We start from the raw sequence: 115,343 nt of genomic DNA, 5'->3' as shown, positions 1-115,343 counted from the left end.
GCCACGGCAAATTGCGAGATACAGGTATGGCATTCTTAACGGGTATGATGTCGTTGATGGATGCTATCTTAGATGAAGACATGCCAAGCGTAATGAATAAGCTACCGCTAACCGTCGAAATAAAAGATGCGCTGCTTAAAGGTGAAGGCTTACTCGCTACCTATCTAAACCTTGTAAAATTTTATGAGCAAGCAGATTGGGAAAAAGCGAAAGAAATCCAACAGCAGTTGGGTCTTAAGCCTGAAGAAGTACCAGACGCTTACCACGATGCATTAAGTTGGTCTAATGACCAAATGAGTGTGTTTGGGGATTAATACCAATTCGCTTAAAGATATAAAAAATGCCAGCAATTGCTGGCATTTTTTTGAGTTGAATAATCTTAAAGATTCTCTAAAAAGTCTTCATCAAAATCATCAGGCTCTTTTTCTACTGGCGGATTGCCGTCATATAGCTCATACAATTGACGCTGGAAGTAGATATCCTTCATAAAGATATATGGGTCAAGCGACTCATTTAATAAGCTCTCTTGCGGCATTAATGAAGCACGTGCCTCAACTGCTTTCAGTGCAAACACCAATATAGTCTGTGGCGTCGTTAAGGTGATTTCAGGTAACACAAAGTTATCGACCACATCACCGGTTAAGTTTCGTGCAGTACTTGGCCCCATACCTGGGATCATTAAGTAAGCACCATCACCCACTCCCCATACGCCGAGGGTTTGACCAAAGTCCTCATCAACGATTTCTAAACCCAATGATGAAGCAACATCAAAAAAGCCGAGTAAGCCCACCGTAGAGTTCACTAAAAAACGCGCAAAGCTAATGCCCATATTACCCGGTTTACCCTGTAAACCAGCATTAACCATGTCAGTCGGTGCAGTGATGTTATCGGTAAAATTAACAATACTGCGTCTAACCGGTGCGGGGGTTACTGTGATGTAACCAACGGCTGCTGGGCGAAGAATATACGCATCAAGTACGTCCATATTAAAATCATACATAGGACGGTTAAATGATTGCAGAGGATCTCGTTCATCCACTTTTTCTTCTGGTATCTGTGCGCATCCTGCAAGCACTACAAAAAAGATAAAAAATATACTGTGCCTAAACATCGGCTATCCTTACGGTATTAACTCATTAATTAGCAGCGAATATTCTTTAACGTTTGCACGCTCTAAGACATCCGACTTGCCTTCCAACTCGCCGCTAGAAGTTACCACAGTTGCATCTTTTGATAAACGCGCAGTTAAAATAATTTTATCTACACTCGATAGATTCAAGCCATCAACCATGGCATTCGTATCACTTAACGTCACGGTTAGCGGAAAACTGTATTCGGTCATTTTAACCACAGCCAATGGCATTTGTGGGCCACTGGCTGCTTTAGCAAAAACAAATAACGTACCGTTTTGTGGCTGTGAATCAACCAGTGCCGGGTCTAAATCAACTGTGATGCTAATTTCACTGTTTGACGCTTTTGCTAACTCTGTATTCGTTGTTTGCTGCTCATTATTTAAGTGGGCATCAATTTCAGCAATACGCTCTGCAATCATGCTATAACGCGGATCGTTTTGCTGCATACTTGCAAGCAATACTTCAAATGCAGTTTTAGCTTGTAGCCAATCTTTACGTTCATACGCAATCAAGGCTAATAATGAGATTGCATCAATATTAGTTGGCTCGGCTTTTAACACTCTTGATAACATCGTCGCAGCACGAGACATATTCGCATCACTGCCTTCCATTAACAGTACTTGCGAGTAGCTGATCAGCACTTGCTTGTTATCTGGGTTCATTTTAAGAACCTTATCAAATGACTGCATTGCCATATCAAATTCATTTAATGACATTGCAACTCGACCAAGTAGCATCCACGCCACTTCGTCATCACCACTTTGATCAAGCTTAGTACGCAGTGCTAACGCAAACGCTTGTAGCTCATTTGGTGTTAACGGCTCACCTTCTTGCATCACGGCACGCTCGCCATATGACTTAAGATTTGCCATCGCGTCATGCCAGCCTTTAATTTGCTGCTGGCTACCCGTATAACCATAAAAGATGGCTGTTAAAACAATTAAAAAGCCTGCGCCAGTAAGTGCAAAAATACGGTTATTACCTTTACTGTTTAACGCTTTTTCTGGAGACAACTCATTGAGCAAACGACGCTTTTGTTCGATAACTGACTCATCGTACATTTGTGCATCAATACGTTGGTTATCTAGTTCAGTTTTAAGCTCATCTAAACGTTGATGATAAATTCGGATTAATTCCGAGTTTGCATTGTGATCAAGGCGTTGAATACGTTCGCGTTTAAAAAACGGTACGACAACAAATAGCAATGCAATCAGTGTGAGTAAAACAAAAGATGCCCACATTAATGCCATCTAGCTTTGCTCCTGACGTTGATTTTGTTCAATTAACTTTGCAAGTAACGCTTCGTCTTGCTCTGTCCATGTTTGTTTTACTGATGCCTTACGTTGGCGTAAAACGATAAAGCCAAAGCCAAGTACCACAATCAATACTGGCAATACCCATAACACTAACGTTGCTGGCGTTACAGGTGGGTCGTAATGTACAAAGTAGCCATAACGGTCAATCATATAATCAATGACTTCATCTTTGCTTTTACCATCTTTCACCAGTGCCAACACTTTATCGCGTAAATCTTTGGCTACAACCGCGTCTGAGTCGGCAATGTTTTGGTTTTGACATTTAGGACAACGCAGCTCCTTGGTAAGCTCACTGAAGCGTACGGCCTGCTCTTTATCATCAAATTGGTATTTGTCTTGCTCTGCAAATGCGCTAAACGTGATAAGCAAACTTGCTAAAAAAATCACGAGTCTCATTACTGTGCTCCTGCATTAACGGTGCGAATTTAGCTCGCCATACACGTGGGTTAATATCACCGGTATGGTGCAGCAAAATGGTGCCTTGCTTATCAACTAAGAAGGTTTCTGGCGCGCCAGACACCCCTAAATCAAGGGCTAATGTGCGTTTTAAATCTAAGATATTGAATTGATACGGGTCGCCAGCACGATTAAGCATACTGGTGACATCTTCGCGTAGTGCGTTAATATCAAACTGGCCATCAAAGTCTGGGTCGTAGCCTTGCTCGTAGTATAAGCCAACAATCTTAACACCCTGCTCTCTTAGCTCAGTCAAGTAACCTAACTCAGCTAAACAGGTCGGGCACCATGTGCCCCACACATTAAGTAGGTACACTTCACCCTTTAAGTCGGCATCTGTCCAACGTTTTGACTCATCCATCAAATCGGGCAAATTGAATGCAGGCATCGCGTGTCCAATACGCCCTGTTTGTAGCTCACGCGGATTAGCAAACAAACCTTGGTATAAAAACACACACAGTAAAACAAAAACCAGTAACGGTGCTAGCGCGAGTAGTTTACGGTTCATGCTGATGCCTCCTGCTTAGTCGATTTCTGGCGATAACGTTTATCACCAAGCACTAAAAAGCCAGCCAATGAAATTAAAATACCACCGAGCCACATCCAACGAACATACGGTTTATGGTAAATACGTAACGACCACGCACCTTGGCTTAATTGCTCGCCTAGTGCTAAATACAAGTCGCGTGTAAAACCAGCATCCACAGCGGCTTCTGTCATAAATTGCATACCGATGTCATAACGACGTTTCTCAGCGTGTAACACGGTTACTTGTTTATCGTTTTTCAGTACGGTGACAACACCAGCATGGCCGCTATAGTTAGCGCCACGAATTGTTTTAACACCATCAAAGCGGTACTGATATTCATTTAATGCCACGGTTTCGCCTGGCTTCATTGATACATCACGCTCAACTGAGTAAGCAGAGGTTAGCGTTACACCTGCAATCACAAATGCTAAACCAATGTGACCTAAAACCATCGCCCAATAACTTAACCCTAATCGTTTAAAGCCTTCACCTAAGGTTTTATGAATAGTTACTTTTGCCGCTAAATCAACCAGAGTAGTAACAAAAATCCATACCGCTAATGTTGTTGCAATAAAGGTAATAGGTGCAATCACATCGTAGCTTGAATATAACCATGCTGCTGTTGCTACTAGGCTTACGACGGCCGAGAGTGCAAATTTATTTTGCAGCATCGACCATTTGTTTTGTTTCCAGCGTAATAGCGGGCCCATGCCCATTAATATGGCAAACGGTACCAGTAGAATTGCAAACATCTTGTTGAAGAATGGTTCACCAATCGAGATACTGCCTAAGCCAAGTTCTTTGTGGATCATTGGCAATAATGTACCCAACAATACAATCAGCGTTGCCACAACTAAGAAAATATTATTTAGCCAAAGCGCAACTTCACGCGAAGCAAACTTATAACGGCCTTCACTTTTCACCTGTGATACACGCAGTGCATAAAGCGATAAACCACCACCCACAACAATGGCTAAGAAAGCTAAAATAAACATTCCGCGATTAGGATCTGAGGCAAATGCATGCACAGATACAATGATACCCGAGCGCACAATAAAGGTACCCAGTAAGCTCAAAGAGAATGCTGCAATAGCGAGTAATACCGTCCAAGACTTAAAGACACCACGCTTTTCGGTGGTTGATAATGAGTGCAACAATGCGGTTGCCACAAGCCATGGCATTAATGATGCGTTTTCAACTGGATCCCAGAACCACCAGCCACCCCAGCCAAGTTCTGAGTATGCCCACCAACTACCGATGGTAATACCGAGTGTTAAAAAGCCCCATGCAGTCATTGTCCAAGGACGAGACCACTTAGCCCAGGTATTATCAAGCTTTCCGGTAAGTAGTGCCGCAATAGCAAATGAGAACGACACAGATAAACCCACATAGCCCATATAAAGCAATGGCGGGTGAATAATCATGCCAGGGTCTTGCAATAACGGATTTAAATCGCGACCTTCAACTGGGAAATACGGTAATAGGCGCTCAAATGGGCTCGACATTAATAAGGTGTAAAGCATAAAGCCAACGCCTAAAAAGCCTAGTACACCGAGTACTCGGGCACGTAAAACCCAAGGTAATGATTGCGAGCGCATTGCAACAACCGCTGTCCAACCCGCTTGCATCACTAACCAAAGTAAAATTGCTCCCTCATGGCCACCCCATGTCGAGGTAATTTTGTAGTACCAAGGTAAGGTGCTACTTGAGTGATAAGCAACATACGAAACGGTAAAGTCATCGGCTAAACTGGCATAAATAAGTGCTGCAAATGATAAAAGCACAAAGACGAACTGACCAATTGCCAGTGATGGGGCTGCGCGCATTAAACGTAAATTGCCGGTATGCGCCCCCCACAAAGGAAAAATACACAGTAAAACACTGAGCACCATGGCCAGTGTTAAAGAAAAATAACCGAGTTCTGGGATCATATTAATTGCCGCTATCTAAGTTATACGTCGGTTTCTCGTGTTTGATACCCTTCACAGCTTCAGCAACCTCTGCTGGCATGTATTCTTCATCATGCTTTGCAAGCACTTCAAAGGCATCAATTTCATTGGCTTTTACTAACACGCCCTGTGCCACAATCCCTTGGCCTTCACGGAATAAGTCCGGCAATATCCCTTGATAATTAATTGTCACCATAGGGCCTTTATCGATCAATTTGAAGCTCACTTTCAAGCTTGCTTCGTCACGTACAACTGAGCCAGGTACAACCATACCACCAATGCGGAGCTTTTGACCGACATGCGGTTTTTCTTTGTTCGGGCCTTTACCCTCAACAAGTTCGCTTGGGGTATAGAACAAATTAATGTTTTCTTGCAGTGCGTACAGCACTAAACCAATGGTTGCACCCACACCAAAAATAATGGCTACAACAGCTAATAAACGTTTTTTACGTCTTGGATTCATTGCCCTGCCTCTTGCTTCGCTTTCTTAATGCGCTCTTCACGTAGTGCTTGCTGCTTTACTGAAGAGAAAATACGTTTTGTATCGTTTAACGAACTAAATAAAATACCGAGTAAAATCAATGCACAGCTGCCAAAAGACAACCAAACATAAAAGCCATAGCCACCCATGGCAATAAAATCTGCAAAAGAATCAAAATGCATGATTAACCTCGCTCAAGCATATCACGCACCCACGGGCGGTGCTTTTCACGTTGTAAAATTTCGTTTTTAAGGCGAATTAAGGTCACCACACCAACAAAACCTGCAAACGCAACAATGTTCACCATTAATGGCCAAAACATACTTGGATCAATGGCTTTAGTATCAAATTTTGTAATAGTTGCACCTTGGTGCAAGGTATTCCACCACTCTACCGAGAAGTGAATAATCGGTAAGTTGATAACCCCAACAATGGCTAAAATACACGCTGCGCGACCCGCTGCTTTTTTATCTTCAAAAGCATGGTAAAGCGATAACACGCCTAAATACAAAAATAACAGAATAAGCTCAGACGTAAGGCGTGCATCCCATACCCACCATGCGCCCCACATAGGTTTACCCCATGCTGCACCGGTGATTAATGCTATCGCTGTCACACATGCCCCAACGGGTGCAATTGCAATCACAGCAAGTTCTGCATTACGTAATTGCCATACTAGTGCGATCACTGCTGCAATCGCCATAGAAGAGTAAGCGCCCATAGATAAAATAGCTGAAGGCACATGGATAAAAATAATTCGGTAGCTGTCTTTTTGTTGGTAATCGGCTGGAGCATAAGCAAGCCCCCAGACCCATCCAACAATCATACAAACCACCGTAACGACGGCGAAATAAGGCAGTAAGGTGTTACACAATTGGTAAGCACGATCTGCTTTTGCGTAGGGATGTAACCACTTCCACATATTAACTTACACTCACTTTCAATGCTGACGATATGGCAATTGGCGCCGCTATAATCGCTACGATTAGCATGGCACCAAGGATTGCAAGCTGTCCGCTATAGGCAAGCTCCATAGAGCTGGTATCAATAGCCGAGGTTGCAAAAATTAGTACAGGGATATACAAAGGCAAAACAAGCAAACTCATCAAAATACCGCCTTTTTGCAGTCCCACAGTAAGTCCAGCGCCAATTGCGCCAATAAAGCTAAGCAATGGCGTACCCAACAATAATGTTAGAACGGTTGCTAACAGCGCTGAACTTTCTAAATTCAATAACAAAGCAAATACCGGCGTCATCAGTACTAATGGCAGCCCCGTGATCACCCAATGAGCAGCCACTTTTGCAAGCACTGTTAACGGTAATGGATATGACGACGCGATTAATTGCTCTAATGTTCCGTCGTGATAGTCATCGCGAAATAGCTTATCAAGGCCTAACATGGTTGACAGTAACGCAGCGACCCAAATAATGCCTGGCGCCATACGAGCAAGTAGACCGGGCTCAGGGCCAATTGCTAACGGAAAAAGTGTAATAACAATCAGAAAAAACAAGATAGGGTTAACGATTTCAGCACGCTGACGAAACGCTAATTTAAGATCTTTAGAAAAAACCGCAGAGAATAATTGCCAATACGAATGCTGTTTTACCATCAGTGGCGATACTCCAAAGTCACTGTTTTTAGATCACTAAATTGTGTTGTTAAATCTTGGTGAGTGGTTAAAAGAATCGCCCCACCTGCATTTAAGTGCTCGACAAAACGTTCTTGCAAAAATGCAACACCGCTTTTATCAAGTGCAGTAAATGGCTCATCAAGGATCCATAGTTTGGCGCTATTTAACCACAGTCTTACTAAAGCGACACGGCGCTGTTGCCCCGCAGACAGCATACGAACAGGCACATCTTCAAGGCCCACCAAGCCTATTTTTGCTAAGATTGGATACAAGTCTTGCTTGCTGTCGTAGCCATTAATTTTCAGCCAAAATGCGACATTTTCTAGGGCGGTAAGCTGTGTATTTACACCCGTTTTATGGCCAATGAACAGCAGCTCTTGTGCATATTCATCATAGTATTTTGAAATAGAACGCTCTTGGAAAAATACATCGCCTTCATCCGCCATAGCGAAACCCGCGATAATACGCAATAATGATGTTTTACCAGCCCCATTCGGACCAGCTAATTGCATAATTTGTCCCGATTTCAAGCTGAAATTAAGATCCGCAAACAAACAACGATCTTGCTTGATGCAGGTGACGGCCTTAATGTGTAACAAGATGACGATTCTCTATACCCAAAATTAGGCGTTAGTCTACCATAATGATAGGGTAATACGAATATTGCTTTAAAACGATTAACTTATATTTGATCTAAAATAATGAATAAACAAAGCCAGTTGACTCTCAGCACTCAGCTTAACCTTGATCCAAAAGCGATAAGCAGCGCATCACAGCATTCATCCAATGATGCCTTAAAAATGCTGGCTGAGCAGAACGTGACTGCCCGTAATATTGTGATTGGTAAGCAAAGCGTGCAAATGGACGTGCTAATCAATAACTCATGGCAAACACTGCGCTTATCAACAGAGCAAGAAAACCTCAAAACTGAGCGCTTTCTAGCGGCCAATATTCAATTAAGTAGTGATGGTAAACAGCTGAGTATTACACCAGCACCGCTGACGATTACACTAGGTAAAAGCCAGCAACTACACGCGCTTCTTAACTTACTAACCCAAGGAGATGCACATACTACCGCGCCCTATCCTGCTCAAATTGCAGATAGCAAGGCCTTGTTACAACTACCCGCATTAAAGGCTGAGTTTGCCCTTAACAATAGCCTGGTTGCTCTTTTAAAAGCTGAAGCACCACTTAAAGCCATTTTGCTCCCAGCGACCAACCAACAAAATAGCTTTAATTTAAACATTATTAATCGCTTTGGGGACTCTCTCCATCAGCAAAGTGTTAGCCAACAAAAAGTGGCTGAGTTGGTGGCAAAGCTAACCCCCGAAATGAACTTAAAATTAGCTGGGCAACAAGTGCAGCTGAGCGTTGCCAGCAAGCAAAGCAACGAATTAACATTGCCGCTATCAACTATTTCACCAAAGCAAGCTAAGCAAATTCAAGCGCAGTGGCAATTTCATCCGCACGCACTAAAAGTAACCCCTCACTCAGTTAAAGAAACATTAGAACTAGTAAATAAAATGCCAGTTCAGCAAGTGTTGTTGAAGAACTCGCTGTCAGAGACATTCATTCAAGCGTTAAAAAGCCAAGCAGTTGAACCTAAGAGTGCGTTGCTTGCGCCATCGAGTAGCTCACACTCTCCAATCAGCTCCTGGCTAAAAGACAGTTTTGCTGATTTAAAAACGCGTATTAGTGATGCTGTACGCTATTTTGAAAAGCTCCCTGCCACCACAAAAGCAGCAGTTAACCAGCCAACAAACCAGCTGATTGAGAGCAAAAATACGATTAGCCAACTTGGCTTTAATGCTAATAAGATCAATATAATAAAGTTTGCCGCTGTTCAGCAAAGCGCACTCCAACAAGCAGCGCCTCACATATCCCCAAGAGCCAGTGATTCAATTGCAACGAATGGACCATTACCTGCAACTAAACAAGCAGACTCACCATTAACAACCACTCAGTCGGCAAAGCAAGTGAGTTTACCCGTGAGCTATAATAATGCGCCGCCTTTAATACAATTATTGCAACGTATAAAAGTCAGTTTAGAGCCGCTTGTTAGTGCGCAAACTCAGGCCAGTCAACCAGCAATAAACAGTAGCAAAACACAACCACCATTGCTGAGCACAGATAACAATTTGCAAAAAGCGCCTGTAGACAACAAAGCGGTTAACAGCGCGGTTACTGCCATAAAACCTGACAAACCAGCCTCAGAGCAACTCGCTCAAGTTAAAAGTAACTTTGCTAATTCAGTACTCAACAATGCCAGTGAGCCGGCCTCTCAAACTAAACAGACGCCATTAAGCACAGCACCCAATTCGCTGACGCAAAATGTAAAGCCAGAGATAAAAGGGTCATCATCACCTTTGCAGCAACACGCTGAGCAAGTTATAAAAACTGTGGCTAAAAACCTTGTAGCAGGACCTAATGAGCCAATAAAACAAACCGCATTAGCGACTCAAGCAATTAATGAACAAGCTCAAGGGTTACAAAAAGTTGCTCAGCAGCAAACTCAATTGCATGCCCCCTTTTTAGCAGCGAAAGAGCCAAACTTAGCTCAACCCTTATTGCCGATAAGGCCCATTGAAGCCGCGTTGATTGCTAAGTTATTACCACTTCCGGAAAGTAAGCCGTTAGTAAGTACGCCACTGCCAGTGCAATTAACAGAAAAACTTGTAGCCCTGAGCGAGCAAAACTCGTCGTCTTCGGTAGATTTAAATCGACTCGTGAATCAAGCATTTAATCGCATGATCTCTAGTCAAAACATGCACCCGACAACAATTGAGCGAGAACTTTTAAGTATTCTCAGACCAGCCGCATTACCCAGCCAGACTCAGCAAGCGAGCTTTAGTCAGGGTTTAGAGCAATTAGCGGTGGCTTCACTGGCGGCACCCATTATCAATCAAGCGCCAACGAGTATTAGCTTCAATAATCAAACAGGTCTTGATGCATTACTGCAAGTGTTAGTGCCCAATTTTAAAGCCGTTAACGGCAGCAAGTTACTCGAGCAATTGCAACAGCCAACGATGCAAGCAATGGCCGCTGAAGTATCTCAACTCAAACAGACTCTGACCCAAGTGCAGACAACGCCCATCAATCAGCAACAAGATAACAGTGCTTTGGCGCAGTTTTTCTTGCCGATGAAGCTACCTCCTGAAACAGGGCAAACAGAAATCAGCTTAGGACAGTATAAAAAGCCGAGTAAAAATAAACTCGAAGCAAAAAATGTTTGGTTTGTGCGGTTAAACTTTGACTATGCACAGCTTGGCAAGTTACAAATTACCGCAGAGGTGATGGATAAAGCAGTTGATTGTCAGTTACTTGCTTCTTCACAAGAAGTAACCGCACTTGCTCATCCGCACTTAGAAACGTTACGTCATAAGCTTGCAAGCCATGGCTTAAATGTGGGAGAACTAAACCTGCAGCAAGGTGTGTCAAACCATCAGGCTTTTTATAAATCGCATGCGATTATCAACATTAAGGTGTAATTTTTATGAGTGAACACGCGATGCATAAATCTGCGATAGGCCTACTCTACGAAGCTGGCAGCTCGCCAAAAGTGACCAGTAAAGGCTTTGGTGAATTGGCGGAAGAAATTATCAAGCTCGCCGAGCAAAAAGGTATTCTGATACACCAAGATGCTGATTTAGCCCAAACTCTGTCTCATCTTGAGTTAGGTGAAGAAATACCGAAAGAGCTTTACTATGTCATTGCCGAGTTAATTGCTTTTTCGTACGTATTGCGTGGTAAATTTCCACCGGGTTGGCACGATTTTCAGGGTAAGCTCAACATTCAAGCCTAGTGCTCAGAAGCGCTCAAATAAAAAAGCGCCTTATTGGGCGCCTTTTTGTTTATGAAGTGACATGAGTAGCTCAGCTTCGGCTCTGGGTAATTCGCATTCACGAATTATTTCTTCTAAATCAGCACCTAGCTCAACCATTTTAACCGCTCGCGAATAAATTTTCGCGTTCGGATCATCATATTTCTGTGCATCTTGTAGCTGTTCAAGCTCTTTACTTTTTTCTTCAACAGCGACAACACGTTTGCCAATACTTAGCATGCCGGCACGCATTTCAGCCACTTCGCTACGAAGAATACTCAATTGCTGTTGAGCTTCTTGCAGCTGTTTTTGCTTGGCCTGAATTGCCGCCGCTTGTTTATTGTTATTGACAAAAATAAGCCCCAAACACACTAATACAAGTAAGATTGAGGCACCAAACAAAGAGTATAACAGCATATAATTTCCAAACGCTTATAGTGCGCTTAGCTCGTCCCACTCATCGTCATTTAGTAATTTATTAAGATCAACCAAGATCAATAGCTCACCATCACGGTTAGATACGCCTTGGATAAACTTAGCACTTTCTTCTGTGCCGATATTTGGCGCACTATCAATTTCAGAGCTACGTAGGTAAACCACTTCAGCCACACTGTCGACCAAAATACCGATCACTTGTTTTTCAGCTTCAATGATCACGATACGTGAGTTATCAGTGACTTCTGCACCCATTAAACCAAAACGTGCACGCGTGTCGATCACTGTCACAACGTTACCACGTAAGTTAATGATACCTAACACATAAGACGGTGCACCTGGTACAGGAGCAATTTCAGTATAGCGAAGTACTTCTTGTACTTGCATTACATTAATGCCGTACGTTTCTTCTTCAAGTTTAAAGGTTACCCACTGTAACACTTCATCGTTGCTATCAGCATTTTTATTAGCTGACAGTAGTCTTTCTCCACTCATGCTATTACTCCGTAAAAATAGTTACTGCTCACGGCTGTCTAAGCCCTGCTCTAGCAATTGATATAAATTTTCAACGTCAATCAAGGCGCACATTTTCTCTTTGATGACACCTGCAAGCCAAGGCCGCTTACCTGATTTAGTTCGCCATTTTACATCTTCTTTTCGAAGCGTAATATTATTGACGAGCTTTTCAGCCAACAATCCCCATTGACTGTCACCTAAGGTGATTAAATACTGATAATTTAATGATTGTTCTAATTTTTCATCATATTTTTCTGGCATAACCCAACGTGCAGTATCAACAACATTCAGTTTTTCTTCACGGTTCAGCATCACGCCTTTAAACCATTTAGGCTTACCAAATAATTGGTTAACCTCTGCCAGCTGATGAATTCCCCCTAATGCTTTTAACGGCACGGCGAGCGTTAACCCCGCCACTTCGAAGAACAATGCCTGAAATTCACCATCAAAATAGTCTTCTTGGCGATCAGACGATGTTTTTGCAACCAGTTCTGCTTTAGGTTCTTCAACTATATCTTTGATATTAGCTTGGTTCTCGGTTTTCTCAAGCTCTTTAGTCGGTTCAGGGGTTGGTAAAACAGGTTCTGGGGTAGGCAGAATTTCCGTCAGCTTTTCTTCTGTCTTTGTTTCTGGCTCTTTAACCTGCTCTAACAGCTTTGCGACAGGCTCAAGGTTTTGGTCTGTAGGCTCATCTTCACACAACAAAGCGCCCAAATATTGGGTCATCACTTTTTCATTGGCAAATAAATGCTTACTCATCTCTAACCTTGTGCAACTAAGTAATCAAGCAGTGCGCGATAGGCAAATACCCCACGTGAACGCGGGCAAAATTGAATCGGCACTTGTTGTGCTAAACTAGCATCTCTAAATTTTGTATCGACAGGCACGACACCTGACCATACTTTGTCTTTGTAATTATCCTGCAGAGTCTTATAAGCTTCAAGTGATGCTTTAGTGCGTTTGTCGTACATTGTTGGAATAATCGTATATTGATACTGTTTGGCTTGTGATGTTTGCATCAGCTCCATGGTGCGCATCATACGATCAAGCCCTTTTAAAGCCAAAAATTCAGTTTGTACTGGCACTAAAATTCGTTCGCTTGCTGCAAGAGCATTGACCATCAAAACGCCTAAAACAGGCGGGCAATCAATAATCGCGTAATCATAATGGTCGCTAATTTTGGCAAGTGCTTTTTTCAGTATTAAGCCCATGCCATTTTTATTACCCATGCTTCTATCAAGCGTCGCAATTGCCATAGTCGCAGGTAAAATATCAAGATTTTCAAGTGTTGATGGGCATAAAGCCTGTAAAATTTCTTCACTTGCCATACTGTTACCGCGTGCAAATATATCGTACACACTGACTTCAAGATCTTCAGAATCAATACCAAAGTAATAAGTGAGTGATGCATGCGGGTCGGTGTCAATAAGTAACACGCGCTTCCCTTGTAAAGCGAGAATGCCAGCAAGGCTAACGGCTGTGGTGGTTTTCCCTACCCCACCTTTTTGATTCGCTACGGTCCAAACTTTCACATCACACCTTATTATTGTTCATTGCGCGTGGTAATCCTAATACCACCATGTGGTAATTGAATCACTTTAATGGTGTTATCATTGCTTGGCAACTCAATTTCAGTTGTATCTTGTGCTTGATTTTGTGGCTCTTGCTCTGAGCTTTCTGGTGCTTTAGGTGGTAGACCATACTTTGACAAGGCGACCACCACTTTACGGTTTTCAGCACGTCCTTGCTCGGTATCATTACTCACAAATGGTGAGTATTGTCCGTAACCTTCAATGGCCATACGCGCTGGATTGATACCCAAACTTTCAAGTTCGACGAGTACCGATGTAGCCCGCGCTACCGATAACTCCCAGTTAGAACGAAACATCTCATTGCGAATACCTTCATTATCGGTATAACCACGCACGCGAATGTAATTATCAACAGGGGCAATAATATCTTTTACTAAGCCAACGACTTGCTTGGCTCGTTGCTGCGCAACGGCACTGCCCGATGAAAACAGCATCCCAGAGCTTAGTTCAATGATAAGCCAGTCTTGATGTAACTCTAAACTCGCTTCACCATCACGAATTTCATCAATCAGTGCAGACTGCAATTTCGTGAGTAAGCTGTCGAGGGGCTTGCCAAGATGCTTTTTCTCAATATTACTGGTTTCGCTTTGCCCATCGAGTAGCTCAGGTCCTTGCTCTTCTTTACGAATGCTCTCACCGTACAAAATATCGTTCTCGGTGCTGACTCTGTCAGTTAATATGCCCGTGCCGTTAACGCCTGTGCCCACCTGCTGTTGCTGACGAGCAGACTTTTCAAACACCTGTTCAAGAGAGTCTGAGAGAATTTGAAAGTCTTCATTCTTACTAATTGCGATTGCATACATGACCACAAAAAAAGCAAACATGATGGTCATGTAATCGGCATAAGAAACTAGCCAGCGTTCGGTGTGTTGGTTTTTTGACGTGTTATGACGCAAGCGACGGCGCATCATGTTAAATTACTCGTCAACTAAGCTTGGACGCTCTACACGATACGCCTCAAGTTTTAGTTCGATATTTAGTGGGCTCTCACCTTGCGAGATAGCAATAATGCCTTCAGCAAGTAATTCATGATACAGCATTTTTTGTTCAATTTGCTGCTTAAGCTTATTCGCCATTGGCAAAAAGAGTAAGTTAGCTAAACCAACACCATAAATGGTAGCGATAAAAGCAGTTGCTACACCCGCACCCAGTTTTTCAGGATCCGTTATAAACTGCATGGCCTGAATCAAACCTAACACGGCCCCTAAAATACCAATTGTTGGACTATAGCCGCCCATTGCTTCATAAACACGACTTACCTCGAGTAAGCGTTCGCGTTCTAGCATTAAATCAATCTCAAGGGTATCTCTGAGTTTTTGTTCATCAATCCCATCAACTAGTAGACTCAAGCCTTTTGCCGCATACGGGTCTGAATGAGATAATGCTTCAGATTCTAGTGCTAAGTAACCTTCTTGACGTGCCTTGTGTGACCAACGCTTCACTTGCTCTATAGCAGCTTCAATATCATGATACGGAGGAAAGAACACCCAATGACTGATCTTAAGCGTTTTGGTAAAGACACTACCAGGGGTCTGTAGCATCACAGCCCCGAGTGTCCCACCTAAAACAATGATCAGCGCCGGACCATTGAATAATGCACTGACAACACCGCCTTCAAGCGCATAACCAAAAGCAATGGCGCCTAATGCAACGATTAAGCCAAGAAACGAAAGCTTATCCACAGCCAGTCTCACGAGTTAAACGCGCTGCAACATCATTGAGTGCGAGGCTTTCGCTCGCTAATCCTGCGTTTGCAACAGCTTGCGGCATACCGTACACCACACTGGTTTTTTCATCTTGCGCCCAAATGGTTGCCCCCACTTGCTTGAGCATGCGTGCACCATCACGGCCATCTGCGCCCATACCAGTTAAGACTACCGCCAGCACATCACCGGCAAAGGTTTTTGCGGCACTCGCAAAGGTGACATCGACGCTAGGTTTGTAGGTAATACGCGGGCTGTCATCTTCAAACACACGTAATGTGCGAGAGCCGCCGCGCCCTTCAATCAGCATTTGTTGACCACCAGGTGCTAAATAAGCTGTCCCTGGCACTAAACGGTCACCATTTTGCGCTTCTTTCACATTGATTTTGCATAAGCCATTAAGCCTTGCAGCAAAGGCTGGCGTAAACGCCGCTGGCATATGCTGAATCAGCAAAATAGGGTGTGGGAAGTTAGCTGGCAACTGAGTCAAAATTGTTTGCAGTGCCACAGGCCCACCGGTTGAAGTACCAATCGCAACCAACTGATATTTTTTACCGGAGGCACGCATACTACTCACTGATGAAGACGATCCAGCAGATGAACTAGCAGGCGCTGTCGCAGTACGACTAAAGCTACGATCAGGCTGAACAATACCGCTGCTGGTCGTTGTGCTACGAGTTGGCGCAGATGTCGGTGTTGTTCTGGTCACTGGCGCTGGACGCGTAAAGCGAGAAAGTCGACGACGACCAATTTCTTTTACTTTATTTTGTAAAAGCGCAATTGCATCTTCATTATTGCGGGCAATATCTTCGAATTTTTTCGGTAAAAAATCTAACGCCCCAGCATCCAGTGCATCTAGGGTTGCTGTTGCGCCATCACGGGTGAGTGATGAAAACATTAAGATAGGAGTCGGTGTTGCTGCCATTATTTCTTTCACGGCACTAATGCCATCAAGAACAGGCATTTCAACATCCATAGTAATTACATCAGGTCTTAATTCACGGGCTTTATCTACCGCTTCACGACCATTTACGGCAAAACCAATTACCTGAATATTGCTGTCTTGCTCTAAAATTTCGCTCACTCTACGGCGAAAAAAGCTTGAATCATCAACAACTAATACTTTGACTGCCATTGGCACTCTCTTGTTTTATTTCATTGAAAGTGCAGCTTGAGCGCTGCACTTTACTATTTATTATTAGCCAACGTAGTGCTTCAGCATGCTAGGTACGTCTAAAATAAGTGCGATACCCCCATCAGACGTGATGGTTGCACCAGCCATACCCGGAGTGCCTTGCAATAATGCATCAAGAGGTTTAATCACCACCTCTTCTTGACCAATTAACGAGTCAACCACAAAGCCCACTTGTTTAGTGCCTATTTGAACAATAACCACGTGACCTTCTGCTTTGCGCTCTTGGCGGTTGGCTCCTTTTACTAACCAATGTTGTAAGTAGAAAAGCGGTATCGCTTTTTCACGTACAATAATTGTCAGCTGACCATCCACTACGTTTGTTTTCGTTAAATCAAGATGGAATATTTCGCTTACACCAGCAAGTGGTAAAGCAAATGTTTGCTCACCAACAATAACCATTAAGGTTGGTAGAATCGCAAGCGTCAACGGCACCTTGATTTCAAGTGCAGTCCCTACACCTAATTCAGACTGAATATTAACTGAGCCGTTTAATTGGGTGATTTTAGTTTTCACTACATCCATACCCACGCCACGGCCTGAAATATCAGAGATTTCTTCTTTCGTTGAGAAACCTGGCGCAAAAATTAGATTATATGCTTCTGTATCTGATAAACGGCTTGCTTGGTCATGGTCGATAACACCTTTGGTGATCGCAATTTTCTTCAGTTTCTCTGCATCCATACCCGCACCATCATCGCGGATAGTAAGTAGGATGTGATCACCTTCTTGCGAAGCCGACAGCGTTACAGTACCTGTACGCGGCTTGCCTGCAGCTTCACGCACATCAGGCATTTCAATACCATGGTCAACCGAGTTACGCACTAAGTGCACTAAAGGATCGGCCAGAGCTTCTACTAAGTTTTTATCTAAATCGGTTTCTTCACCAACTAATTGTAAGTTGATGTCTTTTCTTAAGCTACGCGCTAAGTCACGAACAACGCGTGGAAAACGACCAAAGACTTTCTTGATTGGCTGCATGCGGGTTTTCATAACCGCACCTTGCAAGTCAGCTGTCACCACATCTAGATTAGAAATAGCTTTACCCATTGACTCGCTGTTGCTGTTATTAGCAAGGCTTACCAAACGGTTACGAACCAATACTAACTCACCCACCATATTCATGATTTCATCAAGGCGTTTTGTATCAACACGTACGGTTGTTTCAGCCTGTGGTGGTGGCGCTTTCTTTGGCGCTGCTGCAGCGACGGGAGCTTTTTCCGGTGCTTTTGCTGGAGCTGGCGCTGGTTTACTTGCTGCTGGTGCAGGTTGAGCCGCAGGTTTTGAAGCTGCTGGTTGAGCAGGTTTTGCAGGCTCCGCTTTAGGCGTTTCTGGGGCTTTTTCTGGCGCTGCCGTTTCTAAAGACTGTGGCGCACTGCCTTTCCCATGTAATTCGTCAAGTAAGGCTTCAAACTCGTCATCGCTAATTTCATCGTCTGAACCACTACTTGTTGCTTCTGCAGCAGGTGTTGGTGCAACAGGTTCAGCAGCTTTAACAGGTTCTGGCTGAGCAACTTTATCTTGTTTTACTTCACCGAAATTGCCAACGCCGTGTAACTCATCTAATAAGCTGTCAAATTCGTCATCAGTGATGTCGTCACTGTCGCTACTAATTACATCTGGCGTGGTTGAAGCAGGACCTTGCCCCTTGCCATGAAGCTCATCAAGTAGGCTTTCAAATTCATCTTCGGTGATTTCGTCAATGTTCTGTGATTCAGGCTTGCTATCTGCAAGACCACCGCCATCAAACAACATGTCGAAAGCAAATGGGTCATCTTCATCAATATTATCTGTCGCGATATCAGCTGTAACGTCAGGCGTATCGACAACTGGCTCTTCAATAACAGGCTCTTCAGGTGCAACTGCAACATCGCCTGCTACAGAAATATCTTCACCAGCGAGCTCTTCTGCTGTAGGTGGCTGGCTTAATTTATGAAGAACATCTAATAGGGCTTGATCTGCGGGCTCTGGTTGTTCGCGATTTTGAATCGTAGCGAACATTTCATTGATAGTGTCGAGGGCCTGTAGGATTACATCCATCAGCTCAGGTGTAACTGTACGCACACCTTGACGTAATAAATCGAAAACATTCTCTGCACCATGACACGCATCAACAAGCTCTGTCATGCTCAAGAAACCTGCACCACCTTTTACAGTGTGAAAGCCTCTAAAAATGGCGTTTAAAAGATCTTTGTCTTCTGGGTTATTTTCAAGCTCGACTAATTGCTCTGACAAAAGCTCTAAGATTTCCCCTGCTTCAACAAGGAAATCCTGTAATATATCTTCATCGACTTCAAAGCTCATGCAGCTACTCTCCTCTTAGAAGCCCAGACTTGATAATAGGTCATCGACTTCATCTTGTCCTGAGACAACATCATCGCGAGACTCACTATCAATAATCGGCCCTTCAGGACCTGCTAGTGTATCACTGGTCGCAGGTGCTTTTTCTATGGCCTGTTTTTCTTGTTGTTGATGACCATCTTCTTGACTGCCAAACACAGTTAAGAGATTAATTAAACTGTCTTCTACTTCTCGCACTAATTCGATGACTCGGCGGATAACCTGCCCCGTTAAGTCTTGATAGTCCTGCGCCATCAACACATTAGTCATCAAACCTTGTAGTTCGTCGGTTTTGGTGTGCGAGTTATTCATGAACTTATCTAAGCTATGACATAACGATTTAAATTCACCGAGTTCAATTTCTCGGCTCATTAAACGATCCCAAGTGGGTTTTATTGTTGCGATTTCATCAGCAAGTTGTTGTGCAATCGGTAAACTTGCTTCAACCGCATCCATGGTTTTATTTGCGGCGCTTTCTGTCATTTCCATAACATAATTTAAACGCTGCTTAGCGTCTGGGATCGCTTCGGTAGTTAAATCGGCGAGACGAGTATCTAAGTCAAAGTTTTTTAACGCTTCATGAAGCTGACGCGTCAATTTACCGACTTCAGCAAACAACTCTGATTGTTCTTTCGATGCAGCTTCAAGAATCAGCTTATCGGCTTTTTCTTGTTCACCATTTTCAAGATACTCAACAAGTTGACGAGCTTGCTCTAAACTTATTTGAGGCGCAGCAAGTGCTGACATAAGCCTCTCCCCTTAGATTAACCTAAACGTTCGAACACTTTTTCCAATTTGGTTTTAAGTGTCGCAGCAGTGAATGGTTTAACGATATAGCCATTAACACCTGCTTGAGCAGCAGCAACAATTTGTTCTTTTTTCGCTTCAGCTGTCACCATTAATACAGGAATATGCTTAAGGCTATCATCAGCACGAATTGCGCGTAACAAATCAATACCTTGCATACCAGGCATGTTCCAATCTGTTACAACAAAATCAAATTCTTGATTTTGTAGCATTGGTAATGCTGTTGAACCGTCGTCAGCTTCCTGCACATTGGTAAAACCTAAATCCCTTAATAGATTTTTAATGATACGTCTCATTGTAGAAAAATCATCAACAACAAGAATTTTCATGTTTTTATCCAAAACATCCTCCGGTGAGGTTTGAACCTTTATTTACTTACTACTAATTAATCCAGTCATTGATTTTTGCTTTGAGCTTAATCATCGCCTGACCATGTATTTGACTCACACGCGACTCGCTAACATCGAGTATGTGTCCTATTTCTTTTAAGTTCATTTCGTCGTTGTAGTACAAAGACAAAACAAGAGCATCTCTTTCTGGTAACGATTGGATTGCCGTTAATAGAGACTGGTTAAACCGCTCATTTTTAACGTTATTAAACGGTTTGTCTAGTCCTAAATCCTGACCTACTGGTGTGATGACGTCTTCATCTACGCCTAAGTCTTCTATACCTAATACTTTACTCGAATTTACATCATGTAGAATATGATGGTACTCATCCAGTGTAATATCAAGTTTTTCAGCTACTTCAGTGTCTTTTGGTTCACGATTTAGCGTACTTTCTAATTCAGATATGGTTTCAGCCACAAGGCGGGCATTGCGGTGAACTGAGCGAGGAGCCCAATCACCTCTACGAATTTCGTCTAACATCGCACCACGAATACGAATACCTGCGAAAGTTTCGAAGCTTGCACCTTTGCTTGCATCAAAGTTTTTTGACGCTTCAATCAGGCCAATCATACCTGATTGAATTAAATCATCGAGTTGTACACTGGCAGGTAAACGAGCAATTAGATGGCACGCCACTTTTTTAACTAAAGAGGCATGTTTTTCAACAATCGCATTCAGATTCTGTGCTGATTGATATCCCATCGCTTTATTCACCGATGTTGTCATAGTTAGCCGTTTACTAGTTTTTCAATAAAAAATTCTAAATGGCCAGACGGTTGATTAGGGATCGGCCACTTAACTGCTTTTGTTGCTAATGTTTTAAACGCCACCGCTGCCGGTGAGTTCGGGAATAATTCAACAATCACTTTTTGACGACGCGTTGATTTACGCATGTTCTCGTCATAAGGAATGGTTGCAACTAACTCCATTGAAACATCTAAAAAACGATCCGTTACTTTTGAAAGTTTAGCAAATAATTCTTGCCCTTCACGCATACTGCGCACCATATTGGCAACAATTTTAAATTTGTATACGCCATGCTCGCGGCTCAGGACTTTAATAAGTGCGTAAGCATCGGTAATTGAGGTAGGTTCATCACATACAACCACAACAACATCTTGGGCTGCACGAGAAAAGCTTAATACCATGTCAGAAATACCCGCGGCGGTATCGACAATTAAAATATCAAACTCAGTGTTTAACTCGCTAAAAGCGCGAATAAGGCCAGCATGCTCTGAAGGTGTTAATTCCACCATGCTTTGTGAGCCAGACGTTGCTGGTACAATTTTGATGCCTGCAGGGCCTTCAACAAGAATTTCATCAAGCTCACACTCGCCTGATAAAACATGAGATAAGTTACGTTCAACACGAAGGCCAAGCATTACGTCACAGTTTGCCAGACCTAAATCGGCATCTAGTACTAATACACGATTACCTAGCTGACCTAATGCAATTGCGGTATTGAGTGAAACGTTGGTTTTACCCACACCACCTTTACCGCCAGTAACAGCGATAACTTTAACGCCACTATTATTATTTTGATTCATTTTGCGCAGGCCGCTTGCTTGATCTAATACTGTGTTAATCATACATCCCTACTGTGTTCGACGCTACTGCTTGACGTCTTGAATGTTGTGCTTTTGCTCGTTTTAAATACAATTGTTCAGCTTTTTTCACTAGTTTTTCAGCATTCGCTACGCGAATATCCTCAGGAACGCGCTGACCGTTAGTAAGATACCCTATTGGCAGACGATTTTGAATCGCTATGCTAATAATCTCACCTAAACTTAAAGATTCATCCAATTTAGTGAAGATACAGCCACTTAGGTGAACCTTTTTAAAGTGTCTTACGGTTTCTTGCAAGACATTAATCTGTGCTGTTGCACTTAATACTAAATAACTACGAATATCAACACGCTGATTACGCATTAGGGTGTTTAATTGCTCAGTTAAACGTAAGTCGCGTTGGCTCATACCCGCTGTGTCTATTAATACTAGACGCTTATTACGTAAATGGTATAACACTTCTGCTAATTCATTCGCATCTTTTACTTGCTTTACGCCACAACCAATAATACGACCATAAGTCGCCAATTGTTCGTAGGCACCAATTCTGTAAGTATCAGTAGTGATCAACGCCACTTTATCGGCGCCATATTTTTGCGCACCTAATGCAGCTAGTTTTGCAACTGTAGTAGTTTTACCAACGCCTGTTGGTCCCACTAACGCAAATACACCGCCTTGACGCAATATTTCGTTATTCGTTGTATGCATTTGGTTTTCAACCATTTGCAGTAATGCTTGCCATGCTTGTTGGCGAGATACATCGTCAGGAATGAAACACGCCATTTGCTCTGCTACATCACGCTCAATGCCCATACCAGCTAAGCGGTCAATCATACACGCACGAGTCGGATCGCGACGGGCCATGTCTTGTTGCATTAAGCCAGAAACTTGGTGTTCAAGTAATTGACGGATCGCGTTCATTTCTTCGCGCATGGTCGTCATTTCTGACTGATTAGCTGGCGCAGCGCTTTTGTGCTCTGCTGGTGAATCTAAATCATCAAAACCAGAATCTAAGTCGTCATCAAAACCTAAGCTATGCGCTTGAGTTTGCACACGAGGCGCTGCTTGTTGTTGAAAACGAGGAGCGTGTGCATACTCAGGTTGTTGTTGCTGATAGCTAGGTGCTTTAGGCTGATAGTGTTCACTGGTATCGATACCAGATTGGCTAAACATTGATGCAAGCTCTGGCGAACGAGGGCGTGGGGCTTGACGCTCAAGTAACGCTTGTAGGCTATCCGCAACTTTAGCTTGCGGCTCAGGCTTGGCACGCATTGGCTCTGGCTTAACAAAGTTATGCTGTGGTGCAGGTTTTGCTTGCACCACAGGTGCTGCTTCGGCTTTCGGGGCTGCTTTGTCATAGTCAACTGCTGCAACGATTTCAACACCGTTAGCAAGCTTTTTGTTCGACATAATAACCGCATCAACACCTAGTTCATCTTTCACTTCTTTCAGTGCTGTGCGCATATCTTTAGCAAAAAAACGTTTAATTTTCATGGTTCAACCCCTTTACTATCCTATTGTTGGCCTACTGAGCTGACAATCTTAATCTGTCTTTCGTCTGGTACCTCTTGGTAAGACATCACCCTTAAACCTGGGATGGTGTACTTAACGAATCGAGATAACACAGTACGTAACATTCCTGACGTTAACAGTATCGAAGGTTCACCGGCCATTTCTTGGTTTTGATGCGCTTCATTCAATGATTGTTGAAGTCGCTCTGCAAGGCCTGGCTCTATTCCGGCACCTTCGTCACCTGCATTCTGAAGTGACTGATGCAACATCTGTTCCAACTCAGGCGCCAAGGTTATGACAGGGATCTCAGAAGACATACCAACAGCGTCTTGAACGATAAGTCTGCGCAGTGAAATTCGCACTGCAGCCGTTAGTACATCAGGGTCTTGGCTACGCGGGCCATACTCAACAAGGGTTTGAACAATTGAACGCATATCGCGAATTGCTACCCCTTCATTGAGTAAGTTTTGTAGCACTTTAACAACAGTAGTAAGTGGTAATACGTCAGGAACCAGACCTTCAACAAGTCGAGGATGGCTCTTCGCTAACATATCTAATAAGTTTTGAACTTCTTCATGACCCAGTAGTAAAGCTGCGCTATTAGTGAGTAACTGACTAATATGAGTTGCAACCACAGTCGCTGAATCAACCACAGTATAGCCAAGTGACTGTGCTTCATCTTTTTGATCTGGTTTGATCCAAACCGCATCTAGACCAAATGCAGGATCTTTTGTTGCAACCCCTTTGATTGGACCAAATACTTGGCCTGGGTTGATTGCTAACTCATCACCATGTTTCAACTCACCCTCACCGCTTGAAACACCCATCATAGTGATTCTGTAAGCATTCGGATCAAGTTCTAAGTTATCGCGAATGTGCACAGGAGGTACCAAGAAGCCAAGCTCCTGAGACAGTTTCTTACGCACACCTTTGATACGATTTAACAGTTCCCCACCTTGAGATTGGTCAACAAGTGGAATTAAGCGATAACCTACTTCTAAACCAATAACATCAACTTGCTGTACGTCATCCCAGCCAAGCTCTTTTTGCTCTTGTTTATTAGCAACACCTGTACCTGGCGCACCACCATTTGCTTCTTGCTCTGCTTTTTCTGCTTCAGCTTTGGCTTTTTGTTGTTGGGTGAAATAAGCAAGGTAACCCAGTAATGCACCTAAACTTAAAAATGCGATATGCGGCATACCTGGTACTAGACCCATGATGATCAAAATACCTGATGCGATATAAAGAGACTTTTCGTTACCTAACTGGTTCTTAACTTGATCGCCCATATTGTGCGATTCATTTTGACGAGTAACGACGATTGCAGTACCGATTGACAGTAACAGTGAAGGTAGCTGTGCAACAAGACCATCACCAATGGTTAGTAAAGTATACACTTCCATCGCACGGCTGAACGATAAATCATGTTGGATCATACCAACAAATAAACCACCAACGATGTTAATCACTAGAATAACGATACCCGCTATTGCATCGCCTTTTACGAACTTACTCGCACCATCCATTGAACCATAGAAATCGGCTTCGCGGGTCACTTCTTCACGGCGTTCACGGGCTTGCTCTGCACTGATAAAACCAGCGTTTAAGTCAGCGTCAATCGCCATTTGTTTACCTGGCATTGCATCAAGAGTAAAGCGAGCTGATACTTCTGAAATACGGCCAGCACCTTTGGTGATAACCACAAAGTTAATAATGATTAAAATCAGGAAGACCACTAAACCAACAGCATAGTTACCGCCGATAACAACCGAGCCAAAGGCCTCGATAACTTTACCGGCTGCATCTCCACCATTATGACCTTCGAGTAATACTACACGGGTACTCGCGACATTCAGCGCTAAGCGCATGATAGTTGCAATCAGTAGTACCGCGGGGAACATACCAAATTCAAGGGGTTTCATGGTGTAAACCGTGACCAGCAACACCACCAGTGCTAACGCGATATTAAACGAAAAAAGAATATCTAAAAGAAATGGTGGCAGGGGTAAAATCACCATGCCCAGCGCTGCAAGTACCATTAATGGCGTGCCGATACCCTTCGCATATTCTTTTTTATCTCTGTTAAGTTGTTGTAATACCGCTTTAAATTCCATAATTCAACAATTTCAAAAAATTGACACTACACGGAATTTGCAATAACTATTCCAAGTTACATTGCTACTTATTAATATTTATAAGCATCGGGTATTGGGAGCTTTTTATTGAGGGGTACAGGGCGTTTTCCACGTCCTTTTTGGAAGCGTTTTAATTGGAAGACATAAGCCAGAACTTGCGCAACAGCAGTGAATAGCTGATCGGGTATTTGATGGCCGACATCGGTGGTGTGATACAGGGCACGTGTAAGCATTGGCGATTCAACAATGGGGACATCATTCCCCTTACCTACTTTACGAATTTGCATGGCAAGCTCATCGACCCCTTTGGCAATCACAATTGGTGCGCCAGCCTTGGCTGTGTCGTACTTAAGCGCGACTGAGTAGTGCGTCGGGTTGGTTACGATAACATCGGCATCGGGTACATCTTGCATCATCCGTCTTTGCGACATTTCACGCTGTGTACGACGGATACGGGCTTTTATTTGCGGATCACCCTCAGAGTTTTTATATTCGTCTTTCACCTCTTGTAGGGTCATTTTTAGCTGTTTGTGGTGCTTATGGCTTTGATAAGGGGCATCAATCGCAGCAATGAGTATCAAAGTACAAGTCAAACCTAAGAACATCCAAGATAAGATTTCGAGAGCATGAATAAAATTACCCGGCGCGCTTTCAATACTTAAATGCAGAATTTCATCGAAGAAGGTATTAATTAAGAACACCGCAAAACCGGCAACCACAACAAATTTTAAAATTGACTTAACCAGCTCTACCCCTGCTTGCGGGCCGAGCATACGTTTAATGCCTTTTGCTGGCGACATTTTACTTGCTTTTGGTGCTGCCGCTTGCCAGCTGAAGTTATAGCCACCTAAGAGCGTATTACCAATAAAAGCGGCTATCACGATGATCAATACAAACATAGCCATGGGGAATAATAACGCATCTGCGACTATGCCCCACACTGAAAACATCTTAGTGGTATCGTAGGTTTCATTGCGATTAAGGCTTAATAAACGCCCCATCACATTATACAGACCTTTGCCAATTTCAGGGCCATACAGCAATAGCGAGACTGCCGAGAAGATAAGTACGAACATGGTGCCTAGCTCTTTCGAGCGAGCAACCTGACCCTTTTTCTTGGCGTCGTCTATTTTTTTCCCGGTGGGTTCTTCGGTTTTTTCTTGACCTGAATCATCAGCCATGGCGTGCTCCTAAGGTGTACAACCAACAAGGCTGCACATTAACTCAACCATTTTTAACCACTGAAACTCAAATTGAGTCATGAAGTTACCTAGCGTTGCCCAAATAATCACGAGCCCTGCCACTAAGGTAAACGGAAAACCAATCGAAAAAATATTTAACTGCGGTGCTGCACGGGTCATTACACCAAACGACATGTTAATCACCAGCATGGCTGTCAGTGGTGCTAAAGCAAGTACCAAAGCGGTAGTGAACATCCAGCCACCCCACGTAACGATATCCCAGTAGTGATCAACTGACCACCAATTACCATCGATTGGTAACACTTCAAAACTATGAATGACCATTTGGATCATCATTAAATGACCATTAAAAACAAAAAACAGTAAGGTCGCCAGAATCAAATAAAACTGACCAACTGCTGGCACGTTTAAGCCATTTGATGGGTCAACAACAGACGCAAAACCAAGACCGGTTTGCATCGCAAGTATTTGTCCAGCAAGAACAAAGGTATTAAGGAGTAAGGTTGATGCGAACCCGATTGCCACACCGATCAGCATTTGCTGAATTACCACAAGAACCATTTCAAACGAGAACAGATTATTAAAAGTTGCTTGCGGCAGCATAGGCACAGCGACAAAGGTGACCACCACAGCTAAACCTAGCTTAATACGGGTTGGTACATTCCTGGCGCCAAGCCCTGCCATGATCATAATCATGGAACTAATACGCACCAAAGGCAGCAAAAAGTCGCTGAGCCATTGAATGATGACAGCAAACGGAAATTCCATTTAGCCTGCAATCTCCGGTATCGACATCACTAATCGAATAAAATAATCCATGAGTTCTTGGGTAAACCAGTGACCGCCAACAATAAGCGCACTGATAGTGATTAGTAAGCGTGGTAAAAAGCTTAATGTTTGCTCATTGATTGAGGTTGCCGCTTGGAAAACAGCAACAACAAGACCAACTAACAAGCCTGGCACCACAATAGCCGATACTAATTTAATGACTAAAAACAAAGCATCACTGAGTATATCGACAAAAATTTCTGGTTCCATTTTGTGCCTCCGACCTAATTAAGTGCCTTGAATTGCATCGCTATACCCCAAGCCCAAAACTCTTCGCAAGCGTGCCCATTACTAGGCTCCAACCATCCACTAACACAAATAGCATGATCTTAAAGGGTAACGACACAATCATTGGTGAAAGCATCATCATACCCATTGCCATTAATACCGAAGCGACGACTAAATCCACAATCAAAAATGGGATAAAAAACATAAAGCCAATGATAAAGGCTGTTTGCAGTTCGCTGGTAACAAACGCAGGGATCAACACAATAAGCGGCGTGTCTTCTGGCGAATCGAGTTTGTCGTAACCGGCTATTTTCGCGAAGGTTTCTAAATCTTTAACCCTAACTTGCGAAAGCATAAACGCCTTCATTGGCTCTTTGGCAAGCTCTAACGCTTGCACGGAGGTAACCTGTTCATTTAAGTAAGGCTCTATAGCACGCTCATTCACCTGTTGATAAATTGGCGCCATAATAAAGATACTTAAAAACAGTGACATACCTAACAATATTTGATTCGATGGAGTTTGTTGCAGACCGATTGCCTGACGCAAAATAGCCAATACCACAATGATCCGAGTGAATGATGTCATCATAATGACCGCAGCTGGGATAAAACTCAGCGCTGTCATTATCGCTAACACTTGTAGCGTCACAGAGTAATCTTGAGAACCATCAGGGTTGGTGGTAATGGTCAGTGCTTCTATACCCTCAGCATTAACTGATGGCAGAAATAACACACTTGCTAAAATAAGTATCCACTTGATCATAGCGTTAATTCTTTTTATTTGAAGGTGATTGTGGGTTCAGTAACTTACCAAATTTTTTAGCAAGCTCTGGCAATTCTTTTTCTTGTAATGGTGTTTCTAGCTTGTGCAGGTAATTAATACTGTGCGGGGTCACACCAATTAAGTGCTGAGCGTTATCAATTTCAATGACCATTAAGCGTTCACGAGAGCCCAAAGGCAAACTACGCACAACTTTAAACTCATCACTATTGGCAAGATTTGGGTTTAATTTTTTTACCAAAAAAGCCAATGCAATAATAACGACCAACACTAAAAGCAAAGACATCACCATAGACAGTAAATCTGCCGTAGGTGATGCCGTTGGAAATGCAGTGCTCGACGCACTCGCTAAAGCGATTAACACATTCATCGTAACTTTTTAATACGTTCAACTTGGCTAATAACGTCAGTTAAACGAATACCAAACTTATCGTTTACCACAACGACTTCACCGTGAGCGATAAGCGTCCCATTAACCAACACATCAAGAGGCTCACCAGCAACACGGTCTAGTTCAACCACTGAACCTTGGTTTAGCTGTAGTAAGTTACGAATATTGATTTTTGAACGACCCACTTCCATCGAAATAGTGACGGGAATGTCTAAGATGGTATCGAGTTTGCGTTTTTCATCGCCAGAGAGCTCATGTCTCTCATCTTTTAATTCATCAAGCTCTGCCACAGCAGCATCGCTTGAGGCATTTTCGGCTTCCTCAGCTTCGGCTAAGGCCGCTGCCCATTCGTCCATTGTATCTTGATCATCACTCATTATGTTTAACCTTATAAATCGACTACCAGTCTAAATCTACACCTTCAGATAAATGTAGATCTTCTTCTAGTTCTGCTAATTCTGCATCTGAATCCAGTTTTTTGCCACCTTTTGTGAACACATGTAGTTCTGACTTAACTGATTCAGGGCGTTTAATTTTTTCGCTAATTTGGAGTGCCACATTGTCACGAGAACGACCCATTTTCGCTCTAAAGGTCGGCAGCTCTTCAATAAATACGGTGATATGTTCTGGCATTTCAACAGGGATAATATCGCCAGCTTTAAGCTCCATGATTTGTTGCAGCGTTAAATCAACTTCAAGTAATTGCGTTGATAAATCCACTTCAACATCCATGATTTCATCACGCAGTGCCTTACTCCAACGCAAGTCGGTATCTTCAGTGTCTGATTGCACACCAGCATCAAGTAATTCACGGATTGGCTCAAGCATTGAGTAAGGTAATGCGATATGGAAATCACCACCCCCACCGTCAAGCTCAATGTGGAAAGAGCTAATAACAACGACTTCGGTCGGACTTACGATGTTAGCCATTGCAGGGTTTACTTCTGAGTCAAGGTACTCAAAAGACACGTCCATAACTGGTGCCCATGCTTCTTTATAATCTTCAAAGATGATTTTAAGCAGCATTTGTACGATACGGCGCTCTGTTGGGGTAAATTCACGGCCTTCAATTTTTGCATGATAACGGCCATCACCACCAAAGAAGTTATCCACCAAAATGAATACTAAACGCGCTTCCATGGTAATTAAGCCAGTCCCTTTTAACGGACGAAAACGGACCATGTTTAAGCTGGTTGGCACGAATAAGGTATGGATGTATTCGCCAAACTTAATCATCTGCACGCCGTTAATTGACACCTCAGCGGTGCGGCGCATCATATTAAATAGGCTAATTCGCATATGACGGGCAAAACGTTCATTCACGATTTCCAAGGTCGGCATACGACCACGGACAATACGATCTTGTGATGAGAAGTCATACTGTAGAGTATTACTGTCTAAATCATCACCGTCGTGAATATCTTCCTCTTCGACTTCATCAACGCCGTGTAAGAGCGCATCAATTTCGTCTTGAGATAATAAATCGCTCACGCTGACCCCTTATTGCATCACAAAGCCGGTAAATAATACCCGCTCAATCACTTTGCTGCCTTCAACATCATTTAATGCTGATTGCACTTTTTCAAGTGCAGCTACACGCACTGATTCTTTACCTTCGCTGGTACCTAATTCATCAGCTGTTGTGGTAGAAAGTACGCTTAACAATGTACTTTCGATAAGTGGAATATGCTTTTTCGCAGTTTCTTCATTTACTTCACCACGCACTAGCAACTGTACTTTTATCTGCACGATTCGGTCGCGGCTAGCGCCTGGCACGTTAAAAACAAATGGACGAGGCATGGCTACATAAAGGGCTGAGCCAACTTGTGCCGAACTTGATGGTGCAGCAACCTCAGCAGCGGTTGTTTCATCTGCCAAACTCTCTTCCGGAGCATCACCACCCATAAACAAAAAGTAACCTGCTGCTGCACCAACAATCAACACTACAGCAGCAATGATGATAATCAGCTTCTTTTTGCCTTTACCTGTATCTTCTATTTCTAAATTTGCTTCTTCGGCCATTGTTAATTCCTTCAGCGTTACAGCTATTAGCCCATCATGCTGTAACTATTTTATTTCTTATAATAGCAGGACTTATGCATAGTAATCTATTGATGATGAAGATTGTTGTCGAGAAGTTTCTGAGCTTTGCGCTGATACTTCTGGTTGTTGCTCATCTGTTTGTTGATTTCCAGCGAACTGCCCCTGCCCTGACTGCCCATCTTGTTGCTCAGGGCTACCTTGCTGAATACTGCTCTCACCCAGCTCAATCCCTTGTTGTGCTAACATTTCTCTTAAACGTGGCATTGACTGCTCTAATGCCTCTTTAGCCTGCTGATTTTGCACTACAAAATTAATTTGAGCTTGCTCAGCATCACTACGTATACGAATTTGCATACTGCCCATTTCTGGCGGGTCTAAGCGAATTTCAGCTTCTTTATTATTAATATTTAATAATGCACTCACGCGCTCTTGAAGCATCTTCGCTGCATCACTTTTTATGATGTTTATCGCTTGCATTACACCAGGGTCAACGCTCACTGATTTGGATTGAGCCTGCGTTTGTGCTGTGGTTTGCGTATGCATTGTTTGTACATCAAGCGCTTGCTCATATTGCTGATGCGCCACTTCATAAGCACCAGTTTGAGTCGCCGTATTCAAAGGCGCCGTTAATTGATTAAATAATTGCGCCACACGGGGCGTCACAGCTTCTTGGGTGCGTTCGCTATTGAGCTTAACCTCTTGCTCTGCAATGACGTCTTCACCAGCAATCGCTTCACTCACCTGCGCTGCAACTTGCGCTGTGTTATTTTGTTTCGCTTTATTATTTTCAGCATTGACCGTTACTGCACTTACTGGCATCGCTGCACTGGCTGTTGCAGGGGTATTAATTGCCTCAGTAAGCACCGTTTGTGCCGCAGATAATTTTTCGTACTGAGCTGTGCCCGGCGTTAGCGTTTGTAACTGAGTATTCACTTTGTTTAACAGTGCTTGCTGTTCATCTTTACTAAGAGCAGTAAGCTGCTTTTCTACGCTTGCAGGCAGTTTGCTATCAAGGGCTTTATTATCTGCGAGTTTAACGTCTTGCTGCGTCTGACTGTCATCAGCAATTTCTGGCTCTACAGCTTGTTGTGATACAACACTCTGTGTAGTTTGTGTTGTAGGCTTACTACTCATCACATCAGTCAATAGCGACTTGATTGTTGCCACCTCATCAGCACCAAGCTTGTTATCAGCTTTTAGTTGATTTATTTGTTGCTCAAGTTGCTTTTGTTGTTCAGACGTTAAAGATAACCCCTTAGCGAACTCACTTACCGCTTGTCCATCACCACTTTGCACTTTTGCAAATAGGCTAACGATTGACTTATCTGTTACTGGTTTTTCTGTAAATGCTAGTTCTAACTTGATTGCTGCGTCAGTTGGTTTGTCTGATGTTCTCGCTGCGCTTGCTGCATCGCTTTTTTGAACTACCAACTCATCAGTAGCTAGATTTACCGCTGACTTATCACCGTTGTTTTGTGCTTGCTTTGCCGTCACATCAGCCGTTTTCACATCACTTTGAGTGCCATTATCTGTATCGCTAAGTAGTTTGTTTAAAGCAACTTTGCTTGTCTCATTTGCATCAGGCACTTTTTCTTCAGATGATTTTAATGTGTCTACATTCGCTGATTGTTTTTGGGCGTTATTTAACAGAGCGTCTATATCAACTGGTGTTTCTTTGTTGTCAGTTACTTGTGCTGCACTGGCAATGTTAGCCACCTGAGGTTTTGTATCAGGCGTATTAACAGCAGACACACCCTGCTTTTCTTTATCTGTTAATGGGCTATCAACAATAGGGGTCACGCTATCTTTTGGCGGTAAATCACCCATCGCTTTTAATTGGCTATCAACCGCTGTCGCAACTTTTGACTTGTGTAATAAGCTTGATACAGAATTGTCATCTTGTGCTACGATTTTTGACTCATCGGTCTTTGCAACCTCTGTCATCGGTGACGGTATAACCGGTGTAATAGTATCGATTGGCATTGGCTTTTTATCAACAACCACCGGACTAAACTCATTATTTTCAATCAGTTTATTAACTTTCGTACTCATTGCTTGAGCTGCATTTATTTGTGAAAGTAATGAATTTTCTTCGTCTTCGACAAGCGCGAGTTCATCGCCTTGCTCTTTAATTACAGCTTCATTATGAATATCTGGACTTGTTTTAGATTGCTGCTCTGTAGACGTGGTAGCAGTTGCAACTTTAGCATCACTAGTTGTGTTCTCATCACCTAATTTGGCATCTGATTTAGGCTCTTCAGAAAGACTAATAGCTTTAGTTTCATCAACAGAGTCAGTGTCGGTATCACTTTTTGGTTGAGATTTGGTACTTGCATGCGCGTTTGCCGCTTCACTTGCTTCTGTGAGTGAAGTTAAAAAGCTTAATCCAGATGCTTTATCGTTAGACTCTATGTCTTTGCCTGAAAAACCAGTACCTTGCTCAGTTTTAACCTGCAAATTGATATCACTGATCGCCATAATTCACCTAACCTAGTAACCTAAAGAAATGAGGCAATTTGCCGCCGCAAGTGCCAAAATTAATGCTTCTGATTAAACAAATGCAATTAACATGCCTAAAAAGGTTAGAATTTTAGAGAAGTGCGTTTTTAAGCTGACGCTGATAAAACTGATTTGAAGCGAATTCGTCTAACATTTTTTGCTCTGCTTTCGCCACCAGCATCGCTTGCTTTTCAGCTTGCTTTTCAATCAACTTTGCCACTGCTTTTGCTTTAACTTGCTGTTTTAACCACAAGGCTTTTCGCTGCGTAACCACCTGTTTTGCGGTATTCACAGTACTTGCTTGCTGGCGTATTGCTTCTTCAATTTTCGCGATAAACGCATGATATTGACTAAACCCGGCACTAGACAAACCTGAGCGCCCTTTCAAATGTAACTGCTGAGAATACTCCATGCGAAAGTTATTCAACCCTTGTAGTTTTTGTTGATTACTTTGTAAGTGCTGCTGCGCTTTTAAGTAATCCATACGTAACGATTCTTCTTTATCGCTCTCAAGTTTTAACAATAAATCAAGTTTACTTTTAGCCATTAGCCTTGTCCTAATAACTGCGCAAGACCTTGCAGACCATCATCATAACTAATAACGTCTTTCATGCCTTGCTGAAGGAATTGATTGACTCGCGGCATCATATTGATTGCTTGGTCGAGCATAGGGTCGGTGCCTTTTTGATAGGCCCCTAACGTGATCATGTCTTTGTTCTGTTGATACATTGAATACACTTGCTTAAGCACTCGGGCTTGTTGCATATGCGCTTCTGAAACAACCTGTGGCATAACACGAGAAATCGATTTTTCGATATCAATGGCTGGATAATGACCACTGTCGGCTAAATCTCGAGATAAAACAATGTGACCATCTAAAATAGCGCGGGCCGAGTCAGCGATTGGGTCTTGCATATCATCGCCCTCACTAAGTACAGTGAAGAACGCTGTAATGGCACCTTGCCCTTCACCACCATTACCAGCACGCTCCACCAGCGCAGGCAATTTAGCAAACACTGAAGGCGGGTAACCTTTGGTTGCCGGAGGCTCGCCAACCGCTAAGGCGATTTCACGTTGCGCCATGGCATAACGGGTAACAGAGTCAAGTAATAACAATACGTTAAGGCCTTGATCGCGAAAGTATTCTGCAATGGTCACCGCACTTTCACAGCCTTTTAAACGCATTAATGGCGAAGCATCGGCAGGAGCTGCAACCACCACTGAGCGCTTACGACCTTCAACGCCAAGGATTTCTTCAATGAATTCTTTTACCTCACGGCCACGCTCACCCACAAGCCCTACCACGATCACATCCGCTTCAGATCCGCGGGTCATCATCCCCAGTAACACTGACTTACCGACACCAGAGCCTGCAAACAGACCCATCCGCTGGCCTTGACCTACTGTAATAACAGAATTGATGGCTCGTACACCCACGTCCATAGGCTGACTAATTGGACGTCTTGCCAGTGGGTTAATTGGGTTTTGCGCAAACTTTAGGTGATGCTCAGCATTAATGGCACCTAAGCCATCAAGTGGGCGACCAAGACCATCCACCACTCGGCCAAGTAAGCTCATGCCAACCGGCAACCCGGTTTCGTTTACTTTTGGGATAACTCGCGCACCAGGCAGTACGCCAGAGATGTGATCATTTGGCATTAAATAAAGTGTTTGGTCGTTAAACCCCACAACTTCAGCATCAACAAAGCCGTTTATCGTCTCAATTTTACATTGACTGCCAACAGGCGCTCTAAGACCTTTTGCTTCCAGTGTTAAACCGACAACACGCGTCAGAATACCGGCAACAGCCGGTTTAGGAGTCTTGATATGTTTTTCATAGCGCTGTAAGCGTTCGCTAAGAGTCATTGATTGAGCACTCATGATGAGCCTAAAAAGTGTTAGATACCACTACTATGCAAAAAGTTTTCCAACGTTTCTTTGACGCGGGTTTTTATTGTCATATCGAGCGATGATTGCGGGGTTTTAATTTCACAACCACCGCGCTCTAAGGTTGGCTCAGCCACTAACTGCCAATGGTTATCTGCAATGGTTTGTTCGCCATAACTTTCGGTAATTAAAGCGATGTCATCAGGATGTAAGTGAATACGTACTTTCGCTTGCTCTTCACCTAATGCTCAATGGCTTGCTTTAATGCATGCAAAATAATCTCTGGGGAGGTTTTAATTTCTTGGTAAACTAAGACCTCTGTCAGCATCACTGCTAACTGCACTAACTGCTTCTCTGCACTTTCATCAACTTTTGATAATGGCTGAGATAAGCTATCAAGTAAGCTTCTTAACGTGGTTAGTTGCTCTTCTAAAATTGGCTTGATTTCTTCTTGGCCTTGTTCTTTACCAAGTTCAACGCCTTCTTTAAAGCCCGCTTCTTTACCTTCATGTGCGCCCTTTTCAAAGCCATCAATGTAGCCTTGTTCATGGCCTTGCTTTAACCCTTCTTCAAAGGCATCTTGACGAATTCGCTCAAGCTCTGCCATGGTTAATGCTGGGATCTCAGGCTCTTCAGGTTGTTCTTCAACCTGCTGTTTTTGCTGCTCTTTGCGGTATAGGTCAGCTAATGGCGTGCCATACGCTGTAGAGCGCCCTGCCAGTTTTCGGGTATCTTGTGCAACATCAGGAATCGGCCAGTTTTCCAGTAATTCATCGACTGCTTCACTGGCATGTACAGGACGTCCGGTATGAAACGAAGGCTTAGTCATGGTTTACAGGAACTCCTCACCACCACCGCCACCAAGCATAATTTCGCCTGAGTCAGCTAAACGACGTGCCGTTGAAAGAATCTCTTTTTGTGCTGCTTCTACTTCACTAATACGAACAGGGCCCATCGCCTCTAAATCATCAGCAAGTAGCTCTGCGGCACGTTTCGACATATTACCCAAGATTTTCTCTTTCAGGGCTTCATCTGTACCTTTGATTGCTTTCATCAGTACATCTTGCTGTACTTCGCGCAGGATCGCTTGGATACCACGGTCTTCAACGTCCATTAAGTTCTCAAATACAAACATAAGGTCTTGGATTTGCTGCGACATTTCTTCATCGTGTTCACGGATTGAATCCATTAACTGACCTTCGATATTGGTATCTAGGTAGTTCATGATATCAGCAGCCGCTTTTAAGCCGCCCATTTTCGCAGCTTGCGCACCTGCTTGGCCTGCGAACTGTTTCTCCATGATTTCGTTCAGCTCTTGCAATGCTGCAGGTTGAACTTCTTCAAGGTTAGCAATACGCATGGTTAAATCTAAGCGCACTTTTTCTGGGAATTGCGACAAGATTTCAGCTGATTGCTCAGGTTCTAAATAGGATAAAACAATGGTTTGAATCTGCGGGTGCTCATTACGAATAATATTCGCTACTTGTTTTGAGTCCATCCACTTCAATGAATCAAGACCTTTCGCTCCTGAACCCATAACAATTTGGTCGATAAGGCTGGCAGCCTTATCTTCACCAAGAGCTGCAGTAAGCGCTTTTTTGATAAAGTCTTCAGATTGGAAACCAATGGTACTGAAGCTTTGAATTTGCTCAATAAACAAATTATGTACTGCGCTAATTTTCGCTTGCGATAAATCATCTAGCGCAGCCATTGCCATACCCACTTTTTGCACTTGCTTTGGCTCTAAGTGTTTAAGGATTTGCGCAGCATCTTCTTCTGATAAGCTCAGCAATAAGATTGCCGCCTTATCAACACCGTCTAATTTATCAACATCAAACGCCGGTGGTAGTTGTTTTTGTTCTTGATCAGTCATCTTCTGTTAACCACGCTTTCACTACTTGAGAAGACAGTTCTGGTTCATTTGCAACCAATGCTCGAACTGCTTTGAGTAAATCTTCATCGCCATGTAAGTCTGGCAGCTGTAGTGTACCATCACTTGAGAATCCTACAGCAGCAGAGTCAAATTCTTTATTTAGCATATCTAGCGTACTATCACCAATATCTACACCTGCACTTAATGCATCTTCATCATAATCTTCAAGTGTATCGTCTGGGTAGATTAGACGTTTCAGCATTGGTCTTACTACGAATACAATCAGTACGATGATAACCAGTGCACCTAATGCTAAGCGTAGCATCTTCATGAACCAATCTTGTTCCCAAAGCGGCACTTCGGCTGCCATTTCTGTGTCTTCGCGAACAAATGGCACTGTGACAACTTCAAGTGCATCACCACGTTGCATGTCAAAGCCTACACCACCTTGTAGTAAACGACGGATATTTGACAATGCTTCAACAGAGCGAGGAACCATGGTCGTTTCACCGTTTTCACCTACTTGTGGTACATAATCAACGGCAACTGACACACTGATGCGACGAATAACCCCTGTTTGCTGACGTTTATGTGAGATTGTTGTATCTAGCTCGTAGTTGCGTGTTGCTTCTTTATGCGAACGACTAGGATTTGTTGCTGAACCCGCACTGCCTTGGCCTGCAATTTCAGGAATATTAGAATTTACTGGCGGCTGATTTGTGAGTGCTCCTGGAATACCCACAGCAAGACCACCAATGTTATTTTCTTCGAATGTCGTTTCACTGCGCACAGCAGGTAGGTCTGGGTTATAACGTTTTTGTGTTTCTTCTACGGCGCTAAAATCCATATTTAAATCAACTTGCGCTGTATAGTTACCTAAGCCCACAACAGGAATAAGGATGCTGTCGATTTTATTTAAGTATTCTTCTTCACGTTTACGCTCAATTTCATACTCTTTGCGAGAGCGAGCAGCAAGTGAATTTTGTGAACCTGAGTTAAGTAAGCGACCATTTTGATCAGTCACAGTAACGCGCTCTGGCGATAGGCCTTGCACCGCTGATGCAACAATATCAACCACTGAGTCAATTTCTTCACCATCAAGTGTACGACCACGTTTTAAGGTCAATACAACAGTTGCTGAAGGTTGCTTTTCACGGCGAGCAAAGACGTTTTCTTTTGGAATAGCTAAAAGTACTTTGGCGCGAGTAACATTTTTTAGCTCTTCGATGGTACGCGCAAGCTGTTGCTCACGACCATGTTTTAAACGTTCACGTTCAAGGCGTTGGCTTACACCAAAACCCATATCTTGCATGATGATGTCAGTACCTGAGCTTGGCGCTTGCTCAAGGCCTTCACGAGCCATCAATAATTTAATGTTTTGGTATTCACCTTCTTCAACAGAGATGACATTACCATCAAGTTCGTAATCAATCTTTTGAGCGTCTAAAAAGTCCAGCGTTTGAATAAGCTCTTCCGTTGGCATTTTACCAAGCGGACGCATATCTGGCTGACGAGCCCAAATAATAATAAAAATTGCGATAGCCAAACAGATTGCCAAAGCAATCACTAAAGTAACCTGGCGTAAAACGTCTACACCGTTTAAGGCACTTAAGTAGCCTGACTTTTGCTCTTGATGATCATCGGTATCGTTTGAATCGATACCACCGCCGGCTAAGGCTAGATCAGTTGATTGATTAGATTGCGCCACAATAATTCTCCACTACCTAGTTAAACAGGCATGTTCATGATTTCTTTATAAGCTTCAACAAGCTTATTTCGAACCTGTACCGTTGCTTCAAAAGCGACTGATGACTTTTGCGAAGCAATCATAACGTCAGCAAGAGAAACACTGCGGTCGCCCATTTCCATTGCCGTTACTTTTTGTTTTGCTTCTTGTTGTAAGCCATTCACTGTATCAAGTGCATTGGTAAGTAAATCACCAAACTGTGCCGATGATGTTGGCTGAGTTTGTGTTGGTAAATTATTAATTGAGTTACTACGACCTGCTTCTAAGGCCATAGATTGCATTTCTTGAAATAATGCGCTGTTTTGAACTTTCATAATACTCTCTGACAATGCAGTTTACTTATGCACTGATAAAGCACAAATCATGCCACAAAATAAATTATTATATATCAATGATTTAACGTGTTTATTTTGTTTGTCAGAGTTTTGACAGCAAACAAGCTCACAAAAATGTGAGCTTGCTTAACTAACTTTTTGGTGGGAGTTTATGCAGGTAAGGCAATACCCAAGTCACGCATTTGCGCCAATTTATAACGTAACGTGCGCGGACTAATACCTAAGGTTTCTGCAACCTCTTTACGCTTACCATTACAGCGCGCTAAGGTTTCTAAAATAATACGATGCTCTTTGTCTTTAAGCTCGTCTTTGTAGTTACCCTGCTCACTCATTTGTGGCACAGTATCTAGATTAACGTCAACAGGCTGTTCTTGATAAGCCGGTGCATTGTGTGGTGGCGTAGCGACTGGTTTTATATCCACCGTGAGTAATTCTTCAATAAAGACATCATCTTGATGAATACTGTTACCATCACATAATATCAACGCACGTTGAATAACATTATCAAGCTCGCGCACATTACCCGGCCAAGCATGCGCTAGCAGCTTTTGCTTAGCTCCTTCGGTTAATAGCGCAATAGGCTCTTTACTTTTCAGGCAATGGCGCTCAATTAAATGCTCGGCCAATACAATAATATCACCCGGACGCTCTGCTAATGGTTTCCACATTAGCGGGAACACATTTAAGCGATAATATAAATCTTCTCTGAACAGATTCTCGCTCACCGCTTCTTTTAAGTCGCGGTTACTTGTAGCCAGTACGCGTACATCAAGCTCTATGGTTTTACGGCCACCTAAACGTTCTACTTCGCGCTCTTGCAGTACACGCAGTAATTTAGCTTGTAAGCCTAAATCCATCTCCGTAATTTCATCAAGTAAGATGGTACCACCTTGAGCTTGCTCAAATTTACCAGGACAGGCTTGAATAGCGCCAGTAAACGCCCCTTTTTCGTAACCGAATAAAGTTGCTTCAAGCATATTTTCAGGAATAGCAGCACAGTTAATAGCCACAAAGGGGGCATCGCTACGGTTTGATTTATCGTGGATAAAACGAGCCAACACTTCTTTACCTGACCCACTTGGGCCAAGCACCATAACACTGGCATCTGAGCGCGCTACTTTACTGGCAAGTTCTAATAACTTAATGCTCGATGGATCGGCAACAATTGGGCCATCGGTTTCTTTTTCCTTTTCAGGCAAATAACGACTCACCATGTTAAGAAGCACTTCTGGGGCAAACGGTTTTGCCATGTAATCAATCGCGCCTAAACGCATTGCCTCTACAGCATCATCAATGGTGGCATAGGCTGTCATCATTAATACTGGCAGCTCAGGATAATTAAGTTTAATGCTTCGTAACAGGTCAAGGCCGCTCATTGCGCCCATTTGCACGTCGCTAACAACCAATGAATAGCTATTTTGCTTAAGTAAGATCATCGCTTGTTCAGCGCTATCTGCAGCAACGCAATCAATACCCGACATTTCAAGGGTATCGATCAGTGCTTCTCGTAAGCCTGCGTCGTCTTCAACGACTAAAATAGAGTTAGTATTCATTTTGCCTCCGCTGACATTGGTTCTGCACTTATTGGCAAGATCAAACTAAAACATGCTCCCCCATGAGCATTATTAGTTACTTCAACCCGTCCTTGGTGCGCATTGGCGACTGAACTTACAACAGCAAGTCCAAGCCCCGTGCCTTGGCTTTTGGTAGTATAAAAAGGTTCGAATAATTTGTTGGCATGGCGTAAATCAACACCTGGGCCATTATCACTGACACTGATGCGAACACAGTTTTCGCTAGTTTCGTCACGTTCAGCACTCAGGGTTACCACAGCCTCAGAGCCAATAATTTGAATACTGTTGTGGATCAGGTTTTGAATAGCACTCGCCAGAGCTGTTTTATTACCCACAATTTCAATATCTGGCTCTGGTAAGTTCACGCTTAGTTCACTGTTATTTTGCGCAACCATCGCATCAGCACCGGCTTTTACTTCATTAAGTAACTGTTGCATTGAAACGCTTTCGACTACTTGTTGCTCACCACTTTTGGCAAATAACAGCATATCGTTCACTTGGGTTTCTAAATCTTTTAAACGCGACATTAATTTTGTATGAAAGTTACCACGCGAGCTTTCTGGCAATCGCTTTGAGCCTAAATTTGCGGCATAAAGCATGGCAGCTGATAACGGTGTTCTGACCTGATGAGCAAGCGAAGCAACCATTTTGCCAAGCGCACTTAAGCGCTGCATATGTGCAACTCGCTTTTGTAAGCGTCTGGTTTCAGTTAAATCTGTCATTAGAATTAACTGCCCAGGCTCTGGAGCAAGCGCAGTAATATCAAGCTTAATTAATCGACCATCTTTAAGTGATACTTCATGTCCATCGTCTTGCTTTGGTCGAAATGAACGTTGAATAACGCTAAACCACTTTTCACCTTCAAGCGGCTCACCTAGCATATCAATGGCAATTTGATTGGCTTTTGCGATCATGCCTCGGCCATCTAAAACCACCACACCCGCAGGCATGGTATCAACCAAGTGGCCTAACCAACTGGCTTGTTGGCGCAGCTCACTCAATTCACCCACATACTCTTCTTGCTGTAAGCATGGGTTATATTGTTTGGCTGTGATAAATTGTGGTTTTAGGACATTTGCTAAGGCCATAATCGATACTCAAAAAATCGTGTCTACCTAGTCAAATGCACAATCCGTACCAAATTTATTTTTGTTTTATTTCAATAGATTAAAGACAAAAACAACACTGACAAAAAAATGACAATCGCGAGGGAATAATGCAAAAAGAACACCATTGTCGTTGCCCATGGCTCGATACCAGCAAAGAAGATTATGTGGCCTATCATGACCAAGAATGGGGGGTGCCATTATATGATGATCACCGCTTATTTGAGTTTATAACCTTAGAGTCAGCACAAGCGGGACTGAGTTGGTATACCATACTTAAAAAGCGTGATGGCTATCGAAGTGCCTTCAAAAACTTTGTTGTTGAAGAAGTTGCCAAAATGACCGAAGACGACGTCGAACGGTTAATGCAGTTTGAAGGCATTATTCGTAATCGCGCTAAAATCGCTGCCACTATCAATAACGCGCAGCGTTTTATTGAAATTCAAAAGGAGTTTGGCAGTTTCTCAAACTACCAATGGCAGTTTGTGGGTGGCAAGCCACTGGTAAACGACCTCGATAAATTAGCGGACTATCCGGCTATTACTGAAGCCTCAACAGCATTTGCCAAAGATTTGAAAAAGCGTGGCTTTAAATTTTTAGGCCCAACGACTGTGTATGCGCATATGCAAGCCTGTGGTATGGTCAATGACCATAGCAATGATTGCTTTAGAAAAGCTGAGATAATCAGTGAATACGAATAGATAAAACCGAGCAAGACACCTAACGCGGCTTAGTCGCGCGTTAGGTTGTATTTCTTCATTTTTTCGACCAGTGTGGTGCGTCTTACACCTAAAATTTCTGCAGCACGTGCAACAACATAATCGTAGCGCTCTAATGCTTGGCTGATTAAGCTGATTTCAAGCTCAGCAAGATACTCTTTCAGCTCAATCCCTTCATCAGGTAATAAACCCGAGTCTACCGTTGTAGCTGGGGTATCAAGCTCTTCCTCATCGTAATCACTAAAGCCGGTACTGAAAATATCGTTGAAAGCATCTCGCTCCATCAACTCTTCAGGGTACTCAGGCTCATAAGCCTCAACTTCGATATAACGATATTTAGCTGGTAAATCTGGCACATCAACTACTTTATCAGGGAACATGATCACCATGCGCTCAACTAAGTTAGCAAGCTCACGAATATTCCCCGGCCACGCATGCTCTTTTAAGCTTTGAATCGCACGCTCAGTAAATTTGGCCGTTGTGCCACTTTGCTCGTTCACACGACGCATTAACTCTTTTAAAAGCAGAGGAATGTCGTCAGCACGCTCACTTAGCGAAGGGTTTTCAATTGGAAACACGTTTAAGCGATAAAAAAGGTCTTCACGGAAGTCGCCCTTTTCAATCATCTCTTCAAGGTTGCGGTGAGTTGCAGCAATAATGCGTACATCAGCTTGAATAGGCTTAGTACCCCCTACTCGCTCATAGCTACGCTCTTGCAACACACGTAGTAGTTTAACCTGCATTTGCAAAGGCATATCACCTATTTCATCTAGAAACAGCGTGCCGCCTTGCGCTAATTCAAAGCGCCCTTTGCGTGCAGAAATAGCGCCCGTAAAGGCCCCCTTTTCATGGCCGAACAGCTCACTTTCAAGTAGTTCACCAGGAATAGCACCACAGTTTACCGGCACAAATGGCCCTGTATTGCGTTTAGAGAGTAAATGAACGTTACGTGCAACAACTTCTTTACCTGTGCCTGACTCACCTAAGATCAGCACATTGGCATCGGTTTTTGCTACTTGCTCAATTAAAAAGCGCACATCTTTTACAGCTTCGGTTTCACCGACTAAACCATCAAATGATTTGTTAGATTTCGCTTGTTTATGGTCACCCGGTAGCATGCGTTGATATTGCTGACAATCATGCAATAGCTGAGTAGTTACATCATGGTTAAACGGTTCACAAATTAAACCAACTACATTAGCAATGCTTAGCAGCGGTTTGAGTGTTTCACCAATTAATAAAAACGGAATGGCAGGAAACTGTTTGATCACAGCCTCGTGGTTTAGCTGCTGTAAAGCACCAAGAATGACCATGCATTCTTGCTGTTGATGTTTTTCACAAAAAGACTGTAATGAAGTCTCATCAACTAATTGTGCAGTTTCACCAATGAAGGTAAGTGCTGCATGTAAACCTATCGCACGATTATTATTATTGTCTAAAATTAAGATCATTATTGGCGAACCACAGTTACCACGAGGTTAGTTAATTTCTAAATTGTAAGCGAGTTTAGGAGGGATGCAAGCGCTAAGCGGCAATTTATTGACATCAACGCCAAAAAATAGTCACTTAGCACTAAAATTTAATACTAAAGAATTAAAGTAAACCTAATATAGACTCGGCTGAACGATTAGCCTGACCACGTAAGGCAACCGATGCTTGCGATAAAATATCATTAGCTACTTGATCAGACACGGCTTTTGCATAGTCAGTATCTTCTATTCGGCTTTGGCTCGCAGCAATGTTCTCTCGCTGGTTACCTAAACCTTTTATCGTACTCGTCAAGGTGTTTTGAAAAGCGCCTAGCTCAGCTCTTTGGGTGTTAATTTCCTCTGCTGCTTGGTCGCTAATATCAATGGCAGCTTGAGCACCTGCTTGGGTTGAAATATCGATTCCCGCAATAACTGAAGCAATACTACCATCAGATGGCGTCACTGATTGTGTGGTGTTAGCATCAGGACCAACTTGAAACGACACTTGCTCACCATCAAATAAAGGTTTACCACCGAATGTCGCATTTTCAAACGTTTCTGAAATTTGCGTTTGTAATTGCGACACTTCTTCTTGAAGTGCTGCCCTATCACTGTCTGTGAGCGCACCATTTCCCGCTTGAATAGACAGCTCTCGTATGCGAGAAACAGCATCATTCACACCAGATAGATTTGACTCTGTTACTTGCGAGTAAGAAATGCCATCGTACGCATTGTTAATTGCTTGGCTGTAGCCATCTTGTTGCGATGTTAATCTATCAATAATTTGCAATGCAGCGGCATCATCTGCCGCTGAGTTTACTTTTTTTCCTGACGCTAGTTGCTCAGCAAGCTTATTACTCGTTTGCTGAGTTTGGTTTAAAAACCCAGTATTGGGTGATTGAATTTTCATGGCGGCCTCCGACAAACCGATTGCTTAAATTATAGCTTAATTTGCCAAATTTTGTACTTTGTACCATGGTTTAGATAAATTAACTTGGCATCTGACTTGCTAGTGTATTAGTTAATAGTTAAATTACTGAGAATTGTGTCAAAATTCTCACTTTGCGTATCAAACGCCAATGAAAAATAACTCGGGTAACGCTATGTTCGACAATAAAACAATTTTAATTACCGGTGGTACCGGTTCATTCGGTAAAAAATACGTCAAAACGCTACTAGAACGTTATAAACCTAAGAAGATTATTATCTTCTCACGGGACGAACTAAAACAGTTTGAAATGCAGCAAGAGTTTGACCAACCGTGTATGCGATACTTCATTGGCGATGTTCGTGATAAAGAAAGACTTCGTCGAGCTATGCGTGGCGTTAACTATGTGATTCACGCAGCAGCATTAAAACAGGTACCTGCCGCTGAATACAACCCAATGGAATGTATCAAAACCAATATTAATGGTGCTGAAAACGTCATTGATGCTGCCCTTGATAATAACGTAGAAAAAGTCATTGCACTGTCAACTGATAAAGCCGCGAACCCAATCAATTTATATGGTGCGACTAAACTTGCATCAGACAAGTTATTTGTTGCTGCTAATAATATTGCTGGCGGTCATAAAACAACCTTTGCTGTCGTAAGATACGGTAACGTAGTGTGTTCGCGTGGCTCTGTTGTGCCTATTTTCCAAAAGTTTATCGACCAAGGCCGCGACCATATACCAATTACTCATGAAGAAATGACTCGCTTCTGGATTAGCCTGCAACAAGGTGTTGATTTTGTTCTAACTAACTTTGAGCGTATGTTAGGTGGTGAGATTTTCGTACCGAAGATCCCTTCAATTCGCATTACTGATCTTGCCAAAGCCATGGCACCTGACTTACCAATTAAAATAATTGGTATTCGCCCAGGTGAAAAGTTACACGAAGTGATGTGTCCTGCCGACTTATGCTTTGAAACGTACGAATATAGCGATCATTTTGTAATCGCTCCGGGCATAAAATTCAGTAGTCGTAGCAATGATTTTACTGTGAATGCACTGGGTGAAAAAGGCGAGCAAGTTGCTCAAGGTTTCGAGTATAACTCTCTCGATAACCCAGATTATATGAGCATTGAAGAAATTAAAAACTTCAACGTCCAAGCGTTACTGTAATACTTCATTATGACGAATAAGGTAATTCCTTACGGCAAACAAAGTATTTCACAGGATGACATCAATGCCGTAATTGATGTATTAAAGTCTGACTGGCTAACGCAGGGACCTGCGGTTCCTGCATTTGAAAGTGCCATTGCAGAATATTGTGGTGCCCACTATGCCTGTGCCACTAACAGTGCGACTTCAGCGTTACATATTGCTTGCCTTGCTTTAGGCGTAGGTAAAGGTGACATTGTATGGACATCGCCAATCTCCTTTGTCGCATCGAGTAACTGTGCGCTGTATTGTGGCGCAGAGGTCGACTTTGTTGATATCGACCTTGAAACAGGCAACATGTCTGTTGCAGCACTTAAAGAAAAACTAACATTAGCCAAACAAAACCAGCGACTCCCTAAAGTCGTGATCCCTGTTCATTTAGCTGGTCAGTCATGCAATATGGCTGCAATCAATGCACTTGCCAAAGAGTATGGTTTTAAGGTTATTGAAGATGCCTCGCATGCTATTGGCGCAAAGTATAAAGACAAGCCAGTTGGCAGCTGTGTTTATTCAGATATTACTGTGTTTAGCTTTCATCCAGTCAAGATAATCACATCTGCTGAAGGGGGTATGGCAGTTACCAACTGCGCTGAGCTCAACAAAAAAATGAGCCGCTTGCGAAGCCATGGTATTACTAATATTTCTGAAGAAATGACCGAGCCAAGTCACGGCCCTTGGTATTATCAACAGCTAGCGCTTGGTTTTAATTATAGAATGACGGATATGCAAGCCGCTTTAGGACTGAGTCAATTAAAGCAGCTAGACAACTTTGTATCAGTGCGAAACGACATTGCAACAACATATAACCATGCGTTTGCAAATTCAACGGTAGCTCATTTGACACAATCGGATGAGTGTTACTCTAGCTACCATTTATATATTGTTCGTTTAACACAGTGTGATGTAGAAAAACATAAGTCGGTCATCACAGGCATGCGCGAACAAGGAATTATTGCTCACTTGCATTATATACCGATCCATTTACAGCCTTATTATCAAGCTTTAGGCTTTTCGGACGGTGATTTCCCTAATGCAGAAAGCTACTATAAACAGGCTGTTACTATTCCTCTGCACCCAACTATGACAGCAGATGAGCAGCAATTCGTTATCGATACATTGATTGGTTTAGTATGAAGCTTGCTCTAGGTACAGTGCAATTTGGCTTGAATTACGGTGTCAGTAATAAGCTTGGTCAACCAAGCATTGCCAAGGCTCATGCCATTTTAGATATTGCAAAAGACGCAGGCATTACAACATTAGATACCGCACTTGGTTACGGCGAGAGTCACCAAGTGTTGGCATCCTATCCTTCGATTAATGACCGCTTTAACATAGTTACTAAGTTACCTCCTCTACAAAAAGAGCAATTTTCTAATCAGGATGCAGATAATTACATTGCATTAATTGAGCAATGTTTTTCAGATTTTAAAACTCAAAAACTAAATGCAATCCTATTTCACCAAGCAAGCGACATTGAGAAACAAGGTGTAGCGCCCGTTTTAGCGTGTTTAAAACAACGACAATTAGAAAATCAATTAGCGAGTAAAGGGGTTTCTTTGTATTCAGGTGCAGAGGTGGATAGCTTCACACAGTTGAGCGAAATTAACCTTGTGCAAATACCTTACAATGCATTTGATACCTACTTTAAAGACACTGGCGCTCTTTCATTACTAAGTAAAAACAACACTCAAGTGCACGCTAGATCTTGTTTTTTACAAGGCTTGTTATTAATGCCCATCAATGAGTTAGCTAGTTACTTTAAACCTTGGAAGCAAAATTTAGAATCATTTCATCAGTTAGCGCTGCATCTTGGTGTATCGGCACTAACACTCAGCCTTGCATATGCTTTAAAAGAAGATGAAATAGATAAAATAGTTGTCGGTGTGAACTCAGAGTCCGAGTTAGAGCAAATTTTAGAGGCCTATCAAAGCAGCATCAAAATCTCTCACGACGTGCTCAAAGAAATGACGGTTAATGATCCAAGACTCACCAATCCAGCAAATTGGCAACTATAAATAGTTTAGAAAAATGATTGATTGCCGATAAATGGCTATGATCAAAAAAGGCAGATATATATGAATGACAATAATAAACAATTAAAACTTGCCTTTATTGGCGGTGGCAATAACTCAGCTGTAGGCTATGTTCACTTCGCCGCAAGTCAACTCGATAACAAGTTTGCAGTAGTTGCAGGTGCCTTTTCAAGAAACCCCGATGAAAATAGTGCAACAGCGCAGAGATGGGGAGTTTCAGAAAAGCATTTATACAACGATTGGCAAGAGCTTATAGAGCAAGAGAAAAACCATGTTGATGCATTTGTTATACTGACACCAACACCCCATCATATTGAGGTAATAACCACGCTTCTAAAGGCGAATTTACCGATTATTTGCGAAAAAGCACTTGTTACCGGCCCTGCTGAAGTCGCTGAAATTGAAGCCTGCTACGATAAAAATAAACACTTTCTAGCTGTTACATACAACTACAGTGGCTATGCGATGGTCAGAGAGTTGAAACACCTAGTAAAGCAAGGTGCACTTGGCACTATCCAAAAAATTCACCTTGAAATGCCTCAAGAGGGGTTCAGAAGGCCGCCAGATATTGCAGGTAAACCATCGATGCCACAAGCGTGGCGATTAAAAGATTTTGAAGTGCCAACCATTTGCTTGGATTTAGGGGTGCATTTACACCACTTATCAACATACTTACTTGAAATGGAGCCAACGGAAACAATCGCACAGTTTACTAACCATTCTCAATACCCAAATTTAATTGATGATGTAAATATGTTGCTGAACTACCCAAATAACATCAAGGGTAGTATGTGGATGTCAAAAACGGCTATTGGCCACCGCAATGGACTTCAAATCAGAATATACGGTGATAAAGGAAGCGCGCGTTGGTTCCAACTAAACCCTGATGAATTAGAGTTAAACTACAATGACGGTCGCAGAGAAATCTTAGATAGAGCCGGACAGTGTGAGTATGCTAACCAATTTAGATATAACCGAATGAAGCCAGGTCACCCAACAGGATTTGTTGAAGCCTTTTCTAATTTATATACAGATATTTACGAAGAACTTTGCTGTTACTTAGCTGGTACAGACAAAAAAAATGACTATGTATTTGGCTTAGAGCAAGCAAAAGACGGCTTGAACTTATTTAAAGCAGCGAAAAAATCGAATGAAAGTAGAAGCTGGGAAGAACTCATAAAATAAACTTTAAGTAACAAATTTTGAAATGGTCTGAGTATCAAAATGAGACTTTCGACCATTGAGGATTATTATGGATATAACTAAGCTCATAAATTCAGAATTGGAATACTATCAACCAATTATTGAAACTGCCTCGAAAGTTAATAACGAGAATTTAACTGTGTGGAGAAACGAAACCGTCCAGCAGAGGCAGGAACGGATTTCTTTAGAATGTTACGATCTATTGAAAGGCCAAGTTTCTTATGGTCCATTTAAAGGGCTCAAGTTAAATAAGGACACTTGGTGGGGTAAATTAGATCTTGGCTCAATGTTACTTGGGCTATATGAGAAAGAAATACTCGATATCATTTCTAATATCAAACAAGATGAGTATTCTAACTTCATAGATATAGGTGCTGCTGATGGCTATTATGCGTGCGGTATTCTAAATTCGAAAAAAATAAACAACGCTATATGCTTCGAGCAAAGCCTAAAGGGCCAGGAAGTAATTCATCAAAATTGGATAAATAATGGTTCTTTGGGAAGCTTAACAATCTACGGTGAGGCAAATCTACAGAGTCTTGAAAAACTATCTGAAGAAGATGTTCAAAACGCGCTAGTGTTAATAGATATCGAAGGTTTTGAGTTCGAATTACTAACTACTGAAGTCCTAGCTGTACTGAAAAATTGCACCATCATTATTGAAATACATAACTGGGCAGATGATTTTATAAATAAATATCGCACTCTGCTTATGAATGCAGCAAAACATTTTAAAATTGAACCATTAAAACCGGTTGATAGAAGTTGCTTTAATTACCCTGAACTACGCCACTTTACTGATGACAATAGAGCTCTATTACTATCAGAAAGGCGTCCATGTCTAATGAGGTTTATAAAATTAACACCTCTTTAAGTATTGGACTATGAGGTATAGCTAAAGTTAATACAACTCTAGCTATATCTTTCTTTTACATTCTGACGAAGAATTTTGCCTAAACTACTTCTTTCAAAACTATCAATCTGCTCTAACACTCTAGGCTGTTGATAATCGGTTAATTGCTGTAAACACAGTTTCTTTAATTCTGTTTCATTTACTGAGGCCGATAGCGTCGTATAAACAACTTTTATTACCTCACCAAACTGAGAGTCTGGAATTGAAAAAGCCACGCAATCTTCAATGTCTGGATGCATTTTTATCACGGCTTCAATATCTTGAGGGTATACATTGATCCCCCCACTTGAGATCAACTCTTTTTTACGGCCGACATAATATAAATAGCCTTGCTCATCGAGGTAACCTAAATCTCCGGTTTTGAAAAAATCACCAAGATAATAAGCTTCTCGCGTTTTTTCCGGTAATTTATGATACCCACTAAACCCGGTTGTTGTTTTACAACAAATTTCTCCAACTTCAGTTGCAGCTAATTCTTGGCCATGCTCATCGGTAATTTTCACAGTCACAAATGGTAAAGCATTGCCTACACTGCCGCTCAATTCAGGGTGTTCTGATACCGCGAAATCAGTCACAACACCAACCTCTGAAGCTCCGTAACACTCGTGTAAACGGCAACTAAGCAAAGAAAGTAAGCTTTGTTTACTCTCTTTATCTAATACCGCCGAAGAGGATACTAGGCAGCGTAAAGAGCTCAAGTCATGCCCTTCAACACCGTTTTGAATTAAGCTTACTAATTGAGATGAAACGGCAAATAGAAAACTCACTTGGTGCAGTTCAATTGCTTGTAGCCATAGCTTCAAATTAAACTTTGGTAATACAACCGTTGTTGCACCAAGCATCAACGGCATGAGCACACCACGCTGAGCTAGCGAGTGGTACATAGGAGTCGCTACGAGAATAACGTCATCGGACGTTAATCCGTAGTAGTTTATGGTCGCATCAAATGCTCTATTTACTTTACATGCTTGGCTCAACACTATTGGCTTAGGTTGACCGGTAGAACCAGAAGTCATGGTCAAGATGTAAGGTGCTTGCGTATCAATTGCATCAGTAAAAAAGCATTCTGCTTCAGCTTGTTGAACACAAAGCCAATTTGTTTCATTAGCAACACTTTGGCCTAATGTTATTAAATTTTCAGCTTCAATAAGGTTATCTGCAAGAAGTGATTTGCTAATGGTCGGCCAAGCAATCACCTTAGCAACGGGGGTTTTCTTAAGAGCAACCGTCAGAGCAAGTCCTTTTAAGCTAACAGGTAACGGCACAGCGGCTAAACCTAATTTAGCGATTGCCAGCAGCGAAACAATAAATTCAATACCGTTAGGTGCAAATATTGCAACACGTTGGCCTTGCGTAACACCTTGTTTTAAAAAGTGGCTAGTAAGCTTAATAACTTGCTGATTTAATTCATCATACGTTACGCTTTGCTGTTGAAAAACGACAGCTACCTTAGTGGGAGTGTTAGCGACATTCGTAGCAAATAACTCATAAATACCTTTATCCACCTACTCACCCTTTTCCTACAAAATTAAAATCATCAATCGAAGCATTTGGAAATAAATGTTGGGTCACTGCCATTTTTTTCGCATCCCCTGCAATAGATTTAAATCCTGCTCGCTGATTAAGCAAATTTACAAACTTATTTTCTTTATTAATAACGGCTACCCATATTGCATCTGGGTATGTTTGCTCAGTCTCTTTTAGTTGCCAATCTAATACTAGTTGAGCATGGGCAAAATTAACATCGTCACTTGCTGCAAACCAGCCACCAATTAAATAATTTTGCTGTTCTATTTCATACAATTGATGCCAAACGTAAAGTAGCGGCTTACCTTTAACTTCCATAACATAAGAATCGCGACGATTAGCAAACCACCAGCAATAATGATCAAGTTGGTCGATATCTTTTGTGATCGTCATTCGCCAAGCATTGTTCGGTAAGTTTCTCGCTGCCAAATAGCGGTTTATGTCCTGATCAACCACTCGCCTTAACGTGATTGTGTCGGTTAAATATTGATACTGGCTTTCAATTAAGTTGCTATTGGCTTGAGTAATCTGGCTAGAAGCAAGCTCTGAAGTAATTAACTTAGCAACACGACTTGCGCCTTCGCCATCAATTTTTACAGCAACGTTTTCACGCATTAGGTGGATACGTTCTATATTTTGTAGCATTGCTAAAATTAACTTTAAAACCTGTTCTGGCGGATAGTCAATTAAGTTTGCGATATGAAAATAATGCCCAAAATCATCTAATGCAGCTTGTTGATTTTCTTGATTCTTTGCGATTGAGAACGTTAACGCAGGGGTTTTAGTCGCAGCCAGCTCATACAAGGACGTGCCTAAAGCGCCAACAAACAAGGTGCAGCTTTTATAGTAGTTTGCTAAACAACTAGGTGCTTCAATTAAATTTAATTGCGAGTGACCTAAAGCTAACTCATGTAGCTGAGTAACGGATGTAGCATTAGGGCCTATAATTAGATTAACTTTATACTCTGGCGCTATTTCAAGAATTAATCGTATGATTTCAGTAAGCTCTTTCCAATCGCCACCACCGCCGAGAGAAAACATAAGCTCTTTATTTGTGCGATCTGTTTGCACGCAGTTTCGATAAGCCCTAGACAGCATCGAAAAATCAGGACCAAGTAAAAAGTGTTGTGATTCAAGTGCAGTACTTTGATAACGTGACGAAGTCTTTTCAGCATTCCATTTACTATCGATAACCAGCTCTGCTAGATGCTCTCTTTCAAGATCATCAACCGCAATAATCGATGGCACATGTTTAGCCATCTTTGATTCCCATTCAATATCAAAACGATAGCTATCAATAATTAATGTATCAATAATGAGCTGTTGCTCGTTGAAAAGCTGAACACAGTTAGCCGCATCTTCTATCTGTGTTTTTGCATAGGGTAATAAATGTATATTCCCGAGTTCTTTAGTTAAATGATGCGACAATTGTGTATCGACTAAAAAAACAACTTCTTCACCTAAACATTGCAACTCTAACGCGAGCCATTTACAACGCATAAAGTGACCCAAGCCACATAGTGTATCGACTCTAATTGCTATCATTTAACTTCACTAACGCAGTCGCTAAATTTCCTACTTTTGCATTTTCACTGTCGACCATTAACTCTGGAGGAACAGCAATACCATATTCGGTTTCTAAGCTCATTATAAGGCTCAGTATTTCAAATGAGTCTAACGCCCCTGCAGCTACAAAGTCATATTCAGCAATGTCAGCATCTTCAACAAATACGCCGCGTTCTAATAAAAATTGCTGAACCGAATGGATTAAGTCTTGTTTCATATCGCTCACTTTAGATCACTCCAAGACAATTGAGTGCCACAGCGTAATTCTTTATTAACTGTTCGCCCAATAAGGCTTGGCAGCTCTTTTGGCATAATTTCGCCGCCCCCAGGGCGCATTTGTCTTAAATGCTCAGGGCTCAGCTGCTCTCCAGCTTTAATATCTTTGATAATGTAAACACAGCGACGTGCTTTTGAAGCAACGGATGGGTAATCAACTTTGCCCAGTGCTTTTTCAATTTGTCTCACACCATGAACAAGAGCCTGAAGCTCAGGTGGCGTCATTGAAAAAAAGCTATCTGCAGTATTGTCTGTTTTGTCTAATACAAAGTGCTTTTCTATCATGCATGCACCGACGGCAACTGAAGCCAGAGGCACATCATTTCCCAGTGTGTGATCAGATAAACCAACCGGACATTCAAAAGCCTGTTGCATATGAGGGATAGTTCGCAAATTAATAGTCTCTGCAGGAGCAGGATAAGTGCTTGTACACTTCATCAATGCAAGTTCAGTAACACCCGCATCTTCTGCGACTTTTACCGCCTCAGCAATTTCAACTAACGTCGCACCACCTGTAGACATAATTACGGGTTTACCAGTAGCGGCAACATCACGAATTAATTGGTGGTCAATTAGTTCAGGTGAAGCAATTTTATAGGCTGGAGCATCTAATTGTGCTAATAAATCGACTGCCGATTTATCGAATGGTGATGAAAAACAAGTAAGTCCAAGTTTTGCTGATAGTTCAAACAGTTCCGCATGAAAATCCCAAGGCATATAAGCTGTCTTGTATAAATCATGTAAGTATTGACCTTGCCATGGACCCGTCGCTTCAAAGTGTGGAAGTTTACAATCCATGGTTAAAGTATCTGCGGTGTAAGTTTGTAGCTTAATCGCATCAGCACCGGCTTCATGAGCGGCATGAACTAACTCTTTAGCTTTATTTAAACATTGACCATGGTTAGCTGACATTTCAGCGATGATATAACAAGGGTGATCGTGCCCTACCCATGTATCAGCTATTTTAAATTCTTTCTTAAACATATTACCCAACTTGAACTTGTTCTACGTGCTCATTGATCTTAAGTATATCAGGATGAGAGCTTAGCATTTGTTTTAATTCATCAAATGTGAAATCAGTACGGTAATCGAATAAGCTATAAATGGCTTTAATTAACTCATAATCAGCTGGCTCATCTAAAGTTAAACGCCAATGACTGAAATCATCAACGTTCTTATAGTCAGCCACTTTCATATTTCTGCAAATATATTGCGTCATATGTTCTTTTTCAAAATCTTCTGTTGCACATTCAAAGGCTGATTTAAGCGCCTCAAAAGTAAACACTTCTGTATCAAAACCATTAGGAAAACCACAGTGAGGGCCAGCCGAAATATAATCATACTCACTGCGCACACTATAGAAGTGGTCTATAACACGTGCGGTTTCAGTTAAATCAATGAGAGGACAATCACTGGTACAACGAACAATCACAGTATCTGAGTTTGCATTTACAGACTGTGCAGCTAGGTAATAGCGACTTAATACATTGTTAGTGTCACCTTCAACGTATTTCACACCCAGTCGTTCACACAACTCAGTGATCGGTCGTTGAGTGCCATCATCTGTTGTCGCGATAATGATCTTCTCTTTAAAAGGAGCCAATCTTTCTAGCATCACTTCTAATACAGGCTTTGTTCCAAGAGGCAGCATTACCTTTTTAGGTAAACGAGATGACGTCATTCTAGCTTGAATTACAATATAAAAATCATTGTTCAGAAGCTTTGAAACAAGCTGTTCAGTAAAAGTATTCAACAACTTAAAACTCCCATAACATTGTTAGACCGCCATCATTTCGACCATCATCTACAACTTTAAAACCTATTTTATAATAAGCCGAAACGGCAGCAGTATTAGCTGAGTCAACACCAAGCTGCATTTTAGTAATACCTAATTGCTGCTTTGCATGGCGCGCAAAACATTCAATTACTTCCTTTGCAACCCCTTTGCCATGCCACGCTTTTTCACCAATCAGAATACCCATTTCAACACAATCGCGGCTTTTTCCTTTGATGATAAACTTAATATTTCCAATATGCTCATCACTATCAAGAGTAAAAATGCCATAAAAATACACATCTTTATCTGCAAGCTGCTCTTCAATATATGCAACAAGGCCACTGTTAGACTCTGGTTTATTTAGGATGAATTCGCTAACACCTGAATTCAACCAGTTTAAATACTTAGCCGATGCATCCGCTGCTTCTAAGTATCTTAGTTTAAACCTATCTGAAGTCAGTAAGTTCATCTTAATTCAGCCTTTTAAAGCCCGAGGTTGATGGAATAACATGTGCCAGTAACTCTGGGTTTTCAATCGCATCGGCTATGGCCGAAAACGCATTATCAACCGCTTTTAAATAAGTCTCAACGTGGTGCTCTTTGTGCGCATACATGCAGTAAAACATATTAGTTGCTAATACACCTTGCTCTAACATTTTCTCAATAAAGTAGGATTTAAGCGTCAAAAAGTTTTCATTCTTTAAACTAAAGTGGCAAAGGGCATCAATACCAGAAACATGAATTTCAAGGCCATGCTTTTGCGCTAAACTTAGCCAGCCATCCTTAATTTTTGCACCGATTACGGCTAGATGCTCATGGACTTGGTGTTGCTCGTAATAGTTGATCGTTGCTAATGCAGCTGTAGGCCCTACTCGTTCAGTCCACATAGTGCTAGATATAAAACTAGTTTGTGCTGCATCCATCCATTTAGACTTGCCTATGACGGCAGCCATAGCATAGCCATTAGCCATTGCCTTAGAAAAAACTGCAATATCAGGATTAATACCCAGCTTCAAATGCGATCCGCCACAGTTGATCCTAAAGCCCATAGATATTTCATCAATAATTAATGGGATATTTAATCGTGCTGCAATGGCCTCAACTTGCTGCCAGTATTCTTCAGATGGGGCAAAATTTCTCATTGGCTCCATCACGATAGCTGCAAGCTCTTCACCATTTTCGGCAACTAACTGCTCTAGCGCTTCGATATCATTAAAAGGAAAAGGGAGTGCTGTTCCTGCTAGCGCTTTTGGAACACCTTTAGGTGAAAGGCCAGGAATTAAATGGTCGTTAAGATTACTATTACTTGTAACATTGGCTGATAAGTACCAATCATGCCACCCATGATAACCACTAAAAGCAATTTTATCTTTACCTGTTGCTGCTCGTGCAATACGCACTGCGACAGTCATTGCTTCACCGCCACAACGGGCATATCTAACTTCTTCAGACCAAGGGTGTAATTCTAATAACTTCTCAGCAAGCTCAACATCCTCAGGGCAATTTAAGCTAGAACTAACCCCATTGCGAATAGAGTTAATAACCGCATCATCAACTTCTTCTACCGCATAACCAAGAATATTTGCACCGATACCCGAAATAGACATATCGAGGTACTCATTACCATCAAGATCCCAAACTTGGCATCCTTTTGATTTAGAAAAATACCCAGGCCAAATATTAGTACTAAACATATCTGGTCGCTTAGAAAGCAATTGAGTTAATCCTGGGATTATCTGTTTTGCTTTTTTTTGCAAAGATAAGCTTTTTTCTAATTTGTTATTATTCATTAATAAATCCGCTAAAAGTGAAAAAGAATTCGCAACTATTCGTTTAAATGACTTTACTTGCACAAGCGAATGTTAGCTTTGTAGTACTCTGGCGCCGCATCAATAAAGTCAATCCAATGCTGGAGTGCTTTTAAATAGTAAGGCATTATTTGCTCTTCATCCCCAAAGTTATACAACAGAGATATCAAAAGAGCTGTCGTGTATAAGGTTTCCCCTTCCATCATTAGAAAAATATTTAAATATTTTGCATTATCTTTAAATGAATAGAGGTAGCGAATACTTTTAAGTAATGCATCTAACGCATCACCTCGAGTGCTTACATCTTCTTTTAGTATATTTGCAAACGTAGAACAAAATTCTTCAAATTCATTGTATTGCAAATATGACTCAACTTTCTCTGCATCATATGGAGCTGAGAATTTAGTTGATTTGATAAATTCTATAACCTCATATTTATCAACTTGAGTATTCTCTAGGAAAATATCCTCAGACTTTAAAGGTATTGCCCCTTTAATTTTTGCACCATTACTACAATTAAAGAAGTGTGTACCTTTTGGCACAAATAAATCGACGAGTTTCTCCATTTGGCTGTTACCAACACTCATAAATTCATCAGTTAAAACAGAAGGTGCAAAGTTTCCAGGCAGTACTATTTGCTTACCCATCTTTAAAGGTTGATGGACTGTTTCGCCTTTGTCATTGTAGTAAAAACTAGATTTAGAATGGTGATGGGTTTCATCTATATAACCATTATCAACACCAAATAAATAAATATTTTTGAAATTCAAATGACATGCAAAACTAAGTGCTGTGTTGCCAACTAGTGGATTACAATATGAAAGACTTCCCGTAAATTCATGCTTGCCTAATACCTGTGATAATTGAATTAATTGCGTAGCAGACTCATTACCTTTTAATCCAAAGCCTGTCCAAGGGAAAAGACTTGATACGCTAGGATGCATCACATTAGTTGTCAAAAAATTAATCTGGCTTCGAGCAGATTCTGGGAGGTAATCCTTGAGAAAATGATATGTCTGTTCTGTACGCTCCAATGCAACATGAAAGTCGGGAATAATTCCATACTGAATCAACGCTGTAGAAGCTGAATTACATGAAAAGATAACGACTTTATCTTTAATACTTTGAAGAGCTTCAATTTCTTTATCTAAAGATGGACCATTAGCAATTATAACAATTGGAAAATTATCATATTTTGGAACGCTAACTTGACTTAAATGATTAACCATAAGGTTGAGGCCATTATCGACATTACCCAATGTGTGAGCAACTCCCATAAGTGCATCATCAAAAAAGCCAAAACCTGTAAAAAATTGATGGAAGTTAACTTTAAATTGATTAATCCAGTTATTAACAGTTACAGACGGATAGTGCTGATAGAACCAAGTAAAACTAACTGATGCCACGCCAACACTTCTTGAGCGCTCATAAATGTCTTGAAAAATTTCGACTTCTGTTTTGCCAATGCCTAGATAAAGATAACTACCACTTTGATTGACATGTTCTAAAATTTCCTGCCAATCAGTAACAAATAGACTTGCAAAAAAATAGTCTTCATTTGGCTCCAAAATATTTATAAAGCTAATTTTTTTACTATCAAGCAAGTATGGTAAGTGATATCCCAAACCTATACCAAAGACAATCAAGCTAGGCATAACTTCATCAAGGGTATTGTTTAATTCGAGTTCTTGTTTTGCTTCTAAATAAACCGAGCCCATACTTTTCATTAATTTGATATGGCAAAAATCAAGGGGATTTTCAATTAATGAAACTTTTGAGTGGTCTGTTCGCCCAAGAATTGGGGCATTTATATTTTTTTCAGCCTGTTCTTTTGCCTGACTTATAGGATCTTCCGAGTACATTGGCACCCCGGTTTCATAATCTATTATGTTAGCAGTGCCATTTTCATTGAGGAGTAGCTGAAATTTTTCACCTGGATTATAGCGTAAAAACCTCTCGTAAACTTCAGGGAAAAATTTTTTAAATGCCAATAGGTTACGCTCAAACATTAGATTGGCTTTTTCGGCAAATATTTGTTCTTTTTGCTGTTTTTCTAACTTCGCTTCAAGCTGCTCTGAAAGTGATTCTAATTGAGCTTCAACAGATTTTTGTGTTGTCATTATTCTTTACCTACTTGATGCTTTTATATACGTTAAGTTTTTTTTGATTACTTAAATGGACACCTATTTGCTTTGCTAAATTCTTTTTTTGGCCTTCAGCACGTTGCAGCAACGCACCAAATTTACTAAAAACATCTTCACAACGCCTAATATTTTCAGGTGATAAGTTGTTGATATTACCAAATAGTGACCTTACTTTTTGGTCAAACTCTATAAAGCTCGCGTTGAATGCATCAAGGTTATTTTGGTCTAAATGAGCGTTAAGTATCTCAATTTGATTTTCAAGTTGGGAAAATTGACTATCCGACATTTGCGTCAGCGCCATTATCTCTTAAAGTTTGTTCTCTTACTTCATGAGGAATTGCGTCCCATGCAGACTTAATTTCTTTTAGTAAGCCACTTACTTCGTCAATAATGGTTGGATCGTTCTTTATACTTGCATCTAGCAATCTATCAATCATATATGAATACAGTGCATAAAGATTTTCAGTTACTTCACCACCTGCGTCAAAATCTAAACACCCTCTAAGTGCTTCAATTATCGCTGATGCTTTTGATAAATGTTCACTTTTTGCTTCAAGGTGCTTTTTTTCAATGGCTACTTTCGCCAGTACCATCTTCTCAATAGCACCTGCCATTAGCATTTGAATAATTTCGTAACGGTCAGCACCTGCAAGGCGAGTTTTAAGTGCTTCCTTTTGATAATTTTTTACTTTTGCGTTGTACATGGTTCACCTTTTACATACGATAAAGAAACTAGCTAAAATTAAGATGATTTAGTAAAACCTGGAAGACTAGAAAGTTGTGCACTTAAGTACGTTTGCGTTGACTGCATTTGCGCCAACAACACATCTAAGCCTGCATATTGCTGACGAAGCCTTGCTTCTAATTCTTCCATTCTATATTCATGGTTAAGAACATCATCTTCTAGGTCATCAAGTTGAGAATTTAAACTAGTTTCTCGTTGATTCATGATACCTTTAGAGTCTAAGTAATTGTCAAAAAGAGACTCTAGTTGTTTTGCTATCCCATTTTCACCTGCAAAAGCCTTGCCAATATTATCGTAGTTTTCATCCATAGCTTCATTTAAGCTACGGACTAAGCTAGACTTTTCAAGGTAACCTTCTTTATCAACACCTAAGCCAATATCAAAGATACTTGAAAACGGACCTGCACCTGTAATTGGTGTCGAAAGGGCATTAACCAGCTGCGAATCGAATGAACGAATTGTTGAGTCTGCGTTTAAAGGTTTGCCAATACGTGTTTGTAGGCCTATTTGACCGATTAGATTATTATAATTTGCGATAAATTCATCGACTAACTTAGTAACACTTTCAGTGTCTACGTCCACAGATAACTTTGCCGTTTCACCGTCAACACTTTGTCGTTTTGCAACAATTGTCATGTCTTGTACAGCATCTTTAAAAGTATTGGTATCATTAACAATTGAAATACCATCAACTTTAATTTCTGCACTTTTAGCTTCATCACCTGAAGCAATTGCAATACCACCTGCAGTAACGCCATCGTTAGCAAGTGTCGAAACATTATCAAGTTCAGCTGTATCGTTGGTAATCACTAAGTCATTTCCCAAACCTGTAACATTCGAAGTAAAAACAAGTTTAGACTCTGTGCCCGTATTAATGATATTTGCAGTGACACCGAAGTTCTCATCAGAATCATTAATTGCATCACGTAAATCAGCAAGCGTTGCACCCGCATCGAGTGTTAAATCAAAGCTCTTGTCACCTGCAGAAAAAGACAATGTACCACCAGAAGCAGTAACAACATCATCTGTTGAGGTAAATAGGCCAGCATTAGATGTCGCTCGACTACCTTGAGCAAGCTCCACCACCTCAATATTGAAGTCCCCAGGTGAAATATCTGAAGTTGGTGTTACTGAGATGAGGTCACCATCATCACTAGTTGGTTGCTTTATGTTAGCAACACGCTTGTTAAAGTTATCTATATCAGCTAACTTTTCAATAGTGTCCTGAAGCTTCGACATAGCAGATTTAACTTCGCCTAAAGACGAAAGCTCTACCTGTAAAGTCTCTTCTTTTTCTGCAAAAGCTTGTAGTTTAGGGGTATTTTCAGCTGATAGTGTCGCACTGATGATGCTTTCTAGATCAAGTCCAGAACCAACCCCAGCAGATGTAATTAATGCCATTGTAATACTCCTAAAAAACTAAATTGCTACGCTGTTCGATCAAACAACAAACCTTTGTTGCTTAATTTATCGGCAAACTCTTCTAAAGCTTTAGCTACTTCGCGAAATTCTTCTGTTGGAATCTCTCGAATCACCTCATCATTTTCTTTATCAAGGACTTTGATAATGGGTGGATCACCCTTTTCATCAAATTCAAAAATTAAATTTGTTGATGTAACCGGGATATAACTATTGAGCTTTTCTAAGTTTTGTTTTACTTCAGCAATGAGATCTTTTTTGTCTTTTTGCTCATTTTGTTTAGAAACCAGCTCAATATCCACAGCCCCTCTGCCAGCAAGTTCTGTGCCTTTATTTGCTTTAATGTCATCTATTTCGGCTTTTAAATTTGCAGAACTTCCACCGGTTGTTAGGTTATCATTAGACCTTTGCGTTGAATTAAGATCTATCATAGTAACACCTCTTAATATCTTACTCGTTAAGTATAAGCCACTTCAGTGCAAAATTCCTGAGTCTGAAGTGACTTATAAAACAAATATTAGCCTAGTAGTGAAAGTGCTACTTGAGGACGTTGATTTGCTTGACTTAAGATTGATTGGCTAGCTTGTTGTAAGATTTGCATCTTAGTTAAGTTAGCTGTTTCAGTCGCGAAGTCTGTATCTTGGATACGCGAACGTGCGGCAGATAAGTTCTCAGAAATATTAGATTGGTTACGGATTGTTGATTGGAAACGATTTTGCACCGCACCTAATTCAGCTCGTTTTTTATCTACTACAGCAATCAGCGAGTCCATGCCAGCCATGATAAGTTGAGCATTACCTTGTGATGATACACTGATAGTCGTTGCACCAAAGCTTGAGAAGCCAACGCTAGCTTGCGCTAAACCAGAATCAACATCACTGATACCGGCTGCTAGGCTAGACATTGCTTTACCTGTAACGCCCGTAGCAATCTCAGCAATACCTGACATGGTGAAACCACCATTTGTAGACATTGAATTGGCTGTACCTGCAACGTTCTTCATGCTGAAACCGATAGTTTGGATAGCATCTGCACCTACTTGGAATTTAGCATCATAAGTGCCATCAAGAAGGTTTTGACCACCGAATGTTGTATCTTCAGCTACACGATTTACTTCTTCAGAAAGAGAGCGAATTTCTTCTTGAAGTGCTAAACGGTCTTCATCAGTATTCGAACCATTCGACGCTTGTTGTGCAAGAGTACGAATACGTTGGAACATTGATGTTACTTCGTCTAGTGCACCCTCAGCTGTTTGCGCTAAAGAGATACCATCGTTCGCATTTCGGTTACCTTGATTCAAACCATTAACTTGGCTTGTTAAACGGTTAGCGATCTGCATACCCGCTGCATCGTCTTTCGCACTATTAATGCGTAAGCCTGATGACAGGCGTTGGAAAGAAGTATCAAGTGAATTACCTGATTTATTTAACTGTCTTTGTGCGTTCAAAGAACTCACATTAGTGTTTACATATAAAGCCATATTAGCCTCCGCTTTATCATTTTATAGCTAAACAGCGGGATACCCCTACCCTGCCATTTAACCGACTTAGAGTCCTAGATTGATAGTTCTCTAAATCAGTTATCGTCTGATAAAGCGAAAGCTTTAGCTTTATTTGTAAATTTTTTAACTAATTTTTAAATTTTAGCCTTGTAACAAGCTTAGAGCCGCTTGAGGACGTTGATTTGCTTGACCTAAAATTGTTTGGCTTGCTTGTTGTAAAATTTGATTTTTAGTCAGTGCAGCTGTTTCAGCAGCGAAATCGGCATCTTTAATTCGTGATTTTGCAGCTGATAAGTTTTCTGAAATATTCGCTTGGTTACGAATAGTTGATTGAAAACGGTTTTGTACAGCACCTAATTCAGCACGTTTTTTATCTACTACAGCGATCATTGCATCCATTGCAGCAAATACTTGCTGGGCATTCACTTGACTTGAAACACTGATATCACCAGCAGTAATACTACTGAAACTAACCGTTGCTTCTGTTAGTGCTGACGAGACATTACTAATACCCGCTGCAAGCGAAGACATTCCTTTACCACCAACTGCCGATGCAATTGCTGCAATTCCGGACATGGTAAAACCGCCATTACTAGTCATAGAAACCTGACCATTTGTAGTAGCACCAACGCTTTTCATACTAAACCCAATTGTTTGTACTGCGTCAGCACCTACCTGAAAGCTAGCTTCATAACTACCATCCAGTAAGTTTTGGCCACCAAATGTAGTATCAGCCGCAATGCGGTTCACTTCATCTGATAATTGACGGATCTCTTCTTGAATTGCAAGTCTGTCTTCATCAGTATTTGAACCATTCGAAGCTTGCTGCGAAAGAGTTCTAATACGCTGAAAAGTTGAGGTAATTTCATCTAAAGCACCTTCAGCAGTTTGCGCAAGTGAAATACCATCATTGGCATTTCGGTTACCTTGATTCAAACCTAGAATTTGTGATTGTAAACGGTCAGAAATTTGTAAACCTGCAGCATCATCAGCTGCACTGTTAATACGTAAGCCTGATGAAAGGCGTTTAAACGAGGTATCTAAATCAGTACCTGATCTTTCTAACTGTCTTTGTGCGTTTAATGCACTAACATTAGTATTTACATATAAAGCCATAATAAACTCTCTTCTTATCTGTCAAAGTAAAGTCACTTATTTAAAAGTGAATTTGACAAAGTGACCCTTACAGCGGCAAATCTAAGTCGCCTGGGGCAAAAAACTGCCACTTTGCTGGTTAGTTAATTAACTTGAAATAAATAGAGCAATTAATAGGCCAACTATTAATTTAGTTTAAAAAAGGAATGAAAAAAGGCCCCATTTAGGAGCCTTAAGAGAGATAAGTTTAAGAGTGGGTTTAATAACACAAATTATGGCATAATCTGTGCTTTATATTTTATGTTCTTACAAATGTTAGAACACTACTGTCAGGATTTTGAGCGCCTCCGCTTTATAATCCTATCTTAGCGCCTTTGTTAATACCCCATTAGACAAAGGCGCTTTTCTTTAAGTCAAAGTTTTGACTTCACTTTAACTCAAATTCCCAACTATTAACCTAGTAAGCTTAATGCCGCTTGAGGACGTTGGTTAGCTTGACTCAAGATTGTTTGGCTAGCTTGTTGTAAGATTTGCATCTTAGTTAAGTTCGCTGTTTCTTGAGCAAAATCGGTATCTTTAATACGTGATTTCGCTGCACTTAAGTTTTCAGAGATATTTGATTGGTTACGAATCGTTGATTGGAAACGATTTTGAACCGCACCTAACTCTGCACGCTTTTTATCTACTACAGCGATTAGAGAATCCATACCTGCCATGATAAGTTGAGCGTTACCTTGTGAAGACACACTGATTGTAGTTGCACCAAAGCTTGAGAAGCCAACACTTGCTTGTGCTAAAGCAGAATCAACACCACTGATACCAGCGGCTAGGCTAGACATTGCTTTGCCCGTAACACCCGTTGCAATCTCAGCAATACCTGACATGGTGAAGCCACCATTTGTAGACATTGAGTTAGCTGTGCCAGCAACATTTTGCATACTGAAACCAATCGTTTGAATTGCGTCAGCACCTACTTGGAATTTAGCTTCATAACTACCATCAAGAAGGTTTTGACCACCGAATGTTGTATCTTCAGCTACGCGGTTTACTTCTGCTGATAATGAACGAATCTCTTCTTGAAGCGCTAAACGGTCTTCATCAGTGTTTGAACCATTCGACGCTTGTTGTGCAAGAGTACGAATACGTTGGAACATTGACGTTACTTCGTCTAGTGCACCCTCAGCTGTTTGCGCTAAAGAGATACCGTCGTTCGCGTTACGGTTACCTTGGTTAAGACCGTTGATTTGTGATGTTAAACGGTCAGAAATTTGTAGACCAGCCGCATCGTCAGCTGCGCTGTTGATACGAAGACCTGATGATAAACGCTTGAATGAAGTATCAAGTGAGTTACCAGAATTCATTAATTGTCTTTGAGCGTTTAATGAACTAACATTTGTATTTACATAAAGTGCCATGATATTTCTCCCGAAGTAAACTTATCATTTACTCTCAAACTTACTCTAATTAAGCGGTAACTGTTATTTGTTACTCTGCTTGGTTAATTAAGTTATCGGTCCGCTCAAAAAATCCTTTAGTGAATTTTTAAACAATTTTTCATTTTTTATTTAACACACTGTATTTAAATGAAAAATATTTAATCTTTTTAACTAAACATAGCTTCTGGTTGTCATTAAAATCGTTACTGTGAAGTATTACTGAAGATCAAAACGCTACAGAGAGTGCGTTAAAACCGCTGTTTAAGTGGAAAGCTTAAGGTAGGTTTTATAGGTTAAGCTCATAAAATGAGCTTAACCTAGATAAATTATAAGTAATCAAATAAAGAAAGGTTAGCCAAACGACCAAATGTTGCTTGTGCAGCTTGCAGTGATGTTTCTTGTTTGGTCAGTTCAGTAATCGCTTCAGCCATATCAAGCTCAACGAGTTCCGCTTTTGCTGCTTTATTACTGGTATCTAAGTCACTATTAGATTGTTCGATTTTCTTGGCCGTATTTAACCGACCACCTAAGCCAGCCTGAACAAGAGAAACCTGATTTTTGGCATTATCGAGTTGTACAATGGCATCCGCTAAAACCTGATCAAACTCATCTTGGGTTAAATTAGGATTTGTGAGTCCTGCAATCAGATCGTCCAAGGTATTTAACGCATTTTCTTTTTGTGGTGCTTCAAGGTCTACATCGATTTGGCCGTTTGCAACAGGCGAAACAGAAATTTCCATACCTTGATATTCGATTTTACCGTTTTCAAAGCTGCCGCTGTCAATTGTTACACCCGCTTGTTGTACCACATAAGTATTAGGTGTACCTGTGGTAGTAATAAAGCTTAATGTATTGGCATTTGCAGCCGCAGCAGGATCAGCGTTGTAATTAGCTTGGTGGAATTTATCGAAATCTGCTTGCTCAGTAACATAAATTTTTGAGCTTGTAATACCGCCTGAAACAGTGCCGTCGTTTGAGGCCACATTTAGACGTGCATTTACTTTTTCGAACGTATCAAAACCATTGTCACTTGATTTGATTTCTACACCTTCAGCCACTTTGATTTTATGTTGCCCCTGATCGCCACCATATTCATAGCGACCTGACGTACTATTGTAACTATAAGAAGGAGTGTTATCTTGATAGCCCGAAAAGATAAACTTTCCGTCTTCGGTCTTTGCATTCATTAGATCAAGTACAGTGCTTTGCAGTGCCTTAACTTCTTCAGCGATCCCTTCACGGTCGATATCACTATAGGCACCATTACCTGCTTGAATAGATAACGTATACGCAGACTCAAGTGCACCTTTAATATTTTGCAGTACACTTTCTTCTGTCGTTAAACGGCTATTCAACATAGTGATATTTTTTGTGAACTGCTCGTTGCCTTGAATGCGATCGGTATAAAGTAAAGCCCGAGCCGTGGCAGAAGGGTCATCAGCAGCAGTTAATACGCGCTTTTGAGTATTAACCTGTTCTTGTGCCTTATTAACATTTTGCTGTGAGTTAAGAATAGAATTAAGGTTATTCTTATACATCATGTTATTTGAAATACGCATAATTACCTCGCCGCACTTAATAAGGTGTCAAAAATAGTACGTGCTGTTGCAAGTACCTGTGCTGATGCTGCATACGATTGTTGAAAACGAAGTAAGTTAGCAGCTTCTTCATCAAGGTTTACACCTGATAGCGATTCATACCAAGCTTCAGACTGATCAGCCAATGCTGTAAAAGCCGCACCATTGGTTTGAGCTTGACTGGTCACAACACCAATATCAGTGACAATGGCCGAATAAGCTTGATTAAAGGTTTTATGATTATCAGCAGTACTACTTGCTTCAACATTTTGACGCACTAGCTCACCGTTTTGTAAATTAGCTAATAGCAAGCCATTGCGGTTATCATCAAAACCCCCGGTGTTAAACTCAAGTGTGAAGGTGTCCCCTGTTGCAGGTGAGCCTTCAATATTGAAGTCAAAACCGTAGGTATCATAAGGTGCCCCAGCTTGAGCAAGAATATTCTCAGCAGGCGGTGTTATGGTAAACGTCGATGTACCGTTGCCGTCTGTGATTTGATATTCGTTAGCATTCGCCGTTTTCACGAGTGTGATATCACCATTCGCCAAACTCGGTGGTGGACCAACCGTGATCCCCGTTGAGTTATCAATATCAGACACTGTGCCAGCAGAAATACTTGCATCGCTGGTATTATTGATATCGTTCGCAGTTCGAATAGGTGATGCTAACGCTAGGTCTTCAGGGCGCTCAGTTGCAAGCTCTAGGGTCGTTGCAGCTTGTGAATTTAGCTTCACCATAAATTGGTCACCAGTATTTGCTGTGCCTGATACATTAAGCTGTAAGCCAAATGCCTCACCGCCAGTGATGGTTGATGAGTCAATCACTCCTGCCGTTACATTGGCTGTTGACGCAGTGCCAATAGGTTCGCCTTTGTTATCGATTGCCTGAATTTCAACGGTGGTTGCACTGGTATAGGTAATAATAAAATCACTCGCTGGCAATTCGCTGCCTTTACCTGGTTCCACCGTTGCCGTCATTGTTGATGTGCCTGTATTAGCTTGATAGCCAAACGCATCAACGTTGGAATTGCAAATATATCACCACCAATTTCACCATTAGCGTCCATACCTAAACGGTTTTGCTGATTAAAGGCATCAGCTAACGCTAATCCCATTTGACCAAGTTGGTTTTGCGCTGGCACTAAAATATCGTCACGAAACGCCAACAAGCCACCAATTTTACCTTTTAACTTACTCACATCGACATCAAGCGGCACAGCTTTGCCACCGTTCACATCGAGTCTCAGTTCTTTAAAATTAGGATCAGGATCGCCACTGAATGAAAATAGGTTAAATGAGCCACTTTGCATGACAAGTGCTTGACCAGAGCCTAAATAGACTTGTTTTTCACCGTTATTACCGTCGAGCGTTTCAATATCAATTAGCTCAGATAAATCACGAATCGCTTTATCGCGTTCATTGTATAAACCACTTGATACTGACTCACGATCAGTCCCGTGAACTGAGGCAATCTTAGTATTCAAATCACTGATATTTTGGATCAGGTTATTGGCTTCTTCAGAAAAAATCTCCAGTTGCTCATTCACCACCGCTTTTTGGTCGACCACAATGCTCGATAATCTGTCCATTTGATCAATCAAGTTTTGTGCATCTGTCATTACTAATGAGCGTGCAACTGTTGATGACGGTTGATTTAAGCTTTCTTGTACATTGTTAAAAAACGAGTTGATACTAGTTGATAAGCTGTTTGACTCTTCTGAGAACAAGCTATCTACACGGCTTGCTTCTGTCACAAACTGATCAAAGAATGCTTTATTTGAGGTATCTCTATTTAATTGCTTTTGCGCAAATTCATTCAGTAAACGATACGTTTCACCACGACCTACTTGGTTATCGATCATGGTTGTGAACTCAGTGCGCTCACGTACATAGCCCTCGGTATTAACGTTGGCGATGTTCTTACTGGTGGTTTGTAAAAGCTCAGAGTTAGCTCTTACACCGGCATTTGCTATGTCATATAAGCTAAATGACATGAGGGTCTACTCCTTAACGTACCAATGAAGCAGCGACGCTTTGAAGCTCAACACGCTTCAATACCTGCTTAATTTTATCGGCATAATTTGGATCAGTTGCATAACCTGCTTTTTGTAACGAATCTAAAAAGGCAGCAGGCTCTGCGGTATTATTAAGTGCTTCTTGATAACGTGGGTTTTCATTTAAGAAATCCACAAAATCGTTAACACTGTCTTTAATCGATTGATAAGAGCGGAAACTAGCTTGCTTTTTAACAGGCACGCCTTGTTCAAATTCAAGCGTGACTTTACTCGCTTTGTCACCTTGCCAGCTTCTATCCGATTTAATATTGAATAAGTTGTTACTACTTGTGCCATCAGCTTTGCTGATGATGTGTTTTCCCCAGCCTGTTTCAAGGGCTGCTTGAGCCACCATCACTGCAGGGTTTAAACCAATCTTCTGTGCTGCATTTTTTGCGTGCTCCCAAATAGAGCTAATGAATGACTCAGCATCTTCAAAACGATTATCTGTTTGCTCGTTTGCTGATGTATCTGCAACAGGCTGTGACTCAGATTTAATGTCGTGGCTGTCATTCGCTACGCCGCGGGCGCGTTTATCACTATCAAACTCAGCCGTCGTTCTAAGCACAGACCCCGGGGTAAACTGTTTACCATCTGGCGAGAGCTGCTGAACAATTAAATCAGCTAAGCCGAGCGAACCTTTTGATGAAAGCTCAACCGACATCTGTTGGTCATGCATCTCTTCAAAAAACTTAACACCGCTTGAATTAAATGGGCTGTCTTTATCTTCAAACGCTTCATTTGCCTTACGCATACTTTTAAGCAGCATTTGAGTGAAAATAGATTCAAATTGTGCCGCCGCTTTTTTCAGCGCCTCTTTTGACGCATCGCTAGAGGCATCACTTTTTAGCGCACTTTGACGTAACGAGTCTAAGTTGCCTAAATCAAAAAAGTTTTGCTTGTCGAGATGATTAGTATCCATCAGCTTTTTGACACAATAGTTAATAATGAAAATTAAAATGCAAAAATTGCGCCAATAAAAAACTTTATAAATGAATGGCTAATAAAGGATATAGGAGTGGAGTAACTTCAGGGTCAAGGTTTTGACTGATATTTATACACTGAAGGATTAAGAGGTATAAAAACAAAAACGCGCCCGAAAGCGCGTTTTAATTTAAATGATAACCAGTTGCCCGTTTATCGCCCCCGCTTCTTTTAAAGCTTCAAGAATTGCCATTAAATCCCCCGGCGCGGCCCCCACTTCATTGATTGCGCGAACGAGGTCATCTAGATTAACACCCGGATTGAAAACAAAAGCACGTGAGTCATCTTCATTGACATCAATAATGCTTTGATTGGTAACCGTGGTTTCACCATCACTTAAGGCATTTGGCTGTGAGACATTTTGCTGCTCAGCAATGGTAACCGTTAAACCACCATGGGTAATAGCTGCAGGTTGTAACTTCACGTTTTTGCCAATCACAATTGTGCCTGTGCGCGAATTGACAATAATTTTTGCTGCAGTATCTGCCGGTTTAAACTCTAAGTTTTCAAGGGTAGACAAATACGCGACACGTTGAGATGCATCACGCGGTGCCAATACACGTACAGAGGCTGCATCAATTGCCTGAGCACTGTCAGGACCCACTAAGTCATTAATGGTTTGCTCTAAGCGTTTTGCCGTTGTGAAATCTGGACGATTTAAATTAAAGGTAATGTAGTCACCTTGCATAAATGGGCTCTTAATAGCGCGCTCTACAATGGCACCGTTTGGAATGCGACCCACTGTTGGCGTGTTAATAATTACACGGCTACCATCAGCACCTTCTGCACCTAAACCACCAACTACTAAGCTACCTTGCGCAATTGCATAAGTATTGCCATCAACCCCTTTTAGGAAGGTTTGTAACAATGTACCGCCACGTAAACTGCCCGCACTACCAATAGACGACACGGTAATATCAATGGTTTGACCAGGCTTTCTGAACGCTGGTAACTCAGCATGCACTGCCACAGCAGCAACATTTTTAATTTTAGGTTTTAAGCTATCAGGTAAAGTGATACCAAAGCCATTCAGCATGGCTTTAAAGCTTTGTTGTGTAAATCGGCTTTGCTCACCAGTGCCAGGTAAACCAACCACTAAACCATACCCCACTAATTGGTTTGAGCGCACGCCCTCAACCATAGATACATCTTTGACTCGCTCAGCCTGTGCAGAAAACTGCAGGCTAATTAAGCAAAGAGCGATGATGTATTTAAACCCATTCATGACTTTATTCCTCTAAAATGGGAAAAGCGAACTACTAAAGAAACGAGACAGCCAACCTGCACTTTGCGTTTCTTGAATTTGCCCTTTACCTGAATATTGAATGCGCGCATTGGCAATACGATTTGATGTGACCGTGTTATCTGCGGCAACATCTTCAGGGCGAACCAAACCTTCTAAGCGAATAAACTCTTCACCTGTGTTCAAAGTGAGCCATTTTTCACCGCGAATAACCAAGTTGCCATTGGGTAGAACACGCATCACATTGACAGAAATATCACCAAATAAGCTGTTTGATTGGTTAGACTTTGAGTCACCTTTAAATGATGCCCCAGAACCAATACCAAATTGAATGCTGTCACCACCAATGTTGACCGGATTACCGCCAAGGCCTATAACAGGGTCTAAACTGGCGTCCGTTTCTTTGTCGGTCTCGGTTTTAGCGGCTTTGGTGGCTTGCGTTGATTCTTGCAATTTAACCGTAATGATGTCGCCAGCACGCAGTGCCTTTTTATCCGAGTACAAATCATTTGATGAGTAACTATCAAACAACGACCCTGTAGGTACCATCGGCTCTGTTGTTGGCTCAGGGTACATAGGCGCATAGTAAGGGTCATCCTGAACCACATGATGATTTTGCGTTGTCATACAACCACCCAGCATTAATGCTGCCGATGTGACTAAGATAATATTACGCATGCTACCTCCTACCCATTAAAGCTGTTGATTGATGTAACTAAGCATTTCATCAACCGCTGAAATCACTTTTGAATTCATTTCATAAATTCGTTGTGTTTCGATCAAGTTAACAAGCTCTTCAGTTACATTCACGTTAGAGGTTTCAAGGGAACCTTGAACCACCGTACCTAAACCATCGATACCTGGGTTACCTTGCACAGGCGCACCACTTACAGCGGTTTCTGTGTATAAGTTTTGTCCCATAGGCTCAAGACCCGATGGATTAATAAAATCACTAATCGTTAGCTGACCAATGACCACGTTGTCTGGTTGCCCTGAAATACGCACTGACACTTCACCGTCTTGTGAAACAGTAATTGATTGCGCATCGTCTGGAACATTCATTTCCGGTTGCAAAGGAAAACCCGCGCCCGATGTTACAATGCGGCCATCTTCGTCAGTCGTGAATTGACCGTTACGCGAATAGGCAATGTTGCCATCCGGTAATTGCACTTCAAAAAAACCAGGGCCTGAAATCATCCAGTCCAGTGAATTTTCAGTGGTAAGCATGTTACCTTGTGAAAAGTTCTTTTGGTTGGCAACCACTTTGGCACCCGCACCAAGCATTAAGCCTGATGGCATTTCAGTGTCTTGTGACGAACGACCACCTGGTTGGTTGATGTTTTGATATAGTAAATCTTCAAATACGGCGCGGCTTTTTTTGTAACCGACCGTGCTGGCATTCGCGAGATTATTTGAGATCACCGAAATATCGGTTTGCTGGGCGTCAAGCCCGGTTTTACTGATCCATAATGCAGGATTCATAACTCTACCCTCTCAGTCATCTTAAACAATGCGTAACAGCTGATCTTGACGCTCATCGAGCTCTTCGGCTGTTTTCATCAATTTAACTTGTAATTCAAATTGGCGTTGATTGCTGATCATGTCGACCATTTCATGCACCGGGTTTACGTTTGACATTTCAAGCGTTCCCGATAGTACTTTCACATTTGGCGAAATATCACAAAAACCACACAGGTCATTGATCAGCATGTCTTCTTTTGGTCGAAATAAACCGTCATTACCTTTTTCAAGCTGAGTGTTATCAGCCTCAATCACTTTTAAGCGATCAACCACTTCTAAAAAGTTCGCTGGTGCACCTTGCGGGCGAACCTGAATAGCACCGTCTTCACTAAACTCAACTTTCTCGATAGGTAATGGCAGAATGATTGGACCACCTTCGCCAATTACTTGACGGCCATGGCTGGTGATCAACGCACCATCTGGAGTAATGTTTAATGTGCCTGTTTTGGTGTATGCCTCATTGCCTGATGCATCTTGTACACTCAGCCAACCACGGTCACTCATAGCAATATCAAGCTCACGGCCAGTTTCTACATAACCACCAGATTGCATGTTAGATCCTGGGCGTTCTTGCATTGCAAACACCCTAGATGGCAGACCTTCCCCGAAGGCTTGCATAGAGCGAGCTTGTGCAAAATCAGCTTTAAAGCCAGTGGTGTTAGCGTTCGCAAGATTGTTAGCCTTGAGCTCAAGACCGCGCAAACTTTGCTTAGCACCCGACATGGCAATGTAGACCATTTTGTCCATAACATTGACTCACTAAAAATATGATAACTAAGAAATGCAATAAAAGTGCCAAAGTAAAATTGACGCTGAAATAGGAGAGAAAAATGAGCTGCTAGAATGAAAAAAGGCTGCCAATAGAGGGAGCAGCCTTCGTGTCGGATTATGCTTAGAGCCGTTAAGATTAACGGATCTGTAGGATGTTTTGTTGTAGCGTTGAGTTAACCTCAAGCGCACGTGAGTTAGCTTGGAAGTTACGCTGCGCACTAATCAAATCAACAAGTTCATTCGTTAAGTTAACATTTGATTGCTCAAGTGCTGATGAGTTGATTGAACCTAAAGTACCTGAACCTGGTTCACCAGCAATTGGCTCACCTGACGTTAAACTCTTCTTCCAAGAAGTATTACCTACTTGCTGTAAACCTTGTGAGTTCGAAAAACGAACCATTGCAACTTGACCTAAGAACGAGGTATCACCATTACTATACGATGCAACAATTTTACCATCAGAGCCGATATCAATACCCGATAGACGACCTACCGTCGCACCGTCTTGCTCAAGTGCTTTCACTTCAAAGTTACTTGCATATTGAGTTGGTACTTTATTCGCTGTTGCCGCTTCATCACGCCAGTTCATTGTTACATCATCTGGGAAGCTCGCACCATTAGAAAGTAAATCAGATAGACCTGTTGCAGCACCGGCACCATTTGGTAGGGTTAAAGGATTAAAAGTTGTATCTGTATTTGCTACACCATCCGTGCTAAGTGGTAAACCGCTCGCATCAAATTGGAATGTAGTTAATGGAGTATAAGGTGTTGTTGTTTGCTCTACACCACTAGAATCAAATGGCTTTTCATCAAGTGTTGCATACACTTCCCACTCATTCTCATTACCTGTAGTCGCTGAGTCAGTTTTCACAAAGAAGAATTGTAAAATATGTGGCTCACCTAATGAATCATATACAGTTGTCGACGTTGAACTGTTGTAAGTCGCACTTGTTTCAGGATCAAATGGTGTCACTGTTGGCGCAGAGGCACGAGAATCAAGGTTAAATGATGAGTAAACATTCGTCGTTGCACGCGGTGAACCTGAAGCATCAGGAATTTGTAGTGCAGATGAAGTACTTAAACTAACAGAGGTTGTATCACCGGTTGCTTCATCAACAGGGAAACCTTGTAAGTAATTGCCGCTCGCATCAACAATAAAGTTATCTTTATTAAGTTTGAACGCACCAGCACGCGTATAAGTAAAGTCTTGTGCACCTAAGTCATTAGCCATTGCGAAGTAACCTTCACCCGTAATCGCTAAATCTAAAGAGTTATTTGTGAATGATAACGAACCTTGGTGGAATTGCTGTGCCACCATGGTTGTTCTTACACCGTCACCATTTTTTGTTTTACCAGAGCTAAATACTGATGATGCGTACACATCAGCAAACTCTGCACGAGACTCTTTGAAGCCCGTAGTATTCACGTTCGCAATGTTATTTGCGGTAACGTCTAAATCTTTTTGCGCGGCTGCTAAACCTGTTAATGCAATATTGAAGCTCATAACTCACCTCTAACCTATCTCTTAGCCTAAGCTAACCCAAACCTTTTTTTACTTATGCGATTTCAGCTATATCAGTCAGCCTAACCGCACCCTCTTTTGTATTTACGATAATGCCGCTGCTACCATTGATATTGACACTTTCAATATTTTTAAAGGTCGCCATTGGCAGGCTGCTGTAGTCACCATTTACATAGCCTTCAGCACTGATGTCATACTCACCTTCAGGGAGTACATTGCCATCGTTATCTTTGCCATCCCACTCAAAACGCAGTGCACCTGCTGACTGAGATCCTAAATCAATGGTGCGTACTAACTGGCCTGATGAATCTGTAATTCTCAGCGTCAGTGTTTCAACCGCTGTTTCTGCAACCACCGAGCCTTTTGCTGCATTTTCACCATCAAAATCAATGGTGTCAGATTCAAGCAGTGCTTGTTTTCCCACAAGTGTTGAAGCTTGTAATGCAGAGTTCGATGTCATTGACGCAGTGAGTGAATCAAACTTTTCATTTAAGTTTGAAATACCTTCAGCCATAGTGAAGTTCGTCATTTGCGCAATCATTTGATCGTTATCTGCTGGATTACTCGGATCCTGGAACGACAACTGCTGTGTTAACAACGAAAAGAAATCTTCCTGAGAAAGCGTGTTGTTGTCTTCTTCAGTTGTTTGCGTATTGCTTTGATTCCAACGCAAGCTATCCAAATAGGATGATGATGCAGAGCTGATGTCGTTACTCATAACTTATCCTCGATTACCGTTGTCCTAACAACAGTGTTTTACTTAACATTTGCTTAGCTGCATCAGCAACTTGCACATTTGTTTGGTAAGAGCGAGAGGCAGAAATCATATTTGCCATTTCTTCTACGACATTAACGTTAGGTTTGTAGATATAACCGTTTTCATCCGCACTTGGATGGTTCGGGTTATATTCAATTTGTAGTGGCTTATCGCTCTCTACAATGCCTAACACTTTAACGCCTACAGAAGAGCCCTGAGGATTGCTTTGTGATGATGACGCTTTAGTCAACTCAGCGGCAAAAACAGGATGGCGCGCTCGGTACGTTTTGTCTTGGCTAGAACTAATCGTATTCGCATTCGAGATATTACTGGCTGTGGTATTTAGGCGAACATTTTGCGCGGTCATACCGGTTGCTGAAATATCAAAAACATTATACAAACTCATGATTAAGCTCCTTGACTACCGAGGGCTTTTTTAAGGCCTGAAATTTTACTACTCATAAATTGCAGGCTTGCCTGATACTCTAATGAGTTTTGTACATACAAGTTTCGTTCCACTTGTATATCAACAGAGTTACCATCACCTGTATCTGCTTGATTTGGCGTACGAAACATTTCTGCACTACCAACAAAACGACTGCCTCCGGCAATATGTTTTGCATCGGTTCGAACCATGCTGTTGCCGCCCTGTTGGTTGCTTTTTGCCGCTTTTAATGCCGAGGCAAAATCGATATCTTTCGCTTTGTAGCCCGGCGTATCAGCATTAGCGATATTTGTCGCTAATAACTCAGCGCGTTGTGAACGGATCAACATCGCATGAGGATGAACACCAAATGCTTTATCAAAACTGATAGCCATAACCATCTCCAAAAAATTGACTCTACAGGGGATAATGCAAAAGGTAAGCCAAAAATAAAGAGTGATTTTTAATTATATAAGATGTTGAAAAATAGGTTTATTTAGCAACCTAAGAACTAGGTTGCTAAGGAGAGTTTACTTTTTCTGATAGATGATACCCGGGTTACAACGAACCATATCAAAGCTATCACTTAAGCCCGCCATTGACTCTGACGCACCTAAAAACAGGTAGCCTTTTGGGTTTAAAGCTTGCGCAAACTGTGCAATGATTTTCGCTTTTACTTCCGGTGAGAAGTAAATCAACACATTGCGGCAGAATATAATGTCAAACTTGCCCATTAAAGCGTATGAATCCAATAAGTTTAAATGTCTAAAGCTGACCATTTTTCTTATTGGGTCAATAACCTGAGCCATTCCATTGCCGCTGTCTTTAAAGAATTTTTGACGTCTTTCCATCGACAGACCGCGAGCAAGTGCCAAGGCGTCATACTCAGCATTTTTACACATATCAAGCATGGTATTAGAAATATCAGTGCCAATTATTTGCGCACCCATTTTTAATACTCCCGGATTTTTAGACTGAAACTCGGCAACCGACATGGCAATTGAATACGGCTCTTGCCCTGATGAACTTGCCGCTGACCATATTTTAAGTGGCCTACGCACATCTTTAAGCTCAGGAAACAGCTTAGTTTTCAATAATTCAAACGGGTATTGATCACGAAACCAAAGCGTTTCATTGGTGGTCATCGCATCAACCACAGCGGCACGAAGCTGCCTCTCGTGAGGACTTAAAGTTTTACTTACCAACTGTGATAATGACTCAACATTAAAGCGAGCCATCAGCGGTGCAAGACGACTTTTAACTAAATACAGTTTGTTGTCACCAAGCACGATGCCACATTGTTGCTCTAAGAAAGAGCGGAATTGATCGTATTCGCTTTGTTGTAAATGCTTATTTTCCAAAGTAATACCACCTATAAATAATTAATCACAATGAACCCACTTTTTCACAGCTGTTGCTAATTCATCTGGGTTAAATTTTGCAATAAAATCATCGGCACCTACTTTTTCAATCATTGCTTGGTTAAATACCCCACTTAGAGAGGTATGCAAGATCACATGTAAAGGTGATAATTTTGGATCTGCTTTGATTTCGGCGGTCAGTGTATAACCATCCATTTCTGGCATTTCTACATCTGATATCAATAAGCCAACGCGCTCAGTGATATCATTTTTACAATCCAGCTGAGCAATCTCGCGTAAACGTAATAATGCTTCTTTACCGTTTTTAGCAAGCTCAGTTTGCACACCTAACGGTTCAAGCGCTCGTTTCACTTGATTTCGAGCGACCGCAGAGTCATCTGCAATAAAGACGATACGCTCGCCTAAATCACGCTGAATTTCGCCATCACCAACAACCTCAGCACTCACTTCGGTGTTCACTGGGCAAATTTCATTTAAGATTTTTTCAACGTCAAGAATTTCAACTAACTCGTTTTCAATTTCTGTGACTGCTGTTAGGTATGAATAACGACCAGCACCTGATGGTGGTGGCATTATTTTTTCCCAGTTCATATTAACGATACGTTCAACACCGCCAACTAAGAAACCTTGCACTGAACGGTTATACTCGGCAATGATGATAAAACTGTCTTTAATGTTTTCGATTGCAGGGCCACCCACAGCCATCGATAAATCAATCACTGAGATAGTCTGACCACGGATATGCGCAACACCACGAATGTACGCATTTGATTTTGGCATGTTAGTAAGTGGTGGGCATTGCAGAACCTCTCTTACTTTAAACACGTTGATACCAAAGCGTTGTCGCCCTCTGAGTTTGAATAATAGTAATTCAAGGCGGTTTTGCCCAACCAACTGAGTACGCTGGTTAACTGAGTCTAAAATGCCTGCCATTTCAATCTCCTAAAGATAAACAATCAGAGCTGGAACAATAATTGCCTTCTTTGTGTTAAAGCTACATAAGGTTACGAAGCGTCTGTTTTTTGACGCAAAATATTTATACCTTGTTTTCAACAATAAGCATAGTCGAAACAATATGAGTTTGTTAAAAAAAAGCCGAAGATACAGTGTTTTTTATTTTCTTACTAGCCTGTTGTTTGCAACACAACTACAGGCTGAAGTTTATAATAACGAGCAACTTCAACAAATCGCTGTCGATTTTGTTAGTGAACAGCTCCCTGATCTGGACACCACACCGCAAATTAGTGCTTTACCATTAGATGGTCGCATTCCAGAGAGACTGTGTGAGTCACCAATAAACAAAGAGTTACCGACAGAGCCTCCTTTTAATCGGCAGGTAACTGTACAACTTAAGTGCCAAGACTTAAATAGTTGGACCCAATACGTTCACGTTCGCATTATAGAGCTCGAACCTGTGGTTGTTGTTACCACTAATTTAGCACGTGGCGAGGTTATTCGAGCAGAGCACTTGCGCCTAGAAATGAAACCTAAACAATTTGTCAGAACGCAATATGTACAAGATGAGACTATACTCATTGGTAGTCGCAGTAAGCGCAATTTACGTGATGGCACACCTATTGTTATGAGCCAAGTTTGTATGGTTTGTAAAGGCGATAACGTTACTATTTATGCTTCGTTAGGCGGTTTGAGAATTAAAACCACTGGAATTGCTTTAGAAGATGGTACGTTAGACGAATTAGTACGTGTAAAAAACAAAAAATCAGGTAAAGTATTAAATGCACGTGTGGATGGGGTCGAGTCTGTACAAGTAAATATTTAATTTTTTATATTTATGCTAAAGTATCCGCTGTGCCCGCCGATATAAAGGCATATGTTGGGTAATGTATAGGTCAAAATTATGGTAAGCAATGTCAATAATGGTCAACAACAAACTTCTGTGTTGACAAATACCAAGCAAAAAAAGCTTGATTTACAAAAAGATAATGCTAATGCAGCCGCTGCGAAATCGGCCGCACCAAAAGCAAGTGCAGATTCTGTGAGCTTAACTCCTCAAGCTAGACAGCTTAAATCTTTGCAAGAAAAAGCTGAGCAGTCATCAGGCTTCGACAGCAACAAAGTTGCTGAGCTGAAAAAAGCAATCAGTGAAGGTAAATACCAAATTGATGCTGAAAAACTAGCGAAGAACATCGCCGCATTCGAGTTTGATGTGTATGGCTGATCATAATCATTTAATTGCTAGCAAACTAACACAACAAGTTTCGTGCTTGGAGTCTATTGCTGCGCTTTTAGATGATGAACTGACAGCCATTGCTGCAAAGCGTGGCGAAGGATTAAAGAGTATTGCCCAACAAAAAATCTCTTTGCTCCAGCAAATTCAAACAATTGATAAAGACGTCCAAAAACTTGTTGCACACAACGAATCGCAAGATGACGAAGTAAGTGCACTTATCAAACAAGTAAACACCCTACTGACTAGCTGCAAAAAGAAAAACGATGTAAACGCCCATGCGGCTCATCAAGCACAGCTAAGTGTTAAGCAACTTAAAGATATTTTAATTGGCGCTCCATCATCGATGACCTACGACCAAGGTGGCAGCGTAATTCAAGGCGATAAGAAAATCGTTCACAACTTGAAAGCCTAAATGTCATTTCCATTAAAAAAGCGCGATACCTAATGAGTTGTCGCGCTTTTTTAATGCTCGCAGAATTTGCTGAACTTATGCTGCAAGTCTTTAGGTTACAGCTAGACTAAGTTGCAGCTAATAATACGTTACTTTTTTCACTTGGCGTGGCTTTACTTCACCAATGTATAAGTCGTGTACTCGTTTCATATCAAGCTGTAATTCAGTTGCGTAGGTATCCCCTACTGCGTAGGTTTTAATAACCTGCGCCCCTTTGATCACACCTTGTACTTGGCTTTGTAATTGATCGTTATGAGCAACACTGTTTTGTACTGTGGTGCCTGCGGAAATTTTTTGCCCGTAAACTTGCTCAGCAAGCTCGCGATACGCTTCAAGCTTTGAGGCTTTAATCGCAAGTAAAGTACGCTGCGATTCATTGCTACCTGGTTGAGCACTAATTGGTGCATACCCCACTGCTTTAAGCACTGGGTAGCTATCTGGCTCAATGTAAGTGTATTCTACATGTTTATCAAAAATACTACTGCAGCCGGTCAATGCTGCGCAGGCAACCAGCCCACCGAATAGAAGTGCTCGCATAATTTGCTTCCGCTTAAAACTCTTTGGCTACAAATATGCACGTTTAATGCCACTGTGGTACAGTCCTTGCTCATTTAGGTTATTCATTGGTTTTAATGCTAGGTGTCAGCATGAAAAATAAAACAATAGCCAGCTTAAAAGGTCTTGGCTTAGCCTTTACAATTTTGTTTTCTAACAATAGCTTAGCTCAGTGGTTTGAGTCTACAGGCCATGCGGTTGTGAAAAATGGCGATACAAGCCAAGCCAAATCTGCCGCTATTAAAGATGCCATAACTCAGGCTTTAGTGTTTTCTGGCGCTCGAGTAAGCTCTGTTCAGACTCTAGTTGACGGGGTTTTGACACAAGATCAACTGAAAATAAGCAGCCACGGTGAAATCCAAAAAATAGAATTGATCAGCGAAGACCGCCATAACGACACCTATGCCATCACGCTTCGCCTCGATATTTTTGCTCAAGCTGAAGAATGCCCAGCAAACCAATACACCAAATTTATTGCCGTAACACAAAGCCAACTTGCCAATCGCGAGCAAGCGCGTATGGGCCAAATTTTTGACGTAAATAAAGCCATCAGTGAGCACTTATATGCCAGCTTAGGTAATACCCAAATGGCGGCTAAACCGACAGCCTATTACAATATGCCGCTGCGAGTAGACCATTTTTTCACTCAGCAATACGATTACAGTAATGCGCTACTTGAGGAGATCACTAGCCGCAGTAATTCGCAATATGTATTACTGAGCCGTATTCGTGATTTATCGGTTAATCATAAGATCAACAATGACTATGCATTTTGGCAAGATGATAGTTTCAAGCGTGCGTACAAAGTGGATTATGTATTATTTGATGGCACCACTTACGAAAAACTTTGGCAGAAAAGCTATCAAACAGAAGGCATTTGGCCATACAAAAAAACCGAGATCATCGATGTTTACAGCGACCGATTTTGGGCAACCGATTATGGCCAAGCTATTAGTGATATAAACCAAACCCTAACCTATGACTTACAAGCCGCCATGGCCTGCTTGCCCACGCAAGGTAAGATACTGCATATCGAAAACGATAGACTGATCATTAACCTAGGGAAGGCTCACGGCCTTGAACAGGGAGAGGTTTTAAACATTGCGCATCATAACTACTTAACGGATGCACAGGGTAATAAACTCCCCCATAAAATCACTACACTTAATCAAGTAAAAGTGACTCAGCTTTATCAGCAATCAGCAGTGGCCATGAGTATTGATAAGCAACCACTGCCTAATATTCAAATAAACGATATTGTTGAATTAGCTGCTAGCAAGTAAATGAGCTTGTAAGCCTTCATGAGCATTTAGCCAACGGGCTAATTGCTCTACACCGGCTATGTGCGGGTAATGCTTGCGTGTTGCAATAACAACTTGGCGTTGCTGGTTTGGTGAGATAGCTAAATACTTCACCCCTTCACGTGGTGTGCATGCCAGCTTAGGAACAAAAGTTACCCCATCATCCATTGCCACCAGCGCGAGTAAGGTTTCTATACTATTTCCTTTATATTGGTTCGAAACTTCAACCCCAGCAGAAAAGCAAAATTGCTCGGCTTGCTCTTTAAAACAATGCCCTTCGTTTAACATTAATAAATCACATTCATGCAATTGAGCTAAAGCAACTTCAGCGTGTTTTGCTAAAGCATGCTGCTCAGAGACTGCGACTAAAAAGTCTTCTTTATAAAGTGGCGACACATGATACGGTGCCAAGCCTGCCACATCTGCAACAATTGCAATATCAATCTCACCATTATCCAGCGCCACCAGCGTTTGCGCTGTTTGCATTTCAATAAATGAAAACTGGGTTTCACTAAAGGCCTGCTTCATCGAGGTTAGGAGTGTTGGCAGTAAATAAGGTGCAATAGTTGGAATAATACCCACATTTATTTTCCCTTTTAGAGGGTCGTGTGAGCTTGCGGCAATTTCTTTCAGCACTTGAGTTTGTTCTAGGATCAGCGTGATTTGTTTAAGTAATTGCTCACCTTGCACAGTCAACGTAACCTGTTTTGTAGAACGGTCAAAAATGATCACTCCCAGCTCTTGTTCAAGCTTTTTAACTTGCCCACTCAGTGTCGGCTGGCTGACATAACAGGCATCGGCTGCTTTTCTGAAGTGCTTATATTGTGCCACCGCTTTTACATATTCGAAGTCTTTTAAATTCATACCACACCACCAATAGCTTTTACCTATCATACTAATACAAACAAACGATTGGAGCTATCATAAATTAAATCGCATAATGGCAATCAACAAATCAAGAGGAATTAAAACAATGTTAAACAATATCGAAGGCCAAAAAGTACCAAACGTTACATTCGCAACACGTGTAGACGAGCAGTGGAAATCAATAACCACTGACGAAATTTTTAAAGGTAAGACGGTTGTGCTGTTTGCATTACCTGGCGCATTTACACCAACTTGCTCATCAACTCATTTACCACGTTATAACGAGCTAGCTGCTGTATTTAAACAAAACGGTGTTGATGAGATTGTTTGTATTTCTGTAAACGATACGTTTGTAATGAATGCGTGGGCACAAAACCAAGAAGCGCAAAATATTACCCTATTGCCAGACGGCAACGGCGAATTTACTGACGGCATGGGTATGCTAGTCGATAAAAACGACTTAGGTTTTGGTAAGCGTAGCTGGCGCTATTCTATGCTTGTAAAAGATGGCGTTATCGAAAAAATGTTTATTGAGCCGCAAAAGCCAGGCGACCCATTCGAGGTGTCGGATGCAGATACCATGCTTGATTACATCAACCCTGCACAAGTAAAACCAGAATCAGTGAGCATTATTACCAAACCTAATTGCCCATTCTGTACAAAAGCTAAAGCGCTACTAGATGCAAAAGGGTATGTGTATGAAGAAATCGTATTAGGTCAAAACGCATCATTAACGAGTTTAAAAGCGATTTCAGGTCGTGAAACAGTGCCGCAAGTATTCATTGGCGGTGAGCACATTGGTGGCTCTGACGATTTAGAAAAGCACTTTGCAGCTTAAAGAAAGGGAGCCTTGTTGCTCCCTTTTGTATTTTTGGCCAATTATTAAAAGCGGCTCAACTTAATAACCCTTAGCCCCTGTATAAGCCTCTCATTGGCGCAATTTGTTCTATTTCTGTCGTAAAAAGTCAAGATATTCACTAGCACTATGACTTAGTGTAGAGAATACCGATGAAGGACTTCCTTCACATTCACAGAGGACACACATATGAGCCAAATGAATTCTGTTGCCATGCAAAATGGCAAGCTGCATGTAAAACAAATTGATATCCCTACTCCTGGACCCGGTCAAGTACTGGTAAAAAGCCTAGCTTGCGGTATTTGCGGTTCAGATATTCATATAACTCGCCACACCAGCGATGTATTCGATATCTATAAAAACCTCGGCATCATGGCAAAAGATGCTGGCGATGACCAAGAAGTGTTATTAGGCCATGAATATGCGGCTGAAATCGTTAGCTACGGCCCCAATACAAAAGGCGAATTAGCGACAGGTACTCGTGTCACTTCAGTGCCTATTTTACTTTCAGCTGGCGGCGCTGGCGTAGGTGTAACCCCTGGGCTATATGGTGCCTATTCTGAATACTTTATTGTTGATGAAGCCTTGCTATTACCTATTCCTGATGCTGTTCCATCAGAAGCAGCAGCCATTACAGAGCCTCTTGCCGTTGGCCTACACGCAGTAAACCGCGCACAAATGAATAATGATGATGTAGCCATTGTCGTTGGCTGTGGCCCAATTGGCCTTGCTGCAATTGCCGCGTTAAAGCTTCAGGGCGTAAAACACATCGTTGCCTCCGATCCACAAGAGAGCAAAAAACAAATTGCCCTTGAATTTGGCGCTACAGAATATGTTAACCCTATGGTTGATGATGAAGTCGCTAAAGCCGCAGCACTTGCGGGTAATAACAAGGTGGTTATTTTTGAATGTGCCGGTGTAAGCCGTTTATTAAACGACTACATTTTACGTGCGCCAGCAAAAGCAAAAATCATTGTAACAGGTGTACATACCGCGCCACTCAACGTTAACTTTGCCTATGCCACAGTAAAAGAGTTAGACCTTATTTTCTCTTATTACTACCAGCCAGAAGAGTTTGCACAATCACTTGAGAACATCGCGTCAGGCAAAATTGCATGGCAAAAAATGCGCACTGGTAAAGTCGGCATCGACGGCGTACAAGGTGCCTTCGATACGTTATTTAAACCAAACGACCATATCAAAATCATCATTGAACCATGGCGCACAGGTGAGCTTGAAAAAGTAACGGGTTAATTTAATTGGGGTTGCTGAGAAACTTGGTAGCCCCTACAGGAATCGAACCTGTAACTGCCCCTTAGGAGGGGGCCGTTATATCCATTTAACTAAGAGGCCACTCGAAAGCTGAAGTAAAGCTTATAGCTTGTAGCTTATAGCTTGTAGCTTGTAGCTTGTAGCTTGTAGCTTGTAGCTTGTAGCTTGTAGCTTGTAGCTTACGTAAAAATTATAACGGTCTAAGGCTTTGGTAATCAAGAGAATAAACCAATCGACTTGTGAGTAAGCCGATTGGCAAAATAATGAGGCTAGTTAACGCGAGCTGTTGCTGATTGGATTGACTCATGTTTTAGCACAAAATATGGGATCACTTTTTGTGCGCTGGCAATAACCAGCTTTGAGTTTAAATTAATTACTCGGGCATTCACTTCAACTCCATTAGGGCGGTATATCAGCGTGCCTGTGAGTACATGGCTAGCAATGCGACGCTCAGCTAACTCTTCTACATCACGCGACATCACAAAATCACCATGTGAGGTTACAGTAATGACATCCATCGCTTTAAAATCCACAACGCCAAAGCCAAATTTTTGCAGCTGATACATCATTGATTCGGCAAGTTGGTTACCAAGCTGAGAGCTGGTTTTTAAGCTCGCATCTAAATCCACAAAAGTGGTAATGGCAATACCTAAATCGCTTTCTTGTTGCATGGTATCCACTAACTCAAGCGCCATTTGCTCGACATAATTAACAACGGTTTTATGATGTTGATAAGGCACAAACAGGCGATGGTTAGCGTTATCCTGCTGCATATCTTTTTGTTCAAGCACTTGCAGCATAGCAACGTAATCGACTTGAGTGCTTGCTGATGCCGGTGCATGTTGAGCTGTATTTTGCGGCTCTGCTGATTGCTCTGGCAGCAATTGGCAGCCAGAAAGCACGAGCGTTAACGATGCGAAGATAAAACCTTTCATAGCTTACTCACTTGCTTGTTTTAGTGTAATGCCATCACTTCGATTAGTACTATCCAGGGCATCAACCACTGACTGTGGGATAAAGCCTTGCGCCGACCCAACAACCGCTTTGCTTGCTAAGCCAACAATACGCGCATTCACGAGCACACCACTTTGATGATTAACCAAAGTACCTGCCAAAACATAATTGAAGTTTTGATCTTGGCTTAGCTCTAAATAATCACGACTGAAAACATAATCACCACTAGGCGTGACACGCATATAATCCGTGGTTTTAAAATCAATGACAGGCACACCAAACGCGTGAAGTTCATGAATAAAACTTTCGGCAATTTGATTACCTAGCAAATTTGTTGAGTTGTAATCTGCATCAAGGTACACAAAGCTTGAAACAGCAACTGGTGTGTTATCACTAACATATTGCAAGTTTTCAACTAAGTCTTGCATGATGCCACGCACATAGTGATTGATATTCTTACGTGTTGGGGCTGCTGTAAAAGTGCTGTTATTCATTACCGCCTGATTGGTTTGAAACACACTGTCATTACTATGCGGCGCGGCAACTTCTCTTTGCGCAGCTAATTGAGGATCATTTTCGTGTTGTGTTGCATCACCAGTTAACATTGACGAGCAACCAAAGCCAAACGGCAAACATATAGTTAAAATTAAACGTTTCATTAAATGAGTTCCTCTTAATATTCGCTTCGATACAACTGGCCATCACGTTGCTGAACTTTTTCAGCGCCCCACATTACATTGATAGGGATCTCAGTGCTTGCTGCTGACACAATTCGCAGATCTTTGGTATTCACTAATCGGGCATTTACTATGTAGGCATGTTGTTGCCGCGTCAGTGTGCCGGTAATAACAAAGTCAATATTCTGACGTTGACGTAAGGTATTTACATCACGACTAAGTACACTATCGGCCGATTGCTGCAAATTTAAAGTATTTTCTAATCGATACTCAATGGTATGAAAACCAAGCTGAGTAAATTGCGTTAATAAACTTTCTTGAATTTGCTGACTCAAGCCACTGCCCTGATCTTCTGCTAAATCAGTACCTAAGCCATCAGCCATATAAAAACTGGTCACAGCAATACGTGCATTGCCTTTGTAAGGGCCTTGAATACGGCTAAGCTGACTACTTAAATCAGCAACGTATTGATGCACCGTATAAGGTGCCATCGGCGATTTTGGGGTTTCTCTAGGGGGCGTTTTTTGTGGCTCTTCAGTTAAGCTACAACCCACCAACACTAAAAAAACTGAATAAAATAACAGGCGCATAATTGCCATCCTCACTAAACTTAGTAAGTACAAAGCAATAATTATGCCTAAGTATTATTGTTGATGTGATTATTATGAAAAGCCGAAGCGTGATAATAAGAACATGTCACTTCTAAAATACCAATAAGCTAGCGTTGCATTCAGACAATGATTTAATTGTGTAGGCTGATGTAGCTAATTTTTTTGAGGGATCGAATGGTTTATCAGAAGGGTCAATTCCCTTCTGTTGTTAAATAAGCGGTTATAGCATCTCTCCAATAAATGGTGCCGTCACACAGGTTTGCCCCATTCTTTTCGCTATCTCACAAAATGCTGTAGCCTGAGTATAATTTTCAAATGGACCAGCCCTTAATCCATACAAGGTTACGCCTTTTTGCTCTCGTGTTTTAAAACGAAAATCAAGGTCATTTAAAGCAGCAGGATAATCACGTTTGAGCTTTAAGACCTGATAACTAACTTTTTTCGGCGTTAAATATAAACCTAATTGCACGCCCGCTTCAGCGGCTTTATTTGCTGCAATAATCGCCTCAAGTGAATCTGTTGATGATGTTTGCTGCGCTTGCGTTTGTTCGCTTTGATGAATAATCACATCATTTTGTGGCTCAAATTGTGATGGCTTTGCGGTTAAATCACTATTAGCTGACAGCACTTCGATTAACAACGCAAGGTCTTTTTCCATGGCTGAAAGGCGCTCAATGCTCGGCTGTTGCTTTTGCCACTCGGCAGCAAATTGCTGAACTTGCGGCTCAGTGTAAGCTGGCTGAGCTTGCTCTTGGCTCATCATACATGCTGTCAAAGCAGTTAAGCTGATGGTTATCAATAGATATTTAGAAAAAATAGAAAAATGCATGGTGACGTCAATTCTAAAAAACAGACTTAAATCATAGCAATAAAAATGCCACCTTTATCGCGAATATTTGACGCTAAAAATAAATTCGGTTGTCAGTGTAGTTGCTAACCCAGCAATCAATACCTTGTCGCTTAATCGCTTCACAGTCAGCTTTGGCATTCTTCAAATATTTATAGCCACCAAATTTAAGTCGATAGTAGGTATGCTCATTTACATCAGCGACTTCAACATTGAGTATCGGTTTTCCCTGAAAAATACTGGGTGCTCGTTTAGCCATTTTTTTTAATGTTGAAGCAAGGCCTTGCTCCGAATTAACCGACGCTAACTGAAGAGCAAATGCATAATCGGGTTTCACAACGTCTGTAGAGTCGTTTGACAATGCTTGCGACGTGTCTGCTTGATCAAGCATTGTACTGACAGGTTCATTTTGGGTTTGTGCCAATAAGAATGAGTTTTGCATTACCTTATTATTACTTAGGTACTGAAAAATATTGAAAACAGAAAGCGTGTTAAAGGAGATATTTGGAAGTGCCTTATTACTGCAACCAGACACAGTCAATAACACCAATAGGCATATACTGTAACGCAAAGGTTTTGAGCAATATTTCATAAGTAGGATTCTTAAACGTACCATTAAAAATTTGCTTCTTTTTAAAGAAGTCTATCTGTTAGCACTTGCCTATACAAAAGCCATAAACATCATTTGAGACGTTGCATAAGAAAACTCTAACACATTATTTGTTATTATAATATTTTCAGTACAGTGCTTAACTTACTGCAATAAAAACTTAATGACACCCTACTACTTAAGTTTTCATATTAGACAACCTAAAGCAATAAAAATCCGTTTTTACATAGGTATTTTTATAAGTATAGCTAAGTTTAACTATCCTACAGGGATATATAAGCATCTCACTGATCTTTAATCTTAACAATGCGTTAAGAGCTAGGTATATCAGAAAAATCCTTTATTGGGTAATAATCGACAATTGTGGGGATCATGTAAATAACAAAAAAGTGCCATATAGACACTTTTTTTACATGATTTTCAACTAGGTAATTAGAATTGATTATTTAACCAGCGACTTTATGAAGTCTGTAAGCTCGTCTTTGAATTCATCACGGCGTAGTGCAAATTCAACAATAGCTTTTAAATAACCAATTTTGCTGCCGCAGTCATGGCTTTTGCCTTTCATTGAGTAGGCATCAACTATTTCTTTTTCCATTAGCATAGCAATGGCATCAGTTAATTGGATTTCGTCGCCAGCGCCTGCTGGGGTTTTTGCAAGTAACGGCCAAATATTTTTGCTCAGTACATAACGACCCACAACAGCTAGATTTGATGGAGCTTGATCAACTGGAGGCTTTTCAACCATGTTTAAAATAGCTGCGCTCTCACCTTGATTAATTTTTACATCACCTAAATCAACGACACCAAATTTATCCACTTCGCTTTGTGGCACAGGTTCAACCATGATTTGGCTCTCACCGGTGTTTTCAAAACGCTGGATCATTTCAGCTAAGTTATCTTTTTTAAGGTCGCTTGCCACATCATCAATGATCACATCAGGTAAAATAACAACAAATGGTTCATCACCTATGATAGGTGCAGCACAGTTAATAGCATGACCAAGGCCTTTCGCTTCACCTTGACGAACATGAATAATTGTTACATCTTTCGGACAGATTGATTGTACTTCTGCAAGTAATTGACGCTTTACACGCTTTTCTAGCGTTGCTTCTAGCTCAAAACTGGTATCAAAGTGGTTTTCAATTGAGTTTTTACTTGAATGTGTCACTAAAACAATTTCTTTAATTCCTGCTGAAATTGCTTCATTTACAACGTACTGGATCAGCGGTCGGTCAACAATAGGAAGCATTTCTTTAGGGATTGCTTTAGTCGCAGGTAACATGCGCGTGCCAAGACCAGCAACTGGGATCACTGCTTTCATTGATTTCTCCTTAAATTTTATTGTTGTTACACTGAAAACGGATACTTAATTGCATCGTGACACTGATAACCTACTACTTCAAAATCGTCTTTTGTAACCCAGGTTTCAATGTCTTCTAGTGATTTAATATTTGGGTTTATTTTTAATTCTGGTGACGCGAATGGCTCACGCTTGAGCTGCACATCACGCATCAACTCAAGTTGGTTTTCATAAATATGCGCATTTGCTATTTTATGATATGCCTTACCCGGTTTATGCCCGGTGATTTGTGCAACTAAAGCAAGTAACACAAAACATTGAATTTGATTAAAGTTTAAGCCTAGCGGTACATCGCAGCTACGTTGGTATGATGTTAAGTATAAAGTATCACCCAGTAATGAAAAGGTGTGTGTATGCATACAAGGGCGTAAACAACCTAGTTCAAACTCACCCGGATTGTAAAAAGTCACAATTTCACCACGGTCATCAATCCCTTTAGATAAGTTATCAATGACTTTTTTTAACTGATCAAGGTGACTGCCATCCGGGCGTTGCCAACTGCGGCCTTGCACACCATATACACGGCCCATATCATCTTCACCACGACGATGTGGGTTTTCAAGCCAAGCTTTGTTTTCGTTTGCGTTTGCATTCCAAGTCATGCAGCCGATATCACGAAAATGTGCAGCGCTGTCGTAACCACGTAAATAACCTAATAGCTCCGCTATCGCCGCTTTGTAAAAGCTCTTACGCGTGGTGATGAGCGGAAACTTGTTATTTGCCACATCATATTCAAGATCGGCATTTATAACGGTTAAACATTTGGTTCCTGTGCGCTTGTTCTCAACCCACACACCTTCGTCAACAATGCGCTGACATAAATCTAAATACTGTTTCATTGATTTGCTCTTGTTATGCTTTACTTGCCACGCTGTGTTGCGGCTTTTTATAGGCCCATATTAACAAACCAAGGCCACCAATTACCATCGGCAATGACAGTATTTGCCCCATTGAAATTATGCCTGCAAATAAACCTAAATGGGCATCTGGCTCACGGAAGTATTCTACGGTAAATCTGAATACGCCATAACCGAGTAAGAACACACCTGCAACACTGCCCGCTGGACGTGGCTTTTTGATAAACCATTGTAAGATTAAAAACAGCACTAGGCCTTCTAAAAAGGCTTCGTATAATTGTGAAGGATGGCGCGGCTCTGGGCCACCTGATGGGAAGATAAATGCCCAAGGCACATCTGTGACTCGGCCCCATAGTTCACCATTAATAAAGTTACCAATGCGACCTGCTAATAAGCCTAGCGGCACGAGTGGCACTACAAAATCACCCACTTCAAGTAATGACTTTTTACGTGTCCAAGCAAACACCACAATAGCGGTGATTACACCTAGCGTACCACCATGGAACGACATACCACCTTGGTCAATTCTGAACAAATACAATGGGTTTTCAATAAAGTAACTAAACTGATAAAACAATACATAGCCAATACGACCACCGAGTATCACCCCGAGCATGCCGTAAAAGAGCAAGTCACTGACTTGTTCTTTTGTCCAACCTGAATTTGGTTTTTCTGCTTGACGATTAGCAAGCCATAGCGCCAAAGCAAAACCAATTAAATACATTAAGCCGTACCAACGTACGCTGAGCGGGCCTACCGAAAAAATAACCGGATCGATATCTGGAAATTGAAGAGCCATAAAAATAAAAACCTTTAACTAAACACCATTTTAAGCGCAATTATGACAAGTAATAGCGCGAATACTTTTTTTATTGTTGCCACAGGCAAATAGTGCGTGGCTTTGGCACCTATTGGCGCAATGAGCGACGAGGTAACCACAATCCCTACTAACGCAGGTAAATACACAAATCCGGCAAATCCATCACTGAAAGATGTTAATTGCCACCCGGCAGATACGTAACCCACCGAGCCGAACAGCGCAATGACAATACCACATGCAGCAGCACAACCAATGGCCTTTTTAATATCAACAGAAAAATAATGCATTAGCGGCACAATGAGTGCTCCACCACCAATACCAATTAACCCTGACAGTGCCCCCATTACGGCACATAAAAAGCCAAGAATTGGCCCTGATGGCAGCGGCTTTTCACTGGCTGCTTTTTTACGTGTCGATAGCACCATTCTGAGTGCGATAAACACCACGCTACCGGCAAAAACAAAGCGCAGTAGCTGCTCTGGGATAAAGCTTGCCGCAAAACCACTGATCAATGCGCCAAGGCCAACACCAGTCATAACCCACGGGGCAATTTCCCATGGCACGTTAGCATTGCGATGATGAGCAAGGGCTGAAGACGTCGAGGTAAAAATAATGGATGCTAACGAGGTCGCTATCGCAATGACTAATACATGGCTTGGATCAGCAACATTAAACGACACTAATAGCGCACTAAGTACTGGCACGATGATAAGACCGCCACCAATGCCTAATAATCCAGCTAAAAAGCCAACCACACTGCCCAGAATTGCGCAGTACACCATTAAAAGTATTACGTCATGCATAGCACACTCATATATTCAATTTGTTATATACATATACTAAACTAATATATATACCCAAGCCACCTCAAGATGCGAGTTTCAGTTGGAATTAAAAGCGATTTAGGCAAGGCATTGATTGCAAGTAATAGTGGTTCTATTGTTAAGATCAATAACGCAGTATAAATCGCTTTTAAACCAACCCTTTGGGCGCTTCACAGGCACTTACTCTCATCGTTGTTACTTCTTAAAAGGGACTGCCATTCTTGCAAAGTAACGCCTTGATATTAAGCACCTGTGAAACGCTGAATTCTACATCTTGAGATGGCTTGGGTATAGGTGCTTCACAGCACAATTTTCCCTCATGATTGACCTTGGCTTGGGGTGTAAAATAATTCACCGAGTTGATGTTCGATCATAAAGTTACGTGTCAACCTAAGTACATGTTTTGCCGTTGGTTGTAATAAGCATTCTGCAAGTAACTTTTCCATATCACTGACATTTAGTCGCCTAAGCACAAACTTAATTTTACTAATCGAAGCATAGTTCATACTCAAGCTTCGATACCCCATCGCAATAAGCAATAGTGCTCCTTCTGGGTCGCCGCCTAACTCGCCACACAAGCTAAATGGCAGCTCATATTGCTGACACTCTTGTGCTATTTTTAACAGCACTCTAAGAACACTTGGGTGATAAGGGTTAAATAGCTCAGCAACACGGGCATTTGAACGGTCAACAGCCAGCATATACTGAGTTAAATCGTTGCTACCCACAGAGCAAAAATCAACTTTTTGCGACCACTCTTCAAGCATAAATACACTTGAAGGTACTTCTAACATCACCCCGATTTCTGGGCGTTCTATTGCCTGTTCGGGGTATTGCTCACTTAACTCAAAATAGGCTTGTTCGAGTAGTTTTAACGATTCATCTACTTCTTCTGAGCCACTGATCATTGGCAACATAATTTTTAAATTACCTAGACCAATATTGGCTTTAAGCATTGCTTTGAGTTGATCTAAAAATAGCTCAGGATGATCTAAGGTCACACGAATACCGCGCCAACCTAAAAATGGATTTTCTTCCGTTATATTGAAGTAATCTAAAACCTTATCGCCACCTATATCAAGTGTACGCATCACCACAGGATTAGGGTGATAACTCGTTAGCACTTCGCGATACCAGCTTTCTTGTTCTGACTGTGAAGGAAACTGGCCTTTTTGCATAAACCAAGCTTCGGTGCGATACAAACCAACCCCATCACAAAATGGCTTATTATCATGCTCAGTATTTAATTCAAGGCCCGCATTAAGTAACAAACTAATGTGTTCACCATCTTTGGTAACTGCATCGAGGTTTTGCTCTGCCACAAAACGGTCGTTCAATAATGCTTCTTGAAATTTAAGCTGAGTGTATTCCTCTTGCAGCATTTGCGAAGGCGAGATATATAAACGTCCAGAATAGGCGTCTAAGATCATCGGCTTACCTTCAAACTGCAATAGCGGCACATCTTCAATACCCCAAATTGCTGGGATCCCCATAGCACGCGTTAATATAGAAGCATGGCTATTTGCCGCACCATTAACACTCACGACCCCAGCAAGGTGCCCTTTTGGCACTTCAGCGAGCATGGCAGGGGTTAATGTACCGGCAATTAAAATAGTGTCTTTAGGGTAAGGCTTTGCCGCATGCTCGGTATTCACTAAATGGTGTAATACACGCAAACCAATGTCTTTAACATCAACGGCACGCTCTTTAATATAAGGGTCTTGCATCGCATTGAATTGAGTAACTAATTTCTCAATAACAATTTTCAGTGCGCTTTTAGCATTCCAGCCCTGTTGTAATTGCGCTTCAACATTTTGACCAAGACTTTTGGCGTCAAGTAACTGCTGATAAACATCGAAAACCGCGAGCGCCTCTTGTGGAATAGAGTCACTCAGCGTCATCGATAAGGTATTAAACTCGTTACGCGTTGCAGCGACTGCTTGTGTGAATAGTTTTCGCTGTGTGCCTACATCGTCATCTTTTTGTAATTCAATCGAATTGAAGTCGAGTTTAGGGATCACCACAAAGGCCTCGCCTATGGCAATACCTGGCGCACTTGATACCCCTTTAAGTACCGAGGTTTGGTGGGAAAACTCATCAACGCGTAATATTTCTTTTATTTCTGCATGAGCTAACTGAGAAGCCAGCTGTGCTGAAAGCGTAATTAAGAATGACTCTTCGTCAGGGCTAAAAACACGGGCTAGTTTTTGTTGAACAACAATAACCCCTAAAACCTTTTTCTGGTGCACAACTGGCACTGACAAAAACGCGTTGTAGCCTTCTTCATTAACTTCAGGTGAGAGTTTAAAACGTGGGTGTGACTTTGCAAAAGCAATATTAATGGGCTCTTCACGCTGAGCAACAAGACCAACGAGGCCTTCGGTAAAGCCTATACGAAACTTACCCACTGCATCTGGGTTTAGGCCTTGGGTGGCCATCAATACAAAGTTGTCTTGGCTGTAATCGGCAAAATAAATCGAGCAGCACTGTGTTTGCATGGCATCTTTTACCATTTGCACAAAACACCCTAGCGCACTGTTTAAGTCCGCCTGTTGCGACACTGCCTCAGCAATTGACCTGAGCGTGGCTAACATGATGCTGCTCCTTTAATTTAGATAAGGCAGGCCTTATCGTTTTTGTCGCCAATGATCTTTTTGTTGCTCTCGTTTATTAAACGGCATTGCAAACGGAGCAAACTCTTTCATTACTCGACGATATACATCGCGCTTAAACGAAACAACTTGCCTAACCGGATACCAATAACTCACCCATCGCCAATCATCAAACTCGGGGTGATGAGTTTTAAGTAAATTTACATCTTCATCTTTACAACGAAGTTTCAGTAAAAACCATTTTTGCTTTTGCCCAATACACACAGGACTTGAGTCTCTGCGAATTAAACGTTTGGGTAATTTATAGCGTAACCAATGTTTAGAACTTGCGACGATCTCAACGTCTTCAGGAAGCAAGCCCACTTCTTCGTGTAATTCTCTGTACATGGTTTGCTCTGCTGTTTCACCGTCATCAACACCACCTTGGGGAAATTGCCAAGAGTGCTGACCATAGCGACGAGCCCAAAATACTTGTCCCTGATTATTGCAAATTACAATTCCGACATTGGCACGAAAACCTTCGGCATCAATCACCTTAGTGCCTCATTTGTAAGTCGATTTTTATTGATTGTTCCACATAACCTGCGATACAGCAAACACTTTACACCGAAGCCTAAATTAGATTGAAAATAAAATTTTCAACAAATGCTTTTAATCAAGGTGTTACGAAGTCATTTTTATAAAAATGCGGCGTTTGAATAAAATAACTATTTACAACCGTATTTTTATCAGCTTACCCACAGCTTGTGCATAACTTTTATAAATCATGCCTAAATTGCAAACAAATCCACAATCAACCGTTGAAATATCCACTTTCTCCACAGAAACTGTGGATAAACATGTTTATATATCTGTATTTATACAAACAACTGATTAATTAATGAAATGGAAACACCATGCAAAAACATTAAATTAATTTAATATCAACTAGTTACAAGTAAACCATCAAAAATAACACTGGTTATTTTTAGCTCACACTTAACATGCACAAAAAACACCCAAACACAAAGATATCCACTAAGGCGCGCATTTGCTATCATGAACCAGATAATTAGACAATCAAATAAACGCCTTATGCGACCAATAAAACCAGCCTCAGTAAACGAATTAATGCAACGTGTTGATGCTATCGCCGGCCTTACCTTAGGGCAATTAGCTGAGCAATATCAATTTAAAACCCCTGACGATTTACTACGTGAAAAGGGCTGGACTGGGCAACTTATTGAATATGTTCTTGGCGCAACAGCAGGTTCAAAGCCAACACCTGATTTTGAAGAATTAGGCATTGAGTTAAAAACGCTACCGATTTCATTTAAAGGCAAACCACTCGAAACAACCTTTGTTTCAGTCACGCCGCTTTTAAATGTAACAGGAATGACTTGGCAGCAAAGTACGGTTCGTAAAAAATTAAATCATGTTTTATGGTTACCGATTTTAGGCGAACGCGAAATACTGCCTTTTCACCGTACCATAGGCAGTGGCTTTTTATGGCAGCCAAGTGCAGAGCAAGATGCCCTTTTACAACGTGATTGGGAAGAACAAATGGAGCTCATCGCCCTTGGTCGCGTAGATGAAATTTCGGGTCATTTAGGTGATGTAATGCAAATAAGGCCAAAAGCTGCCAATAGCAAAGCGCTGACTGATGCAATTGGCCCGAATGGCCAGATAGTACAAACCTTACCTCGCGGCTTTTATCTAAAAACAAGCTTCACCAGCGAGATCCTAAAACAACAATTTCAGCTATAATCCTAAAGCTCCAATCCTTGTTGTTTTTCGCAATGAGCAGGAGCTTCAAGCAACGATTCATTTGCAAACTTAAGTAGCCATTTACGTAAGTTTTGGTAGGTTGTTGACTGGCAATTCTGCTCAACAACTTTGCCACGAATTAACTTTTCCTCACCATTTACATAAACAATATGAGAAAGAATCGGAGTGTTATTATTTTTAAACTTTAATGTAACTTCAGATTTTGCTAACTCAATAACTCCTGTTAATAAGTTAGTAAACACTTTTTTTAGTTCATCACTACCGGCTTGAAAAATTTCGTTTCTCTGTGTTTCTGTGATTTTTTTGGATGTGACTGCAATAAGGTTTTTATACTTAAAAGTCGTTTTATTTTTTCGTGTTTCACTGATCCAAACTTGTGCTTTAACAGCAACTTGATCCATATTTTGACTCACGAAAAAGATTGGCTTAATTGTCACTGGCGACTGTGATAGATCTTCTGTATATGCAGCTTCAAAGTCTTTTATAAAGTCTTTATTTTTGAAGCCTTTAGTAAGTGTTATAAATTCAGATACTTTTTCGTTTGCTTCAGATTGTAATCCTGCGAGTTTATTACTCTGAATTGTAGATGAAGTGGCGGCATGTGCAGCTACTTGAACAAGTAAGCCTGCTAACCCTGCGTCTGCTGCGTATAGAACATCGGGATTTGTGATTGATGAATCTCTATCATATACACCTCGAATATCGAACTCATTCGGTGATGAAAGAGTGAATTTAAAATCACTTTCAACAATAGCTATCTTTTGGTTATGTATATACTTTACATAGTCGTCTCTTTTAGGTGTTGAATTACAGCCACACATAACGAGCAACATAATTAAAATACTAAGCTTTTTCACTTTTCTTCCCTAAAAAATATCGTGGCTTTCACCACGATAATTATTACCTAGATCGCATTTCGAATCAGTGTTTTTACATTTTCGATTGCTTGATAGTACGCTGTTGTAACACCAGGAAAATCATCAGGCTCATCCCATAAACCTTCAGGTTGAACTTTTTCATCCACTAAACGATATTGCAGGTACTGATTTGTATTTAGATCGATAGTATAAACCACCCCTTTCAAGTAGCCTTGCGGATCCCCGTTAGGTACATAACTGCTAAAACTTCTATAGGCACCAAAACTATCAAAGTTAGCAACAACTAGAACATCAATATCAAATTTCTCTTTTAAACCTCTGAAGTCTTGCTTAGCAAAACCTAACTCGCCTTTGAATTTAGGTAACTTATCTAGCAACTTGGGATCATCAAGAGTGGTAACATAATCAGATCTTTCTTTGAATTCATCTTGGATTAGTGTTTTTAATGAGTCAATATCGCTAACTGGCAGTGTTGCTAAATGCTTATCAAGTGAGCTTGTTAAAGAAGATGCAACGCCATAACAAAGTAAGCAACTTGCACCAAAAATATGCGTAGTAGCTTTATCTCCACGCTGAAAATAAAAGCCTATTTTCTTTTCTTTATTTGTAAAATGATTTGCTTGTAACTCAACAGTTGGTTGAGGTGTTGTTCCACATCCCACTAAAGTAATTAATAAAAATAGTGTAATTATTTTTTTCATTCCCTTTCCTTTTTACTACTTATAACAGATTGAAAAGCTAAATTATATTCAGCTCAAATTCAGCCAAGAAAGGTACAGAATTATTTAAACATTAACAACTATAAAATGGGAAAATCTAATTTTTGCATAAAATACAAACGAAAATTAATTCAAAATATAAAAAAACCTCCCGAAGGAGGTTTTTTAGAGTCTTGATAGCTAAGCCAGATTACTGACCTTTAACCTCTTTAAGACCGTTGTAAGGTGCTTTTTCACCTAATACTTCTTCAATACGAAGTAATTGGTTGTACTTAGCAATACGGTCAGAACGGCTTAATGAACCCGTTTTGATTTGACCAGCTGCAGTACCTACTGCTAAATCAGCAATTGTCGCATCTTCAGTTTCACCTGAACGGTGTGAAATAACAGCTGTGAAGCCAGCGTCTTTAGCCATTTTGATAGCAGCAAGCGTTTCAGTTAATGAACCGATTTGGTTGAACTTGATTAGGATTGAATTAGCAATACCGTTATCAATACCACGCTTTAAGATCTTCGTGTTAGTTACGAAAAGATCATCACCTACTAATTGTACTTTGTCGCCAATTAGTTGTGTTTGGTGTGCGAAACCATCCCAATCAGACTCATCTAAGCCGTCTTCAATTGAAACAATTGGGTATTGCTCAGTAAGGCCTTTAAGGAAGTGGTTGAATTCTTCAGAAGTGAATTTTTTACCTTCGCCTTTAAGGTCGTAGATATTCGCTTCTTTGTCGTAGAACTCAGATGCAGCACAGTCTAGAGCTAGAGTGATATCTTTACCAAGCTCATAACCTGCATTTGCAACAGCTACCTTGATTGCAGCAAGTGCCGCTTCGTTTGATTCAAGGTTAGGAGCAAAACCACCTTCATCACCTACTGATGTAGAGTGACCTTCAGCTTTAAGTACTTTTGCTAAGCTGTGGAAAACTTCAGCGCCCATACGTAACGCTTCACGGAAGTTTGTAGCGCCAACTGGTTGGATCATGAACTCTTGAATATCAACAGAGTTATCAGCGTGCTCACCACCGTTGATGATGTTCATCATAGGTAATGGCATTGAGTAAACACCTGGCGTGCCGTTTAGGTCTGCGATGTGCTCATAAAGCTCTACGCCTTTTGAGTTTGCAGCCGCTTTAGCAGTTGCTAAAGACACAGCTAAGATAGCGTTAGCACCTAGTTTTTCTTTGTTTTCAGTACCATCTAAGTCAAGCATTACTTGGTCAACCGCTTTTTGATCAACTGCGTTTTGACCTTTAAGCGCTTCAGCGATTTCGTTGTTGATATAGCCTACTGCTTTTAAAACACCTTTACCTAGGTAACGTGCTTTATCACCATCACGTAATTCAAGCGCTTCGCGAGTACCTGTTGATGCACCAGATGGTGCTGCAGCACGGCCCCATGAACCATCAGCTAAATGTACATCAGCTTCAACAGTTGGGTTACCACGCGAGTCCATGATTTCGCGACCAATCACTTTTACGATTTCTGACATCTTGATTCCTCTTTTCCCGAAAATGGTGAGTTTGTGCCAATTTTATTAATTATCCTTAATGCCATTGGCTTATTAAAACAAATAAGCCGTGCATAAAGCACGGCCTATTTAAATTACGATGACGCTTTTTGGTGAGTGTGTGCAGCTGCAACAAACCCTTCAAACAGCGGGTGACCATCACGTGGTGTTGACGTGAATTCCGGGTGGAATTGCGCGGCAATAAACCAAGGGTGATCTTTATTCTCAATAATTTCGACTAGTTTCTTATCTTCAGATAAACCAGTGAAACTTAAACCTGCTTTTTCAAGCTGCTCTACGTAGTGATTATTCACTTCGTAACGGTGACGGTGACGCTCAACAATCTCGTCGCTACCGTACACTTCGCTTACTTTAGAACCCGGTGTTAAATGACACTTCTGTGCACCTAAACGCATAGTACCACCTAGGTCAGATTGCTCATCACGCACTTCAACGTTACCGTCAGCATCTTGCCATTCTGTGATCAAACCAACAACTGGGTGTGCTGATTTAGCGTTAAACTCAGTTGAGTTTGCACCTTCAAGGCCTGCAACGTTACGCGCATATTCAATAAGCGCTACTTCATACCTAAACAAATGCCTAAGTAAGGAACTTTATTTTCACGTGCATATTTAGCCGCTAAGATCTTGCCTTCAACACCACGGCCGCCGAAGCCACCTGGTACTAAGATAGCATCAAGGTGAGACAGTAACTCTGTACCTTTGCTTTCTAAGTCTTGTGAATCAACGTATTCAATGTTCACTGTTAAACGGTTTTTCAGACCCGCATGCTTTAATGCTTCGTTTACTGATTTATATGCATCTGGTAGTTCGATGTACTTACCAACCATACCAATTGTCACTTCACCTGTAGGGTTAGACTCTTGATATAACACTTGCTCCCACTCAGATAAATCTGCTTCAGGACACTCAAGGTAGAAACGACGACATACGAAGTTATCTAATTCTTGTGACTTAAGTAACGCAGGGATCTTATAGATGCTTTCTACGTCTGGTAATGAAATAACAGCTTTCTCTTCAACGTTAGTGAAAAGTGCGATTTTCGCGCGCTCGTTATTCGGTAATTTACGATCAGAACGACAGATTAAGATATCTGGTTGGATACCAATTGAACGTAATTCTTTTACAGAGTGTTGAGTTGGCTTAGTTTTAACTTCACCTGCAGGGCCTAAGAATGGCACAAGCGTTAGGTGGATAAACAAAGCGCGCTCACGGCCAATTTCAGTGCCTAGCTGACGAATTGCTTCTAAGAAAGGTTGTGACTCGATGTCACCAACTGTACCGCCAATTTCAACGATTGCTACATCGCGACCTTCAGCACCGTCGTATACACGTTGCTTAATGTCGTTTGTGATGTGTGGAATAACCTGAATTGTTGCACCAAGGTACTCACCACGACGCTCACGTCGTAATACATCTTCATAAACACGACCTTGTGTGAAGTTGTTGCGGCTAGTCATCTTGGTACGGATGAAACGCTCATAGTGACCTAAGTCAAGGTCAGTCTCTGCACCGTCTTCAGTTACAAATACTTCACCGTGCTGAATTGGGCTCATAGTGCCTGGGTCAACGTTAATGTAAGGATCCAGCTTTAAAATAGTCACGTTAAGACCACGTGCTTCTAAAATAGCGGCTAATGACGCTGCTGCAATACCCTTACCCAACGAAGAAACAACCCCGCCAGTTACGAAGATAAATTTTGTACTCATGCGAACCCTAGAATATCAGGAATTAAAAGGAATAATATAGAATCAAGACGGGGCGATATTATAGCAAAGGGGCTGCTATCAATCCAGATAAAATTAGCAAATAAGTGCACAAAAAACGAGCTTGGTTACACTGTACCCAAGCTGTATCATTACTGACTTAGTTTGCCTGCTTTTTAATGGCTTCCCATGCGTTGTCCATTTCTTCGAGGCTAGCCGTTTCTAAACTTTGGCCACGTTCATCTAGGTAAGCAGCCACTTTTTCAAAGCGTGACGCGAACTTAGCATTGGCACTTCGTAATAATTGCTCTGGATCGCGCTTGATATGACGCGCTACATTCACCGTTGCAAACAGTAAATCACCAAGCTCTTCTGCACTGTGCTCAGAATGTGGATCATGAGCCAGCGCTTCTTTTACTTCGTCGACTTCTTCCGCAACTTTATCAAGTGCCCCATGATAGCTTGGCCAATCAAACCCTAGGCTTGCCACACGCTGTTGAATCTTCTTCGCTTTCGAAAGGCCCGGCATCGCATCAGGTATATCTTGCCAAAGGCTCATTTGTGGTGAGGCTGATTTTTCTGCTCGCTCTTGTGCTTTTATAGCTTGCCATTGCGCTGAAAGCTCTGCATCCGACAGTTCACTTTGCTCTGCAAAGACGTGGGGATGACGACGGACTAGTTTTTCATTAAGCGTATTAGCCACATCGGCAAAATCAAATAAGCCCTGCTCTTTAGCAAGCTGAGCATAAAAAATAACTTGAAACAGTAAATCACCAAGCTCACTTTTAAGCTCAGTAAGCTCACCTTTTTCAATGCAGTCTGCTACTTCGTAAGCTTCTTCAAGGGTGTGCGGCACAATCGATTTAAAATCTTGTTTTAAATCCCACGGGCACCCAGATTCTGGGTCCCGCAGTTTAGCCATAATTGCAAGCGATTGCTCAATAGCGTGTTTATCTGCCATTACGAATGACCACGCTTTGCTTCATGAACACCTTCTATTTGGTGAAGCTTCGACAATAAGCGGTTAGTACTTGATAGGTCATGCACTTCTACCTGCATTGAAAACAGAGCAAGCTGTTTATCTTCAACGGTGTTGACGTTCATGTTCAGCACATTCACTTTTTCATTGGCAAGTACTGAGCTGATATCTCGAATAAGCCCTGAACGATCCGTTGCTTCTACTTTTATCGTTAATGAGTAAGAGCCATTGATATCATCTGACCAACTTACCGATATCACCCTCTCAGGATGATTATTCTTAAGCTTTTCAAACGAATCGCAATCTTCACGGTGAACGGCAATACCACGCCCTTGGGTGATATAGCCGATGATTTCATCGCCAGGCACCGGCCGGCAGCACTTCGCAACATGGCTCATTAAGCTACCTACCCCATCAACAACAATGCCGTTCTTATCGCCAGAGACACTTTTTGGCTTTTTAAACTTAATTTGCGGTTCGTCATCATCACGATCACTAATAAAGTTTAATAACTGATTTAAGCGAACATCACCTGCGCCAACTGCCACCATCAAATCTTCAAGGCCGCGCAAATTAAAACGCTCGATTGCAGGCGCCAGATCTTTGGTTGTTAAATCTAACTTTTGGAGCTCAGTTTCAAGAATTTCTTTACCAGCACTTAAGTTTTTATCCCGATCAAGCTGCTTAAACCAATGATGGATTTTAGAGCGTGCTCGTGATGATTTAATATAACCAAGCGATGGGTTTAACCAATCACGGCTTGGATTAGGCTGCTTTTGAGTTAGAATTTCAACCTGATCACCGGTACTTAATTGGTAAGTGAAAGGCACAATTTTGCCAAACACTTTTGCGCCAATACAGCGGTGCCCTACATTTGAGTGAATGTAATAGGCAAAATCAAGCGGTGTCGCGCCCAGTGGCAAATCATAAATATCGCCTTTTGGCGTGAACACATAAACACGGTCTTCAACAACTTGGTTTTTGAGCTCTTCAGCTAAGTCACTACCATCAACAACCTCTTCTTGCCATTGCAGTAACTTACGTAACCAACTAATTTTTTGCTCATAGCCTGAACCACGACCTGGTAGTGCACCTTCTTTATACATCCAGTGCGCAGCAACGCCCAGCTCTGCATCTTGATGCATGTCGCTCGTACGAATTTGGATTTCGACAGTTTTACCTTCAGGGCCAAATACCACGGTATGAATCGACTGATAACCGTTTTGCTTTGGTGTTGCTATGTAATCATCAAATTCTTTATTTAAATGACGCCAATTGGTATGCACGATACCTAACGCCGCATAACAATCTTGTAGGCGCTCTACCACAATGCGCATAGCGCGAATATCAAAAAGCTGATCAAACTCGTAGTTTTTCTGCGCCATTTTTTTGTAAATGCTGTAGATATGCTTTGGTCGCCCATATACCTCACCTTCAATACCTGCTTCAGCCAAGCGTGCTTTGACTAATGCAACCATGTTTTCCATGTAAGCTTCACGAGCAAGGCGCTTATCATCTAGCTGTTTGGCGATGTTTTTATAAGTCTCTGGGTGCAGATAACGGAACGAAAGATCTTCAAGCTCCCATTTAAGCTGGCCAATGCCTAATCGGTTAGCAAGGGGTGCAAAAATATCGCGAGTTTCTTTAGCGGCAATAACGCGCTCTTCTTCACTGGCGTCTTTCACATCACGTAAGTGGCAGACCTGTTCTGCCAGTTTGATCACCACGGCGCGCACATCTTCAACCATGGCTAGCAACATACGGCGGATATTATCGATTTGTACTGTGCCTTTGCCTTGATGGGCTAAGGTACTAATGGTGGCCATTTGGCTTACGCCTGTTAGTAATAACGCAACGTGATTGCCCAACTTGTCGGTGACTGTCTCAATCGAGATTTTTTCAGCTAAAAAATAAGGCGTTAAAAATGCTGTCGCAAGCGAGTCTGCATCTAAATTAAGCTCAGCTAAAATCTCCACCATTTCAATGGCTGTGTTTTCACGTTTTGCATCATCGCAATGCAGGCACAATTGGTGAGCCTGCTCTAATAAGGTATGTTTGTCTTCTGTTAGCGCTAACAGCTCGATACGGCTGGCAAAATCACTCGGCTTTGTTAGCTGATGTGACTGTCTAGTGGCTACCATGTGCGCTTTACCTCCTGTGAAATAACGCCATCGTTTCAATATGCCCGGTATGTGGGAACATATTCATAAGCCCAATTTTTTCAATGCTAAAGCCTGCTTGTAGAATAATTGCACTGTCACGGGCTAAAGTAACAGGATCACAAGAGACGTATAAAATCGTTTTAAACTGAGTAAGTGGTAGCTGCTCTAAAATGGCCATTGCGCCAGTACGTGATGGATCAAGTACTAACACATCAAGTTTGGCACTAAACCAAGCAGCTGATTGCATTGATTGTGTTAGATCAAAGCAATAAAAATCGGTATTCGACAATGAGTTAGTTTGCGCATTTTGTTTTGCTAATGCAACCGCAGAATCGACCCCTTCAACACCAATAACATAATTAGCATACTTTGCAATCAATAATGAAAAGTTACCAATACCACAGAATAAATCCAGTACCTGCTCATGACCTTGTAAATCTAACCATTGTTTTGCTTGATGCAACATGGCTTGATTCACTTGCGGGTTAACCTGAATAAAGTTTTCAAGGCCAAATTCAAAGCGTAAATCATAATCTGGTATCTGGTAGTACGGCATAGGGTGGTCACTGTGATCAATTTCACCGCTTTGTGATTGCCAAACAACACGCCAGCTATATTCATTACAGGCCGCGACGACAATGGCTTTTAACTCTTGATTAATAGCTTTCGTGTGCCTAATGACCACAAAGGCTGCATTATCAGCTTCGCATAATTGTAAGTGACTAATACTGCTCAGGCCTGAATGGCTGTTGATAAGAACATCAAAGACCGTAAAAACATCTCTAAAAGTGCCAGTAAGTACATCACAGTTCTCAATGCTAACCAGTTGCTTAGAGCCTTGAGCTCGATACCCTACGCGCATTTTTTTGGCGGCTTTGTCGTGCATTACAGCAATACGCGCAGAGCGACGATAATGATGCTCATCACTGAGCAAAGGTGCTTGCCAATTTAAGTCATCGGCTTTAGCAAATTTACTAAATAGCTGACTCACCGCAGCTTGCTTCTCAACGAGTTGCTGCTTTGCATCAAGGTGTTGTAACTGACAGCCACCACACACTTGATAATGCTGGCAAAAAGGAGTAACCCTATGCGCTGAGGCTGATAGCACTTTTTTACAATCTGCACTGGCAAAGCGCGCTTTATCTTCAATCAACAAGGCTTTTACTTCTTCACCCGGTAAAGCACCATTAACAAAACAGACTTTATTTCCTTGCTTAGCAACGCCTCGTCCTTGGTGGTCCATAGCTGTGACATTGAGGGTTAGCATTTTTTGCGAAACGGATTTTTTTTTGGCTTTGAAAATCTGTGCCATCGGGCAACACCTTAATTATTGATAAAGCGGGAGTAAGTATATACTCTTAAACAACGATAATAATGATAACAACATTCTTTATGACTAAATTTGGCTTACGTGACTCAGTCTTAACCCTTACACTTATACCGACTGTGATCATAGGCTTGTTGCTGGGCGGTTATTTTACAATAAATCGTTACATTGAGCTCGATGAAATTTTATATCAGCAGGGTGTAACTATCATTGAGCCCCTCGCGATTGCCGTTGAGCAGCCTTTAATAAAGCGTGATAAAGCCTTATTAACTCGCTTAGTGAGTCATACACATAACAAACACTCCCCTGCTATCCAATCCATTGCTATTTTCGATGAAAACAATGAGTTGGTGATTTTTAGTAAATACCAAAGTGAATTCAAAGAAATTGTCAAAAGCAATGCAAACAGCATGGATGGCATTCAAGTACAAAATTCTGAGCACTATCTAACATTCTCTACTGCGATAATTAATCATAGCCGCCAAGACATGATTTGGAATCATCACAGCTATCAAGCATCGCTAGGTACTGTGGTGATCATGCTCAATAAACAACAAGCCATTATTGGCCAGCAACGAGCCTTACTGGTCAGTGGCGTGGTAATTTTACTGGCGCTAATACTGGCGACCGTACTAGCATTTAGATTGACTCGTATGTTTATTCAGCCACTTAATAAGTTAGTACTAGCTACCGACAAGCTTATTGAAGGTAAAGTCGATACGGGGCTTGACCAAAAAATGTTTGGTGAGTTTGAATTACTACGCGCAGGCTTAAACACCATTTCTGAAACCATGGTCATGCAACGTGATGAGATGCAAAAACACATTGACCAAGCAACCTCAGATTATCGCGAAACACTCGAACAATACGAAACCCAAAATATTCAGTTAAGTATTGCTAAAAAAGACGCGCAAGATGCGAACCGAGTTAAATCTGATTTCTTAGCTAAAATGAGTCACGAATTACGCACACCTTTAAACGGTGTAATAGGTTTCACGCGCCAGCTTTATAAGACTCCGCTAAATAAGCATCAAAAAGATTATCTCGATACCATCGAGCTTTCGGCTAACAGCTTAATGACGATTATCAGTGATATTCTCGACTTTTCGAAATTAGAAGCCGGTGCCATGGAACTAGAATCAATGCAGTTTCAGCTCCGTGATAATATAAACGAAGTGCTAACCTTACTGGCGCCAAGTGCTCACGAAAAGCAACTTGAACTCTCTATATTTATCCACCCGCAAGTGCCTGATAACCTCACTGGCGATCCGACACGCTTTAAACAAATTTTGATCAACCTGCTAAGTAATGCCATTAAGTTTACTGAAAAAGGCTCTATCAAGGTTGATGTTGGCTACCGTTTACTGGATGAAGAGCGCGCCTCTATTTTGGTGTCTGTGACCGACACCGGTGTGGGTATCCCAATGGATAAACAAGATGCGCTATTTACGCCATTTGGCCAAGCAGACTCGAGTATCACCCGTAAATTTGGTGGTACAGGCCTTGGTTTAATCATCACTAAACATATTGTTGAAGCGATGAATGGCCGCATTACTCTAAACTCAGCGCCTGGTAATGGTACCTGCTTTACGTTTAATGCCGTATTCAGAACGCCAAGTAACTCAATTACCAGTGACTTACCGACCCAATCACTGATCAATAAACGTATTCTGTATCTTGAGCCTCATGAGCATACCCATCAAGCAACGTTATCGCTACTGCATGAATGGCAAACTCGCGTTACCGCCTGCATGGATGAAGAAAGCTTCTTAAATGAGATCAACAAAGACTTCAGCTACGATATTTGTATTATTGGCCATACCGCCACAATCGACGATATGCAGCAACTGAAGAGTTATGTAAAAGCAGTGCGCCCTGTCACTGATTATTTATACATTATGCTCAATACAGTTTCGCATAATATGCGTGAAGCCTTTGTTGGTAGTGGTGCAGATGCTTGCTTGAGCAAACCGCTTAACCACCGTAAATTATGTGAGGTACTTGCTGCGCCTTACCGCCTTGATCACCCGGTGCATAATATTGAGCAAGGTGATGAAAAGTTATTACCACTAAAAGTACTGGTTGTTGACGATAACGATGCCAACCTAAAACTTATTTGTACCTTGCTTGAAGAACAAATTGAGCTAATTGATACCGCACACAACGGCTCACAAGCTTACAGCTTAAGTAAAAGCCACAAATATGACCTGATTTTCATGGACATCCAAATGCCAATTATGGATGGTATTACAGCATGCAAACTCATACGTGAGTCATCTCTTAATGAAGATACGCCTATCATTGCGGTAACCGCTCACGCCTTAGCAGGTGAAAAAGAGCAACTGCTTAAAGATGGCTTTAAAGGCTACTTAACTAAGCCTATTGATGAAGATATGCTAAAACAAATAATCAGCGATCATAGCCCGCAATCGCCGATTAATCGCGAACGCAGCAAAACTGCCACAGTAGCTTCAGAGCCCCCATTTGAAAGCGCCCGCCTCGATTGGCAATTGGCACTTCAACGCGCTGGCGGTAAAGAAGAGCTAGCGCTTGAAATGCTCAACATGCTATTACTCAGCGTGCCTGAGACCTTACGCCTACTCAATGAAGCTATAGAAAAAGAAGACTGTGAACATGTACTTAGCATAGTCCACAAGTTCCATGGCGCATGTTGTTACACCGGCGTCCCCAAACTTAAATCCCTCGCAGAAACCCTCGAAACAGCATTAAAAAGCGATTGCGATTTAAATTACATTGAACCTGAATTATTTGAGCTAATTGATGAGCTGAATAATTTGTTAAGTGATGCGGGAATGGTTGAGCAACAACGATAAAAGTTAGCATGAATATCAAGGAAGATTAATGTTTTTTATTTTATTTTTGATTTTTACATCATTATCGTTCTTTTGGTTTATTCTCAGTTATAAAAAGCTTGGTGGAATGGTAAACGATTACGTAAAGATCAATTACACAGAGCAATGGCAAGAATACGAGAATAAAGCCCGTTTAATGGGAGTAAAACCTAACTCAATTGTGTTTCATTCAGTTAAGAAAGGTGAATTGTCGGCCATAGATGATGGTGTTTTGAAAAGTTTCAAGAAAAAACATCATTACATAGTAACCCTACTCTGCCTATCGCCACTGTTATCATCCTACCTCTCAGAATTTATTGTTTACCTGAACAAATAAAAACGCGGTGGATATTATCTCCACCGCGTTCAGTATTCAAATTTGCTGGCTCTTATTAAAGCCGTCAGCTAAAGTCTTGCTTCAATCATTAAACGTTTCATATCGCTGACTGCTTTTTCTAAACCATCAATCGCTGCACGGGCAATAATCGCATGACCAATGTTTAACTCATAAATTTCTGGCATTGCCGCAATGGGTTTTACATTGTGATAATGAAGACCATGACCTGCATTTACGATTAAACCTAGGCTATCAGCATATTGTACGCCGCTACGAATGCGCTCAAGCTCAGTGTGAAGCTCTTCGTCATTTTCAGCATCGGCATAAGCACCGGTGTGAATTTCAACGTAAGGAGCATTACATGCTTTTGCAGCGTCAAGTTGCGCGTTGTCAGCATCAATGAATAACGAAACCTTAATTCCTGCTGCTGTTAGCTTTTCTGTAGCTGCTTTTACTTTTTCAAAATTACCCACAACATCAAGGCCACCCTCAGTGGTAAGCTCTTCACGCTTTTCAGGCACTAAACAAACATAAGCAGGTTTCACTTCAAGGGCGATGTCGATCATTTCATCGGTGACTGCAATCTCAAGATTCATACGTGTTTGAATCGTTTTTGCCATCACATATACGTCGCGGTCTTGAATGTGACGACGGTCTTCACGCAAATGAATGGTGATACCATCTGCACCAGCATGCTCTGCAACAGCTGCAGCATGCGCAGGATCTGGGTAACTCGTGCCACGCGCTTGGCGTAAAGTGGCAATGTGATCAACGTTTACACCAAGAAGAATATCTTTCATTTTTTTACCTGTTTAAAACAACGATTCAAGGCTGTTCATCAGCCTACTTAATAAATAACTCACGGCTTTTTAATGGCTTTTTGCCAAGTAAAGGCTTGAGTAGGTATCGACTTAATTGCTTTGCCATATATAACACATCAGGGGCGCTAAAGTCATGAGCCGCTATGGCATTTAATTGCTTTCCTGAAAAACCACTATGAGGGTCGTCATGCAGTAAAAAACCGTATTCAGCAAAGTACTGGTAATTTGCTGCATCGTTTATTTCATCCCCTTCGGCATCAACGCTAAAATCAACGCCATAACCCAGCATCTCTAAAAGTTGAAACTCGTAAGAACGCAGCACTGCTTGTAGGTTTTTAGTGGTTGATAACTCGTCAAGATGCTGTTTATACAAATGATAAACGCTTTCCATCGGCTCATTGATAGGTACGATACGATTGGTTAATTCGTTCATATAGAAGCCGCAATAGAGCTCGGTGCCTTTTAACATTGTTTGCCCGCCATGGGGCTCAAAACGATTGATGTATTTTAAATCAGACTTACCGCTGTATTGTACAAGCAGTGATTGGAAAGGTTGTAATTGTGCTTTATGTTTAGTGGCCTGGCGGCCACTAATGCGAGCCAGCATTCTTAGCTGACCTACGCCTTCTACCAGCATATCAAGCATGACTTGCGAGTCACTAAATGGACGTCGGTGCAGCAAGTATGCTGTGTAGAATTCGCTATCCATGGCGTGTAGGACTTTACTTAGTCTTCACCATAGCCAAGGCTACGTAGTGCACGCTCATCATCGGCCCAACCTGATTTCACTTTTACCCAAAGTTCTAAAAACACTTTGTTATCAAGCATGCCTTCAAGATCTTTACGGGCTTCACGGCCAATCACTTTAAGCTTTTCGCCTTTATTGCCGATCACCATACGCTTTTGCGTTTCACGCTCAACTAGGATCAAACCATTGATTTGCCAAACGCCGTTTTCTTGCCATTTAAACTGCTCGATCTCAACGGTCACTGAGTACGGTAACTCATCGCCCATAAAGCGCATCAGCTTTTCACGGATCACTTCTGCCGCCATAAAACGCATTGAGCGGTCCGTAACGTAATCTTCAGGGAAGTAAAACTCACAAAGCGGCAGACGTTTGGTTACTTCTTGTTTGATTAATTCAATATTTTTACCTTGCTTCGCAGAAACAGGAATAATACCAACAAAATCAAACTTATTGCCCAAGAAATGCATGTGCGGAAGCACTAAATCGCGGTCTTTCACTTGGTCAATTTTATTCATAACTAATAACACTGGGCGACCACTTTGACGTACTTTGTTAAGTACCATCTCATCGTCTTCGTTCCAGTGTGTGCCTTCAACCACAAAGATGATCAGTTCTACATCGCCAATTGAGCTTGATGCAGCACGGTTCATTAAACGGTTAATTGCGCGTTTTTCTTCTACGTGTAAGCCTGGTGTATCCACATAAACAGCCTGGTATTTACCTTCGGTATGAATACCCATAATACGGTGACGCGTGGTTTGTGGCTTACGAGAAGTAATAGACACCTTTTGCTCAACAATATAGTTAAGTAAGGTTGATTTACCTACATTTGGGCGGCCAACAATGGCAACCATCCCACAGTGCGTATCTAGCTCTGCAGGTTCTTTGCTAATTAAATCATCAAGATTCATTTTTAAGTATCTTTAAGGCTTTTTCAGCGGCTTTTTGCTCAGCTTTACGACGTGAGCTACCTACTGAGATAATGCTATCCATCCCTTCAACAATACATTCAACCGTGAATGTTTGATTGTGCGCTTGGCCTTTTGTATCAATTACAGTGTAGCCAGGTAACGATAATTTGCGCGCTTGTAAGTATTCTTGAAGTAATGTTTTCGGATCTTTTTGATTTAAGCCCGGTGAAATTGCGTCAAGACGCGACTCGTACCAACTTAAAATTAACTCACCACATTGTTCAATGTTTGAGTCTAAGAACACCGCACCAATAATCGCCTCTACGGCATCAGCAAGGGTTGATTCACGGCGAAAACCACCGCTTTTAAGCTCACCCGGACCTAAGCGTAAGTAATCGCCTAAGCCAAACTCAAGGCCAAATTCAGCCAAGGTTTGACCTCGCACTAGGGTCGAACGCATACGGCTTAAATCACCTTCGCGTGCTTTTGGAAATTTAGTATAAAGCGCATTCGCAATCACAAAGCTCAAAATTGAATCGCCCAGAAACTCTAAGCGCTCATTATGTTGGCCTTTATGACTGCGGTGCGTCATTGCCTGCTCAAGCAAAGCTTGATCAGTAAATGTATAACCTATTTTGTTGTATAACTCTGTTACGTTTTTTTTCATCGTTACTGAATATTACCTAGGCGTTCAAAACGAACACCAGTTGGAACCCAGCCTGGTAAAAAGTCATCTGGGCCATTTTCAAATTCAAAACTCATCCATATAAAGACGGCTTTACCTACCAAGTTTTCTTTTGGTACAAAGCCCCAAAAGCGACTGTCTTGGCTATTATCACGGTTATCACCCATCATGAAATAATGATCGGCAGGAACAACCCACTCGTCTGAGCGTGTACCCGGTTGTTGATAATAACGGCCTTTCATTTCAGGAGCTTGCGGGTTAATCAAAATATTATGATTCACTGTGCTTAGGTTTTCTTCTAAGCGCACTAAATTCATCGAACCCTGCTTGAACTCGTCACTATTGAGGATTTCCATATCAATTTTGTTGTATTCATTACACAGCAAATCACCTTGCTGCGTCACACCTTCTGCACATTTTGGCTGAATATAAAGGTGCTTATTGCGATAAACAATTTTATCGCCCGGTAAACCAATCGTACGTTTAATGTAATCAACACGCTCGTCTAATGGGTATTTAAATACCACAATATCACCACGCTCAGGTTCATTTACATCAACTAACTGGCTGCGCCAAATTGGGTCTTTGATGCCGTATGAGTACTTCTGTACCAAAATGAAGTCACCCACTAATAGGGTTGGCATCATTGAGCCAGATGGAATTTGAAACGGTTCAAAAATGAAAGAGCGAAAAATCGTAATCGCTGCAATCATCGGAAAAATTGACTTAGCCGTTTCAGTGATACTTGGCTCAGGCGCAATTAATGCAGCGGTTTCTTCGTCTAATTCACCACCTGCTGCATTTTGAGCAAGGGCAATGCGCTGCTGACGTTTTGGCGCAAACATAAAGTGGTCGATTAACCAAATTAATCCTGAGCCTAGCGTTAGCAACACTAAGAAAATAGAAAAGTAACCCGCCATGCATTAATTCCTTTATTTACTTCTAATTATTTACCAACTTTAAGGATAGCTAAGAATGCATCTTGAGGTACTTCAACGTTACCTAGTTGCTTCATTCGCTTTTTACCTTCTTTTTGTTTTTGTAGCAGTTTCTTCTTACGGCTCACGTCACCACCGTAACATTTCGCGATTACGTTTTTACGTAATTGCTTAACGGTTGTACGAGCAATAACATGCTGACCAATTGCCGCTTGAATCGCAATATCAAACTGCTGACGTGGAATTAAATCTTTCAGTGCTTCAGCTAACTGACGTCCACGTGATTGAGCGATATCACGGTGTACGATAATCGCTAACGCATCAACACGCTCACCATTAATAAGTACATCAACACGTACCATGTCTGAAGCTTGGAAATGCTTAAAGTTATAATCAAGCGATGCAAAACCACGGCTTGTTGATTTTAACTTATCGAAGAAGTCCATGACTACTTCAGCCATCGGTAATTCGTATGTCACCGCAACTTGCTTACCATGGTAGCTCATTTTAGTTTGTAGACCACGTTTTTCAACACAAAGTGTAATTACGTTACCTAAAAACTCTTGTGGAACTAATATGTTAGCTTCAACGATTGGCTCACGGATTTCAATAATGTTGTTTACCGGTGGTAAGTCAGACGGGTTATCAATCTGTTTAGTTCCGTCTTTTGTTTCTACTTCGTAGATTACTGTTGGCGCAGTGGTAATAAGATCAATGTCGTATTCACGCTCAAGACGCTCTTGGATGATTTCCATGTGTAGCATACCTAAGAAGCCACAACGGAAACCAAAGCCTAGTGCTGTAGAGTTTTCTGGCTCAAAGAATAACGACGCATCGTTCAAGCTTAATTTATCAAGCGCATCACGGAAAGACTCATAGTCATCTGATGAAATAGGGAACATACCTGCATAAACCTGCGGCTTAATGCGTTGGAAGCCAGGTAAACGCTCAGGAGCAGAATGACGTTGTAAAGTGATGGTATCACCTACTGGTGCACCATGGATTTCTTTAATACCCGCAATAACAAAGCCTACTTCACCGGTTTTTAGGATACCCGTGTTAGTTTGTTTTGGTGTGAAAATACCCACTTTATCTGCGATATGAACCTGATCATTCGACATGATCTTAATTTTATCACCCGAGCGTAATTCACCATGCTTGATACGCACAAGTGATACAACGCCTTGGTATGGGTCAAACCATGAGTCAATGATAAGCGCTTGTAGTGGCTTATCTTTGTCACCTTCTGGTGGCGGGATATCTTTAACAATGATTTCAAGTACGTCTTCGATACCAATACCGGTTTTCGCAC

At 41.5% G+C, this 115,343-nt stretch carries 112 protein-coding genes, 1 tRNA gene and 3 pseudogenes (2 of these 116 running past the window's edge); 18 read left to right on the top strand and 98 right to left on the bottom strand.

Annotation, left to right across the window (positions count from 1 at the left end):
• On the top strand, positions 1 to 314 hold the final stretch of the coding sequence (locus C2M25_RS15010) for an EAL and HDOD domain-containing protein (protein WP_063706650.1). The gene continues 910 nt to the left of window position 1, outside the view; the window shows 314 of its 1,224 coding nt (coding positions 911-1,224); its start codon lies off the left edge, out of view; the stop codon is at positions 312 to 314.
• 65 nt (positions 315 to 379) lie between these two features.
• Here the strand turns inward: C2M25_RS15010 and C2M25_RS15005 are convergent, their stop codons facing one another.
• The 10 genes from C2M25_RS15005 to ccmA are packed head-to-tail and all read right to left on the bottom strand — an operon-like array spanning position 380 to position 8,094.
• Positions 380 to 1,111 carry an MlaA family lipoprotein gene (locus C2M25_RS15005; protein WP_063706648.1) on the bottom strand — a complete coding sequence of 244 codons (732 nt, stop codon included), beginning with the start codon at positions 1,109 to 1,111 and terminating at the stop codon, positions 380 to 382.
• Positions 1,112 to 1,120: 9 nt separating this feature from the next.
• Positions 1,121 to 2,383 (bottom strand): c-type cytochrome biogenesis protein CcmI, encoded by a 1,263-nt coding sequence (gene ccmI / locus C2M25_RS15000; protein WP_063706646.1) that lies wholly within the window; start codon positions 2,381 to 2,383, stop codon positions 1,121 to 1,123.
• A complete protein-coding gene (locus C2M25_RS14995) occupies positions 2,384 to 2,845 on the bottom strand; it encodes a cytochrome c-type biogenesis protein (protein WP_063706644.1) in 462 nt (153 codons plus the stop codon). It abuts the gene before it with no gap.
• The gene (locus C2M25_RS14990; protein WP_105181451.1) at positions 2,802 to 3,413 is read right to left on the bottom strand and encodes a DsbE family thiol:disulfide interchange protein; all 612 of its coding nucleotides are present in this window, start codon (positions 3,411 to 3,413) and stop codon (positions 2,802 to 2,804) included. Before C2M25_RS14990 ends, C2M25_RS14995 begins: the two co-directional genes overlap by 44 nt.
• Positions 3,410 to 5,365 (bottom strand): heme lyase CcmF/NrfE family subunit, encoded by a 1,956-nt coding sequence (locus C2M25_RS14985; RefSeq protein ID WP_105181450.1) that lies wholly within the window; start codon positions 5,363 to 5,365, stop codon positions 3,410 to 3,412. The genes C2M25_RS14990 and C2M25_RS14985 overlap by 4 nt, the downstream gene beginning before the upstream one ends.
• A gap of 1 nt (position 5,366) precedes the next feature.
• Positions 5,367 to 5,846 carry a cytochrome c maturation protein CcmE gene (ccmE, locus tag C2M25_RS14980; RefSeq protein WP_063706638.1) on the bottom strand — a complete coding sequence of 160 codons (480 nt, stop codon included), beginning with the start codon at positions 5,844 to 5,846 and terminating at the stop codon, positions 5,367 to 5,369.
• On the bottom strand, positions 5,843 to 6,046 hold the full coding sequence (gene ccmD, locus C2M25_RS14975) for a heme exporter protein CcmD (protein WP_105181449.1): 204 nt from the start codon (positions 6,044 to 6,046) through the stop codon (positions 5,843 to 5,845). The genes ccmE and ccmD overlap by 4 nt, the downstream gene beginning before the upstream one ends.
• Positions 6,047 to 6,048: 2 nt before the next feature.
• The gene (locus tag C2M25_RS14970; protein WP_063706635.1) at positions 6,049 to 6,786 is read right to left on the bottom strand and encodes a heme ABC transporter permease; all 738 of its coding nucleotides are present in this window, start codon (positions 6,784 to 6,786) and stop codon (positions 6,049 to 6,051) included.
• 1 nt (position 6,787) lies between these two features.
• Positions 6,788 to 7,474 carry a heme exporter protein CcmB gene (gene ccmB, locus C2M25_RS14965; protein ID WP_054553246.1) on the bottom strand — a complete coding sequence of 229 codons (687 nt, stop codon included), beginning with the start codon at positions 7,472 to 7,474 and terminating at the stop codon, positions 6,788 to 6,790.
• Positions 7,474 to 8,094 carry a cytochrome c biogenesis heme-transporting ATPase CcmA gene (gene ccmA / locus C2M25_RS14960; RefSeq protein ID WP_105175235.1) on the bottom strand — a complete coding sequence of 207 codons (621 nt, stop codon included), beginning with the start codon at positions 8,092 to 8,094 and terminating at the stop codon, positions 7,474 to 7,476. The genes ccmB and ccmA overlap by 1 nt, the downstream gene beginning before the upstream one ends.
• Before the next feature lie 102 nt (positions 8,095 to 8,196).
• Between ccmA and fliK the strand changes: the two genes are divergently transcribed.
• Both fliK and C2M25_RS14950 read left to right on the top strand, forming a co-directional pair.
• Positions 8,197 to 10,983 carry a flagellar hook-length control protein FliK gene (fliK, locus tag C2M25_RS14955; RefSeq protein WP_234003586.1) on the top strand — a complete coding sequence of 929 codons (2,787 nt, stop codon included), beginning with the start codon at positions 8,197 to 8,199 and terminating at the stop codon, positions 10,981 to 10,983.
• A 5-nt stretch (positions 10,984 to 10,988) separates the two neighbouring features.
• The gene (locus tag C2M25_RS14950) at positions 10,989 to 11,297 is read left to right on the top strand and encodes an EscU/YscU/HrcU family type III secretion system export apparatus switch protein (RefSeq protein ID WP_063706630.1); all 309 of its coding nucleotides are present in this window, start codon (positions 10,989 to 10,991) and stop codon (positions 11,295 to 11,297) included.
• 30 nt (positions 11,298 to 11,327) lie between these two features.
• Here the strand turns inward: C2M25_RS14950 and C2M25_RS14945 are convergent, their stop codons facing one another.
• From C2M25_RS14945 to C2M25_RS14795, 31 genes and pseudogenes are all read right to left on the bottom strand, one after another.
• Positions 11,328 to 11,732, bottom strand: coding sequence for a DUF2802 domain-containing protein (locus C2M25_RS14945; protein ID WP_055020709.1), 405 nt, complete (start codon positions 11,730 to 11,732; stop codon positions 11,328 to 11,330).
• A 15-nt stretch (positions 11,733 to 11,747) separates the two neighbouring features.
• Positions 11,748 to 12,245: a chemotaxis protein CheW gene (locus tag C2M25_RS14940; protein ID WP_063706628.1), complete on the bottom strand. Its 498-nt coding sequence runs from the start codon at positions 12,243 to 12,245 to the stop codon at positions 11,748 to 11,750.
• 21 nt (positions 12,246 to 12,266) lie between these two features.
• Positions 12,267 to 13,025: a chemotaxis protein CheW gene (locus tag C2M25_RS14935; protein WP_063706626.1), complete on the bottom strand. Its 759-nt coding sequence runs from the start codon at positions 13,023 to 13,025 to the stop codon at positions 12,267 to 12,269.
• A gap of 2 nt (positions 13,026 to 13,027) precedes the next feature.
• On the bottom strand, positions 13,028 to 13,798 hold the full coding sequence (locus C2M25_RS14930) for a ParA family protein (RefSeq protein ID WP_054553253.1): 771 nt from the start codon (positions 13,796 to 13,798) through the stop codon (positions 13,028 to 13,030).
• An 11-nt stretch (positions 13,799 to 13,809) separates the two neighbouring features.
• Positions 13,810 to 14,769: a flagellar motor protein MotB gene (locus C2M25_RS14925; protein ID WP_105175237.1), complete on the bottom strand. Its 960-nt coding sequence runs from the start codon at positions 14,767 to 14,769 to the stop codon at positions 13,810 to 13,812.
• 6 nt (positions 14,770 to 14,775) lie between these two features.
• Positions 14,776 to 15,540 (bottom strand): flagellar motor protein, encoded by a 765-nt coding sequence (locus C2M25_RS14920; protein ID WP_063706620.1) that lies wholly within the window; start codon positions 15,538 to 15,540, stop codon positions 14,776 to 14,778.
• On the bottom strand, positions 15,533 to 16,696 hold the full coding sequence (locus tag C2M25_RS14915) for a protein-glutamate methylesterase/protein-glutamine glutaminase (protein WP_063706618.1): 1,164 nt from the start codon (positions 16,694 to 16,696) through the stop codon (positions 15,533 to 15,535). Before C2M25_RS14915 ends, C2M25_RS14920 begins: the two co-directional genes overlap by 8 nt.
• A 63-nt stretch (positions 16,697 to 16,759) precedes the next feature.
• On the bottom strand, positions 16,760 to 19,057 hold the full coding sequence (locus tag C2M25_RS14910; protein ID WP_105175238.1) for a chemotaxis protein CheA: 2,298 nt from the start codon (positions 19,055 to 19,057) through the stop codon (positions 16,760 to 16,762).
• A 15-nt stretch (positions 19,058 to 19,072) separates the two neighbouring features.
• Complete coding sequence (locus C2M25_RS14905) at positions 19,073 to 19,840, bottom strand: protein phosphatase CheZ (RefSeq protein WP_063706616.1); 768 nt, start codon at positions 19,838 to 19,840, stop codon at positions 19,073 to 19,075.
• Positions 19,841 to 19,857: 17 nt separating this feature from the next.
• On the bottom strand, positions 19,858 to 20,241 hold the full coding sequence (gene cheY, locus C2M25_RS14900; protein ID WP_016708035.1) for a chemotaxis response regulator CheY: 384 nt from the start codon (positions 20,239 to 20,241) through the stop codon (positions 19,858 to 19,860).
• A gap of 40 nt (positions 20,242 to 20,281) precedes the next feature.
• Positions 20,282 to 20,992, bottom strand: a complete 711-nt coding sequence (locus tag C2M25_RS14895) for an RNA polymerase sigma factor FliA (protein WP_054562345.1) — start codon at positions 20,990 to 20,992, stop codon at positions 20,282 to 20,284.
• A gap of 26 nt (positions 20,993 to 21,018) precedes the next feature.
• Positions 21,019 to 21,879 carry a MinD/ParA family ATP-binding protein gene (locus C2M25_RS14890; RefSeq protein WP_036970099.1) on the bottom strand — a complete coding sequence of 287 codons (861 nt, stop codon included), beginning with the start codon at positions 21,877 to 21,879 and terminating at the stop codon, positions 21,019 to 21,021.
• Positions 21,872 to 23,350 carry a flagellar biosynthesis protein FlhF gene (gene flhF, locus C2M25_RS14885; RefSeq protein WP_105181448.1) on the bottom strand — a complete coding sequence of 493 codons (1,479 nt, stop codon included), beginning with the start codon at positions 23,348 to 23,350 and terminating at the stop codon, positions 21,872 to 21,874. Before flhF ends, C2M25_RS14890 begins: the two co-directional genes overlap by 8 nt.
• Before the next feature lie 20 nt (positions 23,351 to 23,370).
• Positions 23,371 to 25,482: a flagellar biosynthesis protein FlhA gene (gene flhA / locus C2M25_RS14880; protein ID WP_063706611.1), complete on the bottom strand. Its 2,112-nt coding sequence runs from the start codon at positions 25,480 to 25,482 to the stop codon at positions 23,371 to 23,373.
• Between the two features lie 71 nt (positions 25,483 to 25,553).
• A complete protein-coding gene (flhB, locus tag C2M25_RS14875; protein WP_105181447.1) occupies positions 25,554 to 26,684 on the bottom strand; it encodes a flagellar biosynthesis protein FlhB in 1,131 nt (376 codons plus the stop codon).
• 9 nt (positions 26,685 to 26,693) lie between these two features.
• On the bottom strand, positions 26,694 to 27,473 hold the full coding sequence (gene fliR / locus C2M25_RS14870; protein WP_063706607.1) for a flagellar biosynthetic protein FliR: 780 nt from the start codon (positions 27,471 to 27,473) through the stop codon (positions 26,694 to 26,696).
• Complete coding sequence (fliQ, locus tag C2M25_RS14865) at positions 27,474 to 27,743, bottom strand: flagellar biosynthesis protein FliQ (protein ID WP_063706606.1); 270 nt, start codon at positions 27,741 to 27,743, stop codon at positions 27,474 to 27,476.
• Positions 27,744 to 27,783: 40 nt separating this feature from the next.
• A complete protein-coding gene (gene fliP, locus C2M25_RS14860) occupies positions 27,784 to 28,524 on the bottom strand; it encodes a flagellar type III secretion system pore protein FliP (protein ID WP_063706604.1) in 741 nt (246 codons plus the stop codon).
• A gap of 4 nt (positions 28,525 to 28,528) precedes the next feature.
• Entirely contained in the window at positions 28,529 to 28,912 is a 384-nt protein-coding gene (gene fliO / locus C2M25_RS14855; RefSeq protein WP_105181446.1) for a flagellar biosynthetic protein FliO, read from the bottom strand.
• Entirely contained in the window at positions 28,909 to 29,310 is a 402-nt protein-coding gene (gene fliN, locus C2M25_RS14850) for a flagellar motor switch protein FliN (RefSeq protein ID WP_063706600.1), read from the bottom strand. Before fliN ends, fliO begins: the two co-directional genes overlap by 4 nt.
• A gap of 22 nt (positions 29,311 to 29,332) precedes the next feature.
• Positions 29,333 to 30,424: a flagellar motor switch protein FliM gene (gene fliM / locus C2M25_RS14845; RefSeq protein ID WP_063706598.1), complete on the bottom strand. Its 1,092-nt coding sequence runs from the start codon at positions 30,422 to 30,424 to the stop codon at positions 29,333 to 29,335.
• Between the two features lie 9 nt (positions 30,425 to 30,433).
• Positions 30,434 to 30,955 carry a flagellar basal body-associated protein FliL gene (gene fliL / locus C2M25_RS14840; protein WP_063706596.1) on the bottom strand — a complete coding sequence of 174 codons (522 nt, stop codon included), beginning with the start codon at positions 30,953 to 30,955 and terminating at the stop codon, positions 30,434 to 30,436.
• A gap of 72 nt (positions 30,956 to 31,027) precedes the next feature.
• The gene (locus C2M25_RS14835) at positions 31,028 to 33,454 is read right to left on the bottom strand and encodes a flagellar hook-length control protein FliK (protein ID WP_105181445.1); all 2,427 of its coding nucleotides are present in this window, start codon (positions 33,452 to 33,454) and stop codon (positions 31,028 to 31,030) included.
• 112 nt (positions 33,455 to 33,566) lie between these two features.
• Complete coding sequence (fliJ, locus tag C2M25_RS14830; protein WP_063706592.1) at positions 33,567 to 34,022, bottom strand: flagellar export protein FliJ; 456 nt, start codon at positions 34,020 to 34,022, stop codon at positions 33,567 to 33,569.
• Positions 34,022 to 35,356: a flagellar protein export ATPase FliI gene (fliI, locus tag C2M25_RS14825; RefSeq protein WP_105181444.1), complete on the bottom strand. Its 1,335-nt coding sequence runs from the start codon at positions 35,354 to 35,356 to the stop codon at positions 34,022 to 34,024. Before fliI ends, fliJ begins: the two co-directional genes overlap by 1 nt.
• A 17-nt stretch (positions 35,357 to 35,373) precedes the next feature.
• Positions 35,374 to 36,191, bottom strand: a pseudogene (fliH, locus tag C2M25_RS14820) (flagellar assembly protein FliH).
• Positions 36,192 to 36,194: 3 nt separating this feature from the next.
• A complete protein-coding gene (fliG, locus tag C2M25_RS14815) occupies positions 36,195 to 37,235 on the bottom strand; it encodes a flagellar motor switch protein FliG (RefSeq protein WP_063706585.1) in 1,041 nt (346 codons plus the stop codon).
• Positions 37,228 to 38,943 carry a flagellar basal-body MS-ring/collar protein FliF gene (gene fliF / locus C2M25_RS14810; RefSeq protein WP_063706583.1) on the bottom strand — a complete coding sequence of 572 codons (1,716 nt, stop codon included), beginning with the start codon at positions 38,941 to 38,943 and terminating at the stop codon, positions 37,228 to 37,230. The genes fliG and fliF overlap by 8 nt, the downstream gene beginning before the upstream one ends.
• 20 nt (positions 38,944 to 38,963) lie before the next feature.
• Complete coding sequence (fliE, locus tag C2M25_RS14805) at positions 38,964 to 39,296, bottom strand: flagellar hook-basal body complex protein FliE (protein WP_063706581.1); 333 nt, start codon at positions 39,294 to 39,296, stop codon at positions 38,964 to 38,966.
• Positions 39,297 to 39,466: 170 nt separating this feature from the next.
• Positions 39,467 to 40,870 carry a sigma-54-dependent transcriptional regulator gene (locus C2M25_RS14800; protein ID WP_063706579.1) on the bottom strand — a complete coding sequence of 468 codons (1,404 nt, stop codon included), beginning with the start codon at positions 40,868 to 40,870 and terminating at the stop codon, positions 39,467 to 39,469.
• Entirely contained in the window at positions 40,867 to 41,979 is a 1,113-nt protein-coding gene (locus C2M25_RS14795; protein ID WP_105175240.1) for a sensor histidine kinase, read from the bottom strand. Before C2M25_RS14795 ends, C2M25_RS14800 begins: the two co-directional genes overlap by 4 nt.
• Before the next feature lie 128 nt (positions 41,980 to 42,107).
• On the opposite strand from C2M25_RS14795, the gene C2M25_RS14790 reads away from it, so the two are divergent.
• Complete coding sequence (locus C2M25_RS14790; RefSeq protein WP_063706575.1) at positions 42,108 to 42,698, top strand: DNA-3-methyladenine glycosylase I; 591 nt, start codon at positions 42,108 to 42,110, stop codon at positions 42,696 to 42,698.
• Between the two features lie 29 nt (positions 42,699 to 42,727).
• Here the strand turns inward: C2M25_RS14790 and C2M25_RS14785 are convergent, their stop codons facing one another.
• Positions 42,728 to 44,167: a sigma-54 dependent transcriptional regulator gene (locus C2M25_RS14785; protein ID WP_063706573.1), complete on the bottom strand. Its 1,440-nt coding sequence runs from the start codon at positions 44,165 to 44,167 to the stop codon at positions 42,728 to 42,730.
• A gap of 142 nt (positions 44,168 to 44,309) precedes the next feature.
• Positions 44,310 to 45,095, bottom strand: a complete 786-nt coding sequence (locus C2M25_RS14780; RefSeq protein ID WP_105175241.1) for a flagellin N-terminal helical domain-containing protein — start codon at positions 45,093 to 45,095, stop codon at positions 44,310 to 44,312.
• 193 nt (positions 45,096 to 45,288) lie between these two features.
• Between C2M25_RS14780 and pseB the strand changes: the two genes are divergently transcribed.
• From pseB to C2M25_RS14755, 5 genes are all read left to right on the top strand, one after another.
• Positions 45,289 to 46,290, top strand: coding sequence for a UDP-N-acetylglucosamine 4,6-dehydratase (inverting) (gene pseB / locus C2M25_RS14775; RefSeq protein ID WP_063707199.1), 1,002 nt, complete (start codon positions 45,289 to 45,291; stop codon positions 46,288 to 46,290).
• Between the two features lie 9 nt (positions 46,291 to 46,299).
• Positions 46,300 to 47,463: a UDP-4-amino-4,6-dideoxy-N-acetyl-beta-L-altrosamine transaminase gene (gene pseC / locus C2M25_RS14770; RefSeq protein WP_105181443.1), complete on the top strand. Its 1,164-nt coding sequence runs from the start codon at positions 46,300 to 46,302 to the stop codon at positions 47,461 to 47,463.
• Entirely contained in the window at positions 47,460 to 48,344 is an 885-nt protein-coding gene (locus C2M25_RS14765) for an aldo/keto reductase (RefSeq protein WP_063706567.1), read from the top strand. Before pseC ends, C2M25_RS14765 begins: the two co-directional genes overlap by 4 nt.
• A gap of 60 nt (positions 48,345 to 48,404) precedes the next feature.
• Positions 48,405 to 49,547: a Gfo/Idh/MocA family protein gene (locus tag C2M25_RS14760; RefSeq protein ID WP_105181442.1), complete on the top strand. Its 1,143-nt coding sequence runs from the start codon at positions 48,405 to 48,407 to the stop codon at positions 49,545 to 49,547.
• Between the two features lie 67 nt (positions 49,548 to 49,614).
• Positions 49,615 to 50,439 (top strand): hypothetical protein, encoded by an 825-nt coding sequence (locus tag C2M25_RS14755; protein ID WP_105181441.1) that lies wholly within the window; start codon positions 49,615 to 49,617, stop codon positions 50,437 to 50,439.
• Positions 50,440 to 50,477: 38 nt separating this feature from the next.
• Here C2M25_RS14755 and C2M25_RS14750 read toward each other — a convergent pair whose 3' ends face one another.
• The 28 genes and pseudogenes from C2M25_RS14750 to C2M25_RS14615 form a co-directional block, all read right to left on the bottom strand.
• Positions 50,478 to 51,983 carry a class I adenylate-forming enzyme family protein gene (locus C2M25_RS14750; protein ID WP_105181440.1) on the bottom strand — a complete coding sequence of 502 codons (1,506 nt, stop codon included), beginning with the start codon at positions 51,981 to 51,983 and terminating at the stop codon, positions 50,478 to 50,480.
• 4 nt (positions 51,984 to 51,987) lie between these two features.
• Positions 51,988 to 53,550 (bottom strand): UDP-2,4-diacetamido-2,4,6-trideoxy-beta-L-altropyranose hydrolase, encoded by a 1,563-nt coding sequence (gene pseG / locus C2M25_RS14745; RefSeq protein WP_105181439.1) that lies wholly within the window; start codon positions 53,548 to 53,550, stop codon positions 51,988 to 51,990.
• Entirely contained in the window at positions 53,537 to 53,788 is a 252-nt protein-coding gene (locus C2M25_RS14740; RefSeq protein WP_229677543.1) for a phosphopantetheine-binding protein, read from the bottom strand. The genes pseG and C2M25_RS14740 overlap by 14 nt, the downstream gene beginning before the upstream one ends.
• Before the next feature lie 5 nt (positions 53,789 to 53,793).
• A complete protein-coding gene (gene pseI, locus C2M25_RS14735) occupies positions 53,794 to 54,831 on the bottom strand; it encodes a pseudaminic acid synthase (RefSeq protein WP_105181438.1) in 1,038 nt (345 codons plus the stop codon).
• Between the two features lies 1 nt (position 54,832).
• The gene (locus tag C2M25_RS14730; protein WP_267894591.1) at positions 54,833 to 55,600 is read right to left on the bottom strand and encodes a glycosyltransferase family protein; all 768 of its coding nucleotides are present in this window, start codon (positions 55,598 to 55,600) and stop codon (positions 54,833 to 54,835) included.
• Between the two features lie 4 nt (positions 55,601 to 55,604).
• Positions 55,605 to 56,093 (bottom strand): GNAT family N-acetyltransferase, encoded by a 489-nt coding sequence (locus C2M25_RS14725; RefSeq protein WP_105181437.1) that lies wholly within the window; start codon positions 56,091 to 56,093, stop codon positions 55,605 to 55,607.
• A gap of 1 nt (position 56,094) precedes the next feature.
• Positions 56,095 to 57,414, bottom strand: coding sequence for an aminotransferase class III-fold pyridoxal phosphate-dependent enzyme (locus C2M25_RS14720; protein ID WP_105181436.1), 1,320 nt, complete (start codon positions 57,412 to 57,414; stop codon positions 56,095 to 56,097).
• A 53-nt stretch (positions 57,415 to 57,467) separates the two neighbouring features.
• The gene (locus C2M25_RS14715) at positions 57,468 to 59,552 is read right to left on the bottom strand and encodes a motility associated factor glycosyltransferase family protein (protein WP_105181435.1); all 2,085 of its coding nucleotides are present in this window, start codon (positions 59,550 to 59,552) and stop codon (positions 57,468 to 57,470) included.
• Between the two features lie 10 nt (positions 59,553 to 59,562).
• On the bottom strand, positions 59,563 to 59,862 hold the full coding sequence (locus C2M25_RS14710; RefSeq protein ID WP_105181434.1) for a hypothetical protein: 300 nt from the start codon (positions 59,860 to 59,862) through the stop codon (positions 59,563 to 59,565).
• Positions 59,852 to 60,280: a flagellar export chaperone FliS gene (gene fliS, locus C2M25_RS14705; protein ID WP_105181433.1), complete on the bottom strand. Its 429-nt coding sequence runs from the start codon at positions 60,278 to 60,280 to the stop codon at positions 59,852 to 59,854. Before fliS ends, C2M25_RS14710 begins: the two co-directional genes overlap by 11 nt.
• A gap of 38 nt (positions 60,281 to 60,318) precedes the next feature.
• Positions 60,319 to 61,722, bottom strand: a complete 1,404-nt coding sequence (gene fliD / locus C2M25_RS14700) for a flagellar filament capping protein FliD (protein ID WP_105181432.1) — start codon at positions 61,720 to 61,722, stop codon at positions 60,319 to 60,321.
• 26 nt (positions 61,723 to 61,748) lie between these two features.
• The gene (locus tag C2M25_RS14695) at positions 61,749 to 62,171 is read right to left on the bottom strand and encodes a flagellar protein FlaG (RefSeq protein ID WP_105181431.1); all 423 of its coding nucleotides are present in this window, start codon (positions 62,169 to 62,171) and stop codon (positions 61,749 to 61,751) included.
• Between the two features lie 86 nt (positions 62,172 to 62,257).
• The gene (locus C2M25_RS14690) at positions 62,258 to 63,220 is read right to left on the bottom strand and encodes a flagellin N-terminal helical domain-containing protein (RefSeq protein ID WP_105181430.1); all 963 of its coding nucleotides are present in this window, start codon (positions 63,218 to 63,220) and stop codon (positions 62,258 to 62,260) included.
• 162 nt (positions 63,221 to 63,382) lie between these two features.
• Positions 63,383 to 64,357, bottom strand: coding sequence for a flagellin N-terminal helical domain-containing protein (locus C2M25_RS14685; RefSeq protein WP_105181429.1), 975 nt, complete (start codon positions 64,355 to 64,357; stop codon positions 63,383 to 63,385).
• A 431-nt stretch (positions 64,358 to 64,788) separates the two neighbouring features.
• Entirely contained in the window at positions 64,789 to 65,751 is a 963-nt protein-coding gene (locus C2M25_RS14680; protein WP_105181428.1) for a flagellin N-terminal helical domain-containing protein, read from the bottom strand.
• A gap of 347 nt (positions 65,752 to 66,098) precedes the next feature.
• Positions 66,099 to 67,331, bottom strand: coding sequence for a flagellar hook-associated protein FlgL (flgL, locus tag C2M25_RS14675; RefSeq protein WP_105181427.1), 1,233 nt, complete (start codon positions 67,329 to 67,331; stop codon positions 66,099 to 66,101).
• 2 nt (positions 67,332 to 67,333) lie between these two features.
• A pseudogene (flgK, locus tag C2M25_RS14670) lies at positions 67,334 to 69,342 on the bottom strand (flagellar hook-associated protein FlgK).
• A 13-nt stretch (positions 69,343 to 69,355) separates the two neighbouring features.
• Complete coding sequence (flgJ, locus tag C2M25_RS14665) at positions 69,356 to 70,324, bottom strand: flagellar assembly peptidoglycan hydrolase FlgJ (protein WP_063706530.1); 969 nt, start codon at positions 70,322 to 70,324, stop codon at positions 69,356 to 69,358.
• A 192-nt stretch (positions 70,325 to 70,516) separates the two neighbouring features.
• Positions 70,517 to 71,611, bottom strand: a complete 1,095-nt coding sequence (locus C2M25_RS14660; protein WP_054553304.1) for a flagellar basal body P-ring protein FlgI — start codon at positions 71,609 to 71,611, stop codon at positions 70,517 to 70,519.
• A 12-nt stretch (positions 71,612 to 71,623) separates the two neighbouring features.
• The gene (flgH, locus tag C2M25_RS14655; RefSeq protein WP_063706528.1) at positions 71,624 to 72,307 is read right to left on the bottom strand and encodes a flagellar basal body L-ring protein FlgH; all 684 of its coding nucleotides are present in this window, start codon (positions 72,305 to 72,307) and stop codon (positions 71,624 to 71,626) included.
• Positions 72,308 to 72,322: 15 nt separating this feature from the next.
• Positions 72,323 to 73,111 carry a flagellar basal-body rod protein FlgG gene (gene flgG / locus C2M25_RS14650; RefSeq protein ID WP_063706526.1) on the bottom strand — a complete coding sequence of 263 codons (789 nt, stop codon included), beginning with the start codon at positions 73,109 to 73,111 and terminating at the stop codon, positions 72,323 to 72,325.
• A 21-nt stretch (positions 73,112 to 73,132) separates the two neighbouring features.
• Positions 73,133 to 73,897, bottom strand: coding sequence for a flagellar basal body rod protein FlgF (locus tag C2M25_RS14645; RefSeq protein WP_063706524.1), 765 nt, complete (start codon positions 73,895 to 73,897; stop codon positions 73,133 to 73,135).
• Positions 73,898 to 74,057: 160 nt separating this feature from the next.
• On the bottom strand, positions 74,058 to 75,425 hold the full coding sequence (gene flgE / locus C2M25_RS14640; RefSeq protein WP_063706523.1) for a flagellar hook protein FlgE: 1,368 nt from the start codon (positions 75,423 to 75,425) through the stop codon (positions 74,058 to 74,060).
• 52 nt (positions 75,426 to 75,477) lie between these two features.
• Positions 75,478 to 76,161, bottom strand: a complete 684-nt coding sequence (locus C2M25_RS14635; protein WP_063706521.1) for a flagellar hook assembly protein FlgD — start codon at positions 76,159 to 76,161, stop codon at positions 75,478 to 75,480.
• 13 nt (positions 76,162 to 76,174) lie between these two features.
• On the bottom strand, positions 76,175 to 76,606 hold the full coding sequence (gene flgC, locus C2M25_RS14630; RefSeq protein ID WP_063706519.1) for a flagellar basal body rod protein FlgC: 432 nt from the start codon (positions 76,604 to 76,606) through the stop codon (positions 76,175 to 76,177).
• 2 nt (positions 76,607 to 76,608) lie between these two features.
• Complete coding sequence (gene flgB, locus C2M25_RS14625) at positions 76,609 to 77,019, bottom strand: flagellar basal body rod protein FlgB (RefSeq protein WP_105181426.1); 411 nt, start codon at positions 77,017 to 77,019, stop codon at positions 76,609 to 76,611.
• A gap of 135 nt (positions 77,020 to 77,154) precedes the next feature.
• On the bottom strand, positions 77,155 to 77,985 hold the full coding sequence (locus C2M25_RS14620; RefSeq protein ID WP_063706515.1) for a CheR family methyltransferase: 831 nt from the start codon (positions 77,983 to 77,985) through the stop codon (positions 77,155 to 77,157).
• Positions 77,986 to 78,006: 21 nt separating this feature from the next.
• The gene (locus tag C2M25_RS14615) at positions 78,007 to 78,939 is read right to left on the bottom strand and encodes a chemotaxis protein (RefSeq protein WP_063706513.1); all 933 of its coding nucleotides are present in this window, start codon (positions 78,937 to 78,939) and stop codon (positions 78,007 to 78,009) included.
• Positions 78,940 to 79,081: 142 nt separating this feature from the next.
• Between C2M25_RS14615 and flgA the strand changes: the two genes are divergently transcribed.
• The 3 genes from flgA to flgN all read left to right on the top strand — a co-directional run bounded on the left by flgA (position 79,082) and on the right by flgN (position 80,609).
• Positions 79,082 to 79,786 (top strand): flagellar basal body P-ring formation chaperone FlgA, encoded by a 705-nt coding sequence (flgA, locus tag C2M25_RS14610; RefSeq protein WP_105175248.1) that lies wholly within the window; start codon positions 79,082 to 79,084, stop codon positions 79,784 to 79,786.
• 78 nt (positions 79,787 to 79,864) lie between these two features.
• Complete coding sequence (flgM, locus tag C2M25_RS14605) at positions 79,865 to 80,185, top strand: flagellar biosynthesis anti-sigma factor FlgM (RefSeq protein WP_063706509.1); 321 nt, start codon at positions 79,865 to 79,867, stop codon at positions 80,183 to 80,185.
• The gene (flgN, locus tag C2M25_RS14600) at positions 80,178 to 80,609 is read left to right on the top strand and encodes a flagellar protein FlgN (protein ID WP_063706507.1); all 432 of its coding nucleotides are present in this window, start codon (positions 80,178 to 80,180) and stop codon (positions 80,607 to 80,609) included. Before flgM ends, flgN begins: the two co-directional genes overlap by 8 nt.
• A 117-nt stretch (positions 80,610 to 80,726) precedes the next feature.
• On the opposite strand, the gene C2M25_RS14595 is transcribed toward flgN, so the two are convergent.
• Entirely contained in the window at positions 80,727 to 81,185 is a 459-nt protein-coding gene (locus C2M25_RS14595) for an LPP20 family lipoprotein (protein ID WP_063706505.1), read from the bottom strand.
• Between the two features lie 110 nt (positions 81,186 to 81,295).
• On the opposite strand from C2M25_RS14595, the gene C2M25_RS14590 reads away from it, so the two are divergent.
• Complete coding sequence (locus C2M25_RS14590) at positions 81,296 to 82,486, top strand: flagellar assembly protein FlgT (RefSeq protein ID WP_063706503.1); 1,191 nt, start codon at positions 81,296 to 81,298, stop codon at positions 82,484 to 82,486.
• On the opposite strand, the gene C2M25_RS14585 is transcribed toward C2M25_RS14590, so the two are convergent.
• Entirely contained in the window at positions 82,469 to 83,368 is a 900-nt protein-coding gene (locus C2M25_RS14585) for a LysR substrate-binding domain-containing protein (RefSeq protein ID WP_063706501.1), read from the bottom strand. The two genes, C2M25_RS14590 and C2M25_RS14585, sit on opposite strands and share 18 nt — an antisense overlap.
• A 109-nt stretch (positions 83,369 to 83,477) precedes the next feature.
• Between C2M25_RS14585 and C2M25_RS14580 the strand changes: the two genes are divergently transcribed.
• Together C2M25_RS14580 and C2M25_RS14575 are read left to right on the top strand one after the other, a co-directional pair.
• Entirely contained in the window at positions 83,478 to 84,209 is a 732-nt protein-coding gene (locus C2M25_RS14580; protein WP_063706499.1) for a glutathione peroxidase, read from the top strand.
• 207 nt (positions 84,210 to 84,416) lie between these two features.
• Positions 84,417 to 85,481, top strand: coding sequence for a zinc-binding dehydrogenase (locus C2M25_RS14575; RefSeq protein ID WP_063706497.1), 1,065 nt, complete (start codon positions 84,417 to 84,419; stop codon positions 85,479 to 85,481).
• Positions 85,482 to 85,505: 24 nt separating this feature from the next.
• Here the strand turns inward: C2M25_RS14575 and C2M25_RS14570 are convergent.
• The 12 genes from C2M25_RS14570 to rppH all read right to left on the bottom strand — a co-directional run bounded on the left by C2M25_RS14570 (position 85,506) and on the right by rppH (position 96,208).
• Positions 85,506 to 85,580, bottom strand: a tRNA-Arg gene (locus C2M25_RS14570).
• A 188-nt stretch (positions 85,581 to 85,768) separates the two neighbouring features.
• A complete protein-coding gene (locus C2M25_RS14565; protein WP_063706495.1) occupies positions 85,769 to 86,434 on the bottom strand; it encodes a FlgO family outer membrane protein in 666 nt (221 codons plus the stop codon).
• Between the two features lie 3 nt (positions 86,435 to 86,437).
• On the bottom strand, positions 86,438 to 87,112 hold the full coding sequence (locus C2M25_RS14560) for a FlgO family outer membrane protein (RefSeq protein ID WP_105181425.1): 675 nt from the start codon (positions 87,110 to 87,112) through the stop codon (positions 86,438 to 86,440).
• 14 nt (positions 87,113 to 87,126) lie between these two features.
• Positions 87,127 to 87,720, bottom strand: coding sequence for a FlgO family outer membrane protein (locus C2M25_RS14555; RefSeq protein WP_055020737.1), 594 nt, complete (start codon positions 87,718 to 87,720; stop codon positions 87,127 to 87,129).
• Between the two features lie 241 nt (positions 87,721 to 87,961).
• Positions 87,962 to 88,570 (bottom strand): SPOR domain-containing protein, encoded by a 609-nt coding sequence (locus tag C2M25_RS14550; protein WP_105181424.1) that lies wholly within the window; start codon positions 88,568 to 88,570, stop codon positions 87,962 to 87,964.
• Positions 88,571 to 88,643: 73 nt separating this feature from the next.
• Positions 88,644 to 89,030, bottom strand: a complete 387-nt coding sequence (locus C2M25_RS14545) for an SPOR domain-containing protein (RefSeq protein ID WP_063706482.1) — start codon at positions 89,028 to 89,030, stop codon at positions 88,644 to 88,646.
• 610 nt (positions 89,031 to 89,640) lie between these two features.
• The gene (gene galU / locus C2M25_RS14540; RefSeq protein ID WP_105175267.1) at positions 89,641 to 90,522 is read right to left on the bottom strand and encodes a UTP--glucose-1-phosphate uridylyltransferase GalU; all 882 of its coding nucleotides are present in this window, start codon (positions 90,520 to 90,522) and stop codon (positions 89,641 to 89,643) included.
• A 26-nt stretch (positions 90,523 to 90,548) separates the two neighbouring features.
• Entirely contained in the window at positions 90,549 to 91,400 is an 852-nt protein-coding gene (locus C2M25_RS14535) for a thymidylate synthase (RefSeq protein ID WP_105181423.1), read from the bottom strand.
• A 13-nt stretch (positions 91,401 to 91,413) separates the two neighbouring features.
• A complete protein-coding gene (gene lgt / locus C2M25_RS14530; protein ID WP_063706476.1) occupies positions 91,414 to 92,217 on the bottom strand; it encodes a prolipoprotein diacylglyceryl transferase in 804 nt (267 codons plus the stop codon).
• A gap of 14 nt (positions 92,218 to 92,231) precedes the next feature.
• On the bottom strand, positions 92,232 to 93,041 hold the full coding sequence (locus C2M25_RS14525; RefSeq protein ID WP_105181422.1) for a sulfite exporter TauE/SafE family protein: 810 nt from the start codon (positions 93,039 to 93,041) through the stop codon (positions 92,232 to 92,234).
• Positions 93,042 to 93,379: 338 nt separating this feature from the next.
• Positions 93,380 to 95,656: a phosphoenolpyruvate--protein phosphotransferase gene (ptsP, locus tag C2M25_RS14520; protein ID WP_105181421.1), complete on the bottom strand. Its 2,277-nt coding sequence runs from the start codon at positions 95,654 to 95,656 to the stop codon at positions 93,380 to 93,382.
• A gap of 33 nt (positions 95,657 to 95,689) precedes the next feature.
• Positions 95,690 to 96,208, bottom strand: a complete 519-nt coding sequence (gene rppH / locus C2M25_RS14515; RefSeq protein WP_063706472.1) for an RNA pyrophosphohydrolase — start codon at positions 96,206 to 96,208, stop codon at positions 95,690 to 95,692.
• Between the two features lie 540 nt (positions 96,209 to 96,748).
• Here rppH and mutH point away from each other — a divergent pair.
• Entirely contained in the window at positions 96,749 to 97,420 is a 672-nt protein-coding gene (gene mutH, locus C2M25_RS14510; protein ID WP_105181617.1) for a DNA mismatch repair endonuclease MutH, read from the top strand.
• 2 nt (positions 97,421 to 97,422) lie between these two features.
• Here the strand turns inward: mutH and C2M25_RS14505 are convergent, their stop codons facing one another.
• The 7 genes and pseudogenes from C2M25_RS14505 to rlmD all read right to left on the bottom strand — a co-directional run bounded on the left by C2M25_RS14505 (position 97,423) and on the right by rlmD (position 106,724).
• Positions 97,423 to 98,298 (bottom strand): hypothetical protein, encoded by an 876-nt coding sequence (locus C2M25_RS14505; protein ID WP_105181420.1) that lies wholly within the window; start codon positions 98,296 to 98,298, stop codon positions 97,423 to 97,425.
• A gap of 47 nt (positions 98,299 to 98,345) precedes the next feature.
• Entirely contained in the window at positions 98,346 to 99,020 is a 675-nt protein-coding gene (locus C2M25_RS14500; RefSeq protein ID WP_058586453.1) for a hypothetical protein, read from the bottom strand.
• A 208-nt stretch (positions 99,021 to 99,228) separates the two neighbouring features.
• Positions 99,229 to 100,527, bottom strand: a complete 1,299-nt coding sequence (gene eno, locus C2M25_RS14495; RefSeq protein WP_062566760.1) for a phosphopyruvate hydratase — start codon at positions 100,525 to 100,527, stop codon at positions 99,229 to 99,231.
• Positions 100,528 to 100,640: 113 nt separating this feature from the next.
• Positions 100,641 to 102,274: pseudogene (locus C2M25_RS14490) on the bottom strand (CTP synthase).
• Positions 102,275 to 102,431: 157 nt separating this feature from the next.
• Positions 102,432 to 103,232, bottom strand: coding sequence for a nucleoside triphosphate pyrophosphohydrolase (gene mazG, locus C2M25_RS14485; protein ID WP_105181419.1), 801 nt, complete (start codon positions 103,230 to 103,232; stop codon positions 102,432 to 102,434).
• Entirely contained in the window at positions 103,232 to 105,391 is a 2,160-nt protein-coding gene (relA, locus tag C2M25_RS14480) for a GTP diphosphokinase (RefSeq protein WP_063706466.1), read from the bottom strand. The genes mazG and relA overlap by 1 nt, the downstream gene beginning before the upstream one ends.
• 7 nt (positions 105,392 to 105,398) lie before the next feature.
• Positions 105,399 to 106,724: a 23S rRNA (uracil(1939)-C(5))-methyltransferase RlmD gene (gene rlmD / locus C2M25_RS14475; RefSeq protein ID WP_105181418.1), complete on the bottom strand. Its 1,326-nt coding sequence runs from the start codon at positions 106,722 to 106,724 to the stop codon at positions 105,399 to 105,401.
• Positions 106,725 to 106,804: 80 nt separating this feature from the next.
• Between rlmD and barA the strand changes: the two genes are divergently transcribed.
• Positions 106,805 to 109,573: a two-component sensor histidine kinase BarA gene (gene barA / locus C2M25_RS14470; protein ID WP_063706462.1), complete on the top strand. Its 2,769-nt coding sequence runs from the start codon at positions 106,805 to 106,807 to the stop codon at positions 109,571 to 109,573.
• 28 nt (positions 109,574 to 109,601) lie between these two features.
• A complete protein-coding gene (locus C2M25_RS14465; protein WP_105181417.1) occupies positions 109,602 to 109,928 on the top strand; it encodes a hypothetical protein in 327 nt (108 codons plus the stop codon).
• A gap of 68 nt (positions 109,929 to 109,996) precedes the next feature.
• On the opposite strand, the gene pdxJ is transcribed toward C2M25_RS14465, so the two are convergent.
• The 6 genes in view from pdxJ to lepA are tightly spaced (at most 43 nt apart) and all read right to left on the bottom strand, a layout consistent with a single transcriptional unit that may run on beyond the window.
• Positions 109,997 to 110,728, bottom strand: coding sequence for a pyridoxine 5'-phosphate synthase (gene pdxJ, locus C2M25_RS14460; RefSeq protein WP_054554340.1), 732 nt, complete (start codon positions 110,726 to 110,728; stop codon positions 109,997 to 109,999).
• 43 nt (positions 110,729 to 110,771) lie between these two features.
• Positions 110,772 to 111,458, bottom strand: coding sequence for a DNA repair protein RecO (recO, locus tag C2M25_RS14455; protein WP_063706458.1), 687 nt, complete (start codon positions 111,456 to 111,458; stop codon positions 110,772 to 110,774).
• A gap of 17 nt (positions 111,459 to 111,475) precedes the next feature.
• Entirely contained in the window at positions 111,476 to 112,408 is a 933-nt protein-coding gene (gene era, locus C2M25_RS14450) for a GTPase Era (RefSeq protein WP_063706456.1), read from the bottom strand.
• The gene (gene rnc, locus C2M25_RS14445; RefSeq protein ID WP_054554337.1) at positions 112,398 to 113,075 is read right to left on the bottom strand and encodes a ribonuclease III; all 678 of its coding nucleotides are present in this window, start codon (positions 113,073 to 113,075) and stop codon (positions 112,398 to 112,400) included. Before rnc ends, era begins: the two co-directional genes overlap by 11 nt.
• A 2-nt stretch (positions 113,076 to 113,077) precedes the next feature.
• Positions 113,078 to 114,013 (bottom strand): signal peptidase I, encoded by a 936-nt coding sequence (gene lepB, locus C2M25_RS14440; protein WP_105181416.1) that lies wholly within the window; start codon positions 114,011 to 114,013, stop codon positions 113,078 to 113,080.
• Positions 114,014 to 114,039: 26 nt separating this feature from the next.
• Positions 114,040 to 115,343, bottom strand: partial view of a translation elongation factor 4 gene (gene lepA / locus C2M25_RS14435; protein WP_105181415.1) — the 3' portion only. The gene runs 484 nt beyond the window's last position; only the last 1,304 of its 1,788 coding nucleotides appear in the window; its start codon lies off the right edge, out of view; the stop codon is at positions 114,040 to 114,042.

The organism is Pseudoalteromonas sp. T1lg21 (genome assembly GCF_002964625.1).
Classification (GTDB): Bacteria; Pseudomonadota; Gammaproteobacteria; order Enterobacterales; family Alteromonadaceae; genus Pseudoalteromonas; species Pseudoalteromonas gelatinilytica.
This window is presented reverse-complemented; position numbering and strand designations above follow the sequence as displayed.

Coding starts and splice junctions, on each gene's coding strand:
- fliS (WP_105181433.1), bottom strand. CDS start 60,280: ATGTACAACGCAAAAGTAAAAAATTATCAAAAGGAAGCACTTAAAACT.
- ccmE (WP_063706638.1), bottom strand. CDS start 5,846: ATGAATCCAAGACGTAAAAAACGTTTATTAGCTGTTGTAGCCATTATT.
- C2M25_RS14985 (WP_105181450.1), bottom strand. CDS start 5,365: ATGATCCCAGAACTCGGTTATTTTTCTTTAACACTGGCCATGGTGCTC.
- C2M25_RS14905 (WP_063706616.1), bottom strand. CDS start 19,840: ATGTCAGCACTTGCTGCGCCTCAAATAAGTTTAGAGCAAGCTCGTCAA.
- C2M25_RS14890 (WP_036970099.1), bottom strand. CDS start 21,879: ATGATTAACACAGTATTAGATCAAGCAAGCGGCCTGCGCAAAATGAAT.
- fliD (WP_105181432.1), bottom strand. CDS start 61,722: ATGGCATTAATTACATCTGCTGGGGTTGGTTCTGGACTTGATCTAGAA.
- pseG (WP_105181439.1), bottom strand. CDS start 53,550: ATGATAGCAATTAGAGTCGATACACTATGTGGCTTGGGTCACTTTATG.
- C2M25_RS14590 (WP_063706503.1), top strand. CDS start 81,296: ATGAAAAATAAAACAATAGCCAGCTTAAAAGGTCTTGGCTTAGCCTTT.
- flgH (WP_063706528.1), bottom strand. CDS start 72,307: ATGCGTAATATTATCTTAGTCACATCGGCAGCATTAATGCTGGGTGGT.
- flgA (WP_105175248.1), top strand. CDS start 79,082: ATGAGTTTGTTAAAAAAAAGCCGAAGATACAGTGTTTTTTATTTTCTT.
- flgL (WP_105181427.1), bottom strand. CDS start 67,331: ATGCGTATTTCAAATAACATGATGTATAAGAATAACCTTAATTCTATT.
- C2M25_RS14555 (WP_055020737.1), bottom strand. CDS start 87,720: ATGCGCCTGTTATTTTATTCAGTTTTTTTAGTGTTGGTGGGTTGTAGC.
- fliL (WP_063706596.1), bottom strand. CDS start 30,955: ATGGCCGAAGAAGCAAATTTAGAAATAGAAGATACAGGTAAAGGCAAA.
- rlmD (WP_105181418.1), bottom strand. CDS start 106,724: ATGGCACAGATTTTCAAAGCCAAAAAAAAATCCGTTTCGCAAAAAATG.
- C2M25_RS14565 (WP_063706495.1), bottom strand. CDS start 86,434: ATGAAAGGTTTTATCTTCGCATCGTTAACGCTCGTGCTTTCTGGCTGC.
- C2M25_RS14500 (WP_058586453.1), bottom strand. CDS start 99,020: ATGAAAAAAATAATTACACTATTTTTATTAATTACTTTAGTGGGATGT.
- C2M25_RS14740 (WP_229677543.1), bottom strand. CDS start 53,788: ATGAAACAAGACTTAATCCATTCGGTTCAGCAATTTTTATTAGAACGC.
- C2M25_RS14780 (WP_105175241.1), bottom strand. CDS start 45,095: ATGAAAATTCAATCACCCAATACTGGGTTTTTAAACCAAACTCAGCAA.
- C2M25_RS14925 (WP_105175237.1), bottom strand. CDS start 14,769: ATGATGCGCCGTCGCTTGCGTCATAACACGTCAAAAAACCAACACACC.
- fliG (WP_063706585.1), bottom strand. CDS start 37,235: ATGACTGATCAAGAACAAAAACAACTACCACCGGCGTTTGATGTTGAT.
- fliK (WP_234003586.1), top strand. CDS start 8,197: ATGAATAAACAAAGCCAGTTGACTCTCAGCACTCAGCTTAACCTTGAT.
- flgN (WP_063706507.1), top strand. CDS start 80,178: ATGGCTGATCATAATCATTTAATTGCTAGCAAACTAACACAACAAGTT.
- C2M25_RS14525 (WP_105181422.1), bottom strand. CDS start 93,041: ATGCATGACGTAATACTTTTAATGGTGTACTGCGCAATTCTGGGCAGT.
- C2M25_RS14660 (WP_054553304.1), bottom strand. CDS start 71,611: ATGAATGGGTTTAAATACATCATCGCTCTTTGCTTAATTAGCCTGCAG.
- flgM (WP_063706509.1), top strand. CDS start 79,865: ATGGTAAGCAATGTCAATAATGGTCAACAACAAACTTCTGTGTTGACA.
- C2M25_RS14760 (WP_105181442.1), top strand. CDS start 48,405: ATGAATGACAATAATAAACAATTAAAACTTGCCTTTATTGGCGGTGGC.
- lgt (WP_063706476.1), bottom strand. CDS start 92,217: ATGGCTCTTCAATTTCCAGATATCGATCCGGTTATTTTTTCGGTAGGC.
- C2M25_RS14575 (WP_063706497.1), top strand. CDS start 84,417: ATGAGCCAAATGAATTCTGTTGCCATGCAAAATGGCAAGCTGCATGTA.
- pseB (WP_063707199.1), top strand. CDS start 45,289: ATGTTCGACAATAAAACAATTTTAATTACCGGTGGTACCGGTTCATTC.
- C2M25_RS14615 (WP_063706513.1), bottom strand. CDS start 78,939: ATGGCAGGCATTTTAGACTCAGTTAACCAGCGTACTCAGTTGGTTGGG.
- rnc (WP_054554337.1), bottom strand. CDS start 113,075: ATGAAAAAAAACGTAACAGAGTTATACAACAAAATAGGTTATACATTT.
- C2M25_RS14580 (WP_063706499.1), top strand. CDS start 83,478: ATGTTAAACAATATCGAAGGCCAAAAAGTACCAAACGTTACATTCGCA.
- flhA (WP_063706611.1), bottom strand. CDS start 25,482: ATGGAATTTAAAGCGGTATTACAACAACTTAACAGAGATAAAAAAGAA.
- C2M25_RS14990 (WP_105181451.1), bottom strand. CDS start 3,413: ATGAACCGTAAACTACTCGCGCTAGCACCGTTACTGGTTTTTGTTTTA.
- C2M25_RS14945 (WP_055020709.1), bottom strand. CDS start 11,732: ATGCTGTTATACTCTTTGTTTGGTGCCTCAATCTTACTTGTATTAGTG.
- C2M25_RS14940 (WP_063706628.1), bottom strand. CDS start 12,245: ATGAGTGGAGAAAGACTACTGTCAGCTAATAAAAATGCTGATAGCAAC.
- era (WP_063706456.1), bottom strand. CDS start 112,408: ATGAATCTTGATGATTTAATTAGCAAAGAACCTGCAGAGCTAGATACG.
- C2M25_RS14635 (WP_063706521.1), bottom strand. CDS start 76,161: ATGAGTAACGACATCAGCTCTGCATCATCATCCTATTTGGATAGCTTG.
- C2M25_RS14595 (WP_063706505.1), bottom strand. CDS start 81,185: ATGCGAGCACTTCTATTCGGTGGGCTGGTTGCCTGCGCAGCATTGACC.
- mazG (WP_105181419.1), bottom strand. CDS start 103,232: ATGGCAGATAAACACGCTATTGAGCAATCGCTTGCAATTATGGCTAAA.
- C2M25_RS14585 (WP_063706501.1), bottom strand. CDS start 83,368: ATGAATTTAAAAGACTTCGAATATGTAAAAGCGGTGGCACAATATAAG.
- C2M25_RS14755 (WP_105181441.1), top strand. CDS start 49,615: ATGGATATAACTAAGCTCATAAATTCAGAATTGGAATACTATCAACCA.
- flgC (WP_063706519.1), bottom strand. CDS start 76,606: ATGAGTTTGTATAATGTTTTTGATATTTCAGCAACCGGTATGACCGCG.
- C2M25_RS14645 (WP_063706524.1), bottom strand. CDS start 73,897: ATGGACAAAATGGTCTACATTGCCATGTCGGGTGCTAAGCAAAGTTTG.
- fliI (WP_105181444.1), bottom strand. CDS start 35,356: ATGAGTGCTCAATCAATGACTCTTAGCGAACGCTTACAGCGCTATGAA.
- C2M25_RS14690 (WP_105181430.1), bottom strand. CDS start 63,220: ATGGCTTTATATGTAAACACTAATGTGAGTTCTTTGAACGCACAAAGA.
- C2M25_RS14795 (WP_105175240.1), bottom strand. CDS start 41,979: ATGGCCTTAGCAAATGTCCTAAAACCACAATTTATCACAGCCAAACAA.
- C2M25_RS14910 (WP_105175238.1), bottom strand. CDS start 19,057: ATGAGCTTTGAAGTCGATGAAGATATATTACAGGATTTCCTTGTTGAA.
- C2M25_RS14915 (WP_063706618.1), bottom strand. CDS start 16,696: ATGGCAGTCAAAGTATTAGTTGTTGATGATTCAAGCTTTTTTCGCCGT.
- galU (WP_105175267.1), bottom strand. CDS start 90,522: ATGAAAGCAGTGATCCCAGTTGCTGGTCTTGGCACGCGCATGTTACCT.
- C2M25_RS14545 (WP_063706482.1), bottom strand. CDS start 89,030: ATGCAAAACTCATTCTTATTGGCACAAACCCAAAATGAACCTGTCAGT.
- flgJ (WP_063706530.1), bottom strand. CDS start 70,324: ATGGATACTAATCATCTCGACAAGCAAAACTTTTTTGATTTAGGCAAC.
- C2M25_RS14835 (WP_105181445.1), bottom strand. CDS start 33,454: ATGGCGATCAGTGATATCAATTTGCAGGTTAAAACTGAGCAAGGTACT.
- C2M25_RS14950 (WP_063706630.1), top strand. CDS start 10,989: ATGAGTGAACACGCGATGCATAAATCTGCGATAGGCCTACTCTACGAA.
- C2M25_RS14715 (WP_105181435.1), bottom strand. CDS start 59,552: ATGACAACACAAAAATCTGTTGAAGCTCAATTAGAATCACTTTCAGAG.
- flhF (WP_105181448.1), bottom strand. CDS start 23,350: ATGAAAATTAAACGTTTTTTTGCTAAAGATATGCGCACAGCACTGAAA.
- C2M25_RS14535 (WP_105181423.1), bottom strand. CDS start 91,400: ATGAAACAGTATTTAGATTTATGTCAGCGCATTGTTGACGAAGGTGTG.
- pdxJ (WP_054554340.1), bottom strand. CDS start 110,728: ATGAAAGATATTCTTCTTGGTGTAAACGTTGATCACATTGCCACTTTA.
- C2M25_RS14685 (WP_105181429.1), bottom strand. CDS start 64,357: ATGGCTTTATATGTAAATACTAATGTTAGTGCATTAAACGCACAAAGA.
- C2M25_RS14725 (WP_105181437.1), bottom strand. CDS start 56,093: ATGAACTTACTGACTTCAGATAGGTTTAAACTAAGATACTTAGAAGCA.
- mutH (WP_105181617.1), top strand. CDS start 96,749: ATGCGACCAATAAAACCAGCCTCAGTAAACGAATTAATGCAACGTGTT.
- recO (WP_063706458.1), bottom strand. CDS start 111,458: ATGGATAGCGAATTCTACACAGCATACTTGCTGCACCGACGTCCATTT.
- C2M25_RS14465 (WP_105181417.1), top strand. CDS start 109,602: ATGTTTTTTATTTTATTTTTGATTTTTACATCATTATCGTTCTTTTGG.
- C2M25_RS14680 (WP_105181428.1), bottom strand. CDS start 65,751: ATGGCACTTTATGTAAATACAAATGTTAGTTCATTAAACGCTCAAAGA.
- ptsP (WP_105181421.1), bottom strand. CDS start 95,656: ATGTTAGCCACGCTCAGGTCAATTGCTGAGGCAGTGTCGCAACAGGCG.
- flgE (WP_063706523.1), bottom strand. CDS start 75,425: ATGAGCTTCAATATTGCATTAACAGGTTTAGCAGCCGCGCAAAAAGAT.
- C2M25_RS14710 (WP_105181434.1), bottom strand. CDS start 59,862: ATGTCGGATAGTCAATTTTCCCAACTTGAAAATCAAATTGAGATACTT.
- C2M25_RS14785 (WP_063706573.1), bottom strand. CDS start 44,167: ATGATCTTAATTTTAGACAATAATAATAATCGTGCGATAGGTTTACAT.
- fliQ (WP_063706606.1), bottom strand. CDS start 27,743: ATGGAACCAGAAATTTTTGTCGATATACTCAGTGATGCTTTGTTTTTA.
- C2M25_RS14765 (WP_063706567.1), top strand. CDS start 47,460: ATGAAGCTTGCTCTAGGTACAGTGCAATTTGGCTTGAATTACGGTGTC.
- fliR (WP_063706607.1), bottom strand. CDS start 27,473: ATGGAATTTCCGTTTGCTGTCATCATTCAATGGCTCAGCGACTTTTTG.
- fliN (WP_063706600.1), bottom strand. CDS start 29,310: ATGAGTGATGATCAAGATACAATGGACGAATGGGCAGCGGCCTTAGCC.
- C2M25_RS14970 (WP_063706635.1), bottom strand. CDS start 6,786: ATGTGGAAGTGGTTACATCCCTACGCAAAAGCAGATCGTGCTTACCAA.
- ccmI (WP_063706646.1), bottom strand. CDS start 2,383: ATGGCATTAATGTGGGCATCTTTTGTTTTACTCACACTGATTGCATTG.
- pseI (WP_105181438.1), bottom strand. CDS start 54,831: ATGTTTAAGAAAGAATTTAAAATAGCTGATACATGGGTAGGGCACGAT.
- C2M25_RS14720 (WP_105181436.1), bottom strand. CDS start 57,414: ATGAATAATAACAAATTAGAAAAAAGCTTATCTTTGCAAAAAAAAGCA.
- C2M25_RS14695 (WP_105181431.1), bottom strand. CDS start 62,171: ATGATAGATCTTAATTCAACGCAAAGGTCTAATGATAACCTAACAACC.
- barA (WP_063706462.1), top strand. CDS start 106,805: ATGACTAAATTTGGCTTACGTGACTCAGTCTTAACCCTTACACTTATA.
- C2M25_RS14790 (WP_063706575.1), top strand. CDS start 42,108: ATGCAAAAAGAACACCATTGTCGTTGCCCATGGCTCGATACCAGCAAA.
- ccmD (WP_105181449.1), bottom strand. CDS start 6,046: ATGCATTTTGATTCTTTTGCAGATTTTATTGCCATGGGTGGCTATGGC.
- flgG (WP_063706526.1), bottom strand. CDS start 73,111: ATGAATCCTGCATTATGGATCAGTAAAACCGGGCTTGACGCCCAGCAA.
- lepB (WP_105181416.1), bottom strand. CDS start 114,013: ATGGCGGGTTACTTTTCTATTTTCTTAGTGTTGCTAACGCTAGGCTCA.
- flgB (WP_105181426.1), bottom strand. CDS start 77,019: ATGGCTATCAGTTTTGATAAAGCATTTGGTGTTCATCCTCATGCGATG.
- C2M25_RS14895 (WP_054562345.1), bottom strand. CDS start 20,992: ATGGGATATCAATCAGCACAGAATCTGAATGCGATTGTTGAAAAACAT.
- ccmB (WP_054553246.1), bottom strand. CDS start 7,474: ATGGTAAAACAGCATTCGTATTGGCAATTATTCTCTGCGGTTTTTTCT.
- C2M25_RS14800 (WP_063706579.1), bottom strand. CDS start 40,870: ATGAATACTAACTCTATTTTAGTCGTTGAAGACGACGCAGGCTTACGA.
- C2M25_RS14550 (WP_105181424.1), bottom strand. CDS start 88,570: ATGCATTTTTCTATTTTTTCTAAATATCTATTGATAACCATCAGCTTA.
- flhB (WP_105181447.1), bottom strand. CDS start 26,684: ATGGCTGATGATTCAGGTCAAGAAAAAACCGAAGAACCCACCGGGAAA.
- fliE (WP_063706581.1), bottom strand. CDS start 39,296: ATGAAAGTTCAAAACAGCGCATTATTTCAAGAAATGCAATCTATGGCC.
- C2M25_RS14995 (WP_063706644.1), bottom strand. CDS start 2,845: ATGAGACTCGTGATTTTTTTAGCAAGTTTGCTTATCACGTTTAGCGCA.
- eno (WP_062566760.1), bottom strand. CDS start 100,527: ATGTCAGAAATCGTAAAAGTGATTGGTCGCGAAATCATGGACTCGCGT.
- relA (WP_063706466.1), bottom strand. CDS start 105,391: ATGGTAGCCACTAGACAGTCACATCAGCTAACAAAGCCGAGTGATTTT.
- fliJ (WP_063706592.1), bottom strand. CDS start 34,022: ATGGCTAAAAGTAAACTTGATTTATTGTTAAAACTTGAGAGCGATAAA.
- fliP (WP_063706604.1), bottom strand. CDS start 28,524: ATGATCAAGTGGATACTTATTTTAGCAAGTGTGTTATTTCTGCCATCA.
- pseC (WP_105181443.1), top strand. CDS start 46,300: ATGACGAATAAGGTAATTCCTTACGGCAAACAAAGTATTTCACAGGAT.
- C2M25_RS14935 (WP_063706626.1), bottom strand. CDS start 13,025: ATGAGTAAGCATTTATTTGCCAATGAAAAAGTGATGACCCAATATTTG.
- C2M25_RS15005 (WP_063706648.1), bottom strand. CDS start 1,111: ATGTTTAGGCACAGTATATTTTTTATCTTTTTTGTAGTGCTTGCAGGA.
- fliO (WP_105181446.1), bottom strand. CDS start 28,912: ATGAATGTGTTAATCGCTTTAGCGAGTGCGTCGAGCACTGCATTTCCA.
- C2M25_RS14560 (WP_105181425.1), bottom strand. CDS start 87,112: ATGAAACGTTTAATTTTAACTATATGTTTGCCGTTTGGCTTTGGTTGC.